The organism is Sinorhizobium garamanticum, assembly GCF_029892065.1.
GTDB lineage: Bacteria > Pseudomonadota > Alphaproteobacteria > Rhizobiales > Rhizobiaceae > Sinorhizobium > Sinorhizobium garamanticum.
This window is the reverse complement of sequence record NZ_CP120373.1, coordinates 166,313-278,066: the sequence shown is the minus strand read 5'-3', so window position 1 is coordinate 278,066 and position 111,754 is coordinate 166,313. Positions and strand designations below refer to the sequence as shown.

General features: G+C 62.3%; 108 protein-coding genes, 2 tRNA genes and 1 pseudogene (2 of these 111 cut by a window edge). 60 read left to right on the top strand and 51 right to left on the bottom strand.

Annotated elements, in window-relative coordinates; genetic code table 11:
- A protein-coding gene (locus PZN02_RS01380; RefSeq protein WP_280659864.1) for a zinc-binding metallopeptidase family protein crosses the window boundary here: on the top strand, positions 1-788 show its 3' portion. 277 nt of this gene lie to the left of the window's left edge; the window shows 788 of its 1,065 coding nt (coding positions 278-1,065); its start codon lies off the left edge, out of view; it ends in the stop codon at positions 786-788.
- A gap of 27 nt (positions 789-815) precedes the next feature.
- On the opposite strand, the gene PZN02_RS01375 is transcribed toward PZN02_RS01380, so the two are convergent.
- The 4 genes from PZN02_RS01375 to thrC form a co-directional block, all read right to left on the bottom strand.
- On the bottom strand, positions 816-3,728 hold the full coding sequence (locus PZN02_RS01375) for a sensor domain-containing phosphodiesterase (protein ID WP_280659863.1): 2,913 nt from the start codon (positions 3,726-3,728) through the stop codon (positions 816-818).
- A complete protein-coding gene (locus tag PZN02_RS01370) occupies positions 3,728-4,339 on the bottom strand; it encodes a GNAT family N-acetyltransferase (protein WP_280659862.1) in 612 nt (203 codons plus the stop codon). Before PZN02_RS01370 ends, PZN02_RS01375 begins: the two co-directional genes overlap by 1 nt.
- A gap of 257 nt (positions 4,340-4,596) precedes the next feature.
- Positions 4,597-5,898 (bottom strand): M16 family metallopeptidase, encoded by a 1,302-nt coding sequence (locus PZN02_RS01365; RefSeq protein WP_280659861.1) that lies wholly within the window; start codon positions 5,896-5,898, stop codon positions 4,597-4,599.
- A 15-nt stretch (positions 5,899-5,913) separates the two neighbouring features.
- The gene (gene thrC / locus PZN02_RS01360; RefSeq protein ID WP_280661574.1) at positions 5,914-7,311 is read right to left on the bottom strand and encodes a threonine synthase; all 1,398 of its coding nucleotides are present in this window, start codon (positions 7,309-7,311) and stop codon (positions 5,914-5,916) included.
- Positions 7,312-7,705: 394 nt separating this feature from the next.
- Between thrC and PZN02_RS01355 the strand changes: the two genes are divergently transcribed.
- Entirely contained in the window at positions 7,706-8,251 is a 546-nt protein-coding gene (locus PZN02_RS01355) for a hypothetical protein (RefSeq protein ID WP_280659860.1), read from the top strand.
- A gap of 83 nt (positions 8,252-8,334) precedes the next feature.
- Here PZN02_RS01355 and PZN02_RS01350 read toward each other — a convergent pair whose 3' ends face one another.
- Both PZN02_RS01350 and PZN02_RS01345 read right to left on the bottom strand, forming a co-directional pair.
- Positions 8,335-9,441, bottom strand: coding sequence for an ABC transporter substrate-binding protein (locus PZN02_RS01350; protein ID WP_280659859.1), 1,107 nt, complete (start codon positions 9,439-9,441; stop codon positions 8,335-8,337).
- A 216-nt stretch (positions 9,442-9,657) separates the two neighbouring features.
- Positions 9,658-10,353, bottom strand: coding sequence for an HAD family hydrolase (locus PZN02_RS01345; RefSeq protein WP_280659858.1), 696 nt, complete (start codon positions 10,351-10,353; stop codon positions 9,658-9,660).
- Between the two features lie 180 nt (positions 10,354-10,533).
- Here PZN02_RS01345 and PZN02_RS01340 point away from each other — a divergent pair, with 180 nt between their 5' ends.
- The 3 genes from PZN02_RS01340 (at position 10,534) to PZN02_RS01330 (ending at position 12,451) form a co-directional block, all read left to right on the top strand.
- Positions 10,534-11,202: a GntR family transcriptional regulator gene (locus PZN02_RS01340; protein ID WP_280659857.1), complete on the top strand. Its 669-nt coding sequence runs from the start codon at positions 10,534-10,536 to the stop codon at positions 11,200-11,202.
- A gap of 209 nt (positions 11,203-11,411) precedes the next feature.
- Positions 11,412-12,005: a biotin transporter BioY gene (locus tag PZN02_RS01335; RefSeq protein ID WP_280659856.1), complete on the top strand. Its 594-nt coding sequence runs from the start codon at positions 11,412-11,414 to the stop codon at positions 12,003-12,005.
- A complete protein-coding gene (locus tag PZN02_RS01330; protein WP_280659855.1) occupies positions 12,002-12,451 on the top strand; it encodes a DUF1284 domain-containing protein in 450 nt (149 codons plus the stop codon). The genes PZN02_RS01335 and PZN02_RS01330 overlap by 4 nt, the downstream gene beginning before the upstream one ends.
- Positions 12,452-12,466: 15 nt before the next feature.
- Here the strand turns inward: PZN02_RS01330 and PZN02_RS01325 are convergent, their stop codons facing one another.
- The gene (locus tag PZN02_RS01325) at positions 12,467-13,147 is read right to left on the bottom strand and encodes a winged helix-turn-helix domain-containing protein (protein WP_280659854.1); all 681 of its coding nucleotides are present in this window, start codon (positions 13,145-13,147) and stop codon (positions 12,467-12,469) included.
- A 72-nt stretch (positions 13,148-13,219) separates the two neighbouring features.
- Here PZN02_RS01325 and PZN02_RS01320 point away from each other — a divergent pair, with 72 nt between their 5' ends.
- The 3 genes from PZN02_RS01320 (at position 13,220) to PZN02_RS01310 (ending at position 15,187) form a co-directional block, all read left to right on the top strand.
- Positions 13,220-13,540, top strand: a complete 321-nt coding sequence (locus PZN02_RS01320; RefSeq protein WP_280659853.1) for an NIPSNAP family protein — start codon at positions 13,220-13,222, stop codon at positions 13,538-13,540.
- 4 nt (positions 13,541-13,544) lie between these two features.
- Positions 13,545-13,904 carry an antibiotic biosynthesis monooxygenase family protein gene (locus PZN02_RS01315; protein ID WP_280659852.1) on the top strand — a complete coding sequence of 120 codons (360 nt, stop codon included), beginning with the start codon at positions 13,545-13,547 and terminating at the stop codon, positions 13,902-13,904.
- Positions 13,905-14,056: 152 nt separating this feature from the next.
- Positions 14,057-15,187 carry a site-specific DNA-methyltransferase gene (locus PZN02_RS01310; protein ID WP_280659851.1) on the top strand — a complete coding sequence of 377 codons (1,131 nt, stop codon included), beginning with the start codon at positions 14,057-14,059 and terminating at the stop codon, positions 15,185-15,187.
- A 315-nt stretch (positions 15,188-15,502) separates the two neighbouring features.
- Here PZN02_RS01310 and PZN02_RS01305 read toward each other — a convergent pair whose 3' ends face one another.
- From PZN02_RS01305 to mutY, 3 genes are all read right to left on the bottom strand, one after another.
- Entirely contained in the window at positions 15,503-16,540 is a 1,038-nt protein-coding gene (locus PZN02_RS01305) for a calcium-binding protein (RefSeq protein WP_280659850.1), read from the bottom strand.
- Between the two features lie 135 nt (positions 16,541-16,675).
- On the bottom strand, positions 16,676-17,293 hold the full coding sequence (locus tag PZN02_RS01300; protein WP_280659849.1) for an HAD family hydrolase: 618 nt from the start codon (positions 17,291-17,293) through the stop codon (positions 16,676-16,678).
- Between the two features lie 71 nt (positions 17,294-17,364).
- Entirely contained in the window at positions 17,365-18,459 is a 1,095-nt protein-coding gene (gene mutY / locus PZN02_RS01295) for an A/G-specific adenine glycosylase (protein WP_280659848.1), read from the bottom strand.
- 90 nt (positions 18,460-18,549) lie between these two features.
- Between mutY and PZN02_RS01290 the strand changes: the two genes are divergently transcribed.
- From PZN02_RS01290 to ppdK, 4 genes are all read left to right on the top strand, one after another.
- Positions 18,550-19,062: a DUF721 domain-containing protein gene (locus PZN02_RS01290; protein ID WP_280659847.1), complete on the top strand. Its 513-nt coding sequence runs from the start codon at positions 18,550-18,552 to the stop codon at positions 19,060-19,062.
- A 117-nt stretch (positions 19,063-19,179) separates the two neighbouring features.
- Complete coding sequence (locus PZN02_RS01285) at positions 19,180-19,992, top strand: DsbA family protein (protein ID WP_280659846.1); 813 nt, start codon at positions 19,180-19,182, stop codon at positions 19,990-19,992.
- Between the two features lie 114 nt (positions 19,993-20,106).
- Complete coding sequence (locus PZN02_RS01280) at positions 20,107-23,568, top strand: chromosome segregation SMC family protein (protein WP_280659845.1); 3,462 nt, start codon at positions 20,107-20,109, stop codon at positions 23,566-23,568.
- A 182-nt stretch (positions 23,569-23,750) separates the two neighbouring features.
- Complete coding sequence (ppdK, locus tag PZN02_RS01275; protein WP_280659844.1) at positions 23,751-26,444, top strand: pyruvate, phosphate dikinase; 2,694 nt, start codon at positions 23,751-23,753, stop codon at positions 26,442-26,444.
- A 102-nt stretch (positions 26,445-26,546) separates the two neighbouring features.
- Here ppdK and PZN02_RS01270 read toward each other — a convergent pair whose 3' ends face one another.
- Both PZN02_RS01270 and PZN02_RS01265 read right to left on the bottom strand, forming a co-directional pair.
- Positions 26,547-26,819 carry a hypothetical protein gene (locus PZN02_RS01270; RefSeq protein ID WP_425336260.1) on the bottom strand — a complete coding sequence of 91 codons (273 nt, stop codon included), beginning with the start codon at positions 26,817-26,819 and terminating at the stop codon, positions 26,547-26,549.
- A gap of 519 nt (positions 26,820-27,338) precedes the next feature.
- Positions 27,339-27,725, bottom strand: coding sequence for a hypothetical protein (locus PZN02_RS01265; RefSeq protein ID WP_280659843.1), 387 nt, complete (start codon positions 27,723-27,725; stop codon positions 27,339-27,341).
- 104 nt (positions 27,726-27,829) lie between these two features.
- On the opposite strand from PZN02_RS01265, the gene PZN02_RS01260 reads away from it, so the two are divergent.
- Entirely contained in the window at positions 27,830-27,976 is a 147-nt protein-coding gene (locus PZN02_RS01260; protein ID WP_280659842.1) for a hypothetical protein, read from the top strand.
- 9 nt (positions 27,977-27,985) lie between these two features.
- Positions 27,986-28,891 (top strand): DUF1499 domain-containing protein, encoded by a 906-nt coding sequence (locus PZN02_RS01255; protein WP_280659841.1) that lies wholly within the window; start codon positions 27,986-27,988, stop codon positions 28,889-28,891.
- A gap of 118 nt (positions 28,892-29,009) precedes the next feature.
- Here PZN02_RS01255 and PZN02_RS01250 read toward each other — a convergent pair whose 3' ends face one another.
- Complete coding sequence (locus PZN02_RS01250; RefSeq protein ID WP_280659840.1) at positions 29,010-29,933, bottom strand: MBL fold metallo-hydrolase; 924 nt, start codon at positions 29,931-29,933, stop codon at positions 29,010-29,012.
- Between the two features lie 386 nt (positions 29,934-30,319).
- On the opposite strand from PZN02_RS01250, the gene PZN02_RS01245 reads away from it, so the two are divergent.
- From PZN02_RS01245 to PZN02_RS01175, 15 genes are all read left to right on the top strand, one after another.
- A tRNA-Gln gene (locus PZN02_RS01245) sits at positions 30,320-30,394 on the top strand.
- A gap of 509 nt (positions 30,395-30,903) precedes the next feature.
- On the top strand, positions 30,904-32,229 hold the full coding sequence (locus PZN02_RS01240) for an ABC transporter substrate-binding protein (protein ID WP_280659839.1): 1,326 nt from the start codon (positions 30,904-30,906) through the stop codon (positions 32,227-32,229).
- 122 nt (positions 32,230-32,351) lie between these two features.
- Positions 32,352-33,278: a carbohydrate ABC transporter permease gene (locus PZN02_RS01235; RefSeq protein ID WP_425336301.1), complete on the top strand. Its 927-nt coding sequence runs from the start codon at positions 32,352-32,354 to the stop codon at positions 33,276-33,278.
- A complete protein-coding gene (locus PZN02_RS01230) occupies positions 33,275-34,231 on the top strand; it encodes a carbohydrate ABC transporter permease (protein ID WP_280659837.1) in 957 nt (318 codons plus the stop codon). Before PZN02_RS01235 ends, PZN02_RS01230 begins: the two co-directional genes overlap by 4 nt.
- Positions 34,228-34,437, top strand: a complete 210-nt coding sequence (locus tag PZN02_RS01225; RefSeq protein ID WP_280659836.1) for a hypothetical protein — start codon at positions 34,228-34,230, stop codon at positions 34,435-34,437. The genes PZN02_RS01230 and PZN02_RS01225 overlap by 4 nt, the downstream gene beginning before the upstream one ends.
- A gap of 3 nt (positions 34,438-34,440) precedes the next feature.
- Positions 34,441-35,538, top strand: coding sequence for an ABC transporter ATP-binding protein (locus tag PZN02_RS01220; protein ID WP_280659835.1), 1,098 nt, complete (start codon positions 34,441-34,443; stop codon positions 35,536-35,538).
- Positions 35,531-36,538: an ABC transporter ATP-binding protein gene (locus PZN02_RS01215; RefSeq protein WP_280659834.1), complete on the top strand. Its 1,008-nt coding sequence runs from the start codon at positions 35,531-35,533 to the stop codon at positions 36,536-36,538. Before PZN02_RS01220 ends, PZN02_RS01215 begins: the two co-directional genes overlap by 8 nt.
- 48 nt (positions 36,539-36,586) lie before the next feature.
- Entirely contained in the window at positions 36,587-38,221 is a 1,635-nt protein-coding gene (locus PZN02_RS01210) for a dihydroxyacetone kinase subunit DhaK (RefSeq protein WP_280659833.1), read from the top strand.
- Between the two features lie 144 nt (positions 38,222-38,365).
- Positions 38,366-39,013, top strand: a complete 648-nt coding sequence (gene dhaL / locus PZN02_RS01205; protein ID WP_280659832.1) for a dihydroxyacetone kinase subunit DhaL — start codon at positions 38,366-38,368, stop codon at positions 39,011-39,013.
- On the top strand, positions 39,010-39,408 hold the full coding sequence (gene dhaM, locus PZN02_RS01200; RefSeq protein WP_280659831.1) for a dihydroxyacetone kinase phosphoryl donor subunit DhaM: 399 nt from the start codon (positions 39,010-39,012) through the stop codon (positions 39,406-39,408). Before dhaL ends, dhaM begins: the two co-directional genes overlap by 4 nt.
- Positions 39,408-39,752, top strand: a complete 345-nt coding sequence (locus PZN02_RS01195; RefSeq protein ID WP_280661572.1) for an HPr family phosphocarrier protein — start codon at positions 39,408-39,410, stop codon at positions 39,750-39,752. Before dhaM ends, PZN02_RS01195 begins: the two co-directional genes overlap by 1 nt.
- Positions 39,736-41,349, top strand: coding sequence for a putative PEP-binding protein (locus PZN02_RS01190; protein ID WP_280659830.1), 1,614 nt, complete (start codon positions 39,736-39,738; stop codon positions 41,347-41,349). Before PZN02_RS01195 ends, PZN02_RS01190 begins: the two co-directional genes overlap by 17 nt.
- The gene (locus PZN02_RS01185; RefSeq protein WP_280659829.1) at positions 41,350-41,760 is read left to right on the top strand and encodes a hypothetical protein; all 411 of its coding nucleotides are present in this window, start codon (positions 41,350-41,352) and stop codon (positions 41,758-41,760) included. It abuts the gene before it with no gap.
- A gap of 145 nt (positions 41,761-41,905) precedes the next feature.
- Positions 41,906-42,898 (top strand): dihydroxyacetone kinase subunit DhaK, encoded by a 993-nt coding sequence (gene dhaK / locus PZN02_RS01180; protein ID WP_280659828.1) that lies wholly within the window; start codon positions 41,906-41,908, stop codon positions 42,896-42,898.
- A 330-nt stretch (positions 42,899-43,228) separates the two neighbouring features.
- A complete protein-coding gene (locus PZN02_RS01175; RefSeq protein WP_280659827.1) occupies positions 43,229-43,870 on the top strand; it encodes a peroxiredoxin-like family protein in 642 nt (213 codons plus the stop codon).
- A gap of 429 nt (positions 43,871-44,299) precedes the next feature.
- Here PZN02_RS01175 and PZN02_RS01170 read toward each other — a convergent pair whose 3' ends face one another.
- Positions 44,300-44,896, bottom strand: coding sequence for a TetR-like C-terminal domain-containing protein (locus tag PZN02_RS01170; protein WP_280659826.1), 597 nt, complete (start codon positions 44,894-44,896; stop codon positions 44,300-44,302).
- Between the two features lie 54 nt (positions 44,897-44,950).
- On the opposite strand from PZN02_RS01170, the gene PZN02_RS01165 reads away from it, so the two are divergent.
- Together PZN02_RS01165 and PZN02_RS01160 are read left to right on the top strand one after the other, a co-directional pair.
- Entirely contained in the window at positions 44,951-45,400 is a 450-nt protein-coding gene (locus PZN02_RS01165; protein ID WP_280659825.1) for a VOC family protein, read from the top strand.
- Between the two features lie 105 nt (positions 45,401-45,505).
- A complete protein-coding gene (locus PZN02_RS01160) occupies positions 45,506-45,958 on the top strand; it encodes a cupin domain-containing protein (RefSeq protein WP_280659824.1) in 453 nt (150 codons plus the stop codon).
- A 212-nt stretch (positions 45,959-46,170) separates the two neighbouring features.
- On the opposite strand, the gene PZN02_RS01155 is transcribed toward PZN02_RS01160, so the two are convergent.
- Positions 46,171-47,022, bottom strand: coding sequence for a sugar phosphate isomerase/epimerase family protein (locus PZN02_RS01155; RefSeq protein WP_280659822.1), 852 nt, complete (start codon positions 47,020-47,022; stop codon positions 46,171-46,173).
- A gap of 335 nt (positions 47,023-47,357) precedes the next feature.
- Here PZN02_RS01155 and PZN02_RS01150 point away from each other — a divergent pair, with 335 nt between their 5' ends.
- The 4 genes from PZN02_RS01150 to PZN02_RS01135 are packed head-to-tail and all read left to right on the top strand — an operon-like array spanning position 47,358 to position 51,157.
- Positions 47,358-48,245, top strand: coding sequence for a sugar phosphate isomerase/epimerase family protein (locus tag PZN02_RS01150; RefSeq protein ID WP_280659821.1), 888 nt, complete (start codon positions 47,358-47,360; stop codon positions 48,243-48,245).
- A 49-nt stretch (positions 48,246-48,294) separates the two neighbouring features.
- Entirely contained in the window at positions 48,295-49,461 is a 1,167-nt protein-coding gene (locus PZN02_RS01145; RefSeq protein WP_280659820.1) for a mandelate racemase/muconate lactonizing enzyme family protein, read from the top strand.
- 5 nt (positions 49,462-49,466) lie between these two features.
- On the top strand, positions 49,467-50,159 hold the full coding sequence (locus PZN02_RS01140) for a FadR/GntR family transcriptional regulator (protein ID WP_280659819.1): 693 nt from the start codon (positions 49,467-49,469) through the stop codon (positions 50,157-50,159).
- Positions 50,160-50,182: 23 nt separating this feature from the next.
- Positions 50,183-51,157, top strand: coding sequence for a hydroxyacid dehydrogenase (locus PZN02_RS01135; protein ID WP_280659818.1), 975 nt, complete (start codon positions 50,183-50,185; stop codon positions 51,155-51,157).
- Positions 51,158-51,591: 434 nt separating this feature from the next.
- Here PZN02_RS01135 and PZN02_RS01130 read toward each other — a convergent pair whose 3' ends face one another.
- The 7 genes from PZN02_RS01130 to PZN02_RS01100 all read right to left on the bottom strand — a co-directional run bounded on the left by PZN02_RS01130 (position 51,592) and on the right by PZN02_RS01100 (position 58,311).
- The gene (locus tag PZN02_RS01130) at positions 51,592-52,671 is read right to left on the bottom strand and encodes an ABC transporter ATP-binding protein (RefSeq protein WP_280659817.1); all 1,080 of its coding nucleotides are present in this window, start codon (positions 52,669-52,671) and stop codon (positions 51,592-51,594) included.
- Positions 52,671-53,780, bottom strand: coding sequence for an ABC transporter ATP-binding protein (locus tag PZN02_RS01125; RefSeq protein WP_280659816.1), 1,110 nt, complete (start codon positions 53,778-53,780; stop codon positions 52,671-52,673). Before PZN02_RS01125 ends, PZN02_RS01130 begins: the two co-directional genes overlap by 1 nt.
- Positions 53,777-53,980, bottom strand: coding sequence for a hypothetical protein (locus PZN02_RS01120; RefSeq protein WP_280659815.1), 204 nt, complete (start codon positions 53,978-53,980; stop codon positions 53,777-53,779). The genes PZN02_RS01125 and PZN02_RS01120 overlap by 4 nt, the downstream gene beginning before the upstream one ends.
- Positions 53,977-54,936, bottom strand: a complete 960-nt coding sequence (locus tag PZN02_RS01115; RefSeq protein WP_280659814.1) for a carbohydrate ABC transporter permease — start codon at positions 54,934-54,936, stop codon at positions 53,977-53,979. The genes PZN02_RS01120 and PZN02_RS01115 overlap by 4 nt, the downstream gene beginning before the upstream one ends.
- Before the next feature lies 1 nt (position 54,937).
- On the bottom strand, positions 54,938-55,843 hold the full coding sequence (locus PZN02_RS01110) for a carbohydrate ABC transporter permease (protein ID WP_280659813.1): 906 nt from the start codon (positions 55,841-55,843) through the stop codon (positions 54,938-54,940).
- 158 nt (positions 55,844-56,001) lie between these two features.
- Positions 56,002-57,312: an extracellular solute-binding protein gene (locus tag PZN02_RS01105; protein ID WP_280659812.1), complete on the bottom strand. Its 1,311-nt coding sequence runs from the start codon at positions 57,310-57,312 to the stop codon at positions 56,002-56,004.
- Between the two features lie 366 nt (positions 57,313-57,678).
- A complete protein-coding gene (locus PZN02_RS01100; RefSeq protein WP_280659811.1) occupies positions 57,679-58,311 on the bottom strand; it encodes a TetR/AcrR family transcriptional regulator in 633 nt (210 codons plus the stop codon).
- A gap of 101 nt (positions 58,312-58,412) precedes the next feature.
- Here PZN02_RS01100 and PZN02_RS01095 point away from each other — a divergent pair, with 101 nt between their 5' ends.
- The 4 genes from PZN02_RS01095 to PZN02_RS01080 are packed head-to-tail and all read left to right on the top strand — an operon-like array spanning position 58,413 to position 62,127.
- Positions 58,413-59,609 (top strand): Tm-1-like ATP-binding domain-containing protein, encoded by a 1,197-nt coding sequence (locus PZN02_RS01095; protein WP_280659810.1) that lies wholly within the window; start codon positions 58,413-58,415, stop codon positions 59,607-59,609.
- A gap of 10 nt (positions 59,610-59,619) precedes the next feature.
- Entirely contained in the window at positions 59,620-60,462 is an 843-nt protein-coding gene (locus PZN02_RS01090; RefSeq protein WP_280659809.1) for a phosphoenolpyruvate hydrolase family protein, read from the top strand.
- A gap of 29 nt (positions 60,463-60,491) precedes the next feature.
- Entirely contained in the window at positions 60,492-60,905 is a 414-nt protein-coding gene (locus tag PZN02_RS01085; protein WP_280659808.1) for a cupin domain-containing protein, read from the top strand.
- A gap of 34 nt (positions 60,906-60,939) precedes the next feature.
- Complete coding sequence (locus PZN02_RS01080; RefSeq protein ID WP_280659807.1) at positions 60,940-62,127, top strand: M24 family metallopeptidase; 1,188 nt, start codon at positions 60,940-60,942, stop codon at positions 62,125-62,127.
- 62 nt (positions 62,128-62,189) lie between these two features.
- Here PZN02_RS01080 and PZN02_RS01075 read toward each other — a convergent pair whose 3' ends face one another.
- Complete coding sequence (locus tag PZN02_RS01075) at positions 62,190-62,786, bottom strand: DJ-1/PfpI family protein (protein WP_280659806.1); 597 nt, start codon at positions 62,784-62,786, stop codon at positions 62,190-62,192.
- A gap of 462 nt (positions 62,787-63,248) precedes the next feature.
- The gene (locus PZN02_RS01070; RefSeq protein WP_280659805.1) at positions 63,249-63,845 is read right to left on the bottom strand and encodes a TetR/AcrR family transcriptional regulator; all 597 of its coding nucleotides are present in this window, start codon (positions 63,843-63,845) and stop codon (positions 63,249-63,251) included.
- Positions 63,846-64,138: 293 nt separating this feature from the next.
- Here PZN02_RS01070 and PZN02_RS01065 point away from each other — a divergent pair, with 293 nt between their 5' ends.
- Positions 64,139-64,516, top strand: coding sequence for a hypothetical protein (locus PZN02_RS01065; protein WP_280659804.1), 378 nt, complete (start codon positions 64,139-64,141; stop codon positions 64,514-64,516).
- 54 nt (positions 64,517-64,570) lie between these two features.
- A complete protein-coding gene (locus PZN02_RS01060) occupies positions 64,571-65,305 on the top strand; it encodes a hypothetical protein (protein WP_280659803.1) in 735 nt (244 codons plus the stop codon).
- Between the two features lie 245 nt (positions 65,306-65,550).
- On the opposite strand, the gene PZN02_RS01055 is transcribed toward PZN02_RS01060, so the two are convergent.
- From PZN02_RS01055 to PZN02_RS01045, 3 genes are all read right to left on the bottom strand, one after another.
- On the bottom strand, positions 65,551-66,576 hold the full coding sequence (locus PZN02_RS01055) for a carbohydrate ABC transporter permease (protein ID WP_280659802.1): 1,026 nt from the start codon (positions 66,574-66,576) through the stop codon (positions 65,551-65,553).
- Positions 66,573-67,673 (bottom strand): carbohydrate ABC transporter permease, encoded by a 1,101-nt coding sequence (locus PZN02_RS01050; protein WP_280659800.1) that lies wholly within the window; start codon positions 67,671-67,673, stop codon positions 66,573-66,575. Before PZN02_RS01050 ends, PZN02_RS01055 begins: the two co-directional genes overlap by 4 nt.
- A 179-nt stretch (positions 67,674-67,852) precedes the next feature.
- Positions 67,853-69,337: an extracellular solute-binding protein gene (locus PZN02_RS01045; protein WP_280659799.1), complete on the bottom strand. Its 1,485-nt coding sequence runs from the start codon at positions 69,335-69,337 to the stop codon at positions 67,853-67,855.
- A gap of 476 nt (positions 69,338-69,813) precedes the next feature.
- Between PZN02_RS01045 and PZN02_RS01040 the strand changes: the two genes are divergently transcribed.
- Together PZN02_RS01040 and PZN02_RS01035 are read left to right on the top strand one after the other, a co-directional pair.
- Positions 69,814-70,236 (top strand): DUF3592 domain-containing protein, encoded by a 423-nt coding sequence (locus PZN02_RS01040; RefSeq protein WP_280659798.1) that lies wholly within the window; start codon positions 69,814-69,816, stop codon positions 70,234-70,236.
- Positions 70,237-70,468: 232 nt separating this feature from the next.
- Complete coding sequence (locus tag PZN02_RS01035) at positions 70,469-71,455, top strand: LacI family DNA-binding transcriptional regulator (RefSeq protein ID WP_280659797.1); 987 nt, start codon at positions 70,469-70,471, stop codon at positions 71,453-71,455.
- Between the two features lie 64 nt (positions 71,456-71,519).
- Here PZN02_RS01035 and PZN02_RS01030 read toward each other — a convergent pair whose 3' ends face one another.
- From PZN02_RS01030 to PZN02_RS01010, 5 genes are read right to left on the bottom strand one after another with little or no spacing between them, the layout of a single operon-like run.
- Positions 71,520-72,785 carry an ABC transporter substrate-binding protein gene (locus tag PZN02_RS01030; protein ID WP_280659796.1) on the bottom strand — a complete coding sequence of 422 codons (1,266 nt, stop codon included), beginning with the start codon at positions 72,783-72,785 and terminating at the stop codon, positions 71,520-71,522.
- Positions 72,786-72,808: 23 nt separating this feature from the next.
- Positions 72,809-73,645 (bottom strand): carbohydrate ABC transporter permease, encoded by an 837-nt coding sequence (locus PZN02_RS01025; RefSeq protein ID WP_280659795.1) that lies wholly within the window; start codon positions 73,643-73,645, stop codon positions 72,809-72,811.
- The gene (locus PZN02_RS01020; protein WP_280661571.1) at positions 73,642-74,532 is read right to left on the bottom strand and encodes a carbohydrate ABC transporter permease; all 891 of its coding nucleotides are present in this window, start codon (positions 74,530-74,532) and stop codon (positions 73,642-73,644) included. Before PZN02_RS01020 ends, PZN02_RS01025 begins: the two co-directional genes overlap by 4 nt.
- Positions 74,533-74,545: 13 nt before the next feature.
- Positions 74,546-75,712, bottom strand: a complete 1,167-nt coding sequence (locus PZN02_RS01015; protein ID WP_280659794.1) for an ABC transporter ATP-binding protein — start codon at positions 75,710-75,712, stop codon at positions 74,546-74,548.
- Entirely contained in the window at positions 75,709-76,545 is an 837-nt protein-coding gene (locus tag PZN02_RS01010; protein WP_280659793.1) for a metallophosphoesterase family protein, read from the bottom strand. The genes PZN02_RS01015 and PZN02_RS01010 overlap by 4 nt, the downstream gene beginning before the upstream one ends.
- 380 nt (positions 76,546-76,925) lie before the next feature.
- On the opposite strand from PZN02_RS01010, the pseudogene PZN02_RS01005 reads away from it, so the two are divergent.
- Together PZN02_RS01005 and PZN02_RS01000 are read left to right on the top strand one after the other, a co-directional pair.
- Positions 76,926-77,102: pseudogene (locus PZN02_RS01005) on the top strand (UTRA domain-containing protein); the annotation flags it as partial.
- Between the two features lie 118 nt (positions 77,103-77,220).
- The gene (locus tag PZN02_RS01000; RefSeq protein ID WP_280659791.1) at positions 77,221-77,844 is read left to right on the top strand and encodes a pentapeptide repeat-containing protein; all 624 of its coding nucleotides are present in this window, start codon (positions 77,221-77,223) and stop codon (positions 77,842-77,844) included.
- A gap of 130 nt (positions 77,845-77,974) precedes the next feature.
- Here the strand turns inward: PZN02_RS01000 and PZN02_RS00995 are convergent, their stop codons facing one another.
- The gene (locus PZN02_RS00995) at positions 77,975-78,790 is read right to left on the bottom strand and encodes an aminotransferase class IV family protein (RefSeq protein ID WP_280659790.1); all 816 of its coding nucleotides are present in this window, start codon (positions 78,788-78,790) and stop codon (positions 77,975-77,977) included.
- An 80-nt stretch (positions 78,791-78,870) separates the two neighbouring features.
- Between PZN02_RS00995 and PZN02_RS00990 the strand changes: the two genes are divergently transcribed.
- Positions 78,871-79,224 carry a MerR family transcriptional regulator gene (locus PZN02_RS00990; protein ID WP_280659789.1) on the top strand — a complete coding sequence of 118 codons (354 nt, stop codon included), beginning with the start codon at positions 78,871-78,873 and terminating at the stop codon, positions 79,222-79,224.
- Positions 79,225-79,305: 81 nt separating this feature from the next.
- Here the strand turns inward: PZN02_RS00990 and PZN02_RS00985 are convergent, their stop codons facing one another.
- Positions 79,306-79,551 carry a hypothetical protein gene (locus PZN02_RS00985; protein ID WP_280659788.1) on the bottom strand — a complete coding sequence of 82 codons (246 nt, stop codon included), beginning with the start codon at positions 79,549-79,551 and terminating at the stop codon, positions 79,306-79,308.
- Between the two features lie 135 nt (positions 79,552-79,686).
- Here PZN02_RS00985 and PZN02_RS00980 point away from each other — a divergent pair, with 135 nt between their 5' ends.
- Entirely contained in the window at positions 79,687-80,643 is a 957-nt protein-coding gene (locus PZN02_RS00980) for a patatin-like phospholipase family protein (RefSeq protein WP_280659787.1), read from the top strand.
- A 341-nt stretch (positions 80,644-80,984) separates the two neighbouring features.
- Here the strand turns inward: PZN02_RS00980 and PZN02_RS00975 are convergent, their stop codons facing one another.
- Positions 80,985-82,121 carry a thermonuclease family protein gene (locus PZN02_RS00975; protein ID WP_280659786.1) on the bottom strand — a complete coding sequence of 379 codons (1,137 nt, stop codon included), beginning with the start codon at positions 82,119-82,121 and terminating at the stop codon, positions 80,985-80,987.
- A 1,117-nt stretch (positions 82,122-83,238) separates the two neighbouring features.
- On the opposite strand from PZN02_RS00975, the gene PZN02_RS00970 reads away from it, so the two are divergent.
- Complete coding sequence (locus PZN02_RS00970; RefSeq protein WP_280659785.1) at positions 83,239-85,350, top strand: coiled-coil domain-containing protein; 2,112 nt, start codon at positions 83,239-83,241, stop codon at positions 85,348-85,350.
- A 1,106-nt stretch (positions 85,351-86,456) separates the two neighbouring features.
- On the opposite strand, the gene ggt is transcribed toward PZN02_RS00970, so the two are convergent.
- Together ggt and PZN02_RS00960 are read right to left on the bottom strand one after the other, a co-directional pair.
- Positions 86,457-88,076: a gamma-glutamyltransferase gene (gene ggt / locus PZN02_RS00965; RefSeq protein WP_280659784.1), complete on the bottom strand. Its 1,620-nt coding sequence runs from the start codon at positions 88,074-88,076 to the stop codon at positions 86,457-86,459.
- A 273-nt stretch (positions 88,077-88,349) separates the two neighbouring features.
- Positions 88,350-88,763, bottom strand: a complete 414-nt coding sequence (locus PZN02_RS00960) for a hypothetical protein (protein ID WP_280659783.1) — start codon at positions 88,761-88,763, stop codon at positions 88,350-88,352.
- 289 nt (positions 88,764-89,052) lie between these two features.
- Between PZN02_RS00960 and PZN02_RS00955 the strand changes: the two genes are divergently transcribed.
- Positions 89,053-89,129 (top strand) — tRNA-Pro (locus tag PZN02_RS00955).
- Between the two features lie 251 nt (positions 89,130-89,380).
- Positions 89,381-89,524: a hypothetical protein gene (locus tag PZN02_RS00950; protein WP_280659782.1), complete on the top strand. Its 144-nt coding sequence runs from the start codon at positions 89,381-89,383 to the stop codon at positions 89,522-89,524.
- Between the two features lie 19 nt (positions 89,525-89,543).
- Here the strand turns inward: PZN02_RS00950 and PZN02_RS00945 are convergent, their stop codons facing one another.
- From PZN02_RS00945 to PZN02_RS00930, 4 genes are all read right to left on the bottom strand, one after another.
- Positions 89,544-89,735 carry a hypothetical protein gene (locus PZN02_RS00945; protein WP_280659781.1) on the bottom strand — a complete coding sequence of 64 codons (192 nt, stop codon included), beginning with the start codon at positions 89,733-89,735 and terminating at the stop codon, positions 89,544-89,546.
- 133 nt (positions 89,736-89,868) lie between these two features.
- Positions 89,869-91,371 (bottom strand): sulfate adenylyltransferase subunit CysN, encoded by a 1,503-nt coding sequence (cysN, locus tag PZN02_RS00940; RefSeq protein ID WP_280659780.1) that lies wholly within the window; start codon positions 91,369-91,371, stop codon positions 89,869-89,871.
- Complete coding sequence (cysD, locus tag PZN02_RS00935) at positions 91,371-92,324, bottom strand: sulfate adenylyltransferase subunit CysD (protein WP_280659779.1); 954 nt, start codon at positions 92,322-92,324, stop codon at positions 91,371-91,373. The genes cysN and cysD overlap by 1 nt, the downstream gene beginning before the upstream one ends.
- 46 nt (positions 92,325-92,370) lie before the next feature.
- Entirely contained in the window at positions 92,371-93,117 is a 747-nt protein-coding gene (locus PZN02_RS00930; protein ID WP_280659778.1) for a phosphoadenylyl-sulfate reductase, read from the bottom strand.
- Positions 93,118-93,404: 287 nt separating this feature from the next.
- Here PZN02_RS00930 and PZN02_RS00925 point away from each other — a divergent pair, with 287 nt between their 5' ends.
- On the top strand, positions 93,405-93,791 hold the full coding sequence (locus PZN02_RS00925) for a DUF6152 family protein (RefSeq protein WP_280659777.1): 387 nt from the start codon (positions 93,405-93,407) through the stop codon (positions 93,789-93,791).
- On the top strand, positions 93,791-94,276 hold the full coding sequence (locus PZN02_RS00920; protein ID WP_280659776.1) for a DUF6644 family protein: 486 nt from the start codon (positions 93,791-93,793) through the stop codon (positions 94,274-94,276). Before PZN02_RS00925 ends, PZN02_RS00920 begins: the two co-directional genes overlap by 1 nt.
- A 100-nt stretch (positions 94,277-94,376) precedes the next feature.
- Here PZN02_RS00920 and betA read toward each other — a convergent pair whose 3' ends face one another.
- From betA to betI, 4 genes are all read right to left on the bottom strand, one after another.
- The gene (gene betA / locus PZN02_RS00915; protein WP_280659775.1) at positions 94,377-96,026 is read right to left on the bottom strand and encodes a choline dehydrogenase; all 1,650 of its coding nucleotides are present in this window, start codon (positions 96,024-96,026) and stop codon (positions 94,377-94,379) included.
- Positions 96,027-96,140: 114 nt separating this feature from the next.
- A complete protein-coding gene (gene betB / locus PZN02_RS00910) occupies positions 96,141-97,604 on the bottom strand; it encodes a betaine-aldehyde dehydrogenase (RefSeq protein WP_280659774.1) in 1,464 nt (487 codons plus the stop codon).
- 1 nt (position 97,605) lies between these two features.
- On the bottom strand, positions 97,606-99,144 hold the full coding sequence (gene betC, locus PZN02_RS00905; RefSeq protein ID WP_280659773.1) for a choline-sulfatase: 1,539 nt from the start codon (positions 99,142-99,144) through the stop codon (positions 97,606-97,608).
- 148 nt (positions 99,145-99,292) lie between these two features.
- Positions 99,293-99,898 carry a transcriptional regulator BetI gene (gene betI / locus PZN02_RS00900; RefSeq protein WP_280659772.1) on the bottom strand — a complete coding sequence of 202 codons (606 nt, stop codon included), beginning with the start codon at positions 99,896-99,898 and terminating at the stop codon, positions 99,293-99,295.
- Between the two features lie 146 nt (positions 99,899-100,044).
- On the opposite strand from betI, the gene PZN02_RS00895 reads away from it, so the two are divergent.
- The 3 genes from PZN02_RS00895 to PZN02_RS00885 all read left to right on the top strand — a co-directional run bounded on the left by PZN02_RS00895 (position 100,045) and on the right by PZN02_RS00885 (position 103,643).
- A complete protein-coding gene (locus tag PZN02_RS00895) occupies positions 100,045-100,593 on the top strand; it encodes an HdeD family acid-resistance protein (RefSeq protein ID WP_280659771.1) in 549 nt (182 codons plus the stop codon).
- 167 nt (positions 100,594-100,760) lie between these two features.
- Positions 100,761-102,560: a GGDEF domain-containing protein gene (locus tag PZN02_RS00890; protein ID WP_280659770.1), complete on the top strand. Its 1,800-nt coding sequence runs from the start codon at positions 100,761-100,763 to the stop codon at positions 102,558-102,560.
- 75 nt (positions 102,561-102,635) lie between these two features.
- Positions 102,636-103,643, top strand: coding sequence for an NAD(P)H-quinone oxidoreductase (locus PZN02_RS00885; protein ID WP_280659769.1), 1,008 nt, complete (start codon positions 102,636-102,638; stop codon positions 103,641-103,643).
- A gap of 315 nt (positions 103,644-103,958) precedes the next feature.
- Here the strand turns inward: PZN02_RS00885 and PZN02_RS00880 are convergent, their stop codons facing one another.
- Positions 103,959-104,696, bottom strand: a complete 738-nt coding sequence (locus PZN02_RS00880) for a DUF3750 domain-containing protein (protein WP_280659767.1) — start codon at positions 104,694-104,696, stop codon at positions 103,959-103,961.
- A 71-nt stretch (positions 104,697-104,767) separates the two neighbouring features.
- On the opposite strand from PZN02_RS00880, the gene PZN02_RS00875 reads away from it, so the two are divergent.
- Positions 104,768-105,775, top strand: a complete 1,008-nt coding sequence (locus tag PZN02_RS00875; protein ID WP_280659766.1) for an asparaginase — start codon at positions 104,768-104,770, stop codon at positions 105,773-105,775.
- A 66-nt stretch (positions 105,776-105,841) separates the two neighbouring features.
- Here the strand turns inward: PZN02_RS00875 and PZN02_RS00870 are convergent, their stop codons facing one another.
- Positions 105,842-106,591, bottom strand: coding sequence for a DeoR/GlpR family DNA-binding transcription regulator (locus PZN02_RS00870; RefSeq protein WP_280659765.1), 750 nt, complete (start codon positions 106,589-106,591; stop codon positions 105,842-105,844).
- A gap of 92 nt (positions 106,592-106,683) precedes the next feature.
- Between PZN02_RS00870 and PZN02_RS00865 the strand changes: the two genes are divergently transcribed.
- Positions 106,684-107,055: a DUF4406 domain-containing protein gene (locus tag PZN02_RS00865; protein ID WP_280659764.1), complete on the top strand. Its 372-nt coding sequence runs from the start codon at positions 106,684-106,686 to the stop codon at positions 107,053-107,055.
- 126 nt (positions 107,056-107,181) lie between these two features.
- Positions 107,182-107,802 (top strand): glutathione S-transferase family protein, encoded by a 621-nt coding sequence (locus PZN02_RS00860; RefSeq protein ID WP_280659763.1) that lies wholly within the window; start codon positions 107,182-107,184, stop codon positions 107,800-107,802.
- Positions 107,803-107,899: 97 nt separating this feature from the next.
- On the opposite strand, the gene PZN02_RS00855 is transcribed toward PZN02_RS00860, so the two are convergent.
- Positions 107,900-108,265 (bottom strand): MmcQ/YjbR family DNA-binding protein, encoded by a 366-nt coding sequence (locus PZN02_RS00855; protein WP_280659762.1) that lies wholly within the window; start codon positions 108,263-108,265, stop codon positions 107,900-107,902.
- A 59-nt stretch (positions 108,266-108,324) separates the two neighbouring features.
- Positions 108,325-108,594, bottom strand: coding sequence for a hypothetical protein (locus PZN02_RS00850; protein ID WP_280659761.1), 270 nt, complete (start codon positions 108,592-108,594; stop codon positions 108,325-108,327).
- 92 nt (positions 108,595-108,686) lie between these two features.
- Between PZN02_RS00850 and PZN02_RS00845 the strand changes: the two genes are divergently transcribed.
- Positions 108,687-109,622, top strand: a complete 936-nt coding sequence (locus PZN02_RS00845) for a LysR substrate-binding domain-containing protein (protein WP_280659760.1) — start codon at positions 108,687-108,689, stop codon at positions 109,620-109,622.
- Here PZN02_RS00845 and PZN02_RS00840 read toward each other — a convergent pair.
- Positions 109,582-110,241 carry a glutathione S-transferase family protein gene (locus PZN02_RS00840; RefSeq protein ID WP_280659759.1) on the bottom strand — a complete coding sequence of 220 codons (660 nt, stop codon included), beginning with the start codon at positions 110,239-110,241 and terminating at the stop codon, positions 109,582-109,584. The two genes, PZN02_RS00845 and PZN02_RS00840, sit on opposite strands and share 41 nt — an antisense overlap.
- A 593-nt stretch (positions 110,242-110,834) precedes the next feature.
- Between PZN02_RS00840 and PZN02_RS00835 the strand changes: the two genes are divergently transcribed.
- On the top strand, positions 110,835-111,617 hold the full coding sequence (locus PZN02_RS00835; protein ID WP_280659757.1) for a L,D-transpeptidase family protein: 783 nt from the start codon (positions 110,835-110,837) through the stop codon (positions 111,615-111,617).
- Positions 111,618-111,657: 40 nt separating this feature from the next.
- On the opposite strand, the gene PZN02_RS00830 is transcribed toward PZN02_RS00835, so the two are convergent.
- On the bottom strand, positions 111,658-111,754 hold the 3' portion of the coding sequence (locus PZN02_RS00830; RefSeq protein WP_280659756.1) for a MarR family winged helix-turn-helix transcriptional regulator. 380 nt of this gene lie beyond the right edge of the window; only the last 97 of its 477 coding nucleotides appear in the window; its start codon lies beyond the right edge, outside the window — the gene reads right to left on this strand; its stop codon occupies positions 111,658-111,660.

Sequence of the window (111,754 nt, the reverse complement as noted above, 5' to 3'; positions counted from 1 at the left end):
CCGGTAGGCCCGAAGGGTTGCGGCGATGGCAGCGCATAGGGCAAGCGCAGCGGCACCTCTTCTATTCGCTGATCCGGTTGAACTTACCTCACCCCGATCGCAGCGAAGATCCGGAAGCTGGCCTGGTTTTCGATTTTCTCGCCGACGAGCTTGATGACGGCGGAAACGTCGTCCCGGCGATGACCGGTTACGAGGACGGTGTGATCAGATTGCGCGCCGTTGAGGCCGATGACGAGACACGCGAAAGCATCAGGGTGTCGATGAACGAGCCCTATCGGACGTTGCTTGGCCACTTCCGCCACGAGATAGGACACTTCTACTGGGCTCAGCTTTTCCGCGACGACCAGACGCTGGCGGAGGGGCGAGCATTGTTCGGCGACGAGCGCCAAGATTACGCGGAGGCGCTGCGACGAAACTACGAGTATGGCCCGCCTGCGGACTGGCAGGACCGCTTCATTTCCACTTATGCAAGCTGCCATCCAGCCGAAGATTTCGCCGAATGCTGGGCGCATTATCTCCACATCGTGGATGCGCTGGAAACGGCGCGCGCCTTCGGTCTCTCGACTGATCCGAGCCATCGAGGAACGGCAGCAGAAGTGGACTTCGACCCCTATGCGGCGCAGGACGCACAGACACTCGTCGACGCTTGGATACCGCTCAGCGTAGCGCTGAACAGCATTCAACGTAGCATGGGGCAGCCCGACAGCTACCCTTTCGTGCTGTCGCGTCCGGTGATCGAAAAGCTCGATTTCATTGGGAAGTTGATACACACAAGGCGCCGCGCTTAGCTTTCGGCGTCCGCACCTTCGCTGATCTCAAGCCCTCTTCATCAGTGGAAACCGTTCCTTCAACAGACGCAGGATCGATTCCGATCCGACCGGCGGGCCGAAGAGGAAACTCTGGCCGTAGTCGCAACCCATCTGGGCGAGTTGGATCGCATCTTCTTCGGACTCGATGCCTTCGGCGACCACCTGCATATCGAGTTCGCGGGCCATCGTGATCACGGAACGCAAAAGGATGCCGCGCTTGTCGCTCGGGTCGCGCACGAGCGCCTTGTCGATCTTGATCGTGTCGAAGGGGAAACGCGTCAGGTAGGAGAGTGACGAGTGGCCGGTGCCGAAATCGTCGAGCGCCAGCCGCAGACCTGCCTCCTTGAGCTTTTCGAGGACGAGCCGCGCCTGTTCCGGATTTTCCATCACCAGCGATTCCGTCAGCTCCATCTTGACCTTCGCCGGATCGCAGCGGTTCTTGTTGAGCACCGCCCGAATGTCGTCATAAAGCTCGTTGTTCAGAAGCTGTGCGCTCGAAAGATTGATCGCCACGAAGATCGGCAGGTCGCCCGTCTGTATCTGCCAATCGGTGAGGTCGCTCGTCGCCCTGTCGAAGGCGAACATGCCAAGCTGATTGATGAGATCGGAATTCTCGGCGATCGGGATGAATTCCGTCGGCGAGACGTTGCCGCGCTTCGGATGATCCCAGCGCATCAGCGCCTCGAAGCCGGCGATTTCGGCGTCGTTGAGCCGGACGATCGGCTGGTAGACCAGCGAAAGTTCCTTGCGCTCGATCGCCCGCTTCAGGTCCGCCTCGAGCTGCAGGCGATCCGACCCGGAGGTTCTGAAGGCTGGACGGAACGGTTCGACACGGTTGCCGCCTGCCTTCTTGGCGCGGAACATCGCGAGCTCCGCGTCGTCGAGAAGGCCGGCTGCGCTCTGCTCCTGGTCGAGCCAGGAAACTAGGCCGATCGAGGCAGTGAGATTGATCTCGCGATTGCCGTAGTTGAGCGGGACCATGATCGCCTTGCTGACCGCATCGGCAAAATCGGCGATTTTCGCCGGATCGCGCTCGGACAGAAGGATCAGGCCGAATTGATCGCCGCCGAGGCGTGCCAGTGTGTCCTGCGGACGCAGCAGACGGCGCAGACGGCGCGTCAACGCGATGAGAATGTTGTCGCCGGCCGCGATGCCGAGCAAATCATTGACTTGCTTGTAGCGATCGATGTCGATCGCAAGAACGGTCGGTCGCACCGAGCCGGAGCCGTCGGCCATCAGCAGAATTGCCTGCAAGCGGTCGAGAAACACCTGTCTGTTCGGAAGGCCGGTCAGATTGTCGTGGAGCGCGTTGTGCAACAGCCGCTCGATCGAATTGCGCTGTTCGGTGATGTCGACGATGGTCCCGACGCAACGGATGATCTCACCGTTTGCGCCGAGCACCGGGCGCGCGCGGATCGACAGCCAATGATAGTGGCCATCTTCGGCGCGTACGCGAAATTCATGGTTCAGCCGGCCGCGCCTATGCTCCAGCAGCACGTCGAGCGTTGCGCGGAAACGATCGCGGTCGTCCGGGTGCAGGCGTGGCACCCAGTTCCGGACGGGGCCGTTCATCGTTCCGAGCGACAGGCCGAGCTGGTGCGAGATGTCCGGGATGGTCACGACGCGGTCGCGCGCGACGTCCCAATCCCACACGGTGTCACCCGATCCCGTAAGCGCGAGCGACTGCCGCTCCAGATCGGAGAAAAGACCTTGCTGATAAGCGCCGCCCGCGAAGGCATGCTGCATCACGGTGAAGCCGATCAAGAGCACGATCAGCACGAGGCCGCCGCCGAGCGCCGGCTGAACGATATCGTTGGCGAGCTGGCCGGTGACCGCGAGCCATGCGCCGAAAAGCCAGACAAGAATCAGAAGCCAGGCCGGAACCAGAAGGATCGCGCGGTCGTAGCGGTTGAAGCCGAGATAGGCGATCAGCACGATGCCGACGCTTGCCGTTAGCGCGAAGGAGAGGCGGGCAATGCCCGAGGCGATCGCCGGGTCATAGACCGCGACGCCGAAGAGCAGTGCCAGGCCAAGAATCCAGGCGAGCGTTGCATAGCCGAGATGCTGATGCCAGCGATTGAGGTTGAGGTAGGTGAAGAGGAAAACGACCAGTCCGGCCGCCAGGAAGACTTCGGTGCCCGCTCGCCATATTCGCTCGTCGCCGGCGGTGACGCTGATCAGCTTCGACAGGAATCCGAAATCGACGCAGATGTAGGCGAGCACTGCCCAGGCAAGCGCGGCCGTCGCCGGCAGCATCGAGGTTCCCTTGACGACGAAGAGGATCGTCAGGAATACCGCCAGAAGACCGGCGATCCCGAGCACGATGCCACGGTAGAGCGTGAACGCATTGACCGTGTCCTTGTAGGCATCGGGCTGCCAAAGATAGATCTGCGGCAGATCGGGAGTGGCAAGCTCGGCGACGAAGGTGATGACGGCGCCCGGATTGAGGGTGATGCGGAAAACGTCGGCCTCATCGCTCGGCTGCCGGTCGAGGGCAAAGCCTTCGCTCGGTGTGATGGACAGGATGCGCTGGGAACCGAGGTCCGGCCAGAACAGCTTTGAATTCACGAGCCGGAAATGCGGCGCGACGATCACGCGCTCGAGCTGCTCCTCGGAGACATTTGCGAGCGCGAAGACCGCCCAATCGCCCTGGTGGTTCTCGGTACTCGAGCGCACCTCGATGCGGCGCACTATGCCGTCGGTGCCGGGCGCCGTCGAAACCTGGAACGCCTCGCCCCTTCCACTATAGATCTCGGTCGTGGCCGTCAGATCGAGTGCCGTATCCTCGCGCGAGATCTTCACCGGTTCGAGCGCATGCGCGACGCCGCCGGCAAAGCCAATGGCGAAGACGACGAATGCGACCAGAAACGCCGCCAGCTTTGCGGCTGGTCGCGCGAACGGCTTAGAGGTTCGGGGCATCAAAGGGGCATATTCCTGTTCGGTACGGCGTCTGCGGACAGGAGGGAAAACATCAGATGGTCCCGCCACTGCCCGTTTATCTTCAAGTACTGTCTCAAATAGCCTTCACGCTCAAAGCCGGCCTTTTCAAGGAGCCGGATGCTCCGAGCATTTTCTGGAATACAGGCAGCTTCGATACGGTGCAACTCAAGGACCGAAAAGATGTAAGGGATCGTCAGTTTCAGCGCCTCGTACATGTGCCCCTGGCCCGCATATTTCTGCCCCATCCAGTAGCCGATCATGCAGTTCTGGGCAGCGCCTCGCCGGATATGTCCGATGGTGAGGCCGCCGAGGAGTGTTTCGTCCGGCTTGTGGAAAAGGAACAAGGGGACGGCCTGACCGGAGGCATATTCCTGCTCGTTGCGGATGACACGGCTGCGAAATGCGCTCTCGGTCATTTCGTCGGCACGCCAGCTGGGCTCCCACGGCTCCAGAAAGGCGCGGCTCTCGCTGCGCAGCTGATACCATTGGCGATAGTCGGCGTAGCGGGGGAGGCGGAGCACATAGTTCCGGTTGGCGATCTCGATCGACTCGGGCTGCCGCGACAGAAACCGAAAAACCGATCGTGCCATATATCCCTCCAGACCAGGATCGCGGCGGGGGCGGGCAAAAAGCCGTCTGGATTTTCCTCGTCCGTCCCAGCCGATTATGCGCGACGGGACGTATGCATCCCGTCAGCGACGCCGCCGATCAAGCCTTCCGGTTAGCGCCGCTACATTCTGAAACGTTGCACAACTTTGCGCTCGAATCGAATCCGATTTTCAGAAATTGTACAAGAAAAAACACTTCGGTTTCGCTGGGTTAAGCCGTTGCCCGGCGGCAGATCCGGTCAGATCGCCACGGCATGCGCCTCGGCGGCCTTGGCGCTGAGCGACGACAGGATGTCGCTCACGGGAGCCAGCCGTTCAAGCGGACCGATCGCCGACAGTGTCGGGACCGTATCGAAGAACAAGCGGCCGGCGAGATCGGTGAGGCGCTCCCTCGTGATGCCGGACAGCCGTTCCATCAATTCCTCATTGGGAATGGGGCGGCCGTAGAGAATCATCTGGCGGGCGATCTGTCCGGCGCGCGCAGCAGGGCTTTCCTGTCCCATGAGCAACTGCGCGCGGATCTGCGCACGGGCGCGCTCGATTTCCTGCTGCTCGATGCTCATCGATGATTTGCGCAGTTCGTCGACGATTACCGGCATCAATTCCGGCAGGTTTTCCCCGCCGGTGGCAGCATGGACACCGAAGATGCCGGTGTCGGAGAAGCCCCAGTGAAAGGCATAGACCGAATAACAGAGGCCCCGGTGCTCGCGCACTTCCTGGAACAGGCGCGACGACATGCCTCCGCCGAGAATGTTGGCGAGGATCTGCGAACAGTAGAAGTCGCGTGCGTGATAGGCCTTTCCCTCGAAGCCGAGCAGGACTTGCGCATCCATGAGATCGCGGCTCTCGCGGGTGTCGCCGCCGGTGTAATGCGCCGTATCGAGAACGGGGATGGAATGCGGCAGGCGCGGCAGGGCGGAAAAGCGTGTCTCGACCTCGCGTACGAAGGCGTCGTGCTCGACCGCGCCGGCCGCCACGACGAAGATCCGGTCGGTCGTGTAGTTGCGGCCGAGGTAATGGCGAATCTGGTCGGCCGAGAAGGACATGACGGTGTCCGGCGTGCCGAGGATCGGGCGGCCGACCGTCTGGTCGCGGTAGGCCGCCTCGGCGAAGCGGTCGAAGACGACGTCGTCCGGTGTGTCGTCGGCGGCACCGATTTCCTGCAGGATGACGTGTTTTTCGCGCCTGAGTTCCTCGTCCTCGAAGGTCGATTCCGTCAGGATGTCGGCAAGGATGTCGACAGCCAGCGGCACATGGTCCTTGAGAACGCGGGCATAGTATGAGGTCGTTTCGGTGGACGTGGCGGCGTTGAGTTCGCCGCCGACATTCTCGATCTCCTCGGCGATCTGGCGGGCGGTGCGCCGCCGGGTCCCCTTGAAAGCCATGTGCTCCAGCAGGTGCGCTATGCCGTGTTCATCCACGGTTTCGTTGCGCGAACCGGACTTGATCCAGACGCCGAGTGCCACGCTTTCGAGATGCGGCATTCGCTCGGTCACCACCGTCAGCCCGGAAGGGAGCTGGGTGCACTTAACTTTCATCATACGTTTCTTCTCGTTCTACTCCCGAACGCGGGTACGCTCGCCGATGAAGGTTTCGACGTTCTTAAGCTCCGGATCCAGGATATCGAAACGCTCCGCCCTATTCATGAGATCAGCAAGCCACGTTGGAAGCGCGGGGTCAATACCACTTGCCGATTTTACTGCGTCGGGGAATTTCGCCGGATGGGCCGTCGCGAGCGTCACCATCGGCGCAGAGGATTTCTCGTGTTTGGCCGCCACGAACACGCCGATTGCTGTATGCGGATCAAGGAGATAGCCGCTGTCCTCGAAAGTCTTGCGGATCGTCTTCGCCACTTCTTTTTCCGAGGCGCGGGCCGCGCGGAACTCCTTGCGAATTTTTTTCAGGGCACCGTCGTCGATCGCGAAGGAGCCCGATTGCTTGAGGCCTGCCATGGCAGCACGCACCTTGGCCGGATCCCGATCGTAAGCCTCGAACAACAGTCTTTCGAAGTTGGAGGAGATCTGGATATCCATCGATGGCGATGTCGTTGCCTTGACCTCGCGCATTTCGTATCGGCCGGCCTTCAGGGTGCGTGCGAGAATGTCGTTCTCGTTGGTCGCGATGATCAGCTTGTCGATCGGCAAGCCCATGCGCTTGGCGACGTAGCCTGCGAAGATATCGCCGAAATTGCCGGTCGGAACGGTGAAGGAAATCTTCCGGTCGGGGCCGCCGAGCGAGATAGCGGCGGTGAAATAGTAGACGATCTGGGCCATGATACGCGCCCAGTTGATCGAGTTGACGCCCGAGAGCTTGACGCCGTCGCGGAAGCTCCCGTCGTTGAACATCGCTTTGACCAGGTTCTGGCAGTCGTCGAAATTGCCCTTGATCGCAATCGCATGCACGTTCGCGGCCGCGGATGTCGTCATCTGCCGTTGCTGGACTGGCGAGACCTTGCCGTGCGGGAAGAGAATGAAGATGTCGGTGCGTTCTCTGCCTGCAAAAGCGTCGATTGCCGCGCCACCGGTATCTCCTGACGTCGCGCCGACGATGGTCGCCCGTTCGCCGCGCTCGGCAAGCACATAATCCATGAGGCGGGCGAGCAACTGCATGGCCACGTCCTTGAAGGCCAGCGTCGAGCCGTGGAAAAGCTCCAGCACGAAGGAATTTGCTCCGGTCTGGACGAGCGGCACGACAGCCGGATGCCGGAAGGTGGCATAGGCTTCGTCGATCATCTCACGAAACTTGGCGGCCGGGATTTCGCCGTTGGTGAAGGGCTCGAGCACGGCAAAGGCGATTTCCTGATAGGACTTGCCGCGCAGCGCCCGTATTTCCTTTTTCGAAAGCGTCGGCCATTCCTTCGGCAGATAGAGCCCGCCGTCACGCGCGAGCCCTGCGAGAAGTGCGTCGCAAAAACCGAGGGGCGCCGCTTCTCCCCGTGTCGAAACATATTTCACCGTCTTCACCCTTCGTCCTGTTTCCGCGAGAGCGCGACCGTATGAGAGGTCCGCCCAACCCGGCCGCCTTTTTGCGTCAATCCCCGACAAAACACCCCGTCAATCTTGTCACCCTGGCAATTCCGGCTGACCACGCTCTTCCGGAAATTTCTGCATGAGACGGCTGACTGGATCGATTTTTCAAAACGCCGCTGCTATAGACGATGCCCGTGGGCCTTGAAAGGGCCCTCGATCGATCCTTTTCGGTCTAGGGCCTGGCGGGCAGGGTTCAGGCGGTCTTCCGCCCCCGGTCGCCGCCTTAAACTATTGGAATCGATCACGATGATTTTGGATTGATCCAGTCCAAACTCATCGTGATCTGGTGTTTAACCGGGTTCAGCAGAGGTTGTATAAAGTGTTTGGCAAAGTATCTCGCCGTGTTCTCGCCGTATCGCTTCTTGCGGCGCTCGCCGGCTGCAACAAGACGCAAACTGGCGGTGCCATCGAATCTGGCGGCAGTGCGTCCGCCGCGACGCCTGCGGTAATACAGGCGGCCTGCCCTCAGGTTACTCTTCGGGACGGCACTTCCAGCTACCGCACCTATGCGAAGGGCGCTAAGGACGATCCGACCAAGGTTGTCTATCAGGCGTCACTTGCCGACACGACGCGCCAATGCGTGCAGAGTGAGGATACGCTCAAGGTGACGGTGGTGGTGCAGGGACGTGTCGTGGCGGGCCCCGCTGGAGGACCTGGCAAAGTGACCCTACCGATCCGCGTTGCCTCGACGGATGGGGAAAAGACGCTCTATTCCGAACTTACCCAATTTCCGGTCGAGATTCCGCAGGGCAGCGCCTCGACCCAGTTCGTTTTCACCAAGGCCGACGTCACGCTTCCCGCTGGTGCCGGCGCCGAAGCCAAGGTTTTTGTCGGCTTCGACGAGGGGCCGCCCCGGACACAGTGAGACCGCTGGACGGGATATCCCGCAGCACGCAACAAAAAACGCCGGGCATGCCCCGGCGTTTCCTTTCGTCCGTCGCCGTCCGCTTACTCTGCGGCGACGCTCTTGCCGGCTTCCCATTTGTAGAGCGAGAAGCTCGGAGAGGTGAGATCGCCGGTTTCGCCGTAGGTCAGCTTGCCAATGACGGTGTCGATCCCGTCGCCGGACTTGATTGCCGCCGCGACTGCGGTCGGGTCCTCGGCGGAGCCCGCCTTTTCGATGCCGGCCTTGAGGACCTGCACGGCGGCATAGGCGTTGAGCGTGAAGGCTTCGGCCGGGATGTTCTTAGCTTTGAGAGCCTCGATCGCGGGGGCGGCTGCCGGGTTGCGGGTCGCGTCGCTCGCATTGGTGTAGATCGTGCCGCTCGCCGCTTCGCCGCCGATGGCCCAGAACTCGGTGTTGGAGAGGCCGTCGCCGCCGAGAAGCTGTGCCTCGACGCCCTGGTCGCGCATCTGGCGAACGAGCAGGCCGCCTTCGGCATGATAGCCGCCGAAATAGACGACATCGACTTTTTCTGCCTTGAGGCGCGTGACGATGGCGCCGAAGTCCTTTTCACCAGCGGTCAGGCCCTCATAGACGACTTCGGTTATACCGCCCGCGTTGATCGCGGCCTTGAACCCGTCGGCAAGCCCCTTGCCATAGGCGGCCTTGTCGTGCAGCACGGCGACGCGCTTGTCCTTGAGGTTCTTGACGACATAGTCGGCGGCAACGACCGCCTGCTGGTCGTCCCGTCCGCAGGTGCGCAGCACGTTCCAAAGCCCGCGGGTCGTAAGATCCGGCGTCGTCGCCGTCGGTGTGACCATCAGGATGCCGTTTTCCGCGAGCACGTCCGATGCCGGCATCGAGGTGCCGGAGGTTACAGGGCCGACAACAAAGCGCAGGCCTTCGCCGGCGAGCTGGTTGGCTACGGATACGGCTTGCTTTGGTTCACCGGCGTCATCGACGATCTTCATGACGATCTTTTCGCCGTTGATGCCGCCGGCATTGTTGATCGCCTCGACCGCCGCTTCGGCGCCGCTCTTGACCTGTTCGCCGAAGGCCGCGACCGGGCCAGTGAGCGGAGTGATGACGCCAATCGTGATATCCGCGTGGGCGAGCGGTGCGAAAGCGACACCGGCCGCCAACGTCAAACCGGTCAATATCGAAAGACGCATAATTTTTCCTCCTTGGAATAAACGCTCATGGACTGCTTGTTATAGCCCTCGGGCGCAACGCGAAAACCATGATTTTCGAAGGAAGGTCATGCACAATCAATGCGGCATGGCGTCCTCGCGCGCCGAAATGGACGCGCCTCGATTACAACCCACGGGATTCCGTCCCAACGGCAGCCGGGGCGAAAAAGATTGATCCGATCGCACTGACGCGACGGGTCAGGCCGTCACGGACTCGGACCATTCGGCGAGCGCCGCGATCACGCCGGGCAGGACCGCCATGCGGGAAATCACCGTCTCCGCGCCAGCTTCCGTCAATTTGTCCGCGTGCGAGGGATAGGTATGGGCGCCGCCGGTGAAGCCGACGACCCGCATCCCTGCGGCGCGGGCGCCGTGAATACCATGTACCGAGTCCTCGATAACGAGGACGCGCGACGGATCGATGCCGAATTGGGCGGCACCGTGCAGGAAGATATCCGGCTTCGGCTTGACGCGGTCTGGGCCGAGATCACGTGCGGAATAGATATGTTTGCCGAAATGGTCCTTGATGCCGACCTTGCCGAGCATGATGGCAAGGCGCTCGGAGGTGGAGTTGGAGCAGACGCAATGCGGCAGCGTCAGTTGCATCAGCGCCGGCTTGACGCCTTCGATGATCTTGATGTCGCGGGCGAGCCGCTTGTCGAGAATGGCATCGACCTTGTCGATCAGCGATGCCGACAGCGGAATGCTCGCCTCCTTCTCGATCGCCAGCAGCGTGTTGTGCCAGGTCATGCCGGCGAAGCGCTCGGCCATTTGCTCGACGCTGATCGGGTAACCCGCTTCCGTCAGTAATCCGGCCTCGACTTCCGAGGCGATGATTTCCGAGTCGACGAGCACACCGTCGCAATCGAAGATAATGAGATCGATACCGGTCATTTGGGGGTCAGTTCCTTGGGAGAAATAATGCCAGCGGCAGGGGGAGGAGTCTGGATCGCGGCGAAAGCGACAGTCGAGCGAGCTTTATACGATGGCGGTCCAAAGCTCAACCTTTGGAAATTGCCCGAAGGGCATTCGAGCTTTCTCGACAGCGTCGGGATGCACCTCTATCTGTAGCGCATGAACAAGGAACGCGACGACACACTTGCGAGCCGCATCAGCCGCGTGCTTGCCGAAAGGATCATCTCCGGAGTGCTGCCGCCGGGCGAGCGGCTGCGGCAGGATCACGTCGCCGAGGAGTTCGGCGCCAGTCACGTTCCCGTGCGCGAGGCCTTTCGCCGGCTGGAGGCGCAGGGGCTCGCCGTGAGCGAGCCACGCCGCGGCGTGCGCGTCGCCGCTTTCGACCTCAAGGAGGTGCGCGAAGTCGCGGAGATGCGGGCGGCCCTGGAGGTCTTGGCGCTGCGTCACGCCGTGCCTCACCTGACGCCAGCGATCCTCGACAGGGCTGAGGAGGCAACGGCTGCGGCCGATAGTTCCCGGGATGTGCGCTCCTGGGAGGCAGCGAACCGTGCCTTTCACCGGATCATTCTCGAGCCCTGCGGTATGCCGCGCCTGCTCGCCGCGATTGACGATCTACATGCCGCAAGTGCCCGATTTCTCTTCTCAGCCTGGCGTTCGAGCTGGGAGGCACGCACGGATCACGATCACCGCGCCATCCTGGCGGCTCTCCGTCAAGGAAAGGGCGAGGAGGCGGCCGCCATTCTCGAGCGCCATGTCGGATGGATCGGCAAGACTCCGGTAAGGACGGCCGCAGGCGAAGTTCGCGAAGCTTTTTCTATCGTCGGTTAGCGCAGGCCCGATCGGGCTGTTTTTTCGGATTATCTATAATTCTCACGCGAGGCTCGCTGAGGGCGTTGCTCCGGTTAGTTCTCGGTCACCGAGCGGGGCGAATTCGTAGCCTCTGCCTCTTGATTACGCTCCAGTTTGCAGGTATCGGAAAAATTATAGATAGTTCCAAAAATTATCTATAATTCATCCATCCAAGTTTGGGAGAGCCCATGTCCGATCTCGTTTCTGCGCATTCGCCTGTCTTCGATCCGCTGCGTCTCGGCGACAAGGCGTGGCCGCTCAAGGCCCTGTTCGTGCTGGCCGGCACGGGCTTCCTTGCACTTTCCTCGCAGATCAGCGTGCCGATGGTGCCGGTGCCGATCACCATGCAGACCTTCGCAGTCACCATGATTGGCGTCATTTACGGCTGGCGTCTCGGCGTGGTCACGATCCTCGCATGGTTGGCGGAAGCCATCGTCGGATTGCCGGTGCTTGCAAACGGCGCGGGCGGCATTGGCCATTTCGCCGGTCCGACCGCCGGCTACCTCGTCTCGTTTCCGTTGATCGGCGGCCTTGCCGGTTGGCTGGCGGCACAAGGCTGGACGGGCGATCGGGTGGTGCTAAGCTTCCTCGCGCACTTTTCCGCCAACATCCTCTGCCTTGTTCTCGGTGCGGCGTGGCTTGCGACGCTGATCGGCCTCGAGAAGGCGGTCATGTTGGGCGCCGTCCCGTTCCTCATCGGTGCCGTCCTGAAATCAGCGCTCGCCGCCGCGGTTCTTAAGGCTATCCAGAGCTCCGGCCGTCAGCCGGTCGACCTGCCGTGACGGTTCGCCTGCGCGGGCATCATCTTTTGTGCCTACTGACTTTCGTGGGCGAGGGCTATACGCCCTCGTTCACCCGCAACTACCATGACGTTGCCGGTCGGCTTTCCGCCGGCGAGCCGATCGAGATCGTCGAAGGGCCGGACGATATCTGTGCGCCGATGTTGGGTCTGGCTGAGGCTCATTGCCGCAATGAGAATATCGGCTGTCGCGACAGCCGGGCCTTGGCTGCGGTAGCCGACCTGCTTGGGTTTCCGCTTGGCCCTGGCTCCGTTCTCATTCTCGACGACCGGCGCCTTCAGAACCTGCGCGGCGCCTTTGCGCTTGGTTCTGTTCGTGCCGCCTGTGATGAATGCGAATGGTCCGCCCTCTGCACGCGCATTGCGCGCGCTGGCTTTGCCGGCGCGGTCGTTCGAGGAGCGCCCTCTACATGCTTCCTTAAATCGTAGCCGATTTAAGAGCTCCTATTGCGGGAAGAGTTCTGAGAAGGCTTTTTCGCCGGAATCGGTAAAGTGAATCGCGCGGCTGTTCTGCTCGCGCCTCGCCCACCCCTTGTCGATGAAGAGGGTCAGGAGTGCCTCACCGAGCGAGCCGGCAAGATGCGAGCGACGCTCGCTCCAGTCGAGGCAGGTCCGGCAGATCGGTCGACGGGATTTTTTGAGTGCAGCATAATCGATGCCCAGGGCCTCGACGCGGGCCCGACCGGCATCGGTCAGCGCAAGGTCGTCGCCGGTCACTTCGATCTGGCGCGCGGCGACCAGGCTGTCGAGCATGCGCACCCCGTAGTCGCCGGCGAGGTGATTGTAGCAGACACGCGCCTTCCTGAGCGCCGGGTCCTTCGGTCCCGGACGATGACGCGTCAACCCGCGGCTCGCCGCAAAGCCCATGATACTTTCGAGCATCAGCCCGACCTCGTCCTCACTCAAGGCATAATAGCGGTGGCGGCCCTGCTTGCGCTGCGTGAGCAATCCGCCGGCCTCCAGCTTGGCAAGATGCGAGCTTGCAGTCTGCAGCGTGATTCCGGCATGCGTCGCAAGCTCCGTGGCCGTCAAAGCCTGGCCGCCCATCAACGCGGTCAGCATGTTGGCGCGCGCAGGATCGCCGATGAGCGAGCCGATCAGGGCGATGTCCGGACCTTCCTTCATACTTCGATCATAATCGAAGCATTCGCACCGGACAAGTCGGCATAGTTGCCTTCAACCAAGAAGGAGACGACCATGATCACCTGCTTCATCCGTTACGAGATCGACCCGTTCCGCAAGGACGATTTCGCAACCTATGCCCGCAATTGGGGCGAAGCCATCCCCCGCTGCGGTGCCGATCTCATCGGTTATTTCGGCCCGCACGAAGGCTCGGCGACGACCGCCTTTGGCGTCTACAACATCGAAAGCCTCGCTGCCTACGAAGCCTATCGAGCGCGGCTTGCCGTCGATCCGCTCGGGCGCGAGAATTACGAATTCGCCCGGCGGGAGCGTTTCATCCTGAAGGAGGATCGCATCTTTCTGAAGAATGTCTCTCTGCCACTCGGAAAGGAGTGATGCGATGATCGCTGTGATTTTCGAAGTCCTGCCCGCCGAGGGCAAGCGCGACATCTATCTTGGGCTTGCCGCCGATCTGCGACCGCTGCTGGACGGTATTGACGGCTTCATATCGATCGAGCGGTTTCAGAGCCTTGTCGATCCGAACAAGTTGCTGTCGCTTTCCTTTTGGCGAGACGAAGCGGCGGTAAAGGCCTGGCGCAACGGTGCCGAGCATCGGGCCGCACAGGAGGCAGGCCGGCGTGGAGTCTTTGCCGACTACCGGCTGAGGATTGCTGCAGTCGTCCGGGACTACGGCCTCAACGATCGCGATCAGGCGCCGCCGGACAGCCGCCAGTGGCACGATCGAGCCGAGACGACTTGAGAAGAGCGCTCTGCGGGGCCGGCCACTGAACGACGGTCGGTCGGTACAAGCATGGACGCGAATTTTTTCCGGAACGGTTTCAGCCTTTGGTAACCATCTTCGGTAACCATAAGCGTATAGTCAGTCCGAGTAAGCGTATTTGCGAGTTGTCCATGTCTTCAGTTGTTTCGCTTGCCGAAATCTCCCGTGCCGCCCGTCCGTTGAGCTGGCTCGACAGCATCATCAAGGGAGATTGCGTGGCAGCGCTGAACGCGCTTCCCGATAATTCCGTCGATGTCGTTTTCGCCGATCCGCCCTACAATCTCCAGCTCGGCGGCATGCTGCACCGGCCCGACCAATCGCTGGTCGATGCCGTCGACGACGACTGGGACCAGTTCGCCTCCTTCGAGGCTTACGACGCCTTTACCCGGGCGTGGCTGCTTGCCTGCCGCCGCGTCCTGAAACCGACCGGCACGCTCTGGGTGATCGGTTCCTACCACAATATCTTTCGGGTCGGCGCGATCCTGCAGGACCTGCATTTCTGGATCTTGAACGACATCATCTGGCGCAAGACCAATCCGATGCCGAACTTCAAGGGCCGCCGTTTCCAGAATGCGCATGAAACGCTGATCTGGGCGACGCCGAACGCAAAGGCCAAGGGCTATACCTTCAACTACGAAGCCATGAAGGCGGCAAACGACGACGTTCAGATGCGCTCCGACTGGTTGTTTCCGATCTGCTCGGGTAATGAGCGCCTGAAGGGGGATGACGGCAAGAAGGTGCATCCGACGCAGAAGCCGGAGGCCTTGCTTGCCCGTATTCTGATGGCCTCGACCAAGCCCGGCGACGTCGTGCTCGACCCCTTCTTCGGTTCCGGCACCACGGGCGCCGTTGCCAAGCGCCTCGGCCGCCATTTCGTCGGCATCGAGCGCGAGCAGGACTATATCGATGCCGCGGCCGAACGCATTGCCGCCGTCGAGCCTCTCGGTAAGGCGACGCTTTCAGTCATGACCGGCAAGAAGGCGGAGCCGCGCGTTGCCTTCAATACGCTGATCGAAAGCGGACTGATCAAGCCCGGCACGGTTCTGACCGATGCAAAGCGACGCTACAGCGCGATCGTGCGCGCGGACGGGACGCTCGCCTCTGGTGGCGAGGCCGGTTCCATCCACCGCCTTGGTGCAAAAGTTCAGGGCCTTGATGCCTGCAACGGATGGACATTCTGGCACTTCGAAGAGGGCAACAGTCTGAGGCCCATCGACGAACTCCGATCCGTCATTCGAAATGGCCTGGCAAAACTGAACTGATCAACCAGTTCCGTTCGGGTCTTCGAAAAGCGCTCCGTCCGGTTTTTGTACCTTCAGTCCCGGAGGGAGCGCTTTAAACGCCCGGAATCCGATGAGGATTCCGGGCGTTTGTATTGAGGCGTGATGGACACCCTAACCCCGCAGGCGGGGAGAGGGGACTGAGACCTCGCCGCCGGAGCCCCCTTCGCCCCCGTTCACGGGAGAAGGTGGCCCGCAGGCCGGATGAGGGCCATCGCCATTTGCCTCGTTCCGCTTTCCAAACGGTAAAGCCCCGCTGTGATCGCAGCAGGGCTTCTCGCCAAGAGGCAACGCGCATCAGAGAAAGAAGTCGTCTACCCGCAGGCTGGAAACGCCGTTGACCTTGATCTGGAAATCGGCGTAGCCGTCGCCATTGACGTCTCCGGACACGACCCCGTAGCGGAAATTCAGCTCGCCCGCCTCGCCGGAAAAGCCGCGGCTGCCGACGAAGGTAAAGCTCTGGTTTCCGCTCCAGGTGGTGTCGGCGTCGATCGTCGAAAGGTCGATGACGTCCCACTCCGACCGGTGGAAATCGGCGATCACGTCGCGCCGGCTGCCGACGGCCGATTCGGTGATCGAGTTGAAATCGAAGCTGTCGGTGCCGGTGCCGCCGTCGAGGTAGTCGAAGCCGGTACCGCCGCGCAGGATATCGGCGCCCGAACCACCGTAGAGATCATCGTCGCCGCTGCCGCCATCGAGGAAATCGTCGCCGCCGAGGCCCTCGAGGATGTCGTGGCCGCCCAGCCCGCGCAGCACATTGGCGACCGAACTGCCGGTAATGTCGTCATTGCCGTAGTTGGTTCCCGTCGCATTTTCGATGCTGATCAGGTCTTCCCGGCGGCCGGTGCCCGTGGTCGCATATTTGTAGCCGAGGTCGATCGTCACGCCACGGCCGCGCTCCGAACCGAAGCTGTCCTGCAACTGATAGCTGATGGTGTCGATGCCGGTGCCACCGTTAAAGTAGTTCTTGAAACCGACGGACAGGAACGTGTCGTTGCCGCTGTCGCCATAATAGTCGCTGGCATAGGTTTCGATCTCGAAGCGGTCGTTGCCGCTGCCGCCGGAAACCACGTCATAGGAGCTTGCGTCACGGACACGTGCGTCGGCGATATAGAGATCGTCGCCGGCGCCCATAAAGATGTCGTTGCCGCCCTCGAAGTAATTAACGACAACATCGTTGCCGTAGCCCGCATCGACGAAGTTATATCCGCCGTAGCTGTCGGTCCTGTTCAGATAAATCTGGTCGTTTCCGTCAAGTGCATAGATCTCTACAGAGATATAGCCGTTCTGCACGATCTTGTCGTTGTAGTTCGTGCCGTAGATACGCGTGGCCATGGAACAGAACCTTTCGGGGTTGGCGTCGAATTCTGGTCCTGATCATGAAGGGCGCTAGCTGAATGACGGCTGAACCGATTGTGGCGCTTTGATGATTTTACAGCCAGTACGGGCATCGCAAAACCGCAAAGGGTCTTAGTGCTGAATGCCGTAGCAGGCGAGATCGACCTTCAGCTTCTCGGCGTCGGTGAAGTGAACCGCATGCCAACCCGCAGTGCGCGCGCCCTCCACATTGGCCATGCTGTCGTCGATGAGGAGCGTGGCGGCGGGCTCCAGGTCGAAGGCCTTCGCATGGGCCCGATAGATCGCGACTTCCGGCTTGATCAGGCCGACATCGCCGGAGACCGTCACGCCCCGCGGCAGGGTCAGGAAGGGATATAGCTTCTGCGCCTCGCGGAATGTATCCGACGCAAAATTGGTGAGCATGGTGACATCGCGCCCTTCGGCGATCAGTCCCTCCATCAGGGAGACGGTCTCGACATAGGCATGCGGCACCATCTCGTGCCAGCATTCGCGAAACGCCCGAATCTGGTCCTCGCGATCCGGGTGTACCCGAATCAAAATTTCCTCCGCCTCTTCCCACGAGCGTCCTCGATCCTGTTCGACGTTCCAGTCGTGGGTGCAGACATTGGCGAAGAACCAGTTGCGCTCGGCTTCATCCGGGATGATGCGGCAGTAGGGAAGACGCGGGTCGTAATGGATCAGCACCTTGCCGATGTCGAAGACGATGTGGCGGATGTTTGCGCTGCTCATCGGCAATCCTTGAGTGTTCCAAAGGTCCTGTGCAGGGAAACTGATGAAAACGCTTCACGCCTTGGCTTGTTCTAGCTTCGCTCGGCCTTGAAGGCGTTTGGTATAGCCTGGGCGATTGCCTTTTTCATGACGGTCGGCAGTGCCTGCGCCCCCAGCGATGCGATCGGCTCCCACCATCCGTTCGCTCCCGTCTCGAGGCGCTGAACATTGGCGCGGTAGACCGAGAGGCGCAACTCGAAATGCGTAAAAACATGCGTGATCGTTCCGCAGGGCTCCCAAGGCGCGGCGAACGGCTGGGCAGCGACGGCGGTTTCGCCGTCGCGGCGAGCAGTCCATCCCGTTCCGGGAACCTCCGTCATGCCGCCGAGAAGGCCGGTGTCGGCGCGCTTCTGTAGATAGACGGCGTTCGAGCGGTCGATCGCCACGAAGGCCGCGCCGAGGCGCAGTGGTTTTTGCTTCTTTTCCGCCTTGCGTGGAAAGGTTTCGGGGTCGGCTGTTGCAAGCGCCAGACAGCTTGCCCGGAAGGGACAGAGCGAACAGGCCGGCCGTTTAGGGGTGCAGATCGTCGCGCCGAGATCCATCATCGCCTGCGCGAAGTCGCCCGGGCGATCCTCGGGTGTCAGGGCAAGGACTCGCGCCCGCATTTCCGGCTTGGCGGCGGGCAGCGGCGTTTCGATGGAGTAGAGGCGGGAGATCACGCGCTCGACATTGCCGTCGAGAACGGCGCTTCGGCGGTTGAAAGCGATCGCCGCGACCGCCGCCGCCGTGTAGCCGCCAATGCCGGGAAGTGCTTTCAGCGCTTCCTCACTGTCCGGAAAGCGCCCGCCGTGCTCGCACGCCACCGCTTCGGCGCATTTTTTCAAGTTGCGCGCACGAGCGTAATAGCCGAGCCCGGCCCAGGCTTTCATCACGTCTTCGGTATCCGCAGCGGCAAGATCATTGATCGTCGGCCACAGCGCCAGGAATTTGTTGAAATAGGCTTTGACCGCCTGGACGGTGGTCTGCTGCAGCATGACCTCCGATAGCCAGACGTGGTAAGGATCAGCGACAACGCCCTTTCGCGCCATTGGCGGCGAAACCCGCCAAGGGAGATCGCGGTGGTGGCGATCGTACCAGTCGAGAAGAAGAAAGGTGGCGGTCGCCGCCTTTGGGGTGTCGTGCATCATTTGCCGGGGGATCCTTTTCCGGCCTATAGTTGGATGACGTCCGCCTGGGCTTCAAGGCGCAATCGGAGTTGCAAACAGAAAGTCGTGCCGGTGAACCAAGAGAAGGCCCGCAAGGGCGTGGTCCAGATCAGCGAGGTCGCAAACGGCCTGATCGATCCGGTGCTCGCCAAGCGCGCGGGCATCAACACCATGCTGCTCGGCTCCTGGGACGAGATCGCCGGCCCGGAGTTTGCCGACTGTACACGGCCGGAAAAGATCGCCTGGCCGCGCCGTTCTTCTGAAATGGGCGGCGAAGGCGGCCATCAGCCTGGCGTTCTGACCGTCGCTTGCGAGGGCGCGAGGGCGCTTTTCCTGACCCATGCCCAGGGCGAACTGATCCAGCGCATCAACGGTTTTTTCGGTTTCTACGCGATCGGTCAGATCCGCATCGTGCAGAAGCCGGTTGCGGCCCCGCCCAAACCGTTTCGTCGTTCGCGTCCGCTCGTCGGCGAGCCCGCGCGAAAGCTCGAAGCCATGGTGGAAGGCGTAGAAAGCGAGGCGCTGAAGGCGGCGCTTCGGCGTCTCGGGACTGCCGTGTTTTCGTCGCGCCCGAAGGGAACGTGATCTTCAAGCGGTCACATTTCTTTGAATTCAGTTGAGACGCCGCCCCTTGTCGCCTCCAACAAGGCAAGTTATCGAATTCGCAATTCAATTTTCCCTCACAGAACACGGGTCAAATTCATGTCCGCTTCCGAAAAGAGCCTTTCGAAACGCCTTCTGGGCGGTGCCGCTGTCGGCGCGCTCGCCCTGATGCTCGCCGCCTGCAGCGAGGAGAAGAAGGAGACGGCTTCGACAGCGCCGACTGAAACCAGTGCGACCGCGGAGGCGACGACCACTGCGTCCACACCGGCAGCACCCGCTGCCAGCGAGGCGAAGCCTGCTGAAACCGAGGTCGCCCAGGCATCCCCACCCGCTGCCGCCAAGGTTGAACTGCCGCAGCCGGAAGGCACCGTCGACGTGCAGAAGCTGCTCGAACCGGGCGCGCTGCCGGAAATGGCGTTGGGCGAAGCCAATGCGCCGGTGACGATCGTCGAATACATGTCGATGACCTGCCCGCACTGCGCGAACTTCCACAACAAGTCCTTCGACACCATCAAGGCGAAATATGTCGACAGCGGCAAGGTGCGCTTCATCATCCGCGAGTTCCCGTTCGATCCGCGCGCTGCCGCGGCCTTCATGCTGGCGCGCTGCGCGCCGGAAGGGCAGTATTTCCCGATGATCTCGATGCTGTTCAAGCAGCAGGAGCAGTGGGCCGCAGCGCAGAACGGCCGCGATGCGCTCCTGCAGATGTCCAAACTCGCCGGTTTTACACAGGAGAGCTTCGAGGCCTGCTTGACGAACCAAAAACTTCTGGATGATGTGAATGCAGTGATGCAGAGGGGCGCCAAGGATTTCGGCGTCAAGTCGACGCCGACCTTCTTCGTCAATGGTGAGCACTATTCGGGGGACATGTCGGTTGACGTTATGTCGGCCCTCATCGACAGCAAGCTCTGATCCTTCGCTTTTCCTGAAAACGGGCGACGGCGGCAGCCGTGCGCCCGTTTTTTCGTTTTATGCGCCCTTCCTTCATGGTGAACGGCTCGATGGCCGCCAACGGACGTCCCGCCCATGAAGTTCAACAAGCTTCGCCTGCTCGGCTTCAAATCCTTCGTCGAACCGACCGAATTCGTCATCGAGCGCGGCCTGACTGGTGTCGTCGGGCCAAACGGCTGCGGCAAGTCGAACCTTGTCGAAGCGCTGCGCTGGGTGATGGGCGAAAACTCCTACAAGAACATGCGCGCCTCCGGCATGGACGACGTGATCTTTTCCGGCTCGGGCAACCGGCCGGCGCGCAACACGGCTGAAGTCGGCCTCTATCTCGACAACGCCGATCGCACGGCCCCTGCCGCCTTCAACGACAGCGACGAGATCCAGGTGACCCGCCGCATCGAGCGCGAGCAGGGTTCGGTTTACCGCATCAACGGCAAGGAAGCGCGCGCCAAGGACGTGCAGTTGCTGTTTGCCGACGCATCGACCGGCGCGCGCTCCCCATCGATGGTTGGGCAGGGGCGGATCGGCGAACTGATCGCCGCCAAGCCTCAGGCCCGCCGTCAACTGCTCGAAGAGGCGGCCGGCATATCCGGCTTGCATTCCCGCCGCCATGAGGCGGAATTGCGCTTGCGGGCGGCCGAGACCAATCTTGAGCGGCTAGACGACGTGACGTCCCAGCTCGAAAGCCAGATCGAGAGCCTGAAGCGCCAGTCCCGCCAGGCCAATCGCTTCAAGATGCTGTCGGCCGATATTCGCCGGCATGAAGCGATCCTCTTCCATATCCGCTGGGTGCAGGCCAAAGAGGCTGAGGCCGAGGCGACAAGCCAGCTGAACCAGATCACCGCACTGGTCGCCGAGAAGGCGCAGACCCAGATGGAGGCAGCGAAAGCCCAGGCGATCGCCAGCCTCAAACTACCGGAGCTTCGCGAGAACGAGGCGAAGCTCGCGGCGGCGCTGCAGCGCCTGCAGATCGCCCGCTCGCAGCTGGAAGAGGATGCCGGCCGGATCCTGAGGCGCCGCGATGAATTGCAGCGCCGCCTGGCGCAACTCGCCGAGGATATTGCGCGCGAGGAGCGGCTGGTTGCAGACAATGCCGGCATTCTCGCACGCCTCGACGAGGAGGAAGCGGAACTCCAGGACGTGCTGGCGGAGGCGGATGACCGTGCCGGCGAAGCGCGTGAACGGCTCAATGCTGCCAACGAGGCACTGGCGATCAGCGAAGCCGAGCTTGCGCGGCTGACGGCCGAGCGTGCCGAGGCGCAAGCGGGTCGCAATCAGATCGAAAGAACACTTCGCGATCTCTCGGAACGGCAGGCGCGCCTCGTCCGTCAGCTTTCCGACCAGACACGCGATCTCGATGACCTCGACCGGCAGATGGCGGCACTTCCCGATCCGCATGAAAAGCAGGGACAGGTGGAGGTCGCTGAGGCTGCGCTGGAGGAAGCCGAAGCGGCTGTCGTCTCCATTGAGGAGGCGCTCGCCGACGCCCGTGCCGATGAGGCTGCTGCCCGCCCGCCGGTCGATGAGGCACGCGCAGCGTTGAATGGCATCGAAGCGGAGGCGCGCACGATCCGCCGGATGCTGGAGGCGGTCGGCGGTGGCGCCTATCCGGCGATCGTCGAGGAGATGAAGGTCGAGCGCGGGTTCGAGACGGCCCTCGGTGCGGCACTTGGCGACGACCTCGATTCCCCTTTGGATCCGGCAGCACCCGCGCATTGGCGAATGCCTGGCGACCATTCTGCCGATCCATCTTTGCCGGCGGGTGCTGTGCCGCTCGACGGCTATGTGCGCGCACCGGACGCGCTCAAACGGGCGCTTGGCCAGATCGGGATCGTCGAAAGCGAGGCGGAGGCGGAGCGCCTGCTGCCGCTGTTGAAGACCGGCCAGCGCCTGGTGACGAGGGAAGGCGCGGTTTGGCGCTGGGACGGCCATGTAACGGGATCAGAGGCGCCAAGCGCCGCAGCCTTGCGGCTCGCGCAGAAGAACCGGCTTGTCGAGCTCGAGAGTGAAACCGAGGATGCGACCGAAGCGTTGCGGCGGGCCGAAGCCGATCTCACCGCGGCCAGCGCACGCATCCGAGCCGAGGATGAACGGCTGCGGCTTGCGCGCGATTCCCAGCGCATGATCGGCCGTCAACTCGCCGAGGCGCGGGAAGCGCTGGCCACAGCCGAACGTGCCTCGGGCGATCTCGCCCGCCGCCGCGCCGTTCTTGCCGAAACGAAGCTTCAGCTGCAGGGACAGGTCGAGGAGGCGGCGGAACAGATCGAGGCGGCCAACGACGCGCTCGCCACAGCCCCCGATCTTTCCGAGCTCGAGCTCAATCTGCGTAACCAGTCGGCGGCGGTCGCCGCCGATCGCGCCGCGGTCGCGGAGGCACGTGCTGCCCATGACGGTCTCGCCCGCGAGAACGAGATGCGCCAGCGCCGGCTTTCGGCAATCACCGCGGAGCGCGAGACGTGGCGGGCGAGGGCAGCGAGCGCCGAGCAACACATCGACACACTGCGCGAGCGCGAGGCGGAGGCGCGGGACGAAGTCGAGGAATTGGTCGATGCACCCGACGAGTTCGAGGACAAGCGCCGCGCGTTGATGAACGAACTGCACAAGGCGGAGGCTTCGCGCCGCGAAGCGGCCGATGTTCTCGCCGAAGCGGAAGGCCGCCAGCGTGAGGCGGATCGAGCGGCCGCTGCTGCGCTTTCGGATCTTGCCGAGGCCCGCGAAAAGCGCGGTCGCGCGGAGGAGCGCCTGGTCTCGGCCCGCGAGCGTCGCGTCGAGATCGAGGCGCGCATTCACGAGGGCCTTGCCTGCGCGCCGCACGAGGTGATGCGCTTGACCGGGCTTGCCGCCGATCAGGCGCTACCCGGGATGCACGGCGTGGAGCGCGAACTCGAACGGCTGAAGATCGAGCGGGAACGGCTCGGCGCCGTCAATCTTCGCGCCGAGGAAGAGCAGAAGGAACTCTCCGAGCGGCTGGCGGCGATCCTCAAGGAGCGCGACGATGTCATCGAGGCAATCCGCAAGCTCCGCAGTGCCATCCAGAACCTCAATCGCGAAGGGCGCGAGCGGCTGATTGCCGCTTTCGATGTAGTCAACGGACAGTTCCAGCGGCTGTTCACACATCTCTTCGGCGGCGGCACGGCCGAACTGCAACTGATAGAGAGCGACGATCCGCTCGAGGCCGGCCTCGAGATCCTCGCCCGTCCGCCCGGCAAGAAGCCGCAGACGATGACGCTGCTTTCGGGCGGCGAGCAGGCGCTGACGGCAATGGCGCTGATCTTTGCCGTCTTCCTCACCAATCCGGCACCGATCTGCGTGCTCGATGAAGTTGATGCCCCGCTCGACGACCACAATGTCGAGCGCTATTGCAACCTGATGGACGAAATGGCGGCCTCGACCGAGACCCGCTTCATCATCATCACCCATAACCCGATCACCATGGCGCGCATGAATCGTCTCTTTGGCGTTACCATGGCCGAGCAGGGCGTCTCGCAGCTCGTTTCCGTCGACCTACAGACGGCCGAACGCTTGCGGGAAGCGGTCTGACCTGCCCGCCCTGATCACGGCAGGCGACTTCGAATAGGCCGAATTGACGCCGCCGTGTTGGCCGTCGCCGGCTTGCGTTTCAATTTTGGTGCACTGCAGCAAAAATCTTCGTCGAGTGCATTTTCACTCCGAAACATATACTGTAGACCGTCATCAAAGCTGTTTCTGGGTGGAGAGCAGGCATGACGAAATGGGTATATACCTTCGGCGGAGGCGAGGCCGAAGGGCGCGCGGGGGATCGCAACAAGCTTGGCGGCAAGGGAGCAAACCTCGCGGAGATGTGCAGTCTCGGCCTGCCGGTGCCGCCGGGACTGACAATCGTCACGGATGCCTGCAACAGCTACTTCGAAAATGATAGAGCCATGCCCGACGGCCTGCGCGAGCAGGTGCGGCACGGCATTACCCGGATGGAAGAGATTACCGGCCGCACCTTCGGTGACACGACCCGTCCGCTTCTATTGTCCGTCCGTTCCGGCGCGCGTGCGTCGATGCCCGGCATGATGGATACGGTCTTGAACCTTGGCCTCAACGACCAGTCCGTGCATGCGCTCGGGCACGATGCCGGCGATGCGCGCTTCGCATGGGACAGCTACCGGCGCTTCATCCAGATGTATGGCGACGTCGTCATGGGCGTCGACCACGAGGTCTTCGAGGAAATCCTGGAGGACGAGAAAGGGCGGCTTGGCCACGAGCAGGATACGGAACTTTCGGCGGTCGAGTGGCAGCACGTCATTTCGCGCTACAAGGAGGCGATCGAAGAGGTGCTTGGCAAGCCCTTTCCGCAGGACCCCGAGGTTCAGCTGTGGGGCGCGATCGGCGCCGTCTTTTCGAGCTGGATGAACCCGCGCGCGATAACCTACCGGCATCTTCACGGAATTCCGGCCGGCTGGGGTACTGCGGTCAATGTTCAGGCGATGGTCTTCGGCAACCTCGGAAATTCGTCGGCGACAGGCGTCGCCTTCACCCGCAATCCATCGACCGGCGAAAGCGAACTCTATGGCGAGTTTCTGGTGAATGCCCAGGGCGAGGACGTCGTCGCCGGCATTCGCACGCCGCAGAACATCACCGAGGCTGCACGCATTGCGTCGGGCTCCGACAAGCCGTCCCTGGAAAAGCTGATGCCCGAGGCCTTCGCCGAATTCGAGGCGATCTGCAGCAAGCTTGAACGGCATTACCGCGATATGCAGGACCTGGAATTCACGATCGAACGCGGCAAGCTGTGGATGCTGCAGACCCGGTCCGGCAAGCGCACCGCCAAGGCGGCCCTGAGGATTGCGGTCGATATGGCCGAACAGGGGCTCATTTCCAAGCAAGAGGCGGTGGCGCGGATCGATCCGGCGTCGCTCGACCAGCTCCTGCATCCAACGATCGACCCCCATGCGCGGCGAGACATCATCGGTTCCGGCCTGCCGGCCTCGCCGGGCGCGGCAACCGGCGAGATCGTCTTCTCCTCCGAAGAGGCCGTCCACGCCGTCAAGGAGGGGCGCAAGGTCATTCTGGTCCGCGTCGAGACAAGCCCCGAGGATATCCACGGCATGCATGCGGCGCAGGGTATTCTGACGACACGCGGAGGCATGACGAGCCATGCGGCCGTCGTTGCCCGCGGCATGGGGACGCCTTGCGTTTCCGGGGCGGGCAATATCCGCGTTGACCCGCGCAACGAGCTGTTGATTGCCGCAAGCGTCACCTTGAAGAAGGGCGACGTCATTACGATCGACGGGTCATCCGGCCAGGTGCTGAAAGGCGAAATCCCGATGCTTCAGCCTGAGCTTTCGGGCGATTTCGGCCGGATCATGGAATGGGCCGATCAGAGCCGCCGGATGACCGTTCGCACCAACGCCGAAACGCCGGCGGATGCGCGTGCTGCCCGGTCCTTCGGCGCCGAAGGCATCGGCCTCTGCCGCACCGAGCATATGTTCTTCGAGGACGACCGCATCAATGTGATGCGCGAAATGATTCTCGCTGAAGACGAGGCAGGCCGGCGTACGGCGCTTGCAAAACTTCTGCCGATGCAGCGCTCGGATTTCATCGAGCTCTTCTCGATCATGCATGGCCTGCCGGTCACGATCCGCCTTCTCGATCCGCCGCTCCACGAGTTTCTGCCGAAGACGGACGACGAGATCGCCGACGTCGCCGGAGTCCTGTCGATCGATCCTTCGGAACTGCGCCAACGGGTTGATGCTTTGCACGAGTTCAACCCGATGCTGGGGCATCGCGGATGCCGTTTGGCGATTTCCCATCCGGAAATTGCCGAAATGCAGGCTCGTGCCATTTTCGAGGCCGCGGTCGAGGCCGCGCGCAAGACCGGCGCTGCCGTGGTCCCGGAGATCATGGTGCCGCTCGTCGGGCTTCGCGCCGAGCTTGACTACGTCAAGGAGCGTATCGAGGCGGTCGCAAAGGACGTCATCGGCGAGGCGGGCGTCAACATCGACTACCTTATCGGCACGATGATAGAGCTGCCGCGCGCGGCGCTCCGGGCGGACACGATCGCCGAATCGGCTGATTTCTTCTCCTTCGGCACCAACGACTTGACGCAGACCACCTTCGGCATCTCGCGCGATGACGCCGCCCTGTTTCTCGCCACCTACCAGCAGAAGGGCATCATCGAGCAGGATCCGTTCGTCTCTCTCGATTTCGAGGGTGTCGGCGAGCTGATCCAGATTGCGGCTGAGCGCGGCCGACGGACCAAGAACGGCTTGAAGCTCGGGATATGCGGCGAGCATGGCGGCGATCCCGCGTCCATCCGCTTCTGCGAGGAGGCGGGTCTCGACTATGTCTCCTGCTCGCCCTTCCGCGTGCCGATCGCCCGGCTGGCGGCGGCGCAAGCGGCGATCAATAGCAACGGCAAAGCCCAGATCGCGGCGGCTGCGAGCTGATCGCTGCCGCCCCTGCTGGTGTCCTTAACTCGGGGCAAGGACACGCGGCGCCTTACAGCGCCGTGCGTCTTGCAGACGCGCAAGAGAACGCCTTTTCGGCCATCATTTCGGCCTGACGACAACCGGCCGCTCGACGACGATCGGGCGGCTCCAGCCCCACAGCATCAGGTCATTGCTGTAGCGCAGGCTGCGCGCCTCGGCGCGGCGGTCGAGTTCGATGCGTTGAAGGCAGGTCGCGAAGGCATCGGTACCGCGGCGAAAACCGTAGGAGGCACAGGTGTTGCTGTCGGCAGCCCGCCGTTCCTCCGGTGTCTGGCACGCGGCGAGCAGCAGCCCAGCCGTGGCGAGGGTCAGCAGTCTCAAGGGTTTCATCATTGCCTCCTACAGCGCCGCGCGTCTTATCAGACGCGCAAAGGCCGCTGTAACACTTGGAATTGCTGCATGTTTTTATCCTTAAATCGGCTACGATTTAAGGAAACATGCAGTGGATCACGATGATTTTGGGTTGAGTCGACCCAAAATCATAAACGTGATCGATTCTAATGGGTTAGAGCGGGAAAACCGCACGACACTTTTCCTCATCCCGCTCTAATCGGCACCGGTGGCACGCGACATTCCGCAGAGGATCACACGAGCACAACAGACGTTGCGTAGCGCCGATCTCGGTGAGGGCCGCCGGTGCCGGGGTGTTGGGAACAGAGGTCGGTCGAAAGGCGGGGCGTCATATCCACGGCGGGGCGAGGGAAAAGGTTCGACGCGCTTCGTTCTCTACATGGAGAGGTTACAAGCATGCACGGGTGACGCATAACGCTAGGTCCGCAAGGCGCGATTCAACTAAGCCGCGATATCATGCGCCCGCCGCTGGCGACCGGTCAACCGCCGTTTGGCCGTTGTTCAGATCCGCTCGAGCACGCCGACAAAGGCCTCGGCAAAGCTTTTCAGATCCGCGGTTCGCTCGCCTGGCTGCTCGACCCGGATCGCAGTCCCGTCTCCGCCCAGGCAGACGAACAGGATTGTCGGCGCTTTTCCGGCATCGCTGTAACGAATGGCGGCGATCGTGAGGCAATCCTCGATGAGACCGGACGCCGGCAGGGTGAAAAGCAGCTCCCCGCCGATATCGGCAGCGACAGTGCGCACAAAGGCGGCAAATTCATCCTTGCTTCCGGAAAATCCATCAAGAGAAAGTTCGAGTTCGAGCAGTGCCATCGGTATGGCAGCGTCGCCGGGTTGAGGCAGGAGGGTGGGGGCAGCCTTCGTCACGCTTGTTTCCGGTGCGACCATGATGTCCTCTCCGTTGATTGCCGCGCGTTGTTTCCACTATCGACGCCGGCAGATGCCTCCGGTTGAACTCCTTCCCGCCACAGAACGTTTGGCGGGAATCCTTAATGTCGAAATACCTGTTTAACGAGAATGGCGAATTTGCGGCACCACCGCAAGCGCCGTTTCGTCGGGAGATGGACGAGCTTTGGCTGTTCCCACGCCTGACGCCATGGTCTAAGAAGGCCATGGTCTGTTCCGCTTCGGGGATTTGATTCCGTTAGATGATTGTCCGCTACGAGCGTCCCTATTCCTACGCCGCGCACTGGGCGCGCGGGCTCGCCCGCATCGCATTTGCGATCTTCGCGCTGTCGCTGCTGGCGCACCGGTTCGGTCCATTGACCACGCCGCATTTTCTGGCGCTTGCCTCTCTGTCGGGCGTTCTTGCTCTGACTGGCGTGCTGCTCGCGGCAACGGGGCTCGCCCGCCTGTGGCAGGTGGCGGCGGTCGGCGGCATCGCGTCGCTGTCCGCGCTTGCCTATGCCGCCCCTCCGCTCGGCTTTCTTGGCTACGGTGCCGTGCAATATCTGATGCGGCCAAAAATCTACGACGTTACCACCGACACGGTCACGCCGCCGCCGTGGATCAAGGCTCCCGTGGCAGAAAAGAGCTGGCTCGCGCGCAACCCGACGGTGACGCCGCAGGATCGGGAGGCGCAAATCGCCGCCTATCCAGGTTTGACGGGCAGGCGCTACGACGGTGCGCTCGACCGCGTGTTCCAGGGTGTGCGCAAGGTCGTCGGGGAGACGCGTATCGCCACCACCGCGGAGCTCGGCGTCGACAACGCCCGCGCAGACCTTGGGGATCTGGCCGTTCAGCGCGGCGCTGGAGCGGATACGAACAGCGAGCCGGACGTCATTCCGGTTCCGGCCGCGCGTCCCGTGCCGGATCTTGATGCGCTTCCGGGACGGCGCGCCACCGACGTCGTGCTGCAGGGCGAATGGCGTACCCTGATCGTCGGCTTCCGCTTCGATGTACTGATCAGGCTCCGGGAGGAGGCGGAGACGACTTTCGTCGATTTGCGCGTCGCCTCCCGTCATGGCGCCCATGATCTCGGCATGGGCGCCGCCTTTGCCGAAGAGTTCCTGAGGGCGCTTGACGCCGAACTTCTGGGCATTGCCGGCGATTGACCGCGCGGCCGGCTACAGCGCCGCGCGTCTTATTCGACGCGCAAAGGACGCTGTAGCACTTTGAATTGCTGCATGTTTCCTTAAATCGGGTACGATTTAAGGAAACATGCAGTGGTCATCATCCGCCGCCGCCCGGCACCAGCCGATAGTCACCCAGGAGCGACGGCGGACCGCCGGTTTCGACGCGGCCCTGTTCCACGAGATCTTCGAGATGCGCTAGGACTGAAAGTGCGGCGGCCCCATGGAGCCGCGGGTCGGTCGAAGCGTAGATCACCTTCACCATGTCCGGGATCTTCCGGTCACCGGCGCGGATGCGTTCAAGCACAGAACGCTCGCGCATCTTGCGGTGTGCCCGAAGCGCGCGGACGAACGACGCGGGGTCGGTGACCGGACCGCCATGGCCGGGCAGATAGAGCCGATCGTCCCGCTGCAACAGCTTTTCAAGCGAGGCCATATAGTCGGCCATGGCGCCGTCTGGTGGCGCGACGATGCTCGTCGCCCAGGCCATGACATGGTCGGCGGAAAAGAGGATGCCGGTGCCGTCGAGCGCGAAGGCGGCGTGATTTGCAGTGTGGCCAGGTGTCATCACGGCCGTCAGGCTCCAGCCGTCGCCCTTCACCCGCCCACCTTCGGAAAGCGCGATGTCGGGCATGAAATCCATATCCGAGCTTTCGGCGAAGGGGTTGGTCTCGCCCGCATGCAGGGGGCGGGCCGCGCGGTGAGGGCCTTCGGCAACGATCGCGGCGCCGGTCGCGGCCTTTAGCCGCCGGGCGAGGGGGGAATGGTCGCGGTGCGTATGGCTGACGGCGATGTGCGTCACCTCGCGGCCATCGAGAGCAGCCATCAGGGCACGGAAATGTGCGTCGTCGTCAGGCCCCGGATCAATCACGGCGACCGAGCGTTTACCGACGATATAGGTGTTGGTTCCATGGAAGGTGAAAGGACCGGGATTGTTGACCGTAATGCGCTGTACGCCGTCGGCAACAGGCACCGCCTCGCCGTAGGCTGGTTTGAAGTCGAGGTCGAAATCCAGTCCCTGCATGCGTCTCTTCCTGGCTTTCACGTCTACTCGATCTCGATGATGGTCATTGGCTCTGCGCCCGCCCTCACCTCACTGCGCGGGCGCGATGCGACAATAGGCCAAAGGGCCATAGGAGAAAACTGCTTCCGGCGCTACAGCACCGCGCGTCTCTCAGACGCGCAAAGGACGCTGTAGCACTTTGAATTGCCGCATGTTTCCTTAAATCGGCTGCGATCTAAGGAAACATGCAGTAGAAATTTTGCGCGCAACGTTAGCTGCTAGCGTCGAACCGGTTGATTACGGGCCAAATAAATCTGCGTCGAAGGTGAAGTTAAGCATTGTGACGGGCCACGAGCTTTGCTAATCAGGCGCTCGATTTGGCAAGACGATTTCTCGCCAGCTTAAGTTGGGGCGTAGCCAAGCGGTAAGGCAGCGGTTTTTGGTACCGCCATTCCCTGGTTCGAATCCAGGCGCCCCAGCCAAGTTTCCCTTTTCAAACCGGAACTTCAGGTTTTCCAGCACTCTTCACTTAGCTGGGTATCGAATTTGGGGCCCTGTCGCACAGGGTTGCCTTACACGACTGTCGTACGCGGCTGTCTTATAGGAAGGCTAACCAAGTCCTGCTCATCCCTTTAGAAATACACTGGTCTCGAGAACCGCCCCGGCAGACGGAATCGAGTGCCACCGCAATCATTCGTGCCGATGCCGAAGAGGCGGGCAAGGCCGCCTAGTGACACTACCAAACGTCAGCGACGCAAGCACGGTCTTCGTGGGCCACAATAAAGGTGACCGGGAGCGTCGGCACGCTGCTCCTCCTGGCCCTCTCCTCGCTACGCATGCTGCGTTGCAGCGACGAATTGCACTTGATGTGTTTAGTAAAACGTATATCACTAAACATATTGCTCAACATGAGGGAGTATGGCTTGGGCATGTGAGCAAGGGAGAATTTTCCGAGGCCGGCGTCGGTCGGTTCTGTATCTGGGAGGAATGCATGCGGAAGATGACAAAGGCCCTGATGGGCATGTCGTCGGCACTCGTGCTGTCGACGGCGATACCGGGAATGGCGAAGGCCGATGAATTGACGCTGTGCTGGGCAGCCTGGGATCCGGCGAATGCGCTGGTCGAGCTCTCCAAGGATTTTACCGCAGCGACCGGCACGACGATGAAGTTCGAGTTCGTGCCCTGGCCGAACTTCGCCGACCGCATTCTCAACGAGCTCAATTCGGGCGGCAAGCTCTGCGATCTCCTGATCGGCGACAGCCAATGGATCGGCGGTTCCGCCGAAAACGGCTACTACGTCAAGCTCAACGATTTCTTCGACAAGGAAGGAATCAAGATGAGCGACTTCGCCGAAGCCGCGGTCAATGCCTATTCCACCTGGCCGAAAGGCACGCCGAACTACTGGGCGCTGCCGGCCATGGGCGACGCCAACGGCTGGTTCTATCGCAAGGATTGGTTCGCCAAACCGGAATTGCAGGCCGAGTTCAAGGGGAAATACGGCCGCGACCTCGGCCCGCCGCAGACCTGGGATGAACTGAAGCAGGTCGCCGAATTCTTCACCGGTCGCGAAATCGATGGCCAGAAGGTCTATGGTGCGGCGATCTTCACCGAACGCGCCTCCGAGGGCATCACCATGGGCGCGACTTCGGCGCTCTACCCTTACGGCTTTAAATACGAGCAGGCGGGCGGCAAATACGAGATGGACGGCGCCGTCAATTCCGCGGACGCCGTGGCGGGGCTCGAAGCCTACAAGGCGCTCTACAAATGCTGTCAGCCGCCCGGCTATACCGACAGCTACATGGGCGAGGGGCTCGACGCCTTCAAATCCGGCCAGGTGGCGATGGCGATGAACTGGTTCGCCTTCTTCCCCGGCCTCTACAAGGACGAGAAGGTCGGCGGCGACAAGATCGGCTTCTTCGTCAATCCCAAGCAGAAGGTCGCCGCCTCGACGCTCGGCGGGCAGGGGATGTCCGTGGTCGCCAACACCGACAACATGGACGGCGCGCTCGCCTATATCAAATGGTTCGCCCAGCCCGATGTTCAGAAGAAATGGTGGGCGCTCGGCGGCTACGCCGTGCACAATGCGGTCCTGAACGATCCGTCCTTCAAGGCCAGCCAGCCCTTCGCGGCCGATTTCCTCGTCGCGATGAACCAGGTGCAGGACTTCTGGCAGGAGCCCTCCTACGCCATCCTGATGCAGGCCATGCAGAAGCGCCTGCATGACTATGTCGTCGCCGACCAAGGCACGGCGCAAGAGGCGCTCGACGCGCTGGTCAATGACTGGAAGGAAATCTTCGAGGACGAAGGCAAGCTTTAGGCTTCCCTCAGGAACACGGCCCGGCAAGGTCCGGGCCGTCGTCCCCGAACCCTATCCTTCGTTGAATTCAGGTGTTGTCCGTGACCGATGCCCCTTCCACCATTGCGGAGCGATCCGCCGACATGCTTGCTTGCGCTACGCCGACAACGATCGCGGACCGGGTGCGCGGCCTTTCGGATCGCGCCATCGCCTGGCTCTTTATAACGCCGACGATCGCCTTGCTGCTTGCGATCAATATTTTTCCGCTGATCTGGGCGGTCTACCTGTCCTTCACGAATTTCCGCGCCAACCGCCCCAACGCCGAGGTCGAGAGCGTCGGTTTGCGTAACTACCAGCGGGTGCTCAATGATCCGGACATCTGGATCGCCATGCAGACGACGGCGCATTTCGTTTTCTGGACGATCCTCCTGCAGACGGTCATCGGCTTCGCACTCGCCTACCTCATCGACCGCAAGTTCCGCGGCCACGCATTCTGGACGACGGTCATCCTCATTCCGATGATGCTGTCGCCGGCGGTCGTCGGTAATTTCTGGCGGTTCCTCTACCAGCCGCAGATCGGCCTCTTCAACTATATCGTCTCGTTCTTCACGGGCATTCCGCCGTCATCCTTCGAGATGCTCGGTTCGGTGAGCTTGGCACCCTGGGCGATCATCATCGTCGATACCTGGATGTGGACGCCTTACGTCATGCTGATCTGCCTCGCCGGCCTCAGGTCGATACCCGACTACATCTACGAGGCGGCCGAGGTCGACCGCGCTTCCGTCTGGCGGCAATTCTGGTCGATCACCGTGCCAATGGCACTGCCCTTCATCATGCTCGCGGTGCTCTTCCGCGGCATCGAGAACTTCAAGATGTTCGACATGGTGATGCTTTTGACGGGTGGAGGGCCCGGTTCGACCACCGAGGTCGCGTCGATCACGCTGAAGCGCGAGGCCTTCGAAAGCTGGCTCACCGGACGATCGTCCGCCTTCGCGATCATCCTTTTCGTCGCCGTGTTCGGCCTCGCGAACATCTACGTCAAAGCGCTCAACAAGGTGAAACAGCGATGAGTTCGGTCAACACCACCGCCCATTCCGTGGTCGAGCCGACGCCGACCGTGAAGCGCATCGCCGGTACGATCGTCATCCTCTATGCGCTGGTGACGATGGTCCCGCTCGCCTGGATCTTCCTGACGAGCATCAAGTCGCCGCCTGACTCGATCAGCTATCCGCCGAAGATCGTGTTCACGCCGACGCTCGAGGGTTTCTGCAACCTGTTCACGACGCGCACCAGGCAGACGCCGGACTATATCCAGTCGCTCCCCGCCCCGACGGGAGCGTGCGACGAGATCACCCGCGGCCGCAACATGGTCATCGCCGGTCCTTCGAACTACTGGCCCCGCTTCGGCAATTCGCTCGTAATCGCCTTCGGCTCGACCTTCCTTGCCGTCTCTCTGGGAACGCTTGCTGCCTATGGCTTCTCGCGCTTCCGCGTGCCGCTTGCCGACGATTTACTGTTCTTCATTCTTTCGACACGGATGATGCCGCCGATCGCGGTGGCGATCCCGATCTACCTCATGTACCGCCAGTTCGGACTTTCCGATACGGCGCTCGGCATGATCCTCCTCTATACCGCCGTCAACGTCTCGCTCGCCGTCTGGCTGCTCAAGGGCTTCATTGACGAGATTCCCCGCGAATACGAGGAGGCGGCGATGATCGATGGTTATACCCGGCTGCAGGCCTTCTGGAAGGTCGTGCTGCCGCAGGCGACGACCGGCATCGCCGCAACGGCGATCTTCTGCCTGATCTTCGCCTGGAACGAATATGCCTTCGCGGTACTCCTGACTTCGGGCGCGGCGCAAACCGCGCCGCCGTTCATACCGACGATCATCGGCGAGGGCGGCCAGGATTGGCCGGCGGTTGCCGCCGGCACGACGATCTTCCTCATACCGATTCTCGTCTTCACCATCATCCTGCGCAAGCAATTGCTGCGCGGCATCACCTTCGGAGCGGTCCGCAAATGACGAACCCGCAAGAATTGACCCCTGCATCCCGCAAGCGACCGTTCCTCCTCAGGCGCGGCCCGATGGAAAGCATCGCGACGGCGCTGATCGCCGCGGGCTTCCTGATGCTGTTCCAGCCGTTCCTGCTGGCGCTCTACACCTATTCGCTGGCGATGCTGCTGACTGGAACCGTTATGTTCATCGTCGTCTCGAAATTTCCGGAGTAAGCGATGTCCGAGATCAAGATCGTAAACCTCCGCAAGCAGTTCGGTGATTTTGTCGCCGTCGAGGATTCGAGTTTCACGGTCGAGGACGGTGAGTTTCTGGCGCTGCTCGGGCCGTCGGGCTGCGGCAAGACAACGACACTCAGGATGATTGCCGGGCTTGAGCTGCCGACGAGCGGCAAGATTTATCTCGACGGCGAGGACGTCACCTTTAACCGGGCGAGCGCCCGCGACATCGCCTTCGTCTTCCAGCTCTTCGCGCTTTATCCGCACATGAATGTACGCCGGAACATCGGTTTCCCGCTCCTGTCGCAGGGCGTGCCAAGGACGGAAATCCGCGCCCGCGTCGAGGAGACCGCGAGGCTCTTGAGGATCGATCACATCATCGACCGGTCTGTCTCGGGCCTTGCCGGCGGCGACCGCCAGCGTGTTGCACTCGGTCGAGCGATCGTCCGGCGGCCAAAGTGCTTCCTGATGGACGAGCCACTCGGCACGCTCGACGCGGAATTCCGCGAGGTCATGGTCCATGAGCTGCGCGAGCTGCACAATCGCATCCGCGCGACAACGGTCTACGTGACTCATGACCAGCACGAAGCCATGGCGATGGCCGACAAGATCGCGGTTATGAACCACGGCGTGATCGAACAGTTCGGCACGCCGCAGGAAATCTACAATCGTCCGGCCTCGATGTATGTCGCCGATTTCATCGGCTCGCCGCCGATGAATTTCATGCGCTTCCATTCGGGACTCAAAAGAGGGACGCGATCGATATTCCTCGACGCTGTCGAAGTCGCCGTGCCGGAGGTGGGGGAGGACGTGGCGCCGGGCGAAATGGCGCTCGGCGTCCGTCCGGAACATATCCGCTTCAGCGATCAATCCCCCATCCGCGGCGCTGTCTATGGCAGTGAATATCACGGCACCAACCAGATCATCGCCGTGGAGACCGCCGCCGGCATCGTCAAGGCGCGCGTTTCGGCGGACCGCAGCTTCAGGCTTGGCGAGACCGTCGGGCTCGAATTCAATCCGGCAAAGCTCGCCGTCTTCGACTGCATCTCAGGCAGGGCGATCGCCTCCTCTCTCTATGCGGAGGCGCGCCATGGCTGAGGTCGTTCTTCACGGCATAGGCAAGGCCTTCGGCGACACGGTCGCGGTCGACGATCTGTCGCTGACCATAAGAGACGGGGAATTCGTGGTCCTCCTCGGGCCGACAGGCGCCGGCAAGACGACGACCCTGCGTTTGATCGCCGGGCTCGAAAGGCCGGATTGCGGGCGGGTGACGATCGCCGGTCGCGATGTCAGCCGGCAATCGCCCGCCGAGCGGGACGTGGCCTTCGTCTTCCAGCAATATTCGCTTTATCCGCATCTGAGCGTCTACGACAATCTCGCTTTTCCGCTGCGATCCCCGGCTCGGCGGCTGAGCAGTGATGAGATTGACCGTCGCGTGCGCGAGGTCGCGCGCATGGTCCGCATCGAGCACAAGCTCGAAAACCGCTCGACGCGGCTTTCGGGTGGCGAGATGCAGCGTGTCGCGATCGGCCGGGCGCTCGTTCGGCGGCCGGCGATCTATCTGATGGACGAGCCGCTGTCTTCGCTCGACGCCAAGCTGCGCGCCGAACTCCGGCTGGAACTGAAGCGGATCCAAAAGGAGCTGGGCTCGACGCTGCTCTACGTTACCCATGACCAGGTCGAGGCGATGACGATGGCGGATCGCATCGGCATTTTGTCCAAGGGCCGGCTCGTGCAGATCGGCACGCCGCGGGAGATCTATGCGGACCCGGCCAATCTGCATGTCGCGGCGCGCCTCGGCCAGCCGCACATAAACCTGCTTCCCGTAGACCTCCTGCCGGGAGCCGCGCCACCTACCGGTGCGCGCACGATTGGCGCGCGGACCGAACATCTGGAGATCGCCACGGACACCGAGGGCAATGCCGAGGTGGACTGGATCGAGCACCTCGGCGACCAGAACCACCTGCACATCCGGGTGAAAGGCCACAAGCTCGTGACTCTCGCCGACCCCTATCTCTCCATCAAACCGGGCGATCGGATAAACCTCTCGCTGAGACAGCCCCTTTATTTCGGAACAGACGGCGAGCGGCTGCGCTAAGGCGCCGATCGTTTCGCAGAGAAGTCGAGAAGCAATTGGATGAAAACAATGAAGCACTTTTTCAACCGCAGGGAAAACATCGTCACCGAAGCGCTGGATGGCTTGCTGCAGACGGCGCCGGCCGGAAGACTCGCGCGCCTTGACGCCTATCCCGACATCAAGGTCGTCCTGCGCGGTGAATGGGAAAAGGCGAAGGTCGCAGTCATCTCGGGCGGCGGGGCCGGCCATGAGCCTTCGCATGCGGGCTTTGTCGGGAAAGGCATGTTGACTGCGGCGGTTTCCGGCGAGATCTTCGCCTCGCCGAGCGTCGAGGCGGTGCTGACCGCGATTCGCGCGGTGACCGGGCCGAAGGGCTGCCTGCTGATCGTCAAGAACTACACTGGCGATCGCCTCAACTTCGGGCTCGCGGCGGAAAAGGCGCGCGTCGAAGGCTTTCGCGTCGAGATGGTGATCGTTGCCGACGACATCGCGCTGCCGGATATCGCCCAGCCGCGCGGCGTCGCCGGAACGCTCTTCGTCCATAAGATTGCTGGACACCTGTCCGAGCAGGATGCGGGTCTCGAGACCATTGCCGCTGCCGCCCGCTCGGCGGCGCGCGCTATCGTCTCGCTCGGCGTGTCGCTATCGTCGTGCTCGATCCCGGGCCAGGCCCATGCGGAGCGGCTCGAGACGGACGAGGGGGAGTTGGGCCTCGGCATCCATGGCGAACCCGGCGCCGAACGGATCGCCCTGCAGGAGGCGCGCAGCATTGTTGCCATCATGTCCGAGCGGCTTTCCAGGGCTTTGCCAGTAGATGGCCACTATGCGCTTCTCATCAACAATCTTGGTGCCGTGCCGCCGATCGAGATGGGATTGATCGCCCACACGGTTCTTTCATCGTCGCTCGCCGAGCGCGTGAAGCTGACGATAGGCCCGGCGCCGATGATGACGGCGCTCAACATGAACGGCTTTTCGCTTTCCCTGATCCGGCTCGACGGCGAGCGTGAGGCAGCACTGACATCGCCTGTCGGCCCGCATGCCTGGATACCCGCCGTCGAGCGGCATGATGTCTCCGTTCTGCCGGTGACTGCCATGCCCGCCACTCCGTCCGTGGCCGCCAGTCACGATCCGGCGGCCGATCGGCTGATCGCGGCGATCTGCGATCATCTGCTCTCGTTAGAGGCGGAGCTCAACCACCTCGACTCCCGGGCCGGTGATGGCGATACCGGCTCGACCGTGGCGACAGGTTCGCGCAGCGTTCTGGCGCAGATCGAAAGGCTGCCGCTGAAGGATATCGCCGCGACGCTCTCGTCGATCGGCAGCATTCTTAGCACAAGCATGGGCGGGTCGAGCGGCGTGCTTCTGTCAATCTTCTTCACCGCCGCCGCCAAGGCCTATTCGGACACGAAAGACATGGCGGGTGCGCTCTTGGCGGGACTCGAACGGATGACCTTCTACGGCGGGGCGGCCGTCGGCGACCGAACGATGGTAGATGCTCTGGATCCGGCGCTGCGCGCGCTTAGAGCGGGCGGTCTTGCCGCGGCGGCTTCCGCGGCGCGCGCCGGCGCCGACGCGACCCGGGCGATGAAGAAGGCGAAGGCCGGCCGCGCTTCTTACGTCGGCGAACGGGATCTCGACGGCGTACCGGACCCGGGCGCCATGGCGGTGGCCGCGGTCTTCGAAGTCGCGGCAGGGCTTCGTTAGATCGCGATGATATAGGTCGGATCGACCTAAATCATAAACGTGATCGATTCTAGGAAGTTAGCCTGGGATGCGGGCGGAAAACCGCGCACACTTTATCCTCATCCCGGGCTGGGCATGCTCTAACGATGGCGACCGATCGCGAGTATGATCGGGGAGGGTTGGAAGAAGGTGTCCGTAGTGTCGGCAAACGCAGCGCTCATAGGCGGGTTGATCGAGGCCTGTCGCGAGGTGATTGCCACCAATGCCGATCATCTGTCGGAACTCGACAGGGCGATCGGCGACGGAGATCATGGTACCAACATGCGTCGTGGCTTGGAGGCGGTCTATGCCGAGCGAAACCGGCTCTCAGAGCTTCCCCTGCCGAAAGCCCTGGAGGAGATCGGCCTCACTCTTGTCATGAGCGTCGGCGGCGCGGCCGGCCCGCTCTACGGGACACTGCTGATCGAGATCGGCCGCCAGTTGGGCGGTACGCACGTCCAAGATGACTTTGCACGCGCGCTCGAGCGTGCAATCGATGCCGTTGCTCGTCGTGGCCGGGCAGGTCCCGGCGACAAGACGCTGCTCGATGTGCTTTACCCGGTGCATGGCGAAGTGTTAAGGCGCGCGGGACTGGCAGGTATTTCCGAGCGGGCGGAAAGGGCGGCAAGCCTCACCTTCGGCATGAGGGCGATGCGAGGACGCGCCGCGTTTCTCGGCGACCGGTCGATCGGTCATGTCGATCCGGGCGCGAAGAGTTGTGCGCTGCTGACGGCAGCGATCTGCCGTTTCTTGGAGGAGCAATGTCCGGCATGAACCCGAAATCTGCAAATGTCGGCATCGTCATCGTCTCGCATTCTCCGCTCGTCGCCGAGGGCGCCGCCGACATGGTGCGCCAGATGGTCGGCGATTGCGTGCCGCTCGCCTGGTCAGGCGGCAACGCCGAGGGCGGGCTCGGCACGCATGCGGCCGGCATACTGGCCGCGCTAGAGCGGGCCTGGTCGGATGCCGGGGTCGCCGTCTTCGTCGATCTCGGCGGGGCGGAGACCAACAGCGAAATGGCGATCGAAATGCTCGGAGAGCCGCGTTCCGGAAGAGTGGTTATTTGCGATGCGCCACTCGTCGAGGGGGCGGTGATGGCTGCCGCTGAAGCGTCGGGCGGCGCGGCTCTCGCCCGCGTCGTGGCGACGGCCGAGGAGCTGTCACCGTGATGGACAACAGGCCGCGACGGAAAACATCGGAGACAGTCGACACGCACGGCTACTGCCAGGCGGAGATCGAGGTGACACACGGCTTCGGACTGCACGCCCGTCCGTCGGTCATTTTCACGCGGCTCGCGAAGTCGTTTCCCTGCACGGTCGAGATCGAGGTCAACGACAGCAACGTCTGGCTGAACGGCAAGAGCATCGTCAAGATCATGGGGGCGAAGATTCGAAGGGGTTCGATCCTGAAAATCCGAGCCCGCGGCTTACGCGCCGCAGAAGCGATCCATGCCCTCAGGGCGCTCGTCGAGCGCGACTTCGATGAAGAAAAGAAGCATGGCCGAAGCGCTTGAAATCACAGGAATCTCCGCCTCTCCAGGTGTCGGGGTCGGGCCTGTCCATCGCCCCGTCGATGTTACCGCAGAGGCGCTTGCGCTGCGTGACTCCGTGGCCGCGGAGGGCGACAAGCTGCAGCAGGCCGTCGCCACTGCCGTCGCGGAACTCAAGGCTCTCGCGGATCGGTCGGATGAGGAGAGCGCCGGCATTCTCGACTTCCAGATCGAGATGCTGCTCGATCCGGCTCTCGTCGAAATGGCCGAGGACCGGATCGTCACAGGCGATGGCGCCGCACTCGCCTGGCTAGGAGCGCTCAACGACTATATCGCCGGCATCGAGGCGGCACCCGATGAGCAACTCCGCGCCCGCGCCGTCGATATCGTCGACATCCGCAATCGCGTTCTCAGTGCGCTCATCGGCCGTCCCCTGGTGGACTTCGCGCCGGGTTCGGTCTTCGTCGGTAAGGACCTTCAGCCCAGCCTCTTCCTTCAGCATGACTGGACCGCCGGCGGCGGCATCGTCCTCTTCGAAGGCAGCGCTTCCAGCCACGTAGCAATGCTCGCCCGCAGCCGTTCGGTCCCCATGGTCGTGGCAACCGGGCGGTTCGAAGTCGCCGGTGGCATTCGCGCGCTTGTCGATGCGAATGACGGCCGAGTCGTAATTGAGCCTGGGGATGCTCAAGTTCGCGAGGCGAAGTCGAGAATGGCTCGATCGAGGCCGATCGCCTCACGCCGCACCGGCGGAACGGTTAAGACCGCCGACGGCCTTGCGATCCGGCTATCCGCCATCATCAATGATCCGGTTGAATTCAAGGCCATTGATTCCTCGTCCTTCGCGGGCATCGGTCTGATGCGGACCGAATTTCTATTGACTTCGGCCGCGGATGCCGTCGATGAGGCAAGACACTACGATATCTATCGCCGCGCATTGGACTGGGCCGGCGAAGCGCCGGTGACCGTGCGTATGCTGGATCTCGGCGGCGACAAGACATTGCCGGGCCTTGGGGCCAAGAAGAGCGAATCTTTCATGGGCCTCAGGGGCATCCGGTTGCTCCTGGCGCGGCCGGAGCTTGCCCGCGCCCAGGCGCGCGCGCTGCTGCGCGCCGCCGTGCACGGCGATCTCGGCGTCCTCTTGCCGATGGTGACGATCCCGGACGAGTTCGACGCGATGCAGGCGTTCTTCGAAGAGGAGCGCGCCGCTCTTGTCAGGCGTGGGCTGCAGGCGCGCATGCCGGAGATCGGCATCATGGTGGAGGTTCCGGCGGCGGCATTGATGCTCGATCGTTTTTCGCGATCAGACTTCTTCTCCTTCGGGACAAACGATCTGGCGCAATATCTTGCGGCGGCCGCAAGGGACGACCAAAGCGTCTCCGCACTTTACGACGCCGCCACGCCGGCGGTCTGTAGGGTAATCGCGCAGGGCGTGGCGCTTGCCGAGGCGATGAAAAAACCGATCGGGATCTGCGGCGAGATGGCCTCCGACCCCTGGCATATCCCGGCGCTCATGGCTGCGGGCCTTCGCCACTTCTCCGTGGCGCCCAATCGCGCGGCCGATATAAGATCCACAATCGGCGGCTTGTTCTCGGATGGCCGGGCTGCCGCGGAGGTGAAATGAATGTCGCGCGAGACGGTTGAAGATGCCATCATCGCCTACAAGACGATCCTGGCGCAGATCATCGACAATCGACCGTCGGGCACCCGTCAGCGGCTCGCCGTTGCGCTCAGCAAGCATCGCAGCTTCGTCACGCAAGTAACCAGTCCCGCCTATTCGACCCCGCTGCCGGCGCGTCACCTCGCTACGATCTTTCGGGTCTGCCATTTCAGCCCCGGTGAACAGGAGCGCTTTCTTCAGGCCTATCAGTCCGCGCACCCCGGCAAGCTGCCGGATTTCGGAAGCTCGCAGAAGCTGCGACAGCTCTCGCTGATCGTTCCCGACCTCGGCGATGAAAAGAAGAACCGCCTGTTCGACGAAGCGATCGAGGAACTCGTCCGGAACATGGCGAAACTGGTAGGAACGATGGATTAGAGGGTCGTGATGTGTTCCAGTACATCGCTGCCTCCGGCAGGACCGTCTATGTTCGACTCCGACCAAGAGCACCCGGTGCCGAGAATGGGAGCGTTGCGGCGATTTTGCGCGGGGCAGGAGAGCACGGCGTCGTGGGAGGGGCACGATGAAGAAATTCATGAACCGGGCCGAGACGCTGGTGGCGGAAAGCCTTGCGGGCTTCGTCGCGGCCCATGAACGGCTGGTGACCTTCGGAGCCGACAGGAGATTCGTTCGCCGGCGAAGTCTTTGCCCGGGCAAGGTCGCTCTCATTTCGGGCGGCGGCGCCGGGCACGAGCCGATGCATGTCGGCTTCGTCGGGAAGGGCATGCTGGACGCTGCCTGTACCGGGCACGTCTTCACTTCTCCGACGCCGGACCAGATCGTGGCCGCGATCCGGGAAATGGATCGCGGCGCCGGATGTTTGCTCGTCGTCAAGAATTATGACGGCGACGTCATGAACTTCGCGATGGCCGCCGAGCTCGCCGCGCAGCACCGGATCGCCACCGTGATTGTGCGCGACGACGTCAATCCCGGCGGGTCGAAGCGGAGCCAGGACAGGAGAGGCGTTGCGGGGACGCTCGTGGTCGAGAAGCTGCTCGGAGCAGCGGCGGAGGCAGGCTGGCGGCTCGAAGAACTGAGTGCGCTTGGCGAGGACCTGAACGGCCGCATCCGCACCATGGGCGTGGCGCTTGGCGGCGTGACCGTACCCGACACGGAGCGGGAGACCTTCGTGCTCAGCGAAGACGAAATGGAGATGGGCGTCGGAATTCATGGAGAGCCGGGACGTGCGCGGGTCACATTCGCGACCGCCGACGAAATCGTGGAAGCAATGCTCGGGGCGATCCTGAGCGATCTGGCACCGGACCGAGGTGACAACCTGCTGCTCTTCATCAATGGCCTCGGCGGCACGCCGGTATCGGAGCTTTATCTCGCTTACAACTCCGTCCGAGCGCGGCTTCAGAGCCTGGGCGCCACGGTCGCCCGGTCATTGGTCGGAACCTATGTCACCTCGCTGGACATGGCGGGCCTGTCTATCACCGTTGCGCGCCTCAAGGAACGAGAGCTTTCGCTATGGGACGCGCCGGTCGACACCGCGGCGCTGCGCTGGAAAGGCTGATCAGATATTTCACGAGGGGGTCGCTCCGCGTGCCTCTCTGAGTTGCGTAGCCCATCTCGCGTTGTGTTAGTCTAACGTTCGAAGGGTTCGCCGAGTGAGTTGAGACGACCCACAGTTTACCGCGGCGCGCGAGACGGCTAGCGGGCGACCCGCGGACGCTTTTTCGTGTTATGATGGGTCTGCAGCGCGTAATCACGACCTCGACAATATGGCAGAGGCCGAACGCTGTATTTGCTCTGGCGCAGGAAGTTTTGCGCCCCCAGCATAGGCTCAACGCCGAAGCTGGGTGTGGTGCCTTTTCCTGACTGATCCGGGGCGAGGAGGTAGTCCATGTCCACGAGTAGTGTCGGCCGCCCGCTGCAGCCGGGCGACCAGGCCCCGAACATAGTGCTCGATGCGATATCGCGCGACGGCAAGATCGCGCTCGATGATTTTCGAGGCCGTAACCCGTTATTGATCGGTATGTTTCGCGGCCTACACTGTCCGTTCTGCCGGCGCCATGTCGCGGCGATGGCGCAACTCAAGCCGGCCCTGCGCGAGAAAGGCGTCGAATGCCTGGCGGTGGTCATTACGCCGGTCGAGCGGGCGCGGCTCTATTTCCGTTACCACCCGGCCCCCGATCTTCTCGCCGCATCCGACCCGGAGCGGGCCTCGCACCGTGCTTTCGGCTTGCGCGAGGTCGGGATGGACACGGTCATGGCGATACGGGTCCATCTCCCGGGCGAGATGCCCGAGCCTATGGATGTCATGGCAATGGACGAGTTTCTCAACAAAAAGGAAGGGTATGAGATTACGGAAGCCGATCAGCAGGCGATGGCTTCCAGCCAGGGGCAGCTTGTCGGTCAGTTCCTGATCGACCGAGGGGGCATCGTACGCTGGAGCTTCACTGAAGTTTTGGAGGATGGCGTCAATACGTTCAGGGCACCGAATCCTGAGGAATTGATGTCGGCAGCTTCCCAAGTTACACATTAATAGGCTGCTGAAAACTCGCTCGACGACCACCGTCCTGTGGTGATTCTATGAATTTGGATGATGCTCAGGCGCGGAGGGTTAAAGTCTGCCCGCGCGCTTCGTAGCGATTTCCATTCAACGGCCGCGGAGCGGACCAGACGTTAGAGTGAGCAGCCCTCGAGCATAGGCGGGGCGACGTCCCCTCGTTGCCGCAATCACGCCGTTCCGACGGGTGCGCCATATGGCACGGTTTCCACACCCTTTGCTGATTTTTTGGCGAAGTGGGAAGGTCAGGAGTGGGTCGATTCTCACCTTCCTCACCGCGCGTAGCGCGTCTGGGACGAGCCGGCTCTAGGCGGCGAGAACCAGCCGGATGTTCTTGTTCTGTCCTAAAAAGATCGCATGACATTCGGGAACATCGGCCGTCGGCCGGGTAGCTCTTGCCCGTCGCTAGGAGCTCGCCACGACTTCTAGCGCGATCGCGACGATGTTGTCGGCGAAGCTCGCGTCGAGCGGGCGATGTCCGACGAGCAGCCGGTAGAAGACAGGGCCGTAAATCATGTCGAGCAGCACATCGACGTCTTGCGGCAGCATAATCTCTCCCCGCGCGGCTGCCTCGAGCAACAGGGCGCGACCCGCCTCGCGGCTCGAGAGGATGACCTGGTTGCGGAAGGCCTTGGTAAATTCGCTGTCGGGGTCGGCGGCGGCGAGCGTCATGGCGATTTGGCGCCCTCTGGTCGTCGCAAAAGCCTGGATCAGCGATCGCATTTGCGCCGTGAGCGCCGATCGCAGATTTGTCCCGCCTTCGTCGAAGGCGCCCGTATCTCCTGACATCAAGGCAGCCATGGCAAGTTCGGAGGCGTTCGCCCATTGCCTGTAGATCGTCGGCTTGCCGACGCCGGACTTCGCGGCAACGGCCTCGACCGTCAAACGGCCAAATCCATCCTCGGTCAATATGTCGTGCGCCGCTTTCAGGACCCTCGCCCTCGCCATTTGGCTCGGCGGTCTTCCGCGTCGTTTCGGTAGGCTCATGTGCTCTTGACTCATTTAATTATAAAACGTAACGTAACGTAATTATACGCCAGCGACAAGGGGTCGCCCATGTCCACCTCGATTTCATCCCTGACGCCCTATTTCGTCGTCAAGAATGCGCGGCAAGCGATTGACTTCTATCGCCGCGCCTTCGGCGCCGAAGAGCTTTTCCGAATGACCGACCCGCGTGATGGTCGGATCGGGCACGCGGAACTCAAGATCGGCGAAAGCACGGTCATGATCGCCGACGAGTATCCCGACTTCGGTGCACTAAGCCCCGATACGATCGGTGGCTCTCCCGTAACCTTCCACCTCGCAACGTTGTCGGTCGATGCCGATCTTGCCCGGGCCGTCGAGGCGGGGGCCGTCGTTCTACGTGCCGCTGCAGATCAAGCCTATGGCGAGCGCGTCGCCATGGTCGTCGATCCTTTCGGCCATCGGTGGATGCTCTCGCAGAAGATCGAAGATGTGGCGCCTGAAGAAATGCAGCGCCGCTGGAACGAGGAGACCGGTGCATGAACGCGGTGGACCAAAATCGACATGAAAGAATGCAGCCTTTGGAGATGTAATAGGCCCGAATGGCGTGCCGCATAGTAATTGCGCAATCAATGACGGAGCAGGCAGATGGCTCGGCGATCTCTCTCAAAGAACAGCATAGGGGATGACAGTCCGCCGCACCGCCGCCGCAACGTCATCATTCTGAAGCCGGGGGAAGGGCGGCACTACGGGCTCGGCCTGCTCACGGGCGTATTCAAGGCCGACGAAGCCGAGACGGAGGCCGCCTATTCCGTGTCAGAGTGGATTCTCAAGACTGGTCTGAAGGGTGTCGGCGGTCACAGCCATGCCGGAAACGACGAGGTTTTCTACGTGCTCGAAGGTGTGCCCGAAATCCTCGTCGACGACTGCTGGTGGCGCTGCACACCGGGAACGTTCCTGAGAATACCGGCCGGCGTCGTCCACGATTTCCGAAACACCGGAAAGACGACCGCGCGGCTGCTCAATCTTTTCATACCCGGTGGATTTGAGCGCAATATGCCCGAGATCTCCGCCTGGTTCGCCGCCCAGGAGAAGATTTAGGGGTAGCCGAAAAAGCGTCCCCGAGTACAGCTGCGTGAGAACCGACGACAACAAACTCCGGCATCCGTCTTTCAACGGCATCATAGAGCGGGCCGGACGATAAGACGGCGCTCACGGTCCATTAAGCCATTGCGAAATTCGACTTATTCCTCGAGCCGATGAAGCGGGCGAAGAAAGCGCCAGGCGCTGGCCTATGCTTCGAAGGGCGCCCATCACGCTGCCGCCTGCCACCCGTCGCGGATATGGCGGTAGCCGTCGCGGTAGACCGCTTCCGGCGTCTCGGCAAAGTCGCGCCAGACCTTGGTCGCCGCTGCGAGGTCCTTCAGCGCGCGGCCGAAGGCCTCGATCGTCAGCCAGCCGTCATAGCCACTCGCGCGCAGCGCTTTGAATGTCTCCGTCCAGGGGATGTTGCCGCGCCCCGGTACGCCGCGGTTGTTCTCGGAGATGTGGACATGGACGATCCGATCCTTGTTGCGCGTGAAGGCGTCTATCGGGTCGGCTTCCTCGATGTTGCTGTGGAACGTGTCGTACATGGCGCGGATGTTCGGATGGTCGATCGCGTCGATATGGGCGGAGAGGTCGTCCATGGTGTTGACGAGGTAGCATTCGAAGCGGTTCAGCGCCTCAAGTCCGATCGTCACGCCGCGCTTGGCCGCGTGGTCGCCGATCGCGCGCTGCGAGACAATCGAACGCTTGAGTTCCGCGGCGGTCGGTCCGCTGCCGGAGAACTGGCCGATTGTCGAATGTAGCGGCCCGCTCAAGGTGTTGGCGCCGAGCGCATCCGCGCAGTCGATCGCCCATTTCATGTAGTTGATGCCGCGCCTGCGGGTCGCCGCGTCCGGCGAGATCAGGTTCATCGACGGGTCGCCGATGGCGGACACGGCGGTGCGTTCCAGCCCGATCTGGTCGAGCAGCCCGCCCAGCCGGCGGTAGTCGTCAGGCGTGCCCCCGAAGATCGGGATCTCGACGCCGTCGAAGCCCGTTTCCTTGAGGTCGCGCAACAGCTTCTCGTGTTTCCGGCCGACGCTCGTCGTCCACAGAAACATGCACATGCCGATCTTCATGTCTCCTCCCTCCGGCCTCCTTCGGGCATTGGTGCGGCGTCCCGTCTCCTCCCGGTCGCCGCGATCTGGTCATACCAAATCTGATAGTCTGGTCAAGCCAGTGCCCCGGAGGCAACTCAAGGCAAATAATCTGACACTCCGCGATAAATAACCGAAAATGAGGATAAATAGCCGCCGCGCTCGACGTCTTGCGGGTGGAGAAAAATTGCGCTAGAGCTTCGATCAACAATAATTGGCCACACCAGATTGCCACTAGGCAGGCGCGGCCGGCAAGGAGGAGGCCCGCACCGCCCGTCCGGGCGCCGCGGTAGCCGCAAGAGTCTGGGAGGACGGTCATGCACCTTTCGACGCACAACTGGATGCGGGCAGAACCGCTCGCCGTCACGCTGAAGCGCATCAAGAAATACGGCTACGAGAGCATCGAAATTTCCGGCGAGCCAACGCAGTACGATGTCAAGGAGACGCGCGCGACCCTGAAGGAGCATTGCATCCGTTGCTGGGGTGCGGTGACGCTGACGCTCGGCGAACGCAACCTCGCCGCCAAGGACGAGGGCCAGCGCGCCAAGTCCGTCGACTACGTAAAGAGCGTCATCACCATGGTGAGCGAACTCGAGGGCGAGATCGTCACGCTGGTGCCGGCGACCGTCGGCAAGATCGTGCCGGATGCGACGGAGGAGGAAGAGTGGAAGTGGGTGGTCGATGCTACCAAGGAATGCTTCGCCCATGCGCAGAAAATGGGCATACGGCTGGCGATCGAGCCACTCAACCGCTTCGAGACCTATCTCTTCAACCGCGCTGCTCAGGCGCTGGCGCTTGCCGATGCCGTCAGCCCTGAATGCGGCGTTTGCCTCGACGCCTTCCACCTCAACATCGAGGAGGAAAACATGTATGACGCGATCCGCCTCGCGGGCAATCGCCTATTCGACTTCCACGTCGCCGACAACAACCGCTTTGCCGCCGGCCTCGGTCAACTCGACTGGCCGAAGATCATCGGCACGCTGAAGGAGATCGGCTACGACGGCGCCGTGACCAATGAGTTCGTCGCCCCTGTCGACCGTACGCCGGCCGCCAAGTACCCGGATATGGTTGAGCGCAACCCGGTCGACATCCCGCCGGAGCAGCTGAAGTTCATCCAGGACCACGGCTCGAGCCTGCTCACCGAGAAGTTCTACGACGATCAGATGCGGATCACCGCAGAAACCATCCTGCCGCTGATCAAGTGACGACCGGGTGTGCCCTTGCGGCCAGCGCGCCGTGAGGGGGAGATTCGACATGCGTATCAAGACCGTAGAGGCCTGGTGGGTCAGCATCCCCATCGAGGCGAGCCACCAGCACCGCAGCGACTTCGGGCGGCTGGCGACCTTCGACGCCGCAATCCTGCGCATCGAGACGGACGACGGCATCGTCGGCTGGGGCGAAGGCAAGAACGCAGCCGGCAGCGCCGGCACTTACCGCACGCTCGTACACATGCTGAACCACGAGGTGGGGCCCAAGCTCGTCGGGCGCGACCCGGCCGACATCTCCGCCATCTGGGAGATGCTCTACAACGGCGTGCGCCACGAGACCGCGGCGATGTCGGGCCATGCGATGCCGGAGATTGCACGGCGGGGCCTCTCCGTCGCTGCGATCAGTGCGGTCGACATCGCCCTCTGGGACATTCTCGGCAAGTCATTGGGCGTCCCGGTGTGGAAGCTTCTCGGCGGCCGCAAGGCGGACCGGCTGCCGGCCTATGCTTCCGGCGGCTGGGAAAACGCCGAGAAGATCGGCGACCAGCTCCAGTCCTACATCGCGGCCGGCGGTTTCAAGTCGGTGAAAATGCGCGTCGGCGCCATGGACCATGCGCCGCATGTCTCGGCCGCACGCGTCAAGGCGGCGCGCAAGGCGCTAGGCCCCGGCGTGGACCTGATGGTCGATGCGCATGGGACCTACACGGTCGCCGAGGCGAAGCGCTTCATCCAGCTCGTCGAGGACTGCGATCTTGCCTGGTTCGAGGAGCCGGTGATCGCCGACGACAAGCCCGGCATGGCGGAGGTGCGCGCGGCCGGCAACGTGCCGATTGCGGCCGGCGAGAGCGAGGCGACGCGTTTTGCCTTCCGCGACCTTGCCATCATGAGATCGGCCGATATATTTCAGCCCGACCCGGCCTTCTGTGGCGGCATTACGGAGGCGATGCGCATCGGTGCGCTCGCCAGTGCCTTCAACCTCCGTTTCGCACCGCATCTGTGGGCAGGCGCCCCTTGCTTCTTCTCGGGCCTGCACCTCTGTGCGGCCTCCCCGGCAAGTTTCATCATCGAATATTCGCTCGGCGCCAACCCGATGATTCATGACCTTGTCGAGGAGACTGTGTCCGTGACGGACGGCATGATAGAGATTCCTGATAAACCCGGCCTGGGCTTCACCATCAATCAACAGGTTCTGAAAGCCCACGCGCGAAGATAGTGACGATGAAAGAAAACTCACTCCTCTCCGACCTGGCGGCACATCTCTTCTCCAATTCGAGCGGCAACGGCCGCACGCCTTCGGAACGGGAGCTTGCGGAGCATTTCAACGTCAGCCGCGGCCAGATCCGCGAAGCGCTCGCGATTCTGGAGGCGATGCGCATCGTCGAGCGCCGCGCGAAATCCGGAATCTACCTGACGACGACGGAGGCGAGCGTCGAGGCGATGGCGCTCTTCGCACGCGCAGGCGTGCCACTCGATCCGATCCTTATTTACGAGACGGTGGAACTGCGGAAGATCCACGAGATCAAGGCCGCTGAGCTCGCCTGCGCACGGGCGACGGAGGAGAACTACGAGCGCCTGCGGGAGATCCTCGCGGCATCGGAAGCCAAGATCGCGGCAGGCGAAGGGCTGGCCCGGGAGGACCGTGATTTCCACCTGGAGATCGTGCGCGCCACCAAAAACAGCGTCTTCTATCGCGTCTGCAGCGTCTACTACACGATGGGCGAACAGCGCCTGCCGATCTATTTCGGCGATATCGCGCGCAGCCGGCGCTCGCACGAGGAGCATATTCGCATCTACGAGGCGCTGCTTGCCCGCGACGGCAATCTCGCCCAGGCGCTCATGAATGCGCACCTTCAAGGGGCCGAGAGTTACTGGAAGGGCCTTATCGGGGGATCGGCGACGGCCGCCGAATAGGGCGCAATCGACGGGGAGGGGCGATGAGCTTCATCTTTTCCACGCATGCCCTGCACCCGGCGGCCGAGGCTATGCTGAAGGCCGCGGGCAATCTCTGTATTGCGTCCGCTCCCGATCCCGAAACGTTGCTTCGTGAAGGACGCGGTGCGGAGATCGTGATCGTGCGTGCGCCGATCCCGCCGGCCTTCTTCGACGATGCACCAGCGCTGCGGGCTGCCGTTCGGCACGGCGCGGGGCTCGACATGATCCCCATCGACGTGGCGACCCGGGCCGGCGTGCTCGTCGCCAACGTGCCGGCCGTCAATGCGCCGACGGTTGCAGAGCATGTCTTTATGGTGACGCTGGCGCTGCTCCGGCAGTTCCGCCCGATGGACCGCGACCTTCGGGCGAGCGGCTGGGCGGCGGGACGCGGCCATTCCGACCGGGCGGTCGACCTCGGCGGCCGCACGATCGGCATCATTGGCATGGGCAATGTCGGCAAGGCGATCTTCAAGATCGCGAAATACGGTTTCGGCATGGAGGTCATCGCCAACAGCCGTTCGCCGGAAGGCCTGCCCGAGGACGTGCGCTTCTTGTCACTTGACGATCTGGTCTCTACCGCCGACATCGTCGTGCTCTGCTGCCCGCTGACGCCAGAGACGACCGACCTTCTCAGCCGTGCGCGCATCGCGCGCATGAAGCCGGGCGCGATCCTCGTCAACGTGTCGCGCGGCCCGGTCGTTGAGGACGCGGCGCTGATAGAGGCGCTGCGGGAGGGTAGGATCGGCGGTGCGGCGCTCGACGTGTTCTCGACCCAACCGCTGCCGCTCGACCATCCCTATTTCACCTTCGACAATGTCATCGTCACTCCCCACCTCGCGGGCATCACGGAAGAAAGCATGATGCGCATGGGCACGGGGGCGGCGGGCGAGGTATTGCGCATCCTCAAGGGCGATCTGCCGGTCAATCTGCGCAATCCCGAAGTGGTCGATCGCTATCGCCGTCGGTTTCCGGCCTAGAGCCCTTCAGGGTTAAATGGAAGCAGTTCTGCCGGAGCAGGTTTTCGTCAGGGCAGAGGCGATCGGCGAAGGGGCGTACCCGGATGTACGTCCGAGCCGATCGCCTCTGAGCCTGGCGGAAAGATGCCCGGCCCTTCGGGTTGGCTGAAACGGGCCGCCTGATCGGCCGGCCGGCTTGGACGTATGCTTTGGCTACGCCGCGCGCCGACCGGTCGACCATCCGACTCCGTTTGAGCCAACAGAACCGTTTCCATTTAACCCTGAAGGGCTCCAGGCTCAGTCCCGATCCGGCGCGGTCGAGCAGGCGGTGCTCGAAACGCCATTTGGAAAAGAACGAGAAGGCGTGGGATGTAGAGATGGACTTCATGGCGACCTACGCATCATTCACGGAGGTCGTTATTACCTGATTGCAAAAAGCAATCAGGTAAGGGTGATCAGCTGGCGTGTCGCAGGCTGACGCCGCTCGCACCGTCGAAGAGGACGACCTTCTCCGGGTTCCACGAGAAGCGCACGGTCTCCTCGATCGCGAGGCTCGTCTGGGCTGGCACGGTTGCCTGCAGCAGCGTCTCGCCGGCGGTGCGGAGCGTCACGATCTTCTCGACTCCATGGTTTTCCACGTCGTGCACGCGGGCCTCGCCCGGCGCGCCGATGTCAAGAAAGAGGTCCTCGGGACGGATGCCGAAGGTGAGCGGCCGCCCGTCCGTCGCCGCACCGTGCCCGCTGCCGAGCGGCAGGCGGTAGCCTTCGCTGGCGACGGCCTCGTCGCCGGCAAGCGTGCCGGAGATCAGGTTCATCGGTGGTGAGCCGACGGCGCGCGCGACGAAAGTGTTGACCGGATTGCGGTAGATCTCCTGCGGCGTGCCGGTCTGCACGAGCTGGCCGTTGTTGAGGACGCCGATCTTGTCGCCCATCGACATCGCCTCGATCTGGTCGTGGGTGACGAAGAGGAAAGTCGCGCCGAGGTTCATCTGGAGGTTCTTGAGCTCCGTACGCAGCGCCTCGCGCAGCTTGGCGTCAAGCGCTGATAGCGGCTCGTCCATCAAGAACACGCGCGGCTTGCGCACGATCGCACGGCCGATCGAGACGCGCTGCATCTCGCCGCCGGAAAGTCGATCCGTCTTGCGGTCCAGCAGGTGCTCGATGCGCAGCGTCTTGGCTACGCGGGCAACGCGTTCCTGAATCTCCGCCGGCTCGACCCGACGAATGCGGGGTCTCAGCGGAAATTCCAGGTTCTCCCGCACCGTGTAGCGCGGATAGAGCGAATATTGCTGCAGCACGAGCGCCACGTCGCGCTCGGCCGCGCTCCAGTCCGCCACGTCCTCGCCGTCGATGAAGACCTTGCCGTCCGTCGGCTTTTCGAGGCCGGCGATCAGGCGCAGCGTCGTCGTCTTGCCGGCGCCGGTCTGGCCGAGCAGCACGAAGAACTCGCCATCGGCGATTTCGAGGTTCAGGTTCTTCAGTGCCGTGTGGTGGCCAAATATTTTGGTGATGCCCTTGAGTTCGATATGCGCCATCAGAGTCTGATCCCCAGCGACGTGCCGGTCGCGGTGTTGAAGAAGTGAGCCTGGGCGGGATCGATGCGCGCCCAGACGGCTTCGCCCGCACCGGGCACGAAACCGCTCTTCGTGCGGGCGCGCAGCATCTGGTCGCCCACCTTGAGGTCAACGATGTCGTGCGAGCCTAGCGGTTCGATAATGTGCGCCTCGACGGGTATGAAGCCATCGCGGGCTTCGCGCGAGACAAGCACACCCTCGGGCCTAACGCCAAGCGTCAGGTTACCGTTCTCGGCCTTGGCGTCGGAGAGGCGGTTGGACAGGGCGGCCGGGAAGTCGAAGCCCTTGTTCGCGTCGCTGACATGCACGCTGGCATGCCCGTCCGTCTCTCTGACGGTCGCCTTCGCCATGTTCATCACAGGGCTTCCGACGAACTGGGCGACGAACATGTTCGCTGGGTAGGCATAGACCTCGGAAGGGCTGCCGACCTGCTGGAGAATGCCCTCGTGCATGATGACGATGCGGTCGGCAAGCGCCATGGCCTCGACCTGGTCATGCGTCACGTAGATGGTCGTCGAGCCCTGCTTGATGTGCAACCGCTTGATTTCGGCGCGCATCTCCTCGCGCAACTTCGCGTCGAGGGCGCCGATCGGCTCGTCCATCAGCATGGCCTTGGGCCGACGCACGAGGGCCCGGCCGATCGCCACGCGCTGCATGTCGCCGCCGGAGAGCGCCGACGGTTTGCGGTCGAGCAGGTCAGAGATGCGCAGCACGCGCGCGATCTCGCGCACCGCCGTGTCGACGTCGCCCTTGCTCATGCGCGTGGCGCGCAGTGGGAAGGCGATATTTTCGTACACCGTCATGTGCGGATAGAGCGAGAAGGACTGGAACACCATGGCGATGTCCCGGTCCGACGCCTTCATATGCTGCACCGGCTGGCCGTCGATGAGAATGTCGCCCTCGTCGATCGTCTCGAGACCGGCGATAGCGCGTAGCGTTGTCGTCTTGCCGCAACCCGATTGGCCGAGCAGCACGATGAACTCGTTGTCCGCGATGGCGAGGTTGAGATTCTTGATGACCTGGACGGCGCCGAAATACTTTTCGATTCCCCTTAGTTCAATCTGCGTCATGAATGGCCGCTCTCCTCTCGTTTTTCTTCCGGAGGGATCTTCGACGTGATCATGAAACCGATGAGGCCGATGAGCGTGATCGTTAGTCCGTAGCGGTGGAGGAAGAGGTTCCAGGGCTGGCAGAGCGCGATGATGCCGAAGATCATCAGGAGCTGCGCGCCGGGCTCGAGGTATTTCTGGTTCAAGGCACGGAAGGTCATTTGCGGATCGCCCCGAAGCTCATGCCGCGCAGGAGATGGTTCCTGAGCAGGAAGGTGAAGATGGCGACCGGCAGAAGGAACATGAACGTGCCGGCAGCAATGACGGTCCAGTCTGGCAGGCCGGAGCCGACCTGGCTCGGAATGAAGGGCGGTGCGGTCTGCGCCCGCCGGTTCGTCATGATCAGCGCGAAGGCATATTCGTTCCAGGCCGTGATGAAGCAGAAGACGGCGGTCGCGGCGATGCCGGTGGCGGCTTCCGGGATCACGATCTTGAAGAAGGCTTCCATACGCGTGTAGCCGTCGACGAGCGCTGCCTCCTCATACTCCTTCGGGATCTCGTCGATGAAACCCTTCATGAGCCAGACCGAGAAGGAGAGATTGAAGGCGGTGTAGAGGATGATGAGGCCCCAGTGCGTGTCGTTAAGTCCGACGGCGCGGTACATGAGGAACATTGGAATAGCCACGACCACGGGCGGAAGCATGCGCGTCGACAGGATGAAGAAGAGCAAATCCGCTTCCCCCTTCACCTTGAAGCGCGAGAAGCCGTAGGCCGTGAATGTCCCCATGCCCACGGCGAGCACCGTCGAGCTGATAGCGACGATCAGCGAGTTCATGAAGCGGTTCGGATAGCCGGACAACTGGATATCACCACGGCCGGAGCGCACCACCTTCTCGCCGCCATCAAACACGAGCCGCTCCCACCACGGGGCGGCAGCATATTCTTCCGGCGTCGGCGCTCCGCGCATCTGCGAACGTTTGGTGAAGAGCTTCACGAAAGGTGATATCTCCGGCTCGAAGACGATCGTCGGTGGAATGGTCGTGGCTAGGTTGCGCGGCTTGAATGCCGTCGACGTGATCCAGTAGATCGGCGCGAGGAAAATCAGCGTGATGACCAGCACGGCGGCGATCGCCAGCCGGTTCAGCGCGCGTTCGGAGCGGGTTCGGACGGCAGCCACCTCAGCGCTCCTTTACCTTGTTAAGATACTTGACGTAGATGTTGGTGATGGCGAGCACCATGATCAGCACGATGTAGGCGAGCGCGCAGGAGCGCCCGGTCTGCCATTCCTGGAAAGCCATCTTGTAGAGACGGATCGAGATCACTTCGGTCGTCGGCTGGCTCGTCAGGATATAGGCGATGTCGAAGGTCTTGAAAGCCTCCATTGTGCGGAAGATGATCGCGATCATCAGGATGGGGGCGACGAGCGGCAGCGTGATGCGGAAGAACGTGTAGAACGGTCCCGCCCGGTCGATCGCGGCGGCCTCATAGAGATGCTTTGGCACGGCCGATAGGCCGGCAAGTGAGAGCAGCATCACGAAGGGCGACCACATCCAGATGTCGGTGATGGCAACGGCATAGAGCGCCATGTCGGGGTTCGAAAGCCATTCAAAGGAGCCGAAGCCAAGCGCATAGTTGATGATGCCGAAGGACGGGTCGTAGAGCAGCTTCCAGAAGAGGCCGACGACCGCCATCGAGAGCATCATCGGCAGGAGCAGCAGCGTGGTAAGCAGGCCCTTGAGCGGAATGTCGCGGTTGAGCAGCATCGCGGTACCGAAGCCGACGACCACCTGACCCGAGACCGAGACGATCACGTATTTCGCTGTAATCGCGAAGTTCGACCAGATGAATGGGTCGTTGAGCAACTCGCGATAGTTCTGCAACCCGACGAAATTGGCCGACACGTTCGTCGAAGCGCGGAAATCAGTAAAGGAGTAGCCGAGCGAATAGATCAGCGGAAAAATGTTGAAGACGATCAGGAAGAGGATCGTCGGAATGATGAACAGGTTGCGGATCTTCATGTCGCTCATGCCGCGTGAGGCGGCGCGCGACTTCGCGTCGAGCGATGTCATGACTACGGTGGCCAACACTCTCCTCCTCCGAGAGTTCGGCGCAGGATGCCGACACTGGCATCACGATGCGCGAAGTAAATGTCCCGGGCGCCGCGCCCGCTCAAGCCGCGCCATCGACGCGGGAACGCAAATATGTAAACGGAGGGGGCAGAGCCCCCTCCAGGGGGCACTTGCTATTTGTTTCGTCCGTATTTCTCGAACGTGGCCTTCCAGTCTGCAGCCAGCGCGTCGAGCACTTCCTTCGCCGTGCCTTTGCCGGCCGTGACGTAGGGATAGATGCGCTGGTTCATCTGGATCAGCAATTCGGCATATTCCGGCGTCGCCCAGAAGTCCTTCACCTTGAACATCGTCTCGTAGAAGGCCTTGTTATAGGGCGTCGCGTTCTGGAACTCCTCGGATTCGAGCACCTTGGCGCTCGCCGTGTAGCCGCCAAGCTCGGCCCAACGCTTTTGGGTCTCGTCTTTGACGAACCATTCCAGGAATTTCATCGCCTCTTCTTTGTTTTGGGAATAGGAGACGATCGAGATGCCCTGGCCGCCGAGGGCTGCGAACTGGTGGCCGTCCGGGCCGGCCGGGTTGGCAAAGAAACCGGTCACTTTGGCGTTCGGATTGGAGGCCTCGTTCACCAGCGCCGGGAAGAAGGCGAAGTAGTTCATGCTCATCGCCGCCAGGTTCTCGGTGATTGCCTGGTTGTTCTCAACGAAGAAACTCTTCGCCCAGCCCGGAGGCGTGAAGCCGTAGAGCTCGCGGTAGAGCTCCAGCGCCTTTACGTTCTTCTCCGAGTTGATGATGCCGTCGACCTTGTAGTTGGCATAGTCGCCAAGCTCGCCGCCGAAGGAGAAGATTGCATTCTCGACGCCCATGACAAGGCCGTCATAGGAGTTGTCGGTGTAGATCGCGATGCCGTAGCGCTTCTCGTCCGGACGGTGAAAGAATTCCGCGATGTCGCGCAGTTGCTTCCAGTCCTTAGGCGGAGCGAGGTCGTAGCCGTACTTCTCCTTGAATGCTGCCATCTCCTTCGGGTCTTCGAACCAGTCCTTGCGGTAGGACCAGCCGACGGCGTCGCCTTCAGCCGGGATCGACCAATACTTGCCGGAGTTCGCCGGATATTCGGCGTAGTATTTCACCGTTGCCGGCGCCATGACCTCGGTTAGCTTGTGCTTGTTGAAGAAGTCGGTGAGGTCGACATAGTGGCCGGCTTCGGACGCCGCACCGATCCACTGGCTGTCGCCGACGACCATGTCGTAGGCCGAGCCCTTGGCGTTGAATTCGGTGAAGGCCTTGGTCTGGAAGTCGGCCCACGGCGTGGTTTCCACCGTGACCGTCACGCCGGTCTCGGCTTCATACTCGTTCACCAGTTCCTGGAGATAGTTAGCCGGGTCCCACTCGGCCCAGAAGATCGTCAGTTCCTGCGCCAGCGCGGATGTTCCGCTGGCGAGTGTCAAGCCGATACCGGCCAAGAGACCGGTCACAGTTTTGCGCATAAGGTTCCCTCCCATTTTTGCATCCCTCCCGCGGTTGTTGCGGGCATTCCGTTCCGGCCTTCCGATCCTCTTGGGTGGATGCTTGTTATGGGCCCTCCTCGACCCCTTTTTGCCCGTTTCAGATCTCGCGCCTGAATTCTGGTAGGTGGCATCTGGTAGTACCAAAGATGCCCATCGTCAAGGGTGCGTCGCGTCCTCGTTTCTGCCCTCGCAAATCCTGTAACTCTCATATCGTTGCAGAATTTGAGTATTTCACACAAGTGTTCCGGTAGTTCGATCAAACAAGACTGGTATAACAGCGGCGGAAACCGCGACCGAATTAAATTGGTCAAACCAGTTCCGTCTCTACTCGAAAGGTCGTCGATTTCATGCGCCGTTTCCCGCTTCCCGGATCGTTGCGTCGACGAGCGCCGCAGCTGCCCATTCGGCGACCGACTGCGCCCGTTCTGAGGTGAGACCCCAGATGTCCTTGAGCACAACCAGAACCTCGATGCCGAAGACGAGGGACAAGGCCTGGACGAGACGTTCGCGGGCGTCGTTGGGCACCGTGCCCGTGAGTGGCGCTATCGCGTCACGCAACAGCTCGACGCGATGGCCGCGGGTAAACTGCGGCTCGCTGCCGAGCGTGCCGGCCTGGCGCTGCGCCCACTGGTCGAGCGAGAGTTTGAGCGCCGCCTTGAAAGTCGCCTCGAACTCGTCGATGCGCGGCATGGCCGTCTTGATCAGGTCGCCGACTCGGGCGCGCGCATCCGGAACGTCCGCCTTCCAGTCCAGGATCGGCCCGAGCGCCTCGTCCACCACGGCATGAACCAGCGCCGCTTGGCTCGGAAAATACCGGTAAGCCGTCGCCCGCGAGACTTCGGCGGCTTCCGCGACCTCGCTGACGGAGGGCGTGACGCCGGACTGCATGAGCCGCGTTGCCGTTTCGAGCATCAGTTTTCGAGTTCGGGCACGCGGCCCGCGCTCGGCGGATTCGGTTTGTTGACGTGAGATGTGCATATCGTTACGATACGCGGGTCTCATAATTTTGCAAGAGCCGATCAATCGGCCGGCACGGATGGTGTGGCGGGCGAAATGCCCTGTACCGCTGGGGAGGGGAGATGAAGCATATCTACGTCGTCGGAACGGCCGACACGAAAGGCGAGGAACTCGCTTATCTTGCGGCATGCGTCGCGGCGGCCGGCGGAAAGCCGCTGCGCGTCGACGTCGGCACCCGGCGGCCGACTGTGCCCGTCGACGTGTCGGCGGCGACTGTGGCGGCTGCGCATCCCGAGGGGGAACAGGCGGTGCTGTCCGGCGACGATCGCGGCACGGCGGTCGCGGCGATGGGGCTTGCCTTCTCCCGTTTCCTGCCTGGGAGGGACGATGTCGCGGGCGTCGTCGGCATCGGCGGTGGCGGCGGCACCTCGATCATTACTGCCGGCATGCGGCAGCTCCCGCTCGGCCTGCCGAAGGTCATGGTCTCGACGCTCGCCTCCGGCGACGTCGGTCCCTATGTCGATGTGTCCGACATCGTGATGATGCCCTCTGTCACCGACATGGCCGGGCTCAATCGGCTAAGCCGCGTCATTCTGCACAATGCCGCCGAGGCGATCACGGCTATGGCGAACCGACCAGCTGAGGCCGCGGCCTCCAAGCCGGCGCTTGGCCTCACCATGTTCGGAGTGACGACGCCTTGCGTTACCGCGATTGTCGATCGGCTAAAGGTCGACCACGACTGTATGGTCTTCCACGCCACGGGCACTGGAGGTCGGACCATGGAGAAGCTCGCCGACAGCGGAATTCTCGCCGGCGTGCTCGACATCACGACGACGGAGGTCTGCGACCTGCTCTTCGGCGGCGTGCTGCAGGCAACTGAAGACCGGTTCGGCGCGATCGCTCGCAAGGGCATTCCCTATGTAGGCTCGGTCGGCGCACTCGACATGGTGAACTTCTGGGCGCCGGAGACGGTACCGGAGCGTTATGCGGGCCGCCTCCTCTATTGCCACAACCCGAACGTCACGCTCATGCGCACGACGGCGGCGGAATGCACCGAAATCGGCCACTGGATCGGCGAAAAGCTCAATCTCTGCCGCGGCCCCGTGCGCTTTCTCATCCCGGAAAAGGGTGTTTCGGCGCTCGACATCGAGGGCGGCGCCTTCTTCGATCCGGCGGCCGACGCCGCCCTCTTCGAGGCGCTCGAGGCGACAGTCGAGCAGACGCACGCGCGCCGCATCATCCGCCTGCCGCTCCACATCAACGATCCGCAATTCGCCGAAGCCGCCGTCGCGGCTTACCGAGACATCGCCAACCCATAGAGAGACATCGATGCCAGCCATACCCCGCAAGAACATTCTCGAGAAATTCCATGCCATGATCGCGGCCGGCGTGCCGATCGTCGGCGGTGGCGCCGGCACGGGCATTTCCGCCAAGGCCGAGGAGGCGGGTGGCATCGACCTGATCGTCATCTACAATTCGGGGCGCTACCGCATGGCGGGGCGCGGCTCGGCGGCGGGTCTGCTCGCCTATGGCAATGCCAACGAGATCGTCAAGGAAATGGCGGTCGAGGTGCTGCCCGTCGTCAAGAAGACACCGGTGCTGGCCGGCGTTAACGGCACCGATCCCTTCGTGCTGATGCCCCAGTTCCTGGGCGAACTGAAGGCCATGGGCTTTTCCGGCGTGCAGAACTTCCCAACCATCGGCCTCTTCGACGGCTCGATGCGGCAGAGCTTCGAGGAAACGGGCATGAGCTACAGCCTCGAAGTCGAGATGATTGCGACGGCGCACCGGCTCGACATGCTGACGACGCCCTATGTCTTCAACGCTCAAGAGGCGATCGACATGACGGTCGCCGGCGCCGACATCGTCGTCGCCCATATGGGGGTGACGACCGGCGGCACGATCGGTGCCACCTCCGCCAAATCGCTCGACGACTGCGTGAAGGAAATCGAGGCGATTGCAACGGCCGCTCGGTCGGTGCGCAAGGACGTCATCGTGCTCTGCCACGGCGGCCCGATCTCGATGCCCGACGACGCGCGCTACATTCTGGAGCGCTGCCGGGCCTGCCACGGTTTCTACGGAGCAAGTTCCATGGAGCGCCTGCCGGCCGAAGTGGCGATCCGCAAGCAAACGGAAGATTTCAAGGCGCTTGCCATCAGTACGGTGGTCTGAAGCGAGCAAGATGCGGAGGAGGCCGCGGCATGGCAAAGGACAAATATTTTCTATACCCGAAGGATGTCGACAGCTTTGGCTTCGACTGGGGCCGGCTTGCGCTGACGGTCGCGCCGGAGGTGAACGAGGCCGAACGCTTCTCGGGCGGTGTGGTGGATTTGCCGAGCGGCGAGGGGCATGCGCGTCACAATCATCCGGGCGCGGAAGAGATCATTTTCGTCATCTCGGGCGAGGGCGAGCAGATGGTGGAGGACGAGAACGGCAATCCGGTGACGCAGAAGGTTGGGCCCGGTTGCACGATCTATGTGCCGGAAAGCCGGTTCCACTCGACGAAAAACACGGGTTCCGGCCCGATGCAGCTTTTCGTGGTCTATTCGCCGGCCGGCCCCGAGCGTGCGCTTCGGGATCTGCCAGATTTCCGACTAATCCCGCCTGGCGCCTAAGGGCGCGCGGCAACGGCTTTCTGGGAGAAAATCCGTGAACACCAGTGCAAGCGAAGCGCGGGCGGTGGAGCCGCCCTTCGATGCGGCGAAACTCGACAGGCTGATGGAGGAGGCGGGTATCGACGTGCTGCTCGCCACGTCCAAGCACAACACGCAGTACCTGCTGGGCGGCTACAAGTTCATCTTCTTCGCGGCGATGGATGCGATCGGCCACAGCCGATATCTGCCGATCGTCGTTTACGAGAAGGGCTCGCCCGACCACTCGGCCTATGTTGGCAACCGCATGGAGGGAGGTGAACACCAGAACAACCCGTTCTGGACGCCCGCTGTCCATGCGGCGACATGGGGTACGCTCGACGCTGCAGCGCTTGCGGTGGAGCACTTGAAGAAGATCGGTAAGGCGGGTGCTCGCATCGGCATCGAGCCGCCCTTCCTGCCCTCCGATGCGCGGGATCTGCTGGCTTCTCGTCTTGAAGGTGCGCGTTTCGTTGATGCCACGCACGCGCTCGAGCGACTGCGCGCGATCAAGACACCGCAGGAACTGGAAAAACTCAAGCTCGCCTCCGAGCTCATCACGGATTCCATGCTCGCCACGATCGCGGTGGCACGGGAGGGATCCACCAAGGCGGAGATCATTGAACGGCTCAGGCGAGAGGAGACCAATCGCGGGCTGCATTTCGAGTATTGCCTGCTGACCCTCGGCGCCAGTCACAACCGTGCGGCCTCGCCGCAGGCGTGGGCGAAGGGCGAGGTGCTTTCGATCGATTCCGGGGGCAATTATCACGGCTATATCGGTGACCTTTGCCGCATGGGCGTGCTCGGCGAGCCGGATGCGCAGCTGGAGGACCTGCTCGCTGAAGTCGAGTCCATCCAACAGGCGGCCTTCGCCAAGGTCAAGGCCGGGGCTGCAGGCAGTGAGATGATTGCGGCGGCGGAAAAGATGCTGAAAAGCTCGCCGTCGGCCGCTTTTACCGACTTCTTCTGCCACGGCATGGGTCTCATCAGCCACGAAGCACCATTCCTGATGACCAACCACCCGGTCGCCTATGAGGGCGTGGACGCGGACAGGCCCCTTGAGGCAGGCATGGTTATTTCCGTCGAGACGACGATGCTCCACCCGGAGCGCGGTTTCATCAAGCTCGAGGACACGCTCGCCGTCACGAATGACGGATACGAGATGTTCGGCAACAGAGGGCGCGGCTGGAACGCCGGGGCGGTATAGCGGGAGGCGAAACTCTTGCGAAAGACGGAGCCCGGCGCACGATCGTGGGCCGGGCTCGTACTCTATTTATTGTGGTAGATCTCGGTGCCGAGAACCTTAAGGCACTCCCGCATGAAGGCGGCAAGGGCCGTCCAGCCCTTTGCAGATACCATCGTGCCGTCGACATAGGCCTCCGTGGGGGAGAGGTCGATATAGGTCCCGCCAGCCAGCGTGACTTCCGGCTCGCAGGCGCCGAGAGCGCCGACCTTCTTGCCGCGCAGGACACCGTCGACCGCGATCAGGATCTGCACGCCGTGGCAGATCGTGAAGATAGGCTTCTGCTTTTCGTGGAAGTGCCGCACGATTGCCTGCACGCGTTTGTCGGTCCGGATGTATTCCGGGCCACGGCCGCCGGCGCAGTAGACCGCGTGATACTCATCGAGTTGAGTCTCTGCCTCCGCGAATGTCTTGTTGATGACGACATTATGGCCAAGCTTCTCGGTGTAGGTCTGGTCGCCTTCGAAGTCGTGCAGGGACGTCCTAAGGATGTCGCCGGCCTTCTTGTCCGGGCAGACGACGTGGACCGTATGACCGACGGCCTCCATGGTCTGCTGGAAGACGAAGATTTCGTATTCTTCGGTGAAATCACCGGTAAGCATGAGAATCTTCTTGCCTGGCATGTTTTTCTCCTCCTCGTGGTTGAAAGCCGCGGACGGACTCTATCCGCCTGGATGGATCGGTCTCTCGTTTCAAAGGGGCGCAAATCCGTCCTTCCGGTGCGCTCCTCGGGCGCCCAAATTCGTGGTTTTTCTGTCTACATCTCCAGGATCATGATTGAAATCTTATGCCAACGAGGTCGGCCGCTAGGATAGCCGCAAGCTTCCTGTCCATAGGACCCCCTCACGGAAGACGACAGGCCGAACGTTAACATATAAGCAACAAGCAACCTATAGTTCGCCTCCTCCAGTGTTGGTGGCCCAACGACTACAAATACCTGGGACCTTCGAAGGTCAGCCCTGATCAGACCTCTATCTTTGAACGGCGGAAGGAGCGTAGAGCGAGGAAAAGCGTCACTCGTGCAGGTCAAACTGAATGACACAGATACAACAATCCGCACGCGATGATTTGGTCCTCAACGGAACTCACTCTTGATGAGATGTGGCGCAAGGCGACGGTTCGATGCCGTTTAGCACCAGCCGGCGGAATATTGCGTCGACCTGAGGCGGCGCCAGCTTGGGCCTCCGCTCAAGCCACCACGTCAGCACGGTCACAAACGTGCCGACGACGAATTGAGTATGGACTTCGCGGGGGACCGCTGCGTCTTTCTGCATGCCTGACAACTCCTTTCTTACAATCTCAGAAAGGATGCGTCGAATTTCGTTGATCGCGACCACCACCCCACGCTCGCCGACGAGCGCCCGATAAATATGCTTGTATTCGCCGGCATGTTCGAACATGGCGAGACTGAATCCGAGGGGTTCGCCGCGGGAACCGTCGGATGTCGCGCCAGCAGCGTGCTGAGTCTGCGCCAGTTCCATCCGCAACGCCTGGAAGCCACTGCGCAGCAGATCCTCCTTGCCCGCATAGTGGGAATAGAAAGTGGAGCGGCCGACATCGGCTTCGTCGATGATGTCCTGGACCGTGACGGCCTCGTAGCCTTTGCGCAAGATCAGGGACATCAGCGCGCCGTGAAGAGCCTTTTGCGTGCGTGCCGTGCGGCGGTCCGTCATGCCTGCCATTGGTCAACCAACAATTCCCGGACAGGCGCAGCAGATTTGTCCGTTAGCGAACATCGCGGGCCCTCCGTCCATTGTAATTTCGAACATAGTGTTCATTTTCATACAAGTCGTTCGGCAGCACAAGTCGGCTGCCGGCCGTTGAGGCAGAGAGGCGTTCAAAATGCTGTCCATGACGCTTCCGCAATCTTGGCGAAAGCTCCTCTTGACGGCGCATGTGGCGGCAAGCGTCAGCGTGCTGGGCAGATTTGGTGCTGGTCGCGCTCGGAATCGCTAGCATCCGTGGAGCCGAGCCGGTGACCATCTATCCGGCCGCCCAGCTGGTTGGTGAGTGGCTACTCGCCCTGATCGCCCTTGCGACCGGACTGGCTCTCGGCCTGCTGACGCCCTGGGGTCTGTTCAGATATTGGTGGATCACCATCAAGCTGGCGATTGTGGTGATCCTAACTGGCGCGGTGCTGATCGTGCTTGTGCCTGCACTGGGTGCTACGGCCGATGCGGTGGCTGGGCCGGCGCCGCGCCTGTTGGGCGATGGCGAGCGGCTGCCGCTTCTGATTGCCTCGGCGGCTGCAAGCACGTTGCTCGTACTGGCGCTGGCGCTCGCCGTCTTCAAACCTGGCTGGCGTCTGAGGGCGTCCGGGAGGGCCGGGGAGCGCAGTTCATCAGGTTTCTAACTCGGTGGTCGACTGTTCACGTCAGACGCCCCGCGCAGGAAGAAGGAGACTGACATGCTCGACCTCATCGCAGCAATCTTTGTCACCGCCGCCTACACGACCGTGGTCGGCGCCGTGGTCGGTCTGTCGACGGCGAGTACCGGAAAGCGGCTTGCCGCCTTCGCCGCGGCGGCGGCATGGCTCGCCATCATCGTCGCCGTTGCCGCGTTCGGCTGGTTGGCGCCGGGTGTCCTGGGCCAGGTTCCGGCCAACCTGTTGCCGTTCACCGGCCTGCTCGTGATGCTGTTCGGCGGCTGGCTCCTTGTCCCGCAATTTCGCGACGCGCTTCTCGCCGTGCCGTTGCCGGTTCTGGTGGGGCTGAATGCCGTGAGGCTCGGCGGTCTTTTCTTCCTGCTTCTTTACGCGGGCGGGCGGCTGTCGGCGCCATTCGCGCCGTCTGCAGGCCTCGGCGATATGATCACAGGCGCCTTCGCCCTCCCGCTGGCGGCGATGCTGGCATTCGGTTTGAACGTACGCCGGACTTGGCTCGCTGTGTGGAACGCGTTCGGCGCGCTCGACCTCTTGGTGGCGATCTTCCTCGGCGTGCTCTCCGCGCCCGGTACGGCGTTCCGTGTTTTCACCGAGGGACCGGGCACACTCGCCATGACGACCGTGCCGTGGGTGTTGGTCCCGGCGACGCTCGTTCCGATCTTCCTCCTGATCCATTTCGCGATCGCGGCCAGGCTGCGAACCGCCGCCCAGTCGGGCCGCCCGGCCATCGCCTACACGGGAACGACCCATCATGCGTGACGGGCCGCTGGAAAGGGACCGTCCGGCCGAGACTGCCGCGACCGTCGCCGGCGAGCCGCGCGACTGCGTGACCTGGGGGTATTCGTTTTCGGGCCATGCCGTTGATCTCGATGCACTTGGCGAAATCTGTCAGGCCAATGATGTACGGTTCGTCGTCAATGGATCTCAGGTTATTGGAGCGCGACCTTGACGTTTCCAATCACCCCGTCGACGTCAACCGGTCAAGGACGATGGTCATCGCAACACTACCCCTTTAGCGCGCCGAGCAGCAGCCCTTTGGCGATGAAGCGCTGAAGGAGGATGGTCAGGGCGATCACCGGCAGGATCATAATGGTGATCAACACGCTCATATACCACCATTGCGGGCCGCGCGTGGCGTTCTGGGCGGCCACAAGGAGGGGAATGGTCTGCGCTTTTACCGTGGAGAGGAAGAGTGCCAGGAGGTACTCGTTCCATGCCAGGATGAAGACGAGAAGCGCGGTCGCGACCAGTCCGGGTTTGGCGAGCGGCAGTACGATCTCGCGGAAGATGCGGAAGCGCGAGGCGCCGTCGATCGCCGCCGATTCCTCCAGTTCGCGCGGAATCGAGATGAAGAAGTCGTACATCAGCCAAACGACAATCGGGAGGTTGACAGTCGTGTATGTAAGCACCAGCGCGGTGCGCGTGTCGAGTAGCCCAGCTTGCTGAAGCATCACGTAAATCGGCACCACGGTGACGACCGGCGGCAGAATCCGCTGGGAGATCATCCAGAACAGGATCTCCGCGTTGCCAAGCTGCGGGGAGGGCAGGCGCCGGGTCGCTCGCGCGGCAAGCACGAAGAGCGCGACGCCCGACGCCGCAGCAATGCGCCAATCGGCACCGGATAGGGCGACGGCAACGATGGCAGCAGACATCACCAGGAGAAAGACGCCAATCGACAGTAGCCGCGGGCGAAATTCGATCCGCGACAGTGCGTAAGCGGCGAGCGCGCCGGCTGTGACAGCCAGTGCCGTAGAAGTGGCGGCGACGATGAGGGAGTTGCCATAGGGCCGGAAAGTGTCGCGCCCCAGATCAAAAAAGATATAGCGCCAAGCATGGAGAGAAGGAAGGAAGTCAATGAATGGCAAATAGTTCGGCCCATCAAACACATGAATCGGCAATTTAAAGGAAGTTATCAGCACCCAGTAGAGAGGAAACAGCACGATCAAGGTCCACAGCCCCAGTATGCCATACACGACCAGCTTGGTGGCCGGCGCCATGGTTCCGACGGCCTTCGGCTCGAATATCCTCATTGGCGCGACCTCCGCATCGGAACGACGATCATGTTGACGAAGGAGACACAGAGCACGGTCGCGACGAAGAGCAATAGATAAGCGATGGCTGCCGAACCACCGAGATTGAGCGCGCGCCATTCGATGAAGGCGTGTAGCGTCAACGACTCGGTGGCGATGCCCGGTCCGCCATTGGTGAGAACATTGGGCAAGTCGACGATTTTGAACGCCTCGATGACGCGGATGAGGACGACGGTCGCCGCCACCGGGGCGACGGACGGCCAGGTGATGTCCCGGAAGATTTGGAAAGTAGAAGCGCCATCGACTTGGGCGGCCTCAACCTGGTCGCGCGGTTGGCTCTCGAAGGCTGCCAGCATGACGATGAAGATAAAGGGAATCCACTGCCAGCTATCGCCGAGCACTATGACCAGCCGCGCCGTCCATGGATCCGCTGCCCAGGCGAAGTTGCCGAGACCGAGCCAGCCCCAGATCGGCGCGAACGGGCCGACCGTCGTGTCGGCAAGCATACGGAATGTGTAGGCGGTGCCCACCGGGGTTACCATCAACGGAACGAAGAACACCAGCCGAAAGAACGACCGCCCCCGGATGTTCTGGGCGCACAGGAAAGCAAGCCCGGTGCCGACCAGAAATTGCAAAGTGACCCCCACAATGACGTAGAACAGCGTCGTCGATAACGAGCCGATCTGGCCGCCAAGCGTGGTGGCGAACAGGACGGCGAGCGCGCCGATCAGCGTGAATGAGATTAGACGACCGACGACGCCGATGACCGAGACCCTGCCGAGGGTGACATAGCGCCCTGCCGCGACCGCAAGTGTGCCGAACACCAAAGCGACGATAAGCCAACCAAGGAGCGGAATCTCGGCAAACGTTCCAAGGAAGTGGAACTGCTGGGAGCCGGTAAGCAGTTTCTTGAAGTTCAACAGACCGACGAACCGGATCTCGTAGCCGCCAATCCCCAACCGGAACTGCGACAAGGCGAGCCATGCCGAAATGACCAGCGGGAAGATCGAGAATGCGAGGATGAGCAAGACCGCTGGCAGCACGAAGATCGGGCCGCTGTGGCGATCCATCCATTCGGCCAGGCGCGCTGTTTTCATGTCACTTCTCGGTTCGCCTCGACATTAAAGTTCCGCTCTCAGAATCCTTCGGGACAGAACTCCCCTCCCTATCCAGGCTGGGGCATACGCCCTGGTCTGGACAGGGAGGGGTAGTGCGGCCCGGGGTATAGCAGCGCTACCGCGCGGCACGCAGGCGATCGGGTACAACGAACCCTGCCTTACTCCGCCCCAATGGTCTGCTTGTAGGCTGCCAACTGCTTCTCCCGGCCGAGTTCATCGGTGATCTCCTCCCAGCCCTCAGAGATCGCCGCCATAGTGCCTTCGATATCAAGCTCCCCCGCCAGCATCCGGGCGATCGCAGTGTCAAGCACGACCTGCTGGTAGCGCTGGTTCTGCGGGATGCGCAGATCAAGCACCATGTTTGGCGAATCGAGACTTGCCTGGATGGCGCCGAGGTAGTCCTTCGCTGCCTTCTCGCTCATGCCGGCCTGCTTCCACAGCGAGAGATCGCTGAACTGCGATATCCTGTAGGGATTGAAGCCGGTGGCGCCGATCGTCACGTCGACATTCGACTGCGCTGCCTGGCTCATAAAGGAAATGAAGGCGTAGGCTGCGTCCTTAACCCTGTCGTCCGCATTGGCATTGATCCCGCCCGACCAGCCGCCGAACGCGGCGAAGGGCGCGTGGTTCACACCATCCACGGCATGAGGGCAAATCTCCGGGCTGCAACCGACGAGCTTGCCTGTCTCGCGGTCGAGCACGCGGGTCGATCCAGGCAGGATGACGGCGCCCACCTTGTCGACGACCTTCGACTGCTCCTTGTCGATGGCGAGCGTGCCGATATCACCCCAGTCGATGGACAGGGCGCACTGGCCGGAAGTAAAGAGACTGCGCGTATCGCCGACATCAAGATTGATCTCATTGGGCGGGCCGTATTTTGTCGTCTCCTTATAGATTCTGAGCGCTTCGGCGAACGCCTCGTTGTTGTAGAGCGGGGTCATGTCCTTGGTGCTGAAGAAGGCGCCCTGAGCGGTGCCCCGCGACTGGATGAAGGCCGACGCGATCGAGGTGATCATCCAGTAGGACTGGGCGTTGCGCTTCTTGGCGATGCAGGAGCCGAAGTCGCCCTTACCGTCGCCGTTCATGTCCCTGCCGTGCGAGGCTTTGGCGAACGCGAGATAGTCATCCCAGGTTTTCGGTGCCACAAGGCCGAGCTCCTCGGCGACGTCTGTTCGGTAGTAGACCATCTGAAAGTCGCCATCGAGGGTGATCATGTAGGTCTTGCCGCCGTACTTTTGCGAGAAATCGCGGAAGAATGGCGCGATGTCATCCATCTTGACGGCGCGGTCCCCCGGAATGCGCGGACTGAGGTCCTCGAGCAATCCGGCTGACACAAAGTCGACCATCCATTGCGGCGCGAAGACCCCGGCATCGACCGAGTTGGTACCGGTCGTCCAGTCCGTCAGGAGCTTCTGGTAGAGATCCGAGAAGGGGACGGTAATGACGTTTATCTTCGCGCCCGTCAGCTTCTCGAATTCCGGTGCGCGGCGCTGCAGAGGCTCGGCGATCTGCGGCCCGGTGAAGGTCATCAGGTTAACGGAGACACCGTCGAATTCCCCTGCTTGGGCCAGGCCCGCTGCGGTGAGCGTGGCGATGGTCGCCGCGAGCGCAAGGCTGTGCGATGCTGTTGCCAGTCTGTTCATGTTGGTCCTCCCTGAAGCTTTGTATCCCAAGACCGCCGCTCTCTCGGCCTTTCAAGCAGCCTTGTTCGGGATTGAGCCGGGCGCCTCAGTCCGCTGCCGGTTGCCCTCCTTGGTGTCTCATCACACATCGTCGGCCATATCCCGACGATCATCCCGTGCTCGGTCGGTTGCCGACAATTTGTCTCGGTGGCGCGGCGCCAACAGTCGTAGCCACCATTGGTTCAATCCCAGTCCCCATTATACACCTGAATCCGAAGGTTCGATTGGGCTTCGGGCACCAACTCTTACTGGGGCGGGAACAAGAAACCGTTCCCGCTCCGACATAGCTGCCCAACTCGAGTTCATACGCGAAAGGACGCCGCGGGACGGTTCGCGCTGGTCGGCATCAGCATGCGCTTGGCTGTCGGTCACATCGTGCGTCACTTGCGCAGAACAAATAGATGCTAAGATGTGCTCCGACTTGGTGCTGGTCCGAGATGTTGCAACTCCTCAATGCGCTTTATGCATGGTTCGCAGAAGACTTTCGCTTTGTCCGCGTGCTCTTCCTGATGGTCGGAGTGGGCCTTACATTGGACACCGCACGAAGGCTCCAGCGCGATTCGCAGCTTCGACGGTTTGGGACGTCAACCAAGGGCCGGATCGTCAGGGTGTCGCGTGGGGAAGACTATGACACCGCAATCATCGGCTTCACAGATGCAGCGGGGCGCACGCACGAGTTCGACTCGGAGCTCTCCCACTCGGGCGCGCCGATCGGGGCGAGCGTCGACGTGCGGTATGACCCTCAGAACCCGCGCCGCGCACATCTCGCCGAGCGGCCGTTAAGTCGTGCCTTGCTCTACCTTGTCTCCCTGATCGTAGCTGCGGGTTTCATCTTCTTCTCCGTGGTATTTCACGGCTGACGGCGGGCTCGAAAGACGACTAAGCATAATGGCTGCCGCGCGATCTCGCCCAATCGCGGGCGCGGTGCGGGTCTTTCCACACGGCATTTGTGGATTGGCGTTGAAGAGGCGGCCCTCGGCTAGCTCGGGCGCTTCATTGATTCTCGAGAAAGGACTCGCGGGCGCCGGATCGTCCACGAGTATCGTCGCGGTCCATCAATCCGCTGTCATGAAATCGCGATAGGCGGAATGGATGGTGACCTTGCAACAGATCGCGTTCCATGCCGGCTGCTCGCTGGCAACGGTTTCCCGCGTGCTTAAAGGCGACGGGCCAGTCAGCGCCGAGATGGTGCGCCGTGTGCGCCGGGCTGCGGCCGAGCTCGGCTACCGGCCACCGTCTTCGGCCGGTGCCGCTGGCGTTCGTACCCGTCCGGTCGTCGGCGTGCTGGTGCCGAGCGTGACCAATCCCGTCTTTGCCGCCTCGCTGGCCGGCATCCAGCATCGCCTGCAGGCTGCCAAGCACGGAGTCCTGATCGCTCAGTCGAATTATAACCCGGCCTCGGAAGCCGCGGCGGTTGCCGCGCTCCTGGAGCAGCGGCCGACCGGGCTGATCCTCACGCTATGCAATGCCGAGACCAGCCGGGCGCTATCGGCAGCCCTGCCGCCGACGATCCTCCTCAACAATCGACCGGTTGCACGCTTTCCCTCTGCGGTGACCGTCGACAATCACCGCGCCGGTTACGAGATTACTCGCCACATCCTGGCGCACCGGCACAGCCGCATCCTGTTCGTCTCCGGCTATTTCACCTCCTCCGACCGCGCGCGCCTGCGTTACGAAGGCTATTGTGCGGCGATGCAGGACGCCCGACTCGCGCCATTCCCGGCGATGGAGATCCCCTTCGTTCACGGTTACGAGCATCTGGAGCTCGCCGGCGTCATGGAGAGACACAGGCCAACGGCGATCATCGCGTCAAACGATCTCCTGGCGGTGGGCGTCATGGCGGCGCTTCGCCGGGAGGGCCTGTCGGTGCCGAGCGACGTCTCGGTCGCGGGCTTCGACGGTATTGCGATCGGTCGCCTCATGAACCCGACGCTGACGACCATGGCGATGCCCGACACCGACATGGGCGTTGCGGCCGCCGCGATGCTGCTCGACATCGCCGAAAATGCTTCCGAGTGCCGGCATCTCTGCCTCGACCACCGGCTCTATCTGGGCGAGACCGTCCGAGCCGTTTCATAGCCACAGACGACGAGGCCACCCGACGGTCTCCCAACGGGTGGCCTTTTCGCGGTTTTTGTGTCCGTCAGCTCCGCGGCAGCAGGCTTTCCACTTCGGCGGCCGCATCATCGAGCGCTTCCTCAGGCGTTGCCGACTGTTCAACGACGCGTGACAGGTTCTCGACGATCGCCTGAGTCACCTTGACGCCGTTGGTGCCGGGGAAAGCGTACCACGGGATCATCCGGGGCATCTGCTCGAGGCCGGCTTGGAAGAGCGGGTTCTCCTTATAGAAGTTGGCGAGGTATTCCGGCGACTTGGCGGCGAGTTCGTTGTTCGGCACGTAACCGGTGCCGGGAACAACGACCGAGGCGCCGTAGGGACCGGCGGCGAATTTGGCGAATTTCCAGGCCGCTTCCTGCTTTTCCGCGTCGCGCGTGAGGATGACGACGGCATTGCCGCCGGTCGGCAGCTTGCCGTTCACAGTATCGATCAGCGGAATATGCGCCGTGCGAAGGTCGAACTTGCCGCCGACATTCTTGATCGTGTTGCGTAGCGCCCCGGTCGTCTGGAAGGCAAAGCCGACCTTGCCAGCGACGAAGGCCTGTTCGCCGGCCTGTTTCGTCAGCACCGGCAGGCCGCCTTCCTTCACCATGCGGTCGAGTACTTCGATTGCCTTGCGGCCTTCCGGGCCATTGAAGGCGACCTTGGTCTCGTCTTCGTTCAGCATACGGCCGCCGGCGCCGAAGAGGAGGGCGGAGAACATCCAGTCGTCGCCCTGCCAGCGGAAGTCGATGCCTTCGACGCCGTCGCCGAGCGCCTTGATCTTGCCGCCGAGCGCGATCACCTCGTCCCAGGTCTTCGGCGGATTTTCCGGGTTGCCGCCGGCCTTTCGCACGAGATCGGCGTTGTAGTACATGATCGGGTTGGAGGTCGCGAAGGCGAGGCCGACCTGCTTGCCGTTCACTTGGGCGAGCTTCAGGATGTTCTCCGAGAAGCCCTGCTCGGCCATGTTGCCGTCTTTCGCGATGAAGGGTCCGAGATCGACCGGGATGTCGCGCTCGTTGACCATGCGCAGGCGGTTCAAGCCGATGAAGGTGATGTCGGGCATCTCGGCCGTGCCGGCCTGGCGCATGATTGTCTGGATGCCTTCCTCGTAAGTGGCGGAGGGATTGGCGAAGGTGATCTTGATGCCCGGATTTTCCTCCATGAACTTCTTAGAGATCGTGTCCATCACGTCCTTGAAGAAGCCGGGCATCGGGTAGTGCACCGTCAGCACTGTTTCGGCGTGAGCCGGAATGGCCAAGGTCATCGACACCGCCGCGGCGGCAAGAAGTTGCCTGAAATGTTTCATGACGCTCTCCTGGTTTAAACCGGTCAGCCCTTGAGACCGGTCATGGTGATGCCCTCGACGAAGCGCTTCTGCGCGATCAGGAACGCGGCGATGAGGGGAAGGGTGATGATCAGCGTGGCGGCCATCAGTGCGCCGTAGTCGTCGCCGGCTTCGGCTGCGCGGAAATAGAGAAGGCCGAGCGGCGGGGTCGCATAGTCCTGATTGGTGACGACCACGAGCGGCCAGAACAGGTCGTTCCAATGCGCCACCACTGAGAAGATCGCGAAGGCGGTGATCGCCGGCCAGGCGTTCGGGACGACGACGCGCGCGACGATGCCGGCCTCCGACATGCCGTCGAGGCGAGCGGCGTGGATCAGGTCGTCGGGGATCGCGCGGAAGAACTGCAGGAACAGGAAGATGCCGAAGACCGAGATGGAGAAGGGCGCAACGAGCGCCGTGTAGCTGTTGAGCACTGCGAGGCGGTCGAAGGCGACATAGAGCGGCAGCGCGGTCGCATGGATCGGCACCAACAACCCCAGCATCACAAGCACCATCATGAAGCGCGCCGCGCGGAACTTGAGCTTCGCCATGGCATAGGCGCACGGGACGGCGACGAGCACCTGGACAGTAAAGATCAGCGCGCAGACGATGACGCCGTTCAAAAGCAGGGTCGTCATCGAGACGCGTGACAGCGCCTTGGTGAAGTTCTCGACATAGGACCATTGTTCGGGGATCAGCGAGAGCGAGGAGGAAAAGATTTCGCTCTGCGCCTTGCCGGCCGTCGAAATCATGAAGATGTAGGGCGCGAGGAAGATGAGCGCGCCAAGCGACAGGAGCGTGAACCGCAGCACGCGGCCGAGAGAAATTCTGTGCGCGGTCATGCGTAATGCACCTTCCGGTCGAGGACGCGGTACTGCAGGAACATCAGGACGACGAGGATTGCGAGGAAGATGACGGTCATCGCTGAGGCGTAGCCGACCCTGAGATAGACGAAGCCTTCCTGGTAGATGGTGAAGAGCAGCACCTCGGAGGCCTTGTTCGGGCCACCTTCGGTGAGCGTCTTCACTGTCTCGAAGACCTTGACGGAATTGATGATGCTGATCGTGGTCACGAAGAGCGTCGTCGGTCCGAGCATCGGCCAAGTGACGAGCCGGAAGCGGTCGAACCAGGACCTGGCGCCGTCCACTTCGGCGGCGGAATAAAGGTCGCGCGGGATGGCGGTGAGGCCGGCGAGGAACAGGACCATGTTGAAGCCGACCGACTGCCAGATGCCGATGATCGAGAGCCCATAGAGCACGGTGCCGGAGGCGCCGAGCCAGTTCGGCCCGGCAATGCCAAACTCCGCGAGGAAGGCGTTGATCGGCCCGATCGTCGGATGGAAGAGGAACTGCCAGACCGTCGCCATGGCGACGAGGAGCGAGGCTACGGGAAGGAAATAAACGGTGCGGAAGAAGGTCCTGGCGCGCGTCTCCGCCTCGATCAGCATCGCGATCGCGAGCGCCAGCACGATCGAGACCGGCGTGACAATCGCCGTGTAGACGGCGGTGTTCCAGAGCGATCGGCGGAAGGTGCGGTCGCCGATGAGCTCCGCATAATTCTCGAAGCCGACGAAGCGGAAGCTGCCGAAGCCGAGCTCGAAATCGGTGAAACCGAGGACGACGACGGCAAGCGTCGGCAGCAGGATGAAGAGGAACAGGAGAGCAATCGCCGGAGCGGCAAGCAGCCAGGCGATCCGCCCCTCGCGCCGGTCGGCAGCCAAGATCGGCATTTCGGTCGCGACGCTAGCCACGGGCCTTCTCCCGAACCGAGGCGACGTTGACCGTTTTCGCCCTGAGGCGCTCGCCGGTCACGGCGAAGAGCATCGCGCGATCCGGTTCGATATCGACGGAGACCGGCATGCCGGCCACAAGCGTCGCCGCTTCGGCAGGTCCGACTTTGGCGACAATTGCCTCGCCAATGGCGTCGAGGCGCGCATGCACGATCACCTCGGAGCCGAGGAACTCGGTCCGCTCGATGCGAGCCCTGAGTATGCCGTCCGCCCGTGCGCCGAGACGGACGAATTCGGGCCGCACGCCGATCAGGACCGGCGTCTCGCTCGAAGAGACACCGTCGGCCGCCAGCGTCAGCGCGCCGAAGCGCACTGTGCCAGACGCGTCCATCCGCGTTTCCATGACATTGATGCGCGGCTGGCCGAGGAAGCGGGCGACCTCAATATGCGCGGGATCGTCATAGATCTCCTGCGGCGAGGCCAACTGCAGCAGCGTGCCGCCGATCATCACCGCCACGCGGTCGGCCATTGACAGCGCCTCCGACTGGTCGTGGGTGACATAGAGCGTCGGCACGCCGGCGCGGCGGTGCAGCTCGACGATCTCGCCGCGGGCATGGACGCGCAGATTCGCGTCGAGATTGGAGAGCGGCTCGTCCATCAGGAAGACGCTCGGATGGCGGACCATGGCGCGGGCAAGCGCCACGCGTTGGCGCTGCCCGCCCGACATCTGGCCGGGCTTGCGGTCGAGCAGATGGTCGATTTTTAGGGAGGCCGCCATCTCCTTGACCTGCCGCTGAATGTCGGCACGGATCTGGCGCTGGCCGGGAAGAAGATTGCCGATGAAAGGCAGGCGCTGGGCCACCGTAAGCCGGCGCATGGCGAGCGGCACGGCGATGTTCTGTCCGGCGGTCAGATGCGGATAGAGGGCGTAGGACTGGAACACCATGGCGACGTTACGGTCGGCTGCCGCGACCGACGAGATCTCGCCGCCGCCGATGACGATCTCGCCGCCATCCGCATGGTCCAGCCCGGCGACGATACGCAACAATGTGCTCTTGCCGCAGCCGGAGGGGCCGACGAGCGCGATGAACTCGCCTTCATCCGCCTCCAGGCTCACGCCCTTGAGGATCGCGTTGCCGCCAAAGGATTTGGTGATGTTGTGGAGCGAAAGGATGCTCATTGCGCCGCCTCCGCGAGCGTCTTGGCGTGGCGTGGATAGATCTCTTCGATCACGTGATCGATGACGTGGGGCGTCAATCCAGGCACTACGACGATTTCGCTGTCGATGCGCTCTTCGCCGAGGTGATGGAGAACCGCACCGACGAGGCGCTCGCCGGGCATTTCCCGCTCCAGCGTGTCGATGATGAAGGAGGTCGGCGGCGCCCAGACGAGGTCAGCGCCCCCGTGCCGGCCCCGCCAGGCCCAGTGCAGATGGCCGCTCGCATGAAGTGCGACGTCGTTCTCCGCCATCAGCTCGTAGAGACGCCGCCGCTGACCTGGTCGCACACTCCAGTAGCCGGTATCGCCTTCGCCCGGCTCGTCGACGAAGAGCGGTTTGTGCGCGAAGATCGCGACGCGGCGGCCACTGCGAGCGGCAAGCGCCTGTTCCAGCCATTGGAACTGCTTCTCCTCCTCCGCGTCTTCCAAGCCGAGAAGCAGGCTGTTGAGGCCGATCAGCCGCCAGTTGCCGTGGTCGCAGGCCCAATAGTCAGGCCCGACGAGCTTGCGCCAGCGACCAAGCCGATGCGCGTCGACCGGCTGGTCCGAACCGGGCAGGTGGCCGACGTCATGGTTGCCGGGCACGATCAGCACCGGAACCGGCAGCTTGCCCATTAGCTCCAACGAGAAGGCGATGTCTTCCTCCTGATCGGCGCCATCGATCGTGAGGTCGCCCGTATGGACGACGAGATCAGCCTCGACCGCCGCGATCCAGCGGGCAACGGGTTCCCAATTGTCGTTGAAATGGGTCTTGGAGGGGCTGAGATGGGTGTCGCTGATCTGGACGATCTTCATGGGACAGGGCCTCGGGCAACGGTTGCAAATGCGCCGTGCAGGAAGTCCGCCCGTCCCGCTCAAGCGCCGCTTGGGGGCACTCTTTAGGGGGCTCCGATGTCAGTTTGGTAACAGACTTACTCAGCTGTTTTTCAGTTTCTCCATCAAAGCTTCACCTTTGACAAAGTGCGTGATGGCGATCCATTCAGAACGATCAGGCTACCATCTGTCTTGATCTGCCTTGAGGAAGAGATAGCAAATGGTGGAGGGCATCAACCTCAAGCTGCCGCTCACCTAATGATGAATGTGGAAAGCAGACGGGACCGGGGCGGCCGATCCCGACCGACTGTGAGCATTACGATCCCTCACGCGGGTACCCTTTGAGCCGATTTGACGCACGGCTCGCCTCAGGCGCGCGTATCTTCCATTCGATCATGGTTCACTTCGAGAGCGGGCTGCCGATCCAGATCGAGGATCGTTTCGTCAATCCGGCAATCTGCCCCCGCTACCGGGACTTCCGCGCAATAACGCCAAACGCCTATCTCACGGCGATCGCGCCCACTACCCGAGCAGATCGTTGAGGCAGTGTCGCCACGATATCGCCTCGAGGGCATTTTCTCGATAGATATTGCTTCGGCCATTTGCGTTTTCGCAAGCGGCAAGCTGAGGCCGTTCAGGCGGCGCTGAGGATGGACGATGATGGCTGAACGACGATATGGCGAAGCGCCGCCGAAAACCGACACCACCATTGCCGGCGCGGACTGGTATGGCCGGCAGATCGAACGCGAGCGTCATGAGAACACGCTCTTCGTCGATCTCGACCTGACCGAGGCGCAGACCATCGGCGTGGTCTTCCACGAATGCACCTTCCGGCGCGCCCGCTTCAATGCTTCGTCGCATCAGGCGAGCGCCTTCGTGAACTGCACCTTTGTCTCCTGCAAGTTCTTCGACAGCCGCTTCACGGAGTGCAAGTTCGTCGGCAGCATGTTTGATGCCTGCGAGTTCGACCAGATGCAGGTTTCGGGCGGGGACTGGTCCTTCGCCGGCCTGCCGGGCGCGGCGCTCGGCCGCGCCTCCTTCAAGGACACCCGCCTGCGGGAGGCGGATCTCACGGGCGCCTCCTGCAAGGGAGGCTCCCTGCGGGATGTCGATCTCTCCGGCGCCTGGCTGCACGGCGTGGACTTTTCCGCCTGCGATCTTCGGGGCAGCGACCTCAGCGCGATCGAGCCGGAAAACGTTCGCCTCAAGGAGGCGATCATCACGATCGACCAGACGATCATTATCGCCGAGGCCCTGGGCCTCGATGTCCGGCGGAAGTGATCGTCCGATCTAGCCTTTGATGTAGGGGACTTTTCCAACAGTATCGACCCGAAGCTACCATTCGGTAGGTGGGAAGATTGGTTCCTCATGCCAACCTTACCTGAACGCATCCATGCGGGAATTAAGGACCCTAAAGGAAATTGGCCGGTTCAGCCTCATAGGCTTTATGAAGCAGGCTTATGAACGGCTTTGCCTCTGGGATCGCGTTGGAAGCAATGCCAGTTACTGCGACGCCGGGCGTCCATGAGTTCATCACCGCCGCGCCGGACAAGCCTCCAAGGCGATCGAGGGCGATTTCTTCATTGCGCTGAGGAATACCAAGGCGATCCAGTTGTCGCTGAACAATGGCCATCATGGTGCCGTTCAAAATCGCCGCCTTCGGCCAGATAACAGCTTCACCATCCCAAAAGACGAGGTTCCAAATTGTTGCCTCGCTCAATCGCCCGCGCCTGTCAACGAAAGCGGCGTCGTCAAACCCTTGGCGTATGGCATGATGCAGGTAGTAGGTTTTGCCGGCCTCGCCAACATGCTTAATGGCGGTCAGCGGCCTCTCGTGATCCACTGCACTCAGCCTTAGCGGACCCTTTGGGCCATCGGACGGCGCTCCTGTGCGGACGAGAACCGCCGGCTCCACGTCCATACTGTCGGCGGTGAACTCGCCGTTGCGAGAAAAGATAGTTGCCGTCAACGACTGGTCTTCCGGGCCCCCATCGATTGCCGTTTTGATATAGGATTGCAGTTGTTCATCGGGCAGGGCTCTTCCAAAAAACTCAAGTGATGCTTTGCGTAGGCGTGCCAGATGGAGATCCAGTCCTTTGACCCTGCGGTTTCGCACCTGCATCGCCGTGAAGTGCGCAAATCCTGCAAAGGCCAAGGGTATCAGTTCGGCAGAGGTGGCCGGACGGCCATTTATCTGGGCTTGGTAAATGCTTGCTTCAGCAGACATGATTTTTGCTCCTGAGTGGGTTCAAACCAAAGAGCAACCGCCTTAACCTCTGACAGCGCTGTCAGAGTCAAGGGCATGAAATGAAAATAGGCGAACTGTCAAAGCGCACAGGCGTGAGCATTCGCATGCTGCGCTATTATGAGGCCGAAGGGTTGCTGAAGCCGCAGCGCACCACAAGCGGTTACCGGGATTACGATCCGGCCGAGCTGCGCGCCGTGGAGCGGATTAGGCTGCTCGGCTCAGCGGGCATGACTCTTGCGACAATTCGGCGGTTTTTGCCGTGCGTGAGAGGAGAAGGCCTCGTCTTTGAACCGTGTGATGAACTTCGCAACGTTCTGCATGAACAAATTCGCCTTGCCGACCAGAAGGCGGAAAAACTGGCCCAAAGCAGGAACGTGCTGGAGAACTTCCTACATGAAATTGAACAACGCTGAGCTGTTCGTTCATTCGGCGCGGATGATCACTCTTTGCTTATACCCGATCACTCCTGTGCGCCAAACAACCATTCGACTGGATCAATCGCTCAATCGGATCACAACCACCTGATTGTCGAGCGTGGCCGGTATCCACATCGTCCCGTTTGCATTGTCTAGCGCAAAGTCGGCAGGACCGCGAATTTCCGTTTCCATCTCGATGGTGCCGGCGAACGCGCCGTCGGTCGACAGGATGAAGAGAGCGCCCGGCACGCGACAAATTCGATGCGGGGTAGCCGACTTGCTTGCCACCTCAGCCAACACCGCCAACGACGTGATCTTCGCCATCGCTTGAGTTCGGCGGCGTGGGCGGACCGGATCGGCGAGAGCGAATTGAATAGGCTCTGATCTAGTCTTCGACGAGCACCGCCGCTACTATCGCGGGCACGTAAGTTGACGAAATTAACGAGGGTTGTGTTTCGCATGTCGCTGGCTCCTAAAATCGCGATAGCCTGCCAAGGAGGGGGCAGCCATGCTGCCTTTGCTGCGGGTGTGCTGAGTGGCCTATTGGCGCCCGGGTTTCGTGATCGTTACCAGCTCATTGCCTTGAGTGGGACATCGGGCGGTGCCATGTGCGCCGCGTTGGTGTGGTCCGGCTTGATCCGCGGTGGGGCGGACGAGGCGAGGAGCCGCCTGATCGACTTTTGGCGCGACCTCAAGGTGCATGACATCCTTGATGCGGTGGCTAATTTCTGGGCAGTGTCGTCGGCACGCCTCCCGGTCAGCGCCGAGATCAGCCCTTACCTCTATAGTCCTGTGGCCGAGCCGCGGTTGCGCGACCTTCTCAGCCGTCACCTCGACCTTGCGTCGTTGCCGAGCGAGCCCCATCGTCGCGCGCGGCCGAAGCTCCTGATCGGGGCCACGGACATCATTCACGGCCTCGGTGTGGCGTTCGAGGGCGAGAGCTTGACCTATGACGAGCTGATCGCCTCGGCCGCGGTTCCCCCGCTCTTCCGTGCCGTGCAGGCTCACGGCACGCTCTTCTGGGATGGGCTCTTCAGCCGCAATCCGCCAGTGCGCGAATTCACCGAGTTGCCGGAGCGGCCAGACGAGATCTGGGTGGTACAGATCAACCCGCAGCAGCGGAACAGCGAGCCACGGGCGATGCCAGAGATTATCGACCGCCGGAATGAGCTGTCTGGCAACCTGGCACTCGCTCAGGAATTGTATTTCATTACGAAAATCAATGAGCTTCTCGCCGAGCATTCGTCACTTGGCGCACGCTACAAACCTATCATGATCCGAGTCGTCGAACTCGCGGGTGACCTGGACTATCCCTCAAAGCTGGACCGCTCCAGCCCGGTGATCGAGCGCCTGCTGCAAAACGGGCAGGAACGCGCAGCGTGGTTCTTCGACGATCGATCTTTGTGGCCACGCTAGCGAACAACGAGTTGTGCGGAGATCCAAAGCCGTTCTCTGTCGCCGTGGGGCGCCGGCAGCACCGGGCGATCGGCGGCCCCTACGCGGACATCACAGGTGGGACGAAACGTCCCTGACAAGATGGCGACCTCATAAGAACTGCGAACAAGCGTGCGACTCTCATGGTCGGCAGAGCCCGGGCATATGCAGAAGCCGGCACAGGCCGACCAAGACGCCAGGTCCACACTCCTCGTTAGATGGGCTCGATATGGATCGGGAATGCTCGATGCTGCGACACCTGCGCTAGCTGGCAACGTAGACCTCTTGGGCGGGCCTCCTGCGCGAATGCGAACAGACCGAACTTACGGGTAGGGTGTGAGGAAGCTCGCTGGCAGCGGCCGTTTCTGGTCGTCGACGATCGTCACCGGCCGGGCTTCGAACACCACTTCACCCGGCTTGTAGCGGAACGTGCCGTCCGGCCCGATGAGGGAGCCCATCGACAGTTTCCGGGCAAGCGACCAGTCGCCATTGGCGGCGGTGAAATCAGCTAGCATGACGACTTCCTCGTCATTACCGCGCATATAGTCGAGAAGCGTCGTCGGCTCGCCCAATGCCTCCCTTCGACCGACCCAGTCGACGCAGCGCCGGTAGAGCTTGGGATCGAAGCATTTGGAGCGGAAGGAATCCGTACCACGGATTGAATTGGAGCCGTTGTCGTCTTGGTCGGTGTCCCGCATTGACCGGGACGTGCAGAGCCCAGGCTCGAAATCGCGCAGATGGCTTGAGAGATTGCTGCGCAACTGCGATCGCCTTGCCCCACTCGTCCCGTGTGATGCATAGAGTTCCGTGAGCCGCTGCATTTCCGCGACCGTCATGCTGCCGTAGAACGAGCAGAAGGCGAAACCTTCTTGCAACGCGACATCGTTCAGCACGACGTCCTGCCCATTCTGCGAGAGCGTCACATAGCCCACGACGCGCCCATAGACATCGGCCGCACCATTGATGCTGTCCGCGAAGATCTTCAACTTCGCCGGTACTAGAACTTCCGGACTGTCCCTGTCGAACGGGCCCACGCCAAGTTTGGAGCGAATGCTATTGGCGAAAAAATCGGTCGACAGCTTGCCGTAGGGCTGCCGGTAGGACATTTGCCGCGCCACGTGCTTGGCAATCCACTTGCCATAATCCCCGTCGAACATACCTTCGCGGTAGTTCGGCGAGTAGTGGGTCTCCGGTGCATCGATGCCCTGCAGGCGCACCGAAAAGGAAGCGCCCCCGCTCCGGCGCAGGATCGACCGGAACCGCTCGTCGCCTGGCTTGTTGTCATCCGGCTGGAAGGTGCCGCCGCGCTCGAAGAAGGTACCAACCTTCAACGTCACTCCGTCTGAAAAATAGGTCGCGGTGGTCAGATCGGGGATGAATTTTAGTGTATCGACATCGGACGCGCCATGAGGCCAATACTGGAAAATATCAACGTGCCCAGTGATCTCGACGTACCCCATGACGGCCCTCCGAGTGAGAAAGAGAGCATCGCTGAAGCAAGTCTGATTTGCAAGGTAGACCGCGCTGACGGTCACCTATAGTTGCGATCGTAAATAGACGAAGTTCTCGTTTTGTGCTTCGAAGATCGCATAGTGTATCCACTGGAACTTGGAACGTGTGCAGTGCCCGAGCACCGCATAGGACAGCTGCCCGCGATAGGAGTCCAGAGGGGCAGCCCCCGGGTAAATGCGCGGGCCCGCAAGGCACGCAGCCTGAGCCGGGCATGGTGCAATTGTCGCTGTCACCCAGAAATGTCTTGCCGGACTGTCGTACGGGAGTGTGGTACAAGCACTTTAGGTGATCAGGATATTGAGGCCTTCTCAAAGGCTTGAAAAGGGCTGAATCCTTAGCTGGGAATCCAGGCGCCCCAGCCAGTTCCAAGGCCGGTTCGCCGCCCTGTCCTGCTCATTCGCGTGGTTCGCAGATCACCGGTCCCTCCGTCGGCCATCCCTCCTCAACCAGTGCGTTCAGGCCCTTGCAGACTCTCGACTGCGACGGCGGCTCAAGGCGTTCAGGTAATGCGGATGGATTAAGCCAATTGGCGGATACCTAGCCCTATTGGAAGGGCATCGCCACGAACCAGCTGTGCTAGACTGAACGATACCCCTGAAGATCACCAGCGCTGTGCGCGCATGACTTTTGTGTCAATCGCGCCTGGCCGGAGGATCAGTCATGGATATCAAGCTATCCGAGCCGATCTTCGGCAACCCTGCATTCGTCTCCAGGGGCTGTCGAACCGCGGCAGTTTCGTGGTTTCGCATGCGGCAGAGGTCGGTCAGTGCGGCCTGCTTCTTCACTCCCTTCTGTCTTGTTCTGCTGCTCGTGTCTCCGGCAATCAGTGAGCCGGCATCCGATGCCAGAGGCGGCAGCCGGGAACGTGCAGTCATAATTGCCCAACGACCAACACCGGCGCCAGTAAGGCAGCCATCGTCCACCCATGCCGAAAGGCGTCCGCCCGTGGCGCTATCGCCGGTGGCGGCGCCGTCGGCGGCGGAGCTATTGTCTGCTCTGAAGCGAGAACGGTCGAAGGTCCAAGCTTTGCTTCATGATCTGGCGGCCACTCGCAGGGAGCTCGAAGTGGCCCGCCGGGAAACGCAGACGGAACGTCAGCTGGGCGCCACCTTGACGCAGGAGCTTAGTGCCGCGTGGGCTGACCTGAAAGCCATGAGCGCTCAACTCGATCAGGCAGCGGATACCACAGTAGAAGCGAGGGAAACTGCGGACGCAGTGGTCAACGAGGCCAATGAGAAAGCCGCGCGCGAACGCGCCAAGAGTGCTGCGCTGGAACAAAAGCTCCTCGCGGCGCGCAAGGACGTCGACGCAATCAAGAACGATGCACAAACGGCTGGTGGTGCGCGTGAGGAAATTCTCCGCCGGGATCTGGCCGCTGCCAGGGGGGAGCTCGATGCGATGCGGCGCGCGCGCGACGACGCTGCTGCGCAGGCGCGCAGAGTTGCTGATACGGCGGTTGAACAAGAACGAGCCCTGGGAGAGCAGCGCCAGAGAGCTGAAGAGCTTGCTCGCGATCTGACGACGGTGCGGCGCGAGATGGAGGATTTGAGGGCCAAAGCTGGTGGAGCGATCCGATCCAAGGCCGCCGCGCTGAGAGCGCAGCAAGCCGGGGAGGTGGCCCTGGCCGATGCGAAACGTGCCCTTGATGAGGAGAGGGATAGGCTCGGAGCCTACGAACGCGATCTCGTGGCCGCCCGCCAATCGGCAGCAGCTCTCGAGGCTCGCGCCAATCTCGCCGCGGCTGATCAGGCTGCCGCGGTAGAGGCTCGAAAGCTTGCCGAGGCGGCGGCAACGCGGGCAGGCGAAGCGCTCTCACTGGAATCGGAGAAGGGAAGATCGCTTGCGCGCGACCTCGACGCTACTCGCCGGGAACGGGCCGATGCGAAACGAGCCCTCGATGAGGAGCGGCATAGGCTTAGGGCCTACGAACGCGATCTCGCGGCCGCCCGCCAATCGGTAGCAGCCCTCGAGGCTCGCGCCAATCTAGCCGCGGCTGAGCAGGCTGCCGCGGTAGAGGCTCGAAAGCTTGCCGAGGCAGCGGCAGCGCGGCCTGGTGACGCGCTAGCGTCGGAGGTCGAGAAGGGAAGATCACTCGCCCGCGACCTCGACGCGGCTCGCCGGGAACGCGACGCGGCAAAGGAGGAATTGACCCAGGTCTTAGCGGCGCAGCGCACTGCGTTGGAGCAGCGCGAGCGGGCCAATGGCCGCGATCTGACGACGGTGCGGCGCGAGATGGAGGATTTGAAGGCGAAAGCTGCTGGAGCGAGCCGATCAGAGGCCGCCGCGCTGAGAGCGCGGCACGTTGGGGAGGTGGCGCTGGCCGATGTGAAACGAGCCCTCGATGAGGAGCGGCATAAGCTTAGAGCCTACGAACGCGATCTCGCGGCAGCGCGCCAATCGGTAGCCGCCCTCGAGGCTCGCGCTAATCTCACCGCGGCTGAGCAGGCTGCCGCGGTAGAGGCTCGAAAGCTTGCCGAGGCGACGGCAAGCCGGGCAGGCGAAGCGCTCGCATTGGAGTCCGAGAAGGGACGATCGCTCGCGCGTGACCTCAATGCTGCTCGCCGGGAAGAGGCCGATGCGAAACGAGCCCTTGATGAGGAGCGGCATAAGCTTGGAGCCTACGAACGGGATCTCGCGGCAGCGCGCCAATCGGTAGCCGCCCTCGAGGCTCGTGCCAATCTTACCGCCGCTGAGCAGGCTGCCGCGGTGGAGGCTCGAAAGCGTGCCGAGGCGACGGCAAGACGGGCAGGCGAAGCGCTGGCATTGGAGTTCGAGAAGGCAAGATCGCTCGCGCGCGACCTCGACGCTGCTCGCCGCGAACGCGACGCGGCGAAGGAAGAATTGACCCGGGTCCTGGCGGCGCAGCGCACGGCGTTGAAGCAGCGCGAGCGCGCCGATGGCCGCGATCTGGCGGCGCGTGAGGAGCGGGATAGCCTCAAAGCTCGAACTGAGCGCCGCGTGGAGAAAATTGAGAAACCGAAGGCGCGGGCCGGTAATCGTACAACTGAACGTGCAAAGGCCGCTCAACCGAAGGGTACCCCATCGGCCCGTGATTCGGGATCGCGGAAAATTCGCAGGGTGCAGGTCCGCGAGCCAACGCGAGTGGTCCGACCGGCGACGATTGCGCTCCCCGACGCGCTGCTGCCCGAGCGCTTGCCAGTGAGCGGGCTTTGGTAACGGAGGTGGGGGCAATGCGAGGACTGATTTGCCCGGAGATGAGGAACACGGCAATGCACGCGAATCTAGCGGTCACGTTGTTGATCACAGTTGTGATCGGCCCTGCCTCGGCTCTTGGCGCCGGCGTTCGGGTTGGTGGTACCGGAGTCGGTGTCAGCGTGGGGGTCGGCACGAATGGCGCTTCGGTTAGCACGAGCGTCGGCCAGGCAGGCGGAGCAACGGCTGGAGTCTCGGTAGCCAAGAATGGGCGATCAACGGTTGGCGTCAGTGGCAAAGGTGGCGGTAAGGGCAGCGGCAAATCGGCGGGTGCCGGTTTGAAAGGCGGTTCATCGCACGGTGGAAGCAAAGGCACTCCTGCGGCGCCTTCAGGTGGGTCGGTCACAGCACCTGGTTCGGGTGCCGTGTCGTCGAGCGGTGTGGGAGCGGGGACCGTTCCGGGAACGGTTTCAGGTGGCCCGACCGCGGGAACCGGGTCGCTGGGAAGTGCCGGCGGGAGTGTCAGTGGCGGCGCAAGTGTCAGCGGGAGCGTAAGTGTCAGCGGGAGCGTAAGTGGCAACATTAGTGGGACTGTCAGTAGCACTGCCAGCCCGGTCACCGGCACTCCAACTGCGATCACCGGAGGCCCTCCCGCAAGCGCCGCACGACCGGGCGCCGCCCTGCCACGCATCCTGTTGCCATTAAGAGTGAGGCGGGCCGGAAACGAGCGAGGCGAACCGGGCTACCGCTTACTGGACCCAGTTCGAACTGGGGCGATCCCAGCCATACCACGCGCGGTGGTTGATGTCTGCCTTGAGGCGATCGCGTCGGCTGCGTCGCCCCTTGGCGCCGTGCGGGTGGGCGCGGCAAGCGCCGGTCCTCTGCAGCGGGATGGCCGCGGCACGCTCGCCGCCCCTCTCGTGGTGCGCGTAGACTACGCACGGCAAGGTGCAGTCCAGGTCCGTCGGGCGCGGATCACGTGTCGTCTCGACGCGGCCGGCAGGGTTATCTCGGTGATTTAGGCCGTTCGATGCGAGTATGTGACTGCCGCCGGCGGTAAGCGGGCGGCGGAACCTCAAACCCCGCTGACCTGAGGTCATCCTCGTTGAAGCATCTTGGATAGGAACGCTTCAGTAAGCCAGCGCGCAGCCGTCCTTGCGCGGGTCCGAGCCGGCCTGCAGCACGCCGTTTGCCGCATCGATCATGATTGCCTGGCCGCCGCCATGGGGCATCTCGGCCATCTTGATCTCGTGGCCCAGTGCCGCGAGGCCGTTCAGCACATCCTCGCGGATGCCGCGCTCCGCCTCGAAGCGGCCCATCTGGTGGAAGCCGCGGGCGCAGTCGATGGCCTCCTGCACATTCATCCCGAAATCGAGGATGTTGGTCAGCACATGGCTTTGGCCGACCGGTTGGAAGCCGCCGCCCATTACGCCGAAGCAGAGCCAGGGCTGGCCGTCCTTCATGGCCATTGCCGGGATGATCGTGTGCAGCGGGCGCTTCCAGGGCGCCACGCAATTGGGATGCGCGGGATCGACGCTGAAACCGGTGCCGCGGTTCTGCAAGAGCACGCCGGTCTTCGGGCTGCTGAGGCCGGTGCCGTAGGACCAGAACAGCGAGTTGATGAAGGAGCAGGCATTGCCCTCCTCGTCGACCACGCTGATATAGACCGTATCGCGATACGTGGTGGTGCCGGAGGTGGAGCCCAGCGCCGGCATGGCCTTCTTCAGGTCGATGCGCCCGCGAAGCTCGTCGGCAAAGCCGGCGGAGAGCAACTTCTGCACCGCCACGTCGGCAAATGCGGGATCGGCGACATATTTGTCGCGCGCTTCGAAAGCCAGCCTCGTGGCCTCGGCTTCGATGTGGAAACGTTCGACGCCGACCGGATCGTATTTGCTGAGGTCGAAGCCACTCAGGATGTTGAGCATCAGCAATGTCGTGATGCCGGCGCCGCTCGGCGGGATCTCGAGGAGCTCGATGCCGCGGTAGGTCGTCGAAATCGGCTCGACCCAGAAGGCCTCTTGCGTGGCGAAATCCTCCAGCGCATGCATGCCGCCCAGGCTGCGCAAGTAGGCAACGATGTCCTCGGCAACCCAGCCGGTATAAAAGCCATCGCGGCCCTTGCCGGCGATCTCGCGGAAGACTTTCGCGTGCTCGGGCTGGCGGAAGACCGCGCCGGCCTTCGGGGCGCGGCCGCCCCCCTTCAACCATATGCGCGCACTGTTGGCATCCGCCTTCAGCTTGCCTTCGTTGCGGCGCCAATCGGTGGCGACACGCTCGGTCACCACAAAGCCTTCCTCGGCATGGCGGATGGCGGGCTGCAACAGCTCGCAGAGCGGCATGGTGCCGAAGCGCTGGTTCAGTTTGCTCCAGGAGTCGACCGCGCCGGGGATGGTGACGGCATGCACCGAGGTCAGCGCGATCTCGTTCAATCCCTGCCTCAAAAGATGCTCGGCAGTAAGGCTTCTGGGCGCGCGGCCCGAGCCGTTCAGGCCATAGACCTTGCCGCCCCTTGCGGTGCCTGCCGGATTGGTACTGGCGGGGGCGAAAAGCACGAAATTGTCGCCGCCGATGCCGGTCGAGCCCGGCTCCACTACGCATTGCACCGCGCAGGCGGCGATCGCCGCATCGGCGGCGTTGCCGCCGCGGCGCAGAGTCTCGATGGCGGTGAGCGTGGAAAGAAAATGCGAGGTGGCAGCGGCGCCATGCCGGCCCATGACGACGGAACGGCCGGGCAGGTGCAGGTCACGCATGGGGAGCTCCGGGAGTCTCGGGGAAACGCGGGACTTGGAGCCTATGCCCATGCTGCTCCGATGGAAAGACTGAATTACGCGGCACTGACCGGTGTCACGATCGGGGTCATGGGGCGGGGTGATCGCAGCGGCGACGAGCAACTCGATCTTACAGCGGATCGTGCCGTTCGAGACCGTGTCCGAAGAAGCTTCTGGGGAAGTGCCAACGCCCGCGGGTCGCAAAAAACCGCCGGCTTTCGCCGGCGGGTCGTCGAGTCGTTGCGGAGGTGAACCTCACTCCGCCTTGGCGCCGCCCAGAAACTCTTCGCACCAGCTCGGCCCGTTGGCGCGCTTGCGATCGCCGACGAGGCGGACGGCGCGGATGACGTAGTCGGAGGAGACTGTGAGTTGTACGGAGCAGCTCAAGTATTCGGTGCGGGCGGCGGAGATGCGCTTGCCGCGTTTGCCGTCCGCCGTCTTTTCATACTCGGCCGGGATCTTGCGGGTCTTATAGCCGCCTTTCCAGCTATAGACGGTATCGTCGCCGGTTTCGACGTCGGCGATCGGGGGGCCGAATTGAGCGAAGAAGATGCCCGCGGGCTTGCCGAGCCACTGTGTCTCGACGGCGTTTTTTGCCACCCCTGAAGTCGTCGTGCAGCCGGCAAGGGCCAGCACAAAGCCGGCGACCGTCATCATGCGGAAGTTCATGTTTTTGTCCCTTTGGGTCTCGTTCTGAAATGTGCGGCGCGGAAGCCCGTATCCCCCGGATTTCCAAGCTTTCCGCTGAGCCTCTAGCGCCAAAGCGCGCGAAAGAAAATCCGCCCTGGCCGCCGGGTGTCAGGAAAATATGAAGCGTTGCAGAAACGCCCTATTGCCGCTCGGCGCGAGACGGCCGTCGTTTTTTCCACTGCTCGAAATTTTGCGCCAAACGGCATTCTTTTTTGCGATGGGCGCTTGTGAAATCGAGAATGCTGTTCTATAGAGGCGCCGCTGGTCACGGAGTGTAGCGCAGTCTGGTAGCGCACCACGTTCGGGACGTGGGGGTCGCGTGTTCGAATCACGCCACTCCGACCAGCTAAATCAATCACTTACAGAACATTTTGCCGGTGCGGCCGCGAGGTCCGCGCGATTGGCGGCGCGGCGTTCATGGTCCGTAGGAACCTGATCGGCGCGGTAGGTTCGGCCGCTTCGTTCCGGCGGCCTGGGCCGACGCGACCCGCGCCTTGTTGTTCACTTTGAAATAGACCGTAAACCAAATGTTATCTATTCAGGGTGAACGATCAGCGCCACTATCCCTTCAACAAACGCATTGCCGTGAGGTCGTGATGTTGAAGGAACCAATTTTCACACTGCGCGAAATCGTCATCTGGTCGGCCATCATCGGCAGCGTCGTCGGCTATCAACTTTGGCGTAACGGCGACCCGCCGCCGCTAACGATGCAACTGGCCCCGATCGAGCGGCGCGCTTGACCAATCCGCAATGGGCTCCTCACTCCTCAGGAAGTCCATTGCGTCGCGCGGCCTTGAGCAGAACCAGTTCGGTTGCAGTGGACCCGAATTCGTCTTCCAGCCGATGGGCCTCTTCCTCATCCAGGCGGTATTTCCGCGCAAACGCTTCGATCGTCATCATGCGGCCCTCTGCAGCAGCTTTGGGCACTTCGTTCCTGTCGTTACCAAGCATGGGGCGGCTCCTCGCGTCATCTGCCGAAAAGCTAGGGCGACCTGGACGGCTTGGAAGAGATGAAGCGACGGCTGGACCAATGAAAAAGGGGCAAGGGGCCGAACGGCCCCTTGCCCCTTCGATGGTTTAGCGGTCAGCCGTCGATCGCGTCGATGATTTCGGCCGCCTTGCCGGCAGTGACGCGACGGACCTCTACGTCCTCGCGGCGACCCGCGAAGAGTTCCGTTGCCATCAACTGGTCGGCAAGCTCCGCGGGCAGCGACAGAATCACCCGGCTTTCTTCCGCATGGATGCCGCCAAGGGCGGCGCGCTTGGCGGTGATCATGCCGCCGGCAATCGTGTTGTTGGTGTCCGGATCGATCAGAATGAAGGCGCCGGTGGTGCGGTTCTGTTCGTAAGCGTCGAAGATCGCCTGTTCATCGAAGACGAGATGAACCTTGCCGATGGCGTTCATCGGCAGCTCGTCCGCATGGTTCCACTTGCCGCTCTTCAGGTCGAGCTGGCTTGCGGGTTGAACCTGCACGCGCTGACGGCGGCTGCCGGATTTCAGCCAATAACGCTTGCCGGGCTGGATACCCTCCGGCTGCAGTGCGACCAGCTGGGCGTCAAAGGCGAGCCCGGTCATCGGCTGGCTGTCGATCGACGCGATCACGTCACCGCGCGAAACGTCCACCTGACGGTCGAGCACCAGCGTGATCGCGTCGCCGGCAACGGCGGCATTACGCACGAGATCGAAGGTGATGATCTTCGTGACGTTGGCAACCATGCCGGACGGCAGGATCACGACGGAATCGCCGGGCTTCACCGATCCGCCGGCAACCGTGCCCTGATAGCCGCGGAAGCTCTCGCCCGGACGCGAGACGCGCTGCACGGGCAGGCGGAATCCGACGGTCTGCGCAGAGCGGGTCGTTGCGAGTTCGAGAACCTCGATCAGAGTCGGGCCATCATACCAGGGCATGGAGGCGCGGCCGTCGTAGACGACGTTCTCGCCCTTGAGCGCCGAAACCGGGATCGCCGTGACCTGCCGCACGCCGAGCGACAGGGCGAGTTCCTTGAACTCGTGCGAGATCTGCTCGAAGCGGGAGCGGTCGTAGTTGGTGAGGTCAATCTTGTTGACGGCAAGCACGAACTGGCGGATGCCCATCAGTGTTGCGATCGTTGCGTGACGGCGGGTCTGCTCCAGCAGGCCGACGCGCGCATCGACAAGCAGCACAGCGAGATCGGCGGTCGAGGCGCCGGTCGCCATGTTGCGCGTATATTGCTCATGACCGGGTGTGTCGGCAACGATGAAGGAGCGCTTGTCGGTCGAGAAGTAGCGATAGGCGACATCGATGGTGATGCCCTGTTCGCGCTCGGCCTGCAGCCCGTCCAAAAGCAGCGCGAAATCGGGGAGGCCGAGATCGTTCTGCTTGCCTTTGGAATCGCGCTGAAGGGTCGCGGCCTGGTCTTCCTTGACCGCCTTGGTGTCCCACAGCAGCCGGCCGATCAGCGTCGATTTGCCGTCGTCGACGCTGCCGCAAGTGATGAGGCGAAGCGGGCGGGAATCGCGGGTGGCGCGCACCGGTTCCTGCGCCGGATAGGCCAACACTGCGGTTGTGTCGTTCAGGGCGGCGTTCGCGATTGCGGGTGCGGTCATCAGAAATATCCCTCGCGTTTTTTCTTTTCCATCGAGCCGGACTGGTCCCGGTCGATGGCGCGTCCCTGCCGTTCGGAGACGGTCGCGGTTTCAAGTTCGGAAACGATGTCGTCGAGCGTCGTAGCGCCGGAGCGGATGGCGCCCGTCAGCGGGAAACAGCCGAGCGTGCGGAAGCGGATCACTTCCTCGCGCTTCAATTCGCCAGGAAGAAGTTCGAGACGCGGATCTTCGGCAAGGATCATCATGCCATCGCGCTCGACGATCGGACGCTTCTTGGCGAAGTAGAGCGGCACGATCGGGATTTCTTCCGCCTGGATGTAGCGCCAGATGTCGACCTCGGTCCAGTTGGAGAGCGGGAAGGCGCGCACGCTCTCGCCTTTGCGGATCATGCCGTTATAGATGTTCCAGAGCTCGGGGCGCTGGTTGCGTGGATCCCAGCGGTGATCCGGCGTGCGGAACGAATAGATGCGCTCCTTGGCACGGCTTGCTTCCTCGTCGCGGCGTGCCCCGCCGAAGGCGGCATCGTACTGGCCGGCATCAAGCGCCTGGCGCAGTGCTTCGGTCTTCATGATGTCGGTATAGAGCGCCGAGCCGTGCGAGAAGGGGGTCACGTTTTCTGCCGCCCCGCGCGGGTTGGTATGGACGACCAGGTCGAGATCGTATTTTTCGACCATCTCGTCGCGAAACGCGATCATCTCCTGGAACTTCCAGCCGGTGTCGACATGAAGCAGCGGGAAGGGGACGCGGCCGGGATAGAAGGCCTTGCGCGCCAGATGCAAGAGCACGGACGAATCCTTGCCGATCGAATAGAGCATCACCGGGCGCTCGAATTCGGCGGCGACCTCACGGAAGATGTGGATCGCTTCGTTTTCAAGCGCCTTCAGATGCGGGTCGAGCGGTGGCTTCGTGCTCTGCGGATTATGCAGTTCCGTTTCCGGATGGTTATGGGGCATTTCGAACTCCGGGGAGGATACTTGTCTCTTGGTGTGCCGGCCGCCCTCAGGCGGCGTTGCTGGCGATGGAGGAGGCTGTTTCCGGCACGTGCAGGCCGCATTCGCGCTTCTCGTCGTTCTCCCACCACCAGCGTCCGGCGCGCTCCGGCTCGCCGGGCTTTATCGCACGGGTGCAGGGCTCGCAACCGATCGACGGATAGCCACGGGCGTGCAGCGGATTGACCGGAATGGCCTCTGCCCCGACATGGGCGCGGATCCTCTCGATATCCCAATCCGCGAGCGGATTGATCTTGATGAGCCCGCGTTCGATGTCGGCTTCGGCAAACGGCGTGGCGGCCCGATTGCCCGACTGACCGCGGCGAAGACCGGTGATCCAGTAGCTTGCCCCCTCGAGCGCACGCGCAAGCGGCTTTAGCTTGCGCACGCCGCAACAGGCATGTCTGGCCTCCACGCTCTCATAGAAGCCGTTCATGCCGTACTGCGCCACATAGGCTTCGATATCGCTCTTTTCAGGGTAGAAACGCTTGATGAGGATGCCGTAGGTTTCCTCGGTCTTGTCGATGAGCGCCACAGTCTCGTTGAAGAGGCGGCCGGTCTTCAGCGTCGCAACATCGATTTCGAGGCGGTTGCTGCCAATCGCGGCCGTGATGACCTGATCCTCGATACCGAGCGACGTGGTGAAAACGGCCTTGCCTTCAAGACCGGCTATGAGCGCCAGGCGTCCGGCAAGATCGAGGCTTTCGAGCGCTTCGCTGAGGGCTGTCGCTTCGGCTTCGAGGGTTTGCGTGATCATGGCTACATCCCATTGCAATTTGCACGGAATATCGCAGCCGTTTGTGACAAATGACAGAAAAACGGATTTCTATTGCTCAAGGATCAGAGCAAATATCTCTCTGATCCCTAAAGTTCTAAGAAAACCTAGTAATCTGGTAGATTACTCTTGCGGGGAGGGCGCATGGTACGTTCCCCGGAGAACATCGGCCCGTGCTCGCCATTCAAGAATAGTTGAATGCTCTGTCCTTTCGTTGCGCGTGCCCCAGGTTCAGGCTGATCTCGCGATCCATTGAAAGGAGACAAGAGATGGCCAGGTCCTTACCTGCTCGCCTCGTCGTCGGGAGCGTCTTCGGGCTGCTTGTCGCGACAGGCGCCTATGCGCACCATGGCTGGTCCTGGGCGGAGGCCGAACAGATGGAGCTTTCGGGAACGATCCGTGCGATTTCCATGGCGCCGCCGCATCCGACCCTTCGGGTGGAGACGGAGAATGACGGCATCTGGCGGGTCGAGCTCGGCAATCCGCGGCTGACCGAACGCTCCGGTTTCGTCGAGGGTGTCGCGAAGGTCGGCGATCCGATCGTCGCCCTCGGCAACCGCTCGCTCGACCAAAATGAGAAGCGAATGAAAGCCGTCCGGATCACGGTCGCCGGAAAGGTCTACGACATCTATCCCGAACGAATACAGACGAATTGATGAGCGGGGCGGAGGTGCTGGAGTGGATTGGCGCCCTGCCTTTTGCGGTGGCGATACGGCGCTCGGCGACCCTGTACCTCTTCGCGAATGCTGCGCATATCCTGTCGATCGGGATAATCGTCGGTGCGATCCTGCCGCTTGATCTCAGGCTGCTGGGTTTCTTCGGGAAGGTGCCGGTTGCGGTCGTCGGGCCGTATCTGTCGCGCGCGGCGGCGGTCGGCGTGGCGCTGGCGATCATCACGGGCTTTTGCCTCTTCAGCGTTCGGCCGGTTGAATATGCCGGCAACCCGGCCTTTCTGACGAAGATCACGCTGCTCTCGCTCGGCATCGTCAACGCGGCGTTATTGCACATGACGCCGCAATGGCGCGCCGCCGTCAAAGGCGGACCGCTCTCCATGAGGGTCCGCCTTTCGGCGCTGCTTTCCATGGTGATCTGGACCGGCGCGGTGCTTGCCGGCCGCTGGATCGGCTTCCTGTTGGAATAGTGCATGTCGCCCAAAAGTGCGCAGCGGTTTTGGGGTAACGACATGCATGAAAACAAAAAGGTAAAGCGCGGTGCGTGAATACGTTTGAACGCGACGCGCTTTACCGGTCGCTTAGCGCCCAGCGCGGATTGACCCACGGCTCCTGGTTGGAGCGGGCGAGCGGCTGCTTGCCGAGGATATGGTCGGCCGCCTTCTCGCCGGTCATGATCGATGGGCCGTTGAGGTTGCCATAGGTGACATGCGGGAAGATCGAGGAGTCGGCGACGCGCAAGCCATCGACGCCGATCACCCGCGCTTCCGGATCCACGACCGCCATCGGGTCGTCCTTGGCGCCCATCTTGCAGGTGCCGCAGGGGTGGTAGGCACTTTCGAGATGCTCGCGCAGGAAGGCGTCGATCTCGTCGTCCGTCTGGACCTTGTCGCCCGGCTGGATTTCCGGTCCGCGATACTGGTCGAAAGCCTTCTGGCTGAAGATCTCGCGCGTCAGCCGCACGCAGTGGCGGAATTTCTCCCAGTCCTCCGGGTGGCTCATGTAGTTGAAGCGGATCACCGGATCGGCCTTCGGGTCGGACGAGCGAAGGGTGACGCTGCCGCGCGACTTCGAGAGATTGTAGCCGACATGCACTTGGAAGCCGTGCGTGTTGGCGGCCGCCTTGCCGTCGTAGCTGATCGCCACCGGCAGGAAATGGTACTGGATATCGGGCTGTTTGACCCCCGGCGCCGAGCGCAGGAAAGCGCAGGCCTCGAACTGGTTGGAAACACCAAGGCCTCTCTTGAAGAACAGCCATTGCGCGCCCGCTACCCCCTGCCAGAACCACGGCAGCCAGGAATAGAGCGAGACCGGTTTGGTGCTGACCTGCTGGAAATAGAACTCCATGTGATCCTGAAGGTTCTGACCGACGCCCGGCCGGTCGGCCCTCACCTCGATGCCCATCTCCTTCAGATGCGCCGCCGGGCCGATGCCGGAGAGCATCAACAGCTTCGGTGAGTTGAAGGACGAGGCGGAGAGGATCACCTCCCGATTGGCCTTCACCACCTCGGTCCGGCCGTTGCGCTCGATCTCGACGCCTGTCGCGCGACCGTTCTCGATCACGATTTTGTGGGCGAGGCAGCGGATCAGTTCAACATTCGGGCGCTTCAGCGCCGGCTTCAGATAGGCGGAAGCGGCCGACCAGCGCCGACCTCGCCAGGTCGTCTGCTCCATCAGGCCGAAGCCTTCCTGCTTCGAGCCGTTATAGTCGTCGGTGAGTTCGAACCCCGCCTGCTTTCCCGCCTGGATGAAGGCGTGAAAGAGCGGGTTCCTGACGCTGCCGCGCTGGATATGCAGCGGCCCCTGCGTGCCGCGCCAGCCATCTTCGCCACCATGCGAATGTTCCATCCGCTTGAAATAGGGTAGCACGTCGGCATAAGCCCAGCCCTGGGCGCCCAGTTCCTCCCAGCGATTGAAGTCCTCCGCGTGGCCGCGCACATAGACCATGCCGTTGATCGAGGAGGAACCGCCGATCACCTTGCCGCGCGGCGCGGTGATGCGCCGGTTGTTCAGGTTCGGCTCGGGTTCCGAAAGGTAGCCCCAATTGTAGCGGTCCATGCTCATCGGCCAGGCGAGCGCTGCCGGCATCTGGATGAACGGGCCGATGTCCGAGCCACCGAACTCCAGCACGATAACCGAATGCTTGCCGTCTTCCGACAGGCGATAGGCCAGCGCCGAGCCAGCCGAACCGGAACCGATGATGACGAAATCTGCCTGCATTCTCTTTTCTTTCTATTTGATGCCCTCGGCATGCCCCTCATCCGGCTGCCGCCACCTTTTCCCCGCTCGCGGGGAGAAGGGACTCGCGGCGGGTGAGGGGCAAGACGCCAACGTTCAGTACGGCGCCTCGACCTTCCCCATGCCGACATAGACGGTCTTGAGCTCTGTGTAGTGGTCGAGCGCCGCGACCGAATTCTCCCGTCCGAAGCCCGATTGCTTCGAGCCGCCGAAGGGGATCTCGACCGGGCAGAGGTTGTAGGTGTTGATCCAGAGCGTGCCCGCCTCGAGCTGGTCGACCACGCGGTGGGCGCGGGTGATGTCGGCCGTGAAGACGCCGGCGGAAAGGCCGAATTCGGTCGCGTTCGCCCGGGCGACGACCTCCGCCTCATCGTCGAAGTCGAGCACGCACATGACCGGCCCGAAGATCTCCTCGCGCGCGATCGTCATCTCGTCGGTGACGTCGGCAAAGACGGTCGGCTGGATATAGGTGCCGTTGGTATTGACGTCGTTCGGAATGCCGCCACCGGTCACGAGCCGCGCGCCCTCCGCCTTGCCCTTCTCGATATAGGCGAAGACCTTGTCGCGTTGCGCCTTCGAGACCATCGGCCCGAACTGCGTCGCTTCGTCCATCGGGTCGCCGATCACGATGGCCTCGGTGCGCTCCTTCAGCCGCGACAGGAAGGTGTCCTTGACTTTCCTCTGCACAAAGACCCGGGTGCCGTTCGAGCAGACTTGGCCCGTCGAATAAAAGTTGCCGAGCATGGCGCCGCCGATGGCGCTTTCGAGGTCGGCGTCGTCGAAGACGATCAGCGGCGACTTGCCGCCGAGCTCCATGGTGACGTGCTTGAGTTCGGCCGCGGCGGCCCCTGCCACTTTTTTGCCGGTCGGCACCGAGCCGGTCAGCGACACCTTGGCGACATCGGGGTGATTGACGAGCAGGGGGCCGGTCGACCGGTCGCCTTGGATCACATTGTAGAGGCCCTTGGGTAGCCCGGCTTCGACCAGGATTTCGGCGATCTTCAGCGCGCCGAGGGGCGTGTTTTCCGATGGCTTGAAGACCATGGCATTGCCGGCCGCGAGCGCCGGCGCGCCCTTCCAGCAGGCGATCTGCTGCGGATAGTTCCAGGCGCCGATGCCGACGCAGACTCCGAGCGGCACCCGCTTCGTATAGGCGAAATCCTGCCCAAGCGGGATATAGTCGCCGTTGAGTGCAGCCGCCACGACGCCGCCGAAGAACTCGAAGCTGTCGGCGCCCGAGGTCGGGTCGGCGACGATCGTTTCCTGGATCGGCTTGCCGGTATCGAGCGTTTCCAGCTCTGAAAGCTCGCGGTTGCGCTCGCGCATGATTTCGGCGGCGCGCTTCAGGATGCGGCCGCGTGCCGTCGGGCTCATCGCCGCCCATTCTGGCTGCGCCCGTTTCGCCGCGGCGATCGCCTTTTCGACGATCGCGGGCGTCGCCGCATGTAGGCGGGCGATCACCTCGCCGGTTGCCGGATACACGCTCTCGATCACGGTGCCGGCGGTGTCCTCGACATATTCGCCGTCGATGAAGTGCGAGGCTTTCGGTTGGGCTTTCATGTCATTCTCCCCGCGGATAGCGCTTGGATTCCTCGAGATTGTCGAGGTTCATGTGGTTGCGCATGTAGCGCTCGGATGCCTTCTGCAGCGGCTGGTGGTCCCAGGGATAATAGGCGCCGTTGCGGAGCGCCTCGTAGACCACCCAGCGCCGCGCCTGGCTTTCGCGCACGGCCGCGTCGAAGGCCTCCATGTCCCAGTGGGCGGCGCGCATGTCGCGGAAGGCCCGGAGCGTCGCCTGGTCGACGGGTCCGCGCGGATTTTCCGCAAGATTGGTGAGTTCCAGCGGATCGGCCTCGAGATCGTAGAGCTGGTCCGGGTCGAGCGCGCAGTGGATATATTTCCACTTGCCTTCGCGGATCGCCACGAGCGGCGCGTAGGAAGCCTCCGCCGCGTATTCCATCAGCACCGGTTCCGTGCGCTCCGCACCGTTCACCATCGGCAGAAGGCTGACGCCGTCTGTCCAGGGCTGCACCTCGTCCATGGAAATGCCGGCAAGGTCGGCAAGCGTCGGCGTCACGTCGAGGTTCGAGGTTGGCGTCAGGTGCAGGCCGGCGGTGACGCCCGGCCCGGCGATCATCAACGGTACGCGCGCCGAGCCTTCGAAGAAGTTCATCTTGAACCAAAGGCCGCGCTCGCCGAGCATATCGCCGTGGTCGGAGCAGAAGAGGATGAGTGTGTCGTCAAGCATCCTCGTCCGCGTGAGCGTGTCGATGAGTTCTCCCACTTTTTCGTCGAGATAGGAGATGTTGGCGAAATAGGCCTGCCGCGACCGGCGGATGTTCTCCTCGGTCACGTCGAAGTTTTCGTAGTCGCAGGAGAGCATGATGCGGCGCGAATGTGGGTCCTGCCGATCGAGGGGGAGGGCGCCGACCTCAGGCAGCAGATGCTCGCAATTCTCGTAGAGGTCCCAGAACTTGCGTCGTGCGACATAGGGATCGTGCGGGTGGGTGAAGGAGACGGTGAGGCACCAGGGGCGACGGCCTTCGTCGTCATTCTCGCGCGAGAGCTGGTAGAGCTTCTGGTTCGCCAGAAACGCCACCTCGTCGTCATATTCCATCTGGTTGGTGATTTCCGCCACGCCGGCGCCGGTGACGGAACCGAGGTTGTGGTACCACCAGTCGATCCGCTCGCCGGGCCTGCGGTAGTCCGGCGTCCACCCGAAATCGGCCGGATAGATATCGGTCGTCAGGCGCTCCTCGAAGCCGTGCAATTGATCCGGCCCGACGAAATGCATCTTGCCGGAAAGCGCTGTGTAGTAGCCGGCCCGGCGCAGGTGATGGGCGTAGGTGGGGATCGAGGACTGGTACTCGGCGGCATTGTCGTAGACGCGGGTGCGGCTCGGCAATTGCCCGGCCATGAAGGACGCGCGGGCAGGAGCACACAACGGCGACGACGTGTAGTTGTTGCGGAAGCGGGCCGAGCGCTTGGCCAGCGCCTTGAGGTTCGGCGCATGTAGGAAGTCGGCGGGGCCGTCCGGAAAGAGCTTTCCGTTCAGTTGGTCCACCATGATGATCAGAATATTGGGCTTCCCGGCGGTCACTTGGTTGGTTCCTTGATGGTTCGAACTGCAGTTTGTTACGTGTTGCAGGCGATCGTCCCTCATCCGGCTGCCGCCACCCTTCCCCGCTCGCGGGGAGAAGGGACATGCCGCGGCCTCCAAATCCCCTCTCCCCGCGTGCGGGAGAGGGCTAGGGTGAGGGGCGATTTCCGCCATCATCCGCCTGCAAATGCGCGGTCACATAATCCTCTGTCAGCGCGATCGAAGCTTCGATGCTGATCGGCGCCGATTTCAGACTTTGCCGGATGTAGAGCCCGTCGATCATCGCAGCCGCGCCCTCGGCAATGCGTTCCGCGTCATCGACCGGGCAGAGCGCCCTGAGGCTCGCCAGCAGGTTGGAGCGCAGCCGCCGCGCGTAGATAACGAGAAGGCGGCGGACATCTTCCGACCGTTGCGCTTCCGAATAGAAGGCGAGCCAGGCGGCGACCGTCTCTGGCGCGAACTGGTCTGCGCGAAAGCTCACGCGGATCAACGCGCTCACCCTCTCGCGCGGCGTCGCCGCCGCCCTGAGCGCAGCGACCGCGTCGTCACGCAGCTGCGCCAAAAGACTGCGGATCGTTGCGATCAACAATTGTTCCTTGCTGCCGAAGTAGTGGTGCGCCAGAGCCGGCGAGACGCCGGCGGTTCTGGCGATGTCCGACATGGTGACCGAGAGCGTGCCCTGGTCGCCGATCACGCGCAACGCCGCGTCGACCAGTGCCTTTCGGCGTACAGGCTCCATCCCGATTTTCGGCATCCGAAACTCCCTCGAATGCCTCCAGTTTATTTTTGATTGACTCATCAATCAATAAAAAATTTGTCGCTTTTTCTCTTTCTTTTTGCTGCGAAATCCGGCTCAATCACGAGGCGGCGTTCATGCTTGCCGAGGACTGGAGGTTGAAAATGGCCCACACGTTCGATCCCGCCGGTAGAGAGGCTGTCGCCGGAAAATGGGCGTGGTTCATCGCGCTCGGCGTGATCCTGATCATGTGCGGCGGCATCGCTTTCGGCAATCTGCTCATGGCGACGGTTGCTTCGGTCTATTACGTCGGCCTGATCATGCTCATCGGTGGCCTGCTCAACCTTGCCCACGCGTTTCAGGTCAAGAGCTGGGAAAGCGTCCTCTATTGGGTCTTGAGCGGCGCGTGTTATGCGGCGGCCGGCCTCTTTGCGTTCATCAACCCGGCTCTTGCTTCCTCGATCCTGACTTTCCTGATGGCCGTGGCGCTGATTGTTGCCGGCGGCTTCCGCATCTGGGTCGGCTTTAAGCTCAGGCCGCTCCCCGGCTGGGGCTGGATCGTCATCGGTGGGCTCGTCACCCTAGCTGCCGGCCTCATCATTGCTGCCGGATGGCCGGTCGACAGCCTGTGGATTCTCGGGCTGTTCCTCGCGGTCGATCTCGTCATGCAAGGGCTTGCGCTGATCGCTTTCGGCGTTCTTGCCAAGGGCTGACGAAGACCGGGCCGCTTCGGCGTTGTGCAACCATAAGCAGCGCATGCCGATACGCTCTACTCAACCCGCGAATCCTTCATCAAACTTTCACATTCGCGAAAGGTTTCGTTGACGCTTGCCGCCGATGCTGGCGCGGCCATTGTCTGTGTATGTTCCTGGAGCCCGGCATGTCCGTCGCCCCCGCCGAAATTCTTTCCCTTCGCCGCTTCGGCGACGACCAGATCGTCACGCTTGCCAAGCTCGTCATCGAGAACGCCTTCCAGCCGATCGTCGAGGCGACGACCGGTGCCGTCTTCGGCTATGAATCGCTGATGCGCGGGTTCCAGCGCCTCGGCTTTGCCTCGCCACTCGAATTGCTGGACAAGGCGGAGGAGGTGGGCCAGCTGCTCGCACTCGAACACCTTATCAACAGCCGCGCCGTTGCTGCCTTCGCGACGATTCCCGATTTTTCGGCCCGAACCCTTTTCCTGAATTTCGATTCTAGGCTGGTCGGTGGCGAGGACGATATAGTCGAGCGCCTCGTCAACCACCTGAAGCGCGCCAACATTGCCCCGTCTTCGCTCTGCTTCGAGCTTTCGGAGCGCTTCGACGGCGGCAAGATGCCGGATTTTTCCGCGCTGGTCCGGCAATTGCGGCTTGCCGGTTTCAAGCTCGCGATCGACGATTTCGGCGCGGGCTTCAACGGCTTGAAATTGCTGTGCGACCAGCCCGTCGACTACGTCAAGATCGATCGGCATTTCATCTCCGGCATCGAGCGGGACCCGCGCAAGCGCCACCTAGTGCGGCACACGGTCAACACGGCACACGTGCTCGGAACGCGGGTGATCGCGGAGGGTGTGGAGACGGAAGCCGAGTTTCTCGCGTGCCGCGATCTCGGATGCGACCTGGTTCAGGGCTATTTCATTGCGCGCCCCACCACGCATCTCAGCGAGCTGCAGCCGGTTTATCCCCATCTGGAATTGAGCGGCGCCGCACGGCGCTCCTCCGCAACGCTCGACAGCATCCTGATCAGAAAACAGATCGAACAGCTTCCGGCCGTCAGGGAAAGCGATGAACTCGAATCCGTCTTCGATCTCTTCCGGCTCAATCCGCGCCAGGCTTTCTTTCCGGTGCTGAACGCCAATGGCGAGCCGCGTGGCATCCTGCACGAGTATCACGTCAAGGAAATGATCTATCATCCCTTCGGCCGCGATCTTCTGAAGAACCGCATCTATCAGCGCCGTATCTCGCATTTCGTGAGCCCGGCCCCGATTGCCGATCTCGACACGCCCGCCGACGAGATGCTGAAAATCTTCGCCGGCATGGACGGCAGCGACTGTGTGATCCTGACGGAAAACATGCGCTACGCCGGCATTCTTTCTGCGTCGTCGCTGCTGAAGATCATCAACGAGAAACAGTTGAAGATGGCGCAGGAGCAGAACCCACTGACCGGCCTGCCAGGCAATCGCGCGATCCGCGACTATGTGCAGGATACGATCCTCGACGGCGATGAGACCCGCTATTTCTGCTATTGCGACTTCGACGACTTCAAGCCGTTCAACGACACCTATGGCTTCCAGAAGGGCGACTTGGCGATCACGCTGTTTGCGGCCCTGCTCAGACGCCACTTCATAGGCGAGGAGAAGTTCCTGGGGCATGTCGGCGGCGACGATTTCTTCGTCGGCGTCAGCGGCTTGACAGATCAGGAAATCCGCACTGTCCTCATGCGCCTTGTCGACGATTTTCGCTCGGACGTCCGGCAGCTCTATTCCGATGAGCACCAGGCGGAAGGACGGATCAGTGGATATGGTCGTGACGGCGCCAGCAAGAATTTCCCGCTGATGCGTTGTTCGATCGCCGTTCTCGTGCTGCCGCAGGGCTTCATTCTTTCGGACAGTCAGACGGTCAGCGCGAAGATTGCCGAAATCAAGGCGCGTGCCAAGGCGAGCGAAAGCGGTCTCGTGCTCGAGCTGCTCCACGGAGATTGACCGACCGGATCCGACTTTCCGGAGCCGCGAGCAGGCTATAGGTATAGTCGCAAAGACGCTCGCGAGGATGCCGCCATGACCCTTCCGACTGAAATGACCTATGTGGACCTGCCGAGCCCCGGTGGACCAGAAAACATGGTTTTGGCGCGCGGGCCGCTGCCGGACGTCAAAGCCGGCGATATCCTGATCCGTGTCGAGGCAGCCGGTATCAACCGGCCGGATGTTCTGCAGCGCAAGGGCGACTATCCGCCGCCGCCCGGCGCGAGCCCGATCCTTGGCCTTGAAGTGGCCGGCAAGGTCGTGGCTGTGGGCGAGGGCGCAACCGGCTTCTCGATCGGGGACAAGGTCTGCGCGCTCGCCAACGGCGGCGGCTATGCGGAATATTGCGCTGTGCCGGCAACGCAGGCACTCGCCTGGCCAAAGGGCTATGACGCGATACAGGCGGCGGCGCTGCCGGAAACTTTCTTCACGGTCTGGGCCAATGTCTTCGATATGGCAGGGCTTAAGGCGGGTGAAACGATCCTGGTTCACGGCGGATCGAGCGGTATCGGCACCACTGCAATCCAACTCGCCAAAGCCTTCGGCGCCAATGTTCTGGCGACGGCCGGCAGCGCCGAGAAGTGCAAGGCCTGCGAGGCGCTCGGGGCGAGGCGGGCGATCAACTATCGCGAGGAAGACTTCAAGACCATTGCGCTTGATGAGACCGGCGGGCGAGGAGTGGACGTCATTCTCGACATGGTCGGCGGGCGCTACTTCGACCGCAATATCGGCTCGCTCGCGAAGGACGGCCGCCTGTCGATCATCGCCTTCCTGGGCGGCGCGCGTGTGGAAAGCGCCAATATCGGACCGATCCTGACGAAGCGCCTGCATGTCATGGGGTCTGCGCTTCGCCCGCGCACATCCGCGGAAAAACAGGCGATCCGCGACGCGCTTGCGGCAAAGGTCTGGCCATTGCTGGAAGGAGGCGCCGTGGCGCCGGTCATCCATCAGGTTCTACCCTTCGAAAGGGTCGCCGATGGTCACCGCCTGATGGAAGAAGGCGACCACATCGGCAAGATCGTGATGACGATCGGCACATCTTAGGAAGTCTTGGCCAGTCCTCCGATCGATGCATTCGACGATGGTCGATCTTGCATTCCGGCGGGAATGACCTACGTTGGAGCCAACGTCAACGAACAGAAAGGAAGGTGATCCAATGTCTAATGAGATTTCGGACCTCGTGACAGGCATGGGAGAGGTGAAGGAGTCGAGGCAGCCCTCGGCTTGATACCCGCCTTCCTTGGGCTGGAAAAGCCCGGGCCGTCACAGGCCAAATGCTCATGGAAGGGTCGCTGACGCGGCCCTTTTCCTTTTGCGGCTCCTTTTGCGGCATGTTCTCAAGAAGCGCCGGAGCCGGATTCAGATCCCGAAGCGGCCGAGCGCCGGTATCTTGATGCCGGGCCGTGCAACGTCAAACCCAGCCACCAATCCCATGAAATGCAGTTCCAGCCCGCTTCGCCAGCCGGCGGATATACCGGCCAGCCCGTAGAGTGTTGCGTGCAGGTCGCGACCATCGGCGTCGATCTGAAAAAGTTTACCCTCAGGTAGGTAGTCGCGGCCGACGGCGGTCGGCGGCAGCACGGCGTCAAGCTCGGGCACCGAACGAAGCACGTGCGCGACGAAGGTGTTGGAGTTTGGTCCCGGCCAGAGCCGGTAAGTGCCGGGTGAGGAATAGGGGTAATCGGCAATCGCTTGTTCGACCTTAGGGATCAGGTGCCGCGCCCCCTCTCCCTTGATCATCATGACGATGCGCGGCTCGTTCGAATACCAGCGGCCATCGGCCTGATAGGCGTTCTTGCGGATTGGTTTGCCCCAGCCGACCTTTTCGTATCGGGTATAGGCCAGCGCTCCTCTTTCCTTTGTGACGATCCATGCGTGGCTGGCGACGGCGCCCTTCATACCGCCGGTCGTCGCCGAGAGGATATAGACCGCAGCCTCGGGACTTTCAGCCGGTTTGGGGAGAAGGCCGGCGGACGACCAATTCGCCTCCCGCCAGCTCTGTGGCCTCTCCTTCACGTACCACCAGCCGGCCGAGGCAAGCGCCGGAAGCAGGTAGATAAGCATAAAGGCGACAAACAGCCTGCGGATGAATTTCATCGCACACCCCGGTTCCCAGCGGTTGGATTCCTGATAAATGCAGAGGCGAAAGAGGAAATTTGAGGGCAAGCATGTCTAATCCCGTCCTGGTGGAAGTAACCCGCGGAAATCTCGTCGAAAGCCGCCATCGCGGCACGGTCATCGCCGTCGACGGCGACGGCAACACGGTGTTTTCATTGGGCGATACGGATGCTGCCATCTTCCCGCGTTCAGCTTGCAAGGCCATGCAGGCTTTGCCGCTGGTCGAAAGCGGCGCGGCGGACGCCTACGGGTTCGGCGCCAAGGCGCTGGCGCTCGCCTGTGCCTCGCATTCCGGCGAGCCGGAACATGTCGCGCTCGCCGCGGAAATGCTGGCGGCGGCTGGCCGCGATGTCGATGCGCTCGAGTGCGGCGCGCATTGGTCCTTCGATCAGAAGACCTTGATCGGGCAGGCGCGTTCGATCGAGGTGCCCAGCGCCTTGCACAACAATTGTTCCGGCAAGCATGCGGGCTTCGTTTGCGCCTGCTGTCATTCGGGCACGGAGATCCGCGGCTATGTCGGCTACGACCATCCGATCCAGCAGGAAATCCGCGGCGTCATGGAAAGCCTGACGGGTGCAATCCTTGCGCACGACAATTGCGGTGTCGACGGCTGCTCGATCCCGACCTATGCCGTGCCCTTGAAGGGGCTTGCCCATGGTTTCGCCAAAATGGCGACGGGGGCAGGGCTTGCGGCCGAGCGAGCGCGCGCTTCCCGGCGGCTGATCGAGGCCTGTATGGCCGAGCCCTTCTACGTCGCGGGTACGAAGCGTGCCTGCACGCGCCTGATGAAGACCGCGCCGGGCCGCATCTTCGCCAAGACCGGCGCTGAAGGCGTCTTCTGCGCAGCGATCCCGGAGAAAGGGATCGGCATCGCGCTCAAATGCGAAGACGGCACGACCCGCGCCGCCGAGGCGATGGTGACCGCGACGCTTGCGCGATTCTTCGCCGATGACCCGCAACTTCACGCGGCGCTGATGGCGCAAGCCAACCATTCAATGCGCAACTGGAACGGTATCCATGTGGGCGACGTGCGCGTAACCGAGGCCTTTTCCGCCTAGGCTCAATAGCAATTCCAGGAAAAGTGCGTAGCGGTTTTCCGTCCGGAATTGCGTAAGTTCAAAGCGTTAGGCAACGATCAAAGCGGTGCTGTCGCGATAGGGCGACAGGGCTTCGGCGGTCGTGTCCGCGAGCACGATGAGCCCGGCAAGTTCGCTGACGCTCATGATGCGGTAAGGCGAGGCTGCGCCGAACTTCTCGGGTGTTGCGAGCACGTAGGTGTCCGCCGCTTGGTCGGCGATCGCGCGCTTGATCGCCGTCTCCTCGTAGTCTCCGGTCGAAAGCCCCTGCGCCGGATGAATGGCGGTGACCCCGAGGAAAAAGATATCGACGCGGATCTGTTTGATCGCGGCGACCGCTGCCGCACCGGTGGCCACCATTGAATGCTTGTACAGCCTGCCGCCGATCAGGATCACCTCGGCGTCGTGATGCTCGAACTCCGCGGCGATCGTTGGGCTGTGCGTGATGATCGTTACCTTCAAGTCTCGCGGCAATGCACGAGCGACTTCGGCATTGGTCGTGCCGCCGTCCAGAAAGATCGTTTGCTCGGGCTTGACGAGGTCTGCCGCTCGTCGTCCGAGCCGGCGCTTGAGGTCGCTGGCGATCGCCTGGCGTGCTGCGAAATCGGGGAGCGGCGGCGCCAGAGGCAGGGCTCCTCCGTGAACCCGCCTAAGCAGGCCCGCGGCCGCCATTTCCCTGAGGTCGCGTCGGATGGTGTCTTCCGAAAGCCCGAGTTCGTCCGCAAGCGCCTTCGCAACGATTTGCCCATCGCGCGCAAGCCTTGCCGAGATCATCGCGCGTCTCTGTGTCGTCAGCATCGATTCCTCCTTGACTTCTCACGATATTGCACGAATTATCATGGTTAGCTAGAAGCAACAGGAAATTTCGTGCAATATCGTGGAGAACGGCCATGTTGATTTTAATTGCGGGCCCCTATCGCTCGGGCACGGGTGACGACCCGGCGAAAATGGCGGAAAACTTGAGGCGTCTGGGGCAGCCGTCCTATGCGCTCTTCAAGGCCGGGCACGTGCCGATGATCGGGGAATGGGTGGCCTTGCCCGTCTGGCATGCTGCTGGCGGAAGCCGAGTGGGCGACGACCTTTATGAGGAGATCTTCCATCCCGTTGCCGGCCGCCTGCTCGCGCTCTGCGACGCAGTGCTGCGGTTACCTGGCGAGTCCAAAGGCGCGGACAACGATGTGCGCATCGCCCGTGAGCGCGGCATTCCAGTCTACCACCGGCTCGAAGACGTGCCGGGCTGCGCGGGAATCGTAGCCGCGTGACATGGACAGGCGTGTCGGATTGCGGAAGACGGTGGCGTTCAGGGCCTTGTCAACAGTAGCTATTTCATTATTTCTGCTGGCGAACTTGCGGCACCGCGCCGCAATACCATCATGGGAGGCAGAACGATGCTGAAACTGTTTTATGCGCCAGGAACCTGTTCGCTCGCCTCGCACATCGCGCTCGAGGAGGCGGGAGCGGCCTACGAAGCCCGTCGCGTCGACTTTTTGAAGGCGGAGCAGACCACGCCCGAATATCTTGCCATCAATCCGAAGGGGCGGGTGCCTGCGCTTGTGACCGACCGCGGGATCCTGACCGAAACGCCGGCCATTCTCGCCTATGTCGCCCAGAGCTTTCCCGAGAAGCAGCTTGCGCCCCTCGACGACCTATTCGAGTTTGCGCGGCTGCAGTCGTTCCTGAGTTATCTCTGCTCGACGGTGCACGTGGCCCATGCCCATGCTCGGCGCGGTCCGAGATGGGCGGATGATCCGGCAGCGCATGAGGCAATGAGGGCCAAGGTGCCGCAGAACATGAGCGATTGCTTCGCGCTGATCGAAAGCAAGATGTTTGCCGGTCCCTTCGTGATGGGCGAGAACTATTCGATTGCCGATCCCTATCTCTTCACGATCGCCAATTGGCTGGAGGGCGACGGTGTCGATCCTGGGCGTTTCCCGAAAGTTCTCGACCACCGCAACCGCATGGTCGCGCGGCCGGCCGTTGCCAAGGTTCTTGCTGTGGTGCAGGCGTAGAGCAGTTCCAGGAAAGGCGTGCAGCGGTTTTCCGTCCGGAATTGCGTAGCTTTAAAGTGTTGGAGCGTTTCAAGGTAACGGTGAAATGATCGGCGGATCAGTGCGACACCGTGGAGCCGAAGCGGCTGGCGAGACGCCTCGGCGCCTTTTCGCGCCAGGCGGCGATCAGTCTTTGCGTCAGTGCTTCGTCGTCGATTGAGGCGAGCCTGACCAACATTGCCGGCCATCCCTTGTAGTGATCGGTCTCGAAGAACAGAGACGGATCGAGTTCCATCAACATCTCCTTCTCTTCGAGTGCGCACATGACCACAAGTGTTTGCGCGTCTTTCATCCGCACAAAGCTCTTGCCTTTGACGAGCAGAGCTGGCGTCCCGTAGGACGTGCCAACGGTTGTTTCCGGTAGCCCCGCCGCCTCCGCCAGCTGCCGCACGCGCTCAAAGGAACGCTTCATTTCTTCCGCCATGGGTTTCCTCGGTCAAACGGGAAGGACAGCGCGGATAATAACTCAGCCGCCGTCGCCAATCACCTGTGGTCGCAAGGCCCGCTCGCTGCGGCGCGCGGCGATGGCCAGCCCGGAAATGGCAGGTCCGCAAGTGCCCGTTCATCCATGCGGGCGAGATCGGGATGTTGGAGGGGATCTCGCAGCCAGTCGACGGGCGCGTCCGTCGAGGAGTCAGAAGCGAGCCCTGTACGCTTTAATATAGAGAAAATCTTCAGCATGGGGCTATCCTTCTTGATGCCGCTACGGTGCCGCATCTGCGGTCGGACGAGCGGGAAAACCTTTACGGCCATTGGCTCTCCTGCCGGTGAGCCTTGCAGCAGCATCCGCCTGTCCGGCGAAATTTACAATTGAGATTGCCGGGCCTTGCGTTTAGAAAAACTATATGAAGGACCTGAACACGATCCATTTGAACGGGCTACGTGCGGCGGAGGCAGTGGGTCGCCTGGGTTCGCTCGCCGCCGCGGCCGAGGAACTCGGCGTGACGCCCGGCGCCGTCAGTCAGCAGATTGCCAAGACGGAGGCACAGCTTGGGCGTACGCTCTTCGAGCGCTCGCCGCGCGGACTGGTGGTAACGGATAATGCCCGCCCGCTCATGATGCGGCTCTCGAATGCCTTTGCGGAACTCGCCGAAGCCGTCGCCCAGGCGCGTCGTCGCGACGAGTCGGTATTGACGGTGTCGGTGGCGCCGGTCTTTGCGGCTCGTTGGCTCGTCTATCGGCTGAACCGCTTCGCCGAGCGTCATCCGGATATCCGGCTGAGGATCGACGCGACGACGAGACTCGCCAATCTCGAAACGTCGGACGTCGATCTCGCCATCCGCGTCGGGGCGGGCGGCTGGCCGGGTGTGCGTTCCGAACTGCTCCTCGAACAGGAGGTCTTTCCCGTCTGCTCACCGGCGCTCGCTGCCGGACTGCGCGTTCCTGCCGATATTTTGAAGTTGCCCGCCGTCATCGACGAGCATGCGATGTTTTCGTGGGAGGTGTGGCTGAAGGCAGCCGGTCTTTCCGGCGCCCAGATGACCGTGCGCCACACGTTCAACGATGCGTCGCTGGCGCTCGACGCGGCCATTGCCGGCCAGGGCGTGATGATCGCCTGGCAGACACTTGCGGGCTATGCGGTGATGAAGGGCAGTCTGGTGGCGCCGTTCGGCATCCGCGCCAAGACCAGCTTTGCCCATTACTTCGTCACCTCGGCCTCGCGGCGCGAAAGCAAGGCCGTCATTGCTTTCAAGCAGTGGGTGCGCGAGGAGGTGGAAGAGGGAATGCGCGAGCTTGACGCTATTCCGGTTCCTTCAGCCGTTCCTCCATCATCGCCTTGAAGGCGGGGCGCGACTGGCACCGCGCCAGCCAGGCCTTCACGCGCGGGTGCCTGTCGAAGAGAGCAGTCTGGCTCATCGTGTAGCGGAAGACTTCCGCCAGATTGAGGTCGGCGACCGTGAAGCGTTCGCCGACGACGTAGTCGTGGCCGGCAAGGTGCCTCTCAAGCACGGCGAAGGCTTTTTCGAGCGACTGCGCGCAGGTGTCGATCAGTGCCCGGCCCTCGGGCGTGTTCTCGATGCCGTTGTCATAGGCAAGGACGATCTTGACCGCATGCGGCTCTACGTCGGTCGCCGCCCACATGGTCCAGTTGCCGATCTGCCCTTCCTCGCCGATGTCGGCCGGCGCCAGCGGCCCGCCATATTTGCGGGCGAGATAGAGATTGTTGGCGAGTGACTCCGTCAGCACCAGACCGTCGTCATCGATTGCCGGGATGAGGCCCATCGGATTGATCGCGAGAAAGTCCGGCGACCGAGTGTTGAGCGGCGCATCAGCGGCGAGCGGATCGGCGACGCGGCGCGCCTGGATCACCGGTACGGATGCGAAGGGAATGCCAAGCTCGCGCGCCATCCAATAGTTGCGCGACGCGCGCGAACGATAAACTCCATAGACTGTCAGCATTCTGGCCTCCTCCCGCCCGTTGTGATGCGCATTCAATAGGCGATTGCCGAGGCCGGCAGAAGCGTCCCTGGTTGATGTCGCTCATGAAAATTCTTTATGAAACGCAGCCCCTGCGCTCGTTCAGGGTCGTGCCGTTCCGGCCATCACGCCCCTTGTCGCCCGCGATTTCGAGGCGCTGCTTGGCCGACCCGGGCCGCACGCGGACGGTATAGGAGTGGCGGCGCCGTGGCTTGCAGAGTGCGATGCCGCGATTGTGATTGGAAGTTTGCTGACATAATTTTCATTCCAGCCGTAGATGCGGTGATCGACGGAGAGGCGAGGGAAAAATTAAAACCATTCCGCTTACATTCCGACTTGAGAATCGATCGCGATGATTTTGGGTTGCTTTTAGCCAAGATCATCGTGATCCACAGCGCTGCGCGTTTTTGGGACGCGCAAAGGTCCGCTGTAGCACTTTGAATTGCTGCATGATTTTATCCTCAAATCGATTCCGATTTGAGGAATCATGCAGTAGGTCTGGTCCGGAGCGGGGAGGTGTGAGTCGCGGATGCGGATCGCGCCCCTTCTGCTCGCATACAACCCGCTAGAGTTCGATGCCTCCGATCTTTTCCCGCCGCCAGTTTCTCCGCGCATCCGGCCTCGCAGTCGTCTCGACCGGGCTTGCGAGTTGCACGTCATCAATGAACACAGACCGCTTCCGTCAGCAAACCATGCCGGTTTACCGCAATCCGGCACTGGAGGGACGTTGGATCGATCCGCGTACCGGAGCCCTCCTGGAGGGGCCGGTCGAGGAGGCGGCACTGCCGATTGGCTTGCCGCCGCAGGATCCTTACTACTCGGCAATCTATGCGGCGGTGGACGATGGGGGCTATCTGGTCCCGGCGGTGCCTTATCAGCAGATCGACGCTCGATTTTACCGCCAGGAGGTCGACGACCCGTTCGGCGAGCAGCCGGGCACGATCGTGGTCGACACCGCCGATCGCTTTCTCTATCTGGTCCAGCCAGGCGGACGGGCGATGCGTTATGGCGTCGGCCTCGGTCGTGAGGGCTTCGCCTGGTCGGGACGCGGCGTTATTCAGTGGAAACAGAAGTGGCCGCGCTGGACGCCGCCGGGTTCGATGATCGACCGCCAGCCCGAACTCGCGCGCTATTCGGAAAGCGCCGGCGGCATGCCGCCTGGCTTGAGCAACCCGCTCGGCTCACGCGCGCTCTATATCTTCCAGAACGGCCAGGACACCTTGTACCGGGTGCACGGTACACCGGAGTGGCAATCTATCGGCAAGGCTGTTTCCTCCGGCTGCGTGCGCATGCTCAACCAGGATGTGATGGACCTCTACGACCGCGTCCGCGGCAAGGCGCCGATCCTCGTGATCTAGCCAACTCAGGCGCGTTCTGCCGAAAACGGGGCGCTGTAGGTCAGCTTTCCTGCTGGCTTCCGGTCAGCCGCTGGGTCAAGCGATGCAGCGCCTCGCGTAACTCGCGGACTTCCTCCAAAGTGCATCCGGTCGCCTTG

Bases quoted from the DNA above. Each gene is read 5' to 3' on its own strand.
- PZN02_RS01375 (WP_280659863.1), bottom strand. From the start codon at position 3,728: ATGCCCCGAACCTCTAAGCCGTTCGCGCGACCAGCCGCAAAGCTGGCG.
- PZN02_RS01370 (WP_280659862.1), bottom strand. From the start codon at position 4,339: ATGGCACGATCGGTTTTTCGGTTTCTGTCGCGGCAGCCCGAGTCGATC.
- PZN02_RS01365 (WP_280659861.1), bottom strand. From the start codon at position 5,898: ATGATGAAAGTTAAGTGCACCCAGCTCCCTTCCGGGCTGACGGTGGTG.
- PZN02_RS01350 (WP_280659859.1), bottom strand. From the start codon at position 9,441: ATGCGTCTTTCGATATTGACCGGTTTGACGTTGGCGGCCGGTGTCGCT.
- PZN02_RS01345 (WP_280659858.1), bottom strand. From the start codon at position 10,353: ATGACCGGTATCGATCTCATTATCTTCGATTGCGACGGTGTGCTCGTC.
- PZN02_RS01340 (WP_280659857.1), top strand. From the start codon at position 10,534: ATGAACAAGGAACGCGACGACACACTTGCGAGCCGCATCAGCCGCGTG.
- PZN02_RS01335 (WP_280659856.1), top strand. From the start codon at position 11,412: ATGTCCGATCTCGTTTCTGCGCATTCGCCTGTCTTCGATCCGCTGCGT.
- PZN02_RS01325 (WP_280659854.1), bottom strand. From the start codon at position 13,147: ATGAAGGAAGGTCCGGACATCGCCCTGATCGGCTCGCTCATCGGCGAT.
- PZN02_RS01320 (WP_280659853.1), top strand. From the start codon at position 13,220: ATGATCACCTGCTTCATCCGTTACGAGATCGACCCGTTCCGCAAGGAC.
- PZN02_RS01315 (WP_280659852.1), top strand. From the start codon at position 13,545: ATGATCGCTGTGATTTTCGAAGTCCTGCCCGCCGAGGGCAAGCGCGAC.
- PZN02_RS01310 (WP_280659851.1), top strand. From the start codon at position 14,057: ATGTCTTCAGTTGTTTCGCTTGCCGAAATCTCCCGTGCCGCCCGTCCG.
- PZN02_RS01305 (WP_280659850.1), bottom strand. From the start codon at position 16,540: ATGGCCACGCGTATCTACGGCACGAACTACAACGACAAGATCGTGCAG.
- PZN02_RS01300 (WP_280659849.1), bottom strand. From the start codon at position 17,293: ATGAGCAGCGCAAACATCCGCCACATCGTCTTCGACATCGGCAAGGTG.
- mutY (WP_280659848.1), bottom strand. From the start codon at position 18,459: ATGATGCACGACACCCCAAAGGCGGCGACCGCCACCTTTCTTCTTCTC.
- PZN02_RS01285 (WP_280659846.1), top strand. From the start codon at position 19,180: ATGTCCGCTTCCGAAAAGAGCCTTTCGAAACGCCTTCTGGGCGGTGCC.
- PZN02_RS01280 (WP_280659845.1), top strand. From the start codon at position 20,107: ATGAAGTTCAACAAGCTTCGCCTGCTCGGCTTCAAATCCTTCGTCGAA.
- ppdK (WP_280659844.1), top strand. From the start codon at position 23,751: ATGACGAAATGGGTATATACCTTCGGCGGAGGCGAGGCCGAAGGGCGC.
- PZN02_RS01270 (WP_425336260.1), bottom strand. From the start codon at position 26,819: ATGATGAAACCCTTGAGACTGCTGACCCTCGCCACGGCTGGGCTGCTG.
- PZN02_RS01265 (WP_280659843.1), bottom strand. From the start codon at position 27,725: ATGGTCGCACCGGAAACAAGCGTGACGAAGGCTGCCCCCACCCTCCTG.
- PZN02_RS01260 (WP_280659842.1), top strand. From the start codon at position 27,830: ATGTCGAAATACCTGTTTAACGAGAATGGCGAATTTGCGGCACCACCG.
- PZN02_RS01255 (WP_280659841.1), top strand. From the start codon at position 27,986: ATGATTGTCCGCTACGAGCGTCCCTATTCCTACGCCGCGCACTGGGCG.
- PZN02_RS01250 (WP_280659840.1), bottom strand. From the start codon at position 29,933: ATGCAGGGACTGGATTTCGACCTCGACTTCAAACCAGCCTACGGCGAG.
- PZN02_RS01240 (WP_280659839.1), top strand. From the start codon at position 30,904: ATGCGGAAGATGACAAAGGCCCTGATGGGCATGTCGTCGGCACTCGTG.
- PZN02_RS01235 (WP_425336301.1), top strand. From the start codon at position 32,352: ATGCTTGCTTGCGCTACGCCGACAACGATCGCGGACCGGGTGCGCGGC.
- PZN02_RS01230 (WP_280659837.1), top strand. From the start codon at position 33,275: ATGAGTTCGGTCAACACCACCGCCCATTCCGTGGTCGAGCCGACGCCG.
- PZN02_RS01225 (WP_280659836.1), top strand. From the start codon at position 34,228: ATGACGAACCCGCAAGAATTGACCCCTGCATCCCGCAAGCGACCGTTC.
- PZN02_RS01220 (WP_280659835.1), top strand. From the start codon at position 34,441: ATGTCCGAGATCAAGATCGTAAACCTCCGCAAGCAGTTCGGTGATTTT.
- PZN02_RS01215 (WP_280659834.1), top strand. From the start codon at position 35,531: ATGGCTGAGGTCGTTCTTCACGGCATAGGCAAGGCCTTCGGCGACACG.
- PZN02_RS01210 (WP_280659833.1), top strand. From the start codon at position 36,587: ATGAAGCACTTTTTCAACCGCAGGGAAAACATCGTCACCGAAGCGCTG.
- dhaL (WP_280659832.1), top strand. From the start codon at position 38,366: ATGATCGGGGAGGGTTGGAAGAAGGTGTCCGTAGTGTCGGCAAACGCA.
- dhaM (WP_280659831.1), top strand. From the start codon at position 39,010: ATGAACCCGAAATCTGCAAATGTCGGCATCGTCATCGTCTCGCATTCT.
- PZN02_RS01195 (WP_280661572.1), top strand. From the start codon at position 39,408: ATGGACAACAGGCCGCGACGGAAAACATCGGAGACAGTCGACACGCAC.
- PZN02_RS01190 (WP_280659830.1), top strand. From the start codon at position 39,736: ATGGCCGAAGCGCTTGAAATCACAGGAATCTCCGCCTCTCCAGGTGTC.
- PZN02_RS01185 (WP_280659829.1), top strand. From the start codon at position 41,350: ATGTCGCGCGAGACGGTTGAAGATGCCATCATCGCCTACAAGACGATC.
- dhaK (WP_280659828.1), top strand. From the start codon at position 41,906: ATGAAGAAATTCATGAACCGGGCCGAGACGCTGGTGGCGGAAAGCCTT.
- PZN02_RS01175 (WP_280659827.1), top strand. From the start codon at position 43,229: ATGTCCACGAGTAGTGTCGGCCGCCCGCTGCAGCCGGGCGACCAGGCC.
- PZN02_RS01170 (WP_280659826.1), bottom strand. From the start codon at position 44,896: ATGAGTCAAGAGCACATGAGCCTACCGAAACGACGCGGAAGACCGCCG.
- PZN02_RS01165 (WP_280659825.1), top strand. From the start codon at position 44,951: ATGTCCACCTCGATTTCATCCCTGACGCCCTATTTCGTCGTCAAGAAT.
- PZN02_RS01160 (WP_280659824.1), top strand. From the start codon at position 45,506: ATGGCTCGGCGATCTCTCTCAAAGAACAGCATAGGGGATGACAGTCCG.
- PZN02_RS01155 (WP_280659822.1), bottom strand. From the start codon at position 47,022: ATGAAGATCGGCATGTGCATGTTTCTGTGGACGACGAGCGTCGGCCGG.
- PZN02_RS01150 (WP_280659821.1), top strand. From the start codon at position 47,358: ATGCACCTTTCGACGCACAACTGGATGCGGGCAGAACCGCTCGCCGTC.
- PZN02_RS01145 (WP_280659820.1), top strand. From the start codon at position 48,295: ATGCGTATCAAGACCGTAGAGGCCTGGTGGGTCAGCATCCCCATCGAG.
- PZN02_RS01140 (WP_280659819.1), top strand. From the start codon at position 49,467: ATGAAAGAAAACTCACTCCTCTCCGACCTGGCGGCACATCTCTTCTCC.
- PZN02_RS01135 (WP_280659818.1), top strand. From the start codon at position 50,183: ATGAGCTTCATCTTTTCCACGCATGCCCTGCACCCGGCGGCCGAGGCT.
- PZN02_RS01130 (WP_280659817.1), bottom strand. From the start codon at position 52,671: ATGGCGCATATCGAACTCAAGGGCATCACCAAAATATTTGGCCACCAC.
- PZN02_RS01125 (WP_280659816.1), bottom strand. From the start codon at position 53,780: ATGACGCAGATTGAACTAAGGGGAATCGAAAAGTATTTCGGCGCCGTC.
- PZN02_RS01120 (WP_280659815.1), bottom strand. From the start codon at position 53,980: ATGACCTTCCGTGCCTTGAACCAGAAATACCTCGAGCCCGGCGCGCAG.
- PZN02_RS01105 (WP_280659812.1), bottom strand. From the start codon at position 57,312: ATGCGCAAAACTGTGACCGGTCTCTTGGCCGGTATCGGCTTGACACTC.
- PZN02_RS01100 (WP_280659811.1), bottom strand. From the start codon at position 58,311: ATGCACATCTCACGTCAACAAACCGAATCCGCCGAGCGCGGGCCGCGT.
- PZN02_RS01095 (WP_280659810.1), top strand. From the start codon at position 58,413: ATGAAGCATATCTACGTCGTCGGAACGGCCGACACGAAAGGCGAGGAA.
- PZN02_RS01090 (WP_280659809.1), top strand. From the start codon at position 59,620: ATGCCAGCCATACCCCGCAAGAACATTCTCGAGAAATTCCATGCCATG.
- PZN02_RS01085 (WP_280659808.1), top strand. From the start codon at position 60,492: ATGGCAAAGGACAAATATTTTCTATACCCGAAGGATGTCGACAGCTTT.
- PZN02_RS01075 (WP_280659806.1), bottom strand. From the start codon at position 62,786: ATGCCAGGCAAGAAGATTCTCATGCTTACCGGTGATTTCACCGAAGAA.
- PZN02_RS01070 (WP_280659805.1), bottom strand. From the start codon at position 63,845: ATGGCAGGCATGACGGACCGCCGCACGGCACGCACGCAAAAGGCTCTT.
- PZN02_RS01060 (WP_280659803.1), top strand. From the start codon at position 64,571: ATGCTCGACCTCATCGCAGCAATCTTTGTCACCGCCGCCTACACGACC.
- PZN02_RS01055 (WP_280659802.1), bottom strand. From the start codon at position 66,576: ATGAGGATATTCGAGCCGAAGGCCGTCGGAACCATGGCGCCGGCCACC.
- PZN02_RS01050 (WP_280659800.1), bottom strand. From the start codon at position 67,673: ATGAAAACAGCGCGCCTGGCCGAATGGATGGATCGCCACAGCGGCCCG.
- PZN02_RS01045 (WP_280659799.1), bottom strand. From the start codon at position 69,337: ATGAACAGACTGGCAACAGCATCGCACAGCCTTGCGCTCGCGGCGACC.
- PZN02_RS01040 (WP_280659798.1), top strand. From the start codon at position 69,814: ATGTTGCAACTCCTCAATGCGCTTTATGCATGGTTCGCAGAAGACTTT.
- PZN02_RS01035 (WP_280659797.1), top strand. From the start codon at position 70,469: ATGGTGACCTTGCAACAGATCGCGTTCCATGCCGGCTGCTCGCTGGCA.
- PZN02_RS01030 (WP_280659796.1), bottom strand. From the start codon at position 72,785: ATGAAACATTTCAGGCAACTTCTTGCCGCCGCGGCGGTGTCGATGACC.
- PZN02_RS01025 (WP_280659795.1), bottom strand. From the start codon at position 73,645: ATGACCGCGCACAGAATTTCTCTCGGCCGCGTGCTGCGGTTCACGCTC.
- PZN02_RS01020 (WP_280661571.1), bottom strand. From the start codon at position 74,532: ATGCCGATCTTGGCTGCCGACCGGCGCGAGGGGCGGATCGCCTGGCTG.
- PZN02_RS01015 (WP_280659794.1), bottom strand. From the start codon at position 75,712: ATGAGCATCCTTTCGCTCCACAACATCACCAAATCCTTTGGCGGCAAC.
- PZN02_RS01010 (WP_280659793.1), bottom strand. From the start codon at position 76,545: ATGAAGATCGTCCAGATCAGCGACACCCATCTCAGCCCCTCCAAGACC.
- PZN02_RS01000 (WP_280659791.1), top strand. From the start codon at position 77,221: ATGATGGCTGAACGACGATATGGCGAAGCGCCGCCGAAAACCGACACC.
- PZN02_RS00995 (WP_280659790.1), bottom strand. From the start codon at position 78,790: ATGTCTGCTGAAGCAAGCATTTACCAAGCCCAGATAAATGGCCGTCCG.
- PZN02_RS00990 (WP_280659789.1), top strand. From the start codon at position 78,871: ATGAAAATAGGCGAACTGTCAAAGCGCACAGGCGTGAGCATTCGCATG.
- PZN02_RS00985 (WP_280659788.1), bottom strand. From the start codon at position 79,551: ATGGCGAAGATCACGTCGTTGGCGGTGTTGGCTGAGGTGGCAAGCAAG.
- PZN02_RS00980 (WP_280659787.1), top strand. From the start codon at position 79,687: ATGTCGCTGGCTCCTAAAATCGCGATAGCCTGCCAAGGAGGGGGCAGC.
- PZN02_RS00975 (WP_280659786.1), bottom strand. From the start codon at position 82,121: ATGGGGTACGTCGAGATCACTGGGCACGTTGATATTTTCCAGTATTGG.
- ggt (WP_280659784.1), bottom strand. From the start codon at position 88,076: ATGCGTGACCTGCACCTGCCCGGCCGTTCCGTCGTCATGGGCCGGCAT.
- PZN02_RS00960 (WP_280659783.1), bottom strand. From the start codon at position 88,763: ATGAACTTCCGCATGATGACGGTCGCCGGCTTTGTGCTGGCCCTTGCC.
- PZN02_RS00950 (WP_280659782.1), top strand. From the start codon at position 89,381: ATGTTGAAGGAACCAATTTTCACACTGCGCGAAATCGTCATCTGGTCG.
- PZN02_RS00945 (WP_280659781.1), bottom strand. From the start codon at position 89,735: ATGCTTGGTAACGACAGGAACGAAGTGCCCAAAGCTGCTGCAGAGGGC.
- cysN (WP_280659780.1), bottom strand. From the start codon at position 91,371: ATGACCGCACCCGCAATCGCGAACGCCGCCCTGAACGACACAACCGCA.
- cysD (WP_280659779.1), bottom strand. From the start codon at position 92,324: ATGCCCCATAACCATCCGGAAACGGAACTGCATAATCCGCAGAGCACG.
- PZN02_RS00930 (WP_280659778.1), bottom strand. From the start codon at position 93,117: ATGATCACGCAAACCCTCGAAGCCGAAGCGACAGCCCTCAGCGAAGCG.
- PZN02_RS00925 (WP_280659777.1), top strand. From the start codon at position 93,405: ATGGCCAGGTCCTTACCTGCTCGCCTCGTCGTCGGGAGCGTCTTCGGG.
- PZN02_RS00920 (WP_280659776.1), top strand. From the start codon at position 93,791: ATGAGCGGGGCGGAGGTGCTGGAGTGGATTGGCGCCCTGCCTTTTGCG.
- betA (WP_280659775.1), bottom strand. From the start codon at position 96,026: ATGCAGGCAGATTTCGTCATCATCGGTTCCGGTTCGGCTGGCTCGGCG.
- betB (WP_280659774.1), bottom strand. From the start codon at position 97,604: ATGAAAGCCCAACCGAAAGCCTCGCACTTCATCGACGGCGAATATGTC.
- betI (WP_280659772.1), bottom strand. From the start codon at position 99,898: ATGCCGAAAATCGGGATGGAGCCTGTACGCCGAAAGGCACTGGTCGAC.
- PZN02_RS00895 (WP_280659771.1), top strand. From the start codon at position 100,045: ATGGCCCACACGTTCGATCCCGCCGGTAGAGAGGCTGTCGCCGGAAAA.
- PZN02_RS00890 (WP_280659770.1), top strand. From the start codon at position 100,761: ATGTCCGTCGCCCCCGCCGAAATTCTTTCCCTTCGCCGCTTCGGCGAC.
- PZN02_RS00885 (WP_280659769.1), top strand. From the start codon at position 102,636: ATGACCCTTCCGACTGAAATGACCTATGTGGACCTGCCGAGCCCCGGT.
- PZN02_RS00880 (WP_280659767.1), bottom strand. From the start codon at position 104,696: ATGAAATTCATCCGCAGGCTGTTTGTCGCCTTTATGCTTATCTACCTG.
- PZN02_RS00875 (WP_280659766.1), top strand. From the start codon at position 104,768: ATGTCTAATCCCGTCCTGGTGGAAGTAACCCGCGGAAATCTCGTCGAA.
- PZN02_RS00870 (WP_280659765.1), bottom strand. From the start codon at position 106,591: ATGCTGACGACACAGAGACGCGCGATGATCTCGGCAAGGCTTGCGCGC.
- PZN02_RS00865 (WP_280659764.1), top strand. From the start codon at position 106,684: ATGTTGATTTTAATTGCGGGCCCCTATCGCTCGGGCACGGGTGACGAC.
- PZN02_RS00860 (WP_280659763.1), top strand. From the start codon at position 107,182: ATGCTGAAACTGTTTTATGCGCCAGGAACCTGTTCGCTCGCCTCGCAC.
- PZN02_RS00855 (WP_280659762.1), bottom strand. From the start codon at position 108,265: ATGGCGGAAGAAATGAAGCGTTCCTTTGAGCGCGTGCGGCAGCTGGCG.
- PZN02_RS00850 (WP_280659761.1), bottom strand. From the start codon at position 108,594: ATGGCCGTAAAGGTTTTCCCGCTCGTCCGACCGCAGATGCGGCACCGT.
- PZN02_RS00845 (WP_280659760.1), top strand. From the start codon at position 108,687: ATGAAGGACCTGAACACGATCCATTTGAACGGGCTACGTGCGGCGGAG.
- PZN02_RS00840 (WP_280659759.1), bottom strand. From the start codon at position 110,241: ATGCTGACAGTCTATGGAGTTTATCGTTCGCGCGCGTCGCGCAACTAT.
- PZN02_RS00835 (WP_280659757.1), top strand. From the start codon at position 110,835: ATGCCTCCGATCTTTTCCCGCCGCCAGTTTCTCCGCGCATCCGGCCTC.